Annotated in this window: 109 protein-coding genes, 1 tRNA gene, 1 pseudogene and 1 riboswitch (2 of these 112 only partly in view); of the genes and pseudogenes, 58 read left to right on the top strand and 53 right to left on the bottom strand. The window is 48.9% G+C overall.

Going from position 1 to position 115,343, the window contains the following annotated elements:
- Both BM091_RS01400 and BM091_RS01395 read left to right on the top strand, forming a co-directional pair.
- On the top strand, nt 1-335 hold the 3' portion of the coding sequence (locus BM091_RS01400) for a hypothetical protein (RefSeq protein ID WP_093392904.1). Its footprint begins 139 nt before the window's first position; only the last 335 of its 474 coding nucleotides appear in the window; its start codon lies beyond the left edge, outside the window; it ends in the stop codon at nt 333-335.
- Between the two features lie 78 nt (nt 336-413).
- Nucleotides 414-1,319, top strand: a complete 906-nt coding sequence (locus BM091_RS01395) for a DUF3034 family protein (protein ID WP_093392902.1) — start codon at nt 414-416, stop codon at nt 1,317-1,319.
- Between the two features lie 180 nt (nt 1,320-1,499).
- Here the strand turns inward: BM091_RS01395 and BM091_RS01390 are convergent, their stop codons facing one another.
- Genes BM091_RS01390 through BM091_RS01365 form a run of 6 tightly spaced genes read right to left on the bottom strand, consistent with a single transcriptional unit; the run spans nt 1,500 to nt 11,351 of the window.
- Entirely contained in the window at nt 1,500-5,504 is a 4,005-nt protein-coding gene (locus tag BM091_RS01390; protein WP_177193475.1) for a cobaltochelatase subunit CobN, read from the bottom strand.
- Nucleotides 5,501-7,579 (bottom strand): adenosylcobinamide amidohydrolase, encoded by a 2,079-nt coding sequence (locus BM091_RS01385; RefSeq protein WP_093392898.1) that lies wholly within the window; start codon nt 7,577-7,579, stop codon nt 5,501-5,503. The genes BM091_RS01390 and BM091_RS01385 overlap by 4 nt, the downstream gene beginning before the upstream one ends.
- A 3-nt stretch (nt 7,580-7,582) precedes the next feature.
- Nucleotides 7,583-7,930 (bottom strand): DUF2149 domain-containing protein, encoded by a 348-nt coding sequence (locus BM091_RS01380; RefSeq protein WP_093392896.1) that lies wholly within the window; start codon nt 7,928-7,930, stop codon nt 7,583-7,585.
- Nucleotides 7,872-8,543, bottom strand: coding sequence for a MotA/TolQ/ExbB proton channel family protein (locus tag BM091_RS01375; protein ID WP_093392894.1), 672 nt, complete (start codon nt 8,541-8,543; stop codon nt 7,872-7,874). The genes BM091_RS01380 and BM091_RS01375 overlap by 59 nt, the downstream gene beginning before the upstream one ends.
- The gene (locus BM091_RS01370) at nt 8,540-9,313 is read right to left on the bottom strand and encodes a DUF2162 family putative transporter (protein WP_093392892.1); all 774 of its coding nucleotides are present in this window, start codon (nt 9,311-9,313) and stop codon (nt 8,540-8,542) included. Before BM091_RS01370 ends, BM091_RS01375 begins: the two co-directional genes overlap by 4 nt.
- A 10-nt stretch (nt 9,314-9,323) precedes the next feature.
- Nucleotides 9,324-11,351 (bottom strand): TonB-dependent receptor plug domain-containing protein, encoded by a 2,028-nt coding sequence (locus BM091_RS01365; protein ID WP_093392890.1) that lies wholly within the window; start codon nt 11,349-11,351, stop codon nt 9,324-9,326.
- Nucleotides 11,352-11,465: 114 nt separating this feature from the next.
- A riboswitch (cobalamin riboswitch) is annotated at nt 11,466-11,655 on the bottom strand.
- A gap of 261 nt (nt 11,656-11,916) precedes the next feature.
- On the opposite strand from BM091_RS01365, the gene BM091_RS01360 reads away from it, so the two are divergent.
- The 17 genes from BM091_RS01360 to BM091_RS01280 all read left to right on the top strand — a co-directional run bounded on the left by BM091_RS01360 (nt 11,917) and on the right by BM091_RS01280 (nt 28,344).
- Nucleotides 11,917-12,702 carry a DUF3450 domain-containing protein gene (locus tag BM091_RS01360; protein WP_177193474.1) on the top strand — a complete coding sequence of 262 codons (786 nt, stop codon included), beginning with the start codon at nt 11,917-11,919 and terminating at the stop codon, nt 12,700-12,702.
- The gene (locus tag BM091_RS14025; protein WP_093392886.1) at nt 12,699-14,159 is read left to right on the top strand and encodes a MotA/TolQ/ExbB proton channel family protein; all 1,461 of its coding nucleotides are present in this window, start codon (nt 12,699-12,701) and stop codon (nt 14,157-14,159) included. The genes BM091_RS01360 and BM091_RS14025 overlap by 4 nt, the downstream gene beginning before the upstream one ends.
- Nucleotides 14,147-14,566, top strand: coding sequence for a MotA/TolQ/ExbB proton channel family protein (locus BM091_RS01350; protein ID WP_177193473.1), 420 nt, complete (start codon nt 14,147-14,149; stop codon nt 14,564-14,566). Before BM091_RS14025 ends, BM091_RS01350 begins: the two co-directional genes overlap by 13 nt.
- Before the next feature lie 3 nt (nt 14,567-14,569).
- Entirely contained in the window at nt 14,570-15,001 is a 432-nt protein-coding gene (locus BM091_RS01345; protein ID WP_093392882.1) for an ExbD/TolR family protein, read from the top strand.
- Entirely contained in the window at nt 14,988-15,710 is a 723-nt protein-coding gene (locus tag BM091_RS01340) for an energy transducer TonB (protein ID WP_093392880.1), read from the top strand. The genes BM091_RS01345 and BM091_RS01340 overlap by 14 nt, the downstream gene beginning before the upstream one ends.
- A gap of 8 nt (nt 15,711-15,718) precedes the next feature.
- On the top strand, nt 15,719-16,918 hold the full coding sequence (locus tag BM091_RS01335; RefSeq protein ID WP_093392878.1) for a tetratricopeptide repeat protein: 1,200 nt from the start codon (nt 15,719-15,721) through the stop codon (nt 16,916-16,918).
- Nucleotides 16,919-16,985: 67 nt separating this feature from the next.
- Nucleotides 16,986-17,528: a flavodoxin family protein gene (locus tag BM091_RS01330; RefSeq protein WP_093392876.1), complete on the top strand. Its 543-nt coding sequence runs from the start codon at nt 16,986-16,988 to the stop codon at nt 17,526-17,528.
- Between the two features lie 71 nt (nt 17,529-17,599).
- Nucleotides 17,600-19,549, top strand: coding sequence for a methyl-accepting chemotaxis protein (locus BM091_RS01325; protein ID WP_093392874.1), 1,950 nt, complete (start codon nt 17,600-17,602; stop codon nt 19,547-19,549).
- Nucleotides 19,550-19,641: 92 nt separating this feature from the next.
- Nucleotides 19,642-20,709 carry a hypothetical protein gene (locus BM091_RS01320; RefSeq protein ID WP_093392873.1) on the top strand — a complete coding sequence of 356 codons (1,068 nt, stop codon included), beginning with the start codon at nt 19,642-19,644 and terminating at the stop codon, nt 20,707-20,709.
- A gap of 5 nt (nt 20,710-20,714) precedes the next feature.
- Complete coding sequence (locus tag BM091_RS01315; protein ID WP_093392871.1) at nt 20,715-22,421, top strand: glutamine--tRNA ligase/YqeY domain fusion protein; 1,707 nt, start codon at nt 20,715-20,717, stop codon at nt 22,419-22,421.
- Between the two features lie 22 nt (nt 22,422-22,443).
- Complete coding sequence (cbiD, locus tag BM091_RS01310) at nt 22,444-23,625, top strand: cobalt-precorrin-5B (C(1))-methyltransferase CbiD (protein WP_093392869.1); 1,182 nt, start codon at nt 22,444-22,446, stop codon at nt 23,623-23,625.
- On the top strand, nt 23,625-24,890 hold the full coding sequence (cbiE, locus tag BM091_RS01305; RefSeq protein WP_093392867.1) for a precorrin-6y C5,15-methyltransferase (decarboxylating) subunit CbiE: 1,266 nt from the start codon (nt 23,625-23,627) through the stop codon (nt 24,888-24,890). Before cbiD ends, cbiE begins: the two co-directional genes overlap by 1 nt.
- A 92-nt stretch (nt 24,891-24,982) precedes the next feature.
- Nucleotides 24,983-25,378 (top strand): CBS domain-containing protein, encoded by a 396-nt coding sequence (locus BM091_RS01300; RefSeq protein ID WP_093392865.1) that lies wholly within the window; start codon nt 24,983-24,985, stop codon nt 25,376-25,378.
- 4 nt (nt 25,379-25,382) lie between these two features.
- Entirely contained in the window at nt 25,383-26,009 is a 627-nt protein-coding gene (locus BM091_RS01295) for a TIGR00153 family protein (protein ID WP_177193472.1), read from the top strand.
- Nucleotides 26,010-26,028: 19 nt separating this feature from the next.
- The gene (locus tag BM091_RS01290) at nt 26,029-27,057 is read left to right on the top strand and encodes an inorganic phosphate transporter (protein ID WP_093392861.1); all 1,029 of its coding nucleotides are present in this window, start codon (nt 26,029-26,031) and stop codon (nt 27,055-27,057) included.
- Between the two features lie 36 nt (nt 27,058-27,093).
- Nucleotides 27,094-28,017, top strand: coding sequence for a L,D-transpeptidase family protein (locus tag BM091_RS01285; protein ID WP_093392859.1), 924 nt, complete (start codon nt 27,094-27,096; stop codon nt 28,015-28,017).
- Between the two features lie 63 nt (nt 28,018-28,080).
- Entirely contained in the window at nt 28,081-28,344 is a 264-nt protein-coding gene (locus BM091_RS01280; RefSeq protein ID WP_093392857.1) for an alanine-zipper protein, read from the top strand.
- Between the two features lie 42 nt (nt 28,345-28,386).
- On the opposite strand, the gene folP is transcribed toward BM091_RS01280, so the two are convergent.
- A complete protein-coding gene (gene folP, locus BM091_RS01275; RefSeq protein ID WP_093392856.1) occupies nt 28,387-29,262 on the bottom strand; it encodes a dihydropteroate synthase in 876 nt (291 codons plus the stop codon).
- Nucleotides 29,252-31,147 (bottom strand): ATP-dependent zinc metalloprotease FtsH, encoded by a 1,896-nt coding sequence (gene ftsH, locus BM091_RS01270; RefSeq protein ID WP_093393508.1) that lies wholly within the window; start codon nt 31,145-31,147, stop codon nt 29,252-29,254. Before ftsH ends, folP begins: the two co-directional genes overlap by 11 nt.
- A 260-nt stretch (nt 31,148-31,407) precedes the next feature.
- On the opposite strand from ftsH, the gene BM091_RS01265 reads away from it, so the two are divergent.
- Nucleotides 31,408-32,355, top strand: a complete 948-nt coding sequence (locus tag BM091_RS01265; RefSeq protein WP_093392854.1) for a hypothetical protein — start codon at nt 31,408-31,410, stop codon at nt 32,353-32,355.
- A gap of 125 nt (nt 32,356-32,480) precedes the next feature.
- Nucleotides 32,481-33,206 carry a DUF6125 family protein gene (locus BM091_RS01260; RefSeq protein ID WP_093392852.1) on the top strand — a complete coding sequence of 242 codons (726 nt, stop codon included), beginning with the start codon at nt 32,481-32,483 and terminating at the stop codon, nt 33,204-33,206.
- A gap of 56 nt (nt 33,207-33,262) precedes the next feature.
- Here the strand turns inward: BM091_RS01260 and BM091_RS01255 are convergent, their stop codons facing one another.
- Both BM091_RS01255 and BM091_RS01250 read right to left on the bottom strand, forming a co-directional pair.
- Nucleotides 33,263-34,489 carry a SufB/SufD family protein gene (locus BM091_RS01255; RefSeq protein WP_093392850.1) on the bottom strand — a complete coding sequence of 409 codons (1,227 nt, stop codon included), beginning with the start codon at nt 34,487-34,489 and terminating at the stop codon, nt 33,263-33,265.
- Nucleotides 34,453-35,238 (bottom strand): ABC transporter ATP-binding protein, encoded by a 786-nt coding sequence (locus tag BM091_RS01250; protein ID WP_093392848.1) that lies wholly within the window; start codon nt 35,236-35,238, stop codon nt 34,453-34,455. The genes BM091_RS01255 and BM091_RS01250 overlap by 37 nt, the downstream gene beginning before the upstream one ends.
- 465 nt (nt 35,239-35,703) lie before the next feature.
- On the opposite strand from BM091_RS01250, the pseudogene BM091_RS13805 reads away from it, so the two are divergent.
- From BM091_RS13805 to BM091_RS01195, 11 genes and pseudogenes are all read left to right on the top strand, one after another.
- Nucleotides 35,704-36,048 (top strand): annotated as a pseudogene (locus BM091_RS13805) (FAD-dependent oxidoreductase); the annotation flags it as partial.
- A 150-nt stretch (nt 36,049-36,198) separates the two neighbouring features.
- Nucleotides 36,199-36,687, top strand: a complete 489-nt coding sequence (locus BM091_RS14190; protein WP_342745442.1) for a 4Fe-4S dicluster domain-containing protein — start codon at nt 36,199-36,201, stop codon at nt 36,685-36,687.
- The gene (gene fdhF / locus BM091_RS01235) at nt 36,677-38,722 is read left to right on the top strand and encodes a formate dehydrogenase subunit alpha (protein ID WP_093392843.1); all 2,046 of its coding nucleotides are present in this window, start codon (nt 36,677-36,679) and stop codon (nt 38,720-38,722) included. Before BM091_RS14190 ends, fdhF begins: the two co-directional genes overlap by 11 nt.
- A gap of 39 nt (nt 38,723-38,761) precedes the next feature.
- The gene (locus BM091_RS01230) at nt 38,762-41,923 is read left to right on the top strand and encodes an FAD-dependent oxidoreductase (RefSeq protein WP_093392841.1); all 3,162 of its coding nucleotides are present in this window, start codon (nt 38,762-38,764) and stop codon (nt 41,921-41,923) included.
- A gap of 15 nt (nt 41,924-41,938) precedes the next feature.
- Nucleotides 41,939-42,370, top strand: a complete 432-nt coding sequence (locus BM091_RS01225; RefSeq protein WP_093392840.1) for a hydrogenase iron-sulfur subunit — start codon at nt 41,939-41,941, stop codon at nt 42,368-42,370.
- Nucleotides 42,371-42,373: 3 nt separating this feature from the next.
- Nucleotides 42,374-43,345 (top strand): 4Fe-4S dicluster domain-containing protein, encoded by a 972-nt coding sequence (locus BM091_RS01220; RefSeq protein ID WP_093392838.1) that lies wholly within the window; start codon nt 42,374-42,376, stop codon nt 43,343-43,345.
- 24 nt (nt 43,346-43,369) lie between these two features.
- A complete protein-coding gene (locus BM091_RS01215) occupies nt 43,370-44,428 on the top strand; it encodes a 4Fe-4S dicluster domain-containing protein (protein ID WP_093392836.1) in 1,059 nt (352 codons plus the stop codon).
- 14 nt (nt 44,429-44,442) lie between these two features.
- Entirely contained in the window at nt 44,443-45,285 is an 843-nt protein-coding gene (locus tag BM091_RS01210; RefSeq protein ID WP_093392834.1) for an FAD/NAD(P)-binding protein, read from the top strand.
- A gap of 184 nt (nt 45,286-45,469) precedes the next feature.
- Nucleotides 45,470-46,687, top strand: a complete 1,218-nt coding sequence (locus BM091_RS14365; protein ID WP_093392833.1) for a (Fe-S)-binding protein — start codon at nt 45,470-45,472, stop codon at nt 46,685-46,687.
- Between the two features lie 89 nt (nt 46,688-46,776).
- Complete coding sequence (locus BM091_RS01200) at nt 46,777-48,186, top strand: hypothetical protein (RefSeq protein ID WP_093392831.1); 1,410 nt, start codon at nt 46,777-46,779, stop codon at nt 48,184-48,186.
- A gap of 12 nt (nt 48,187-48,198) precedes the next feature.
- Nucleotides 48,199-48,594: a secondary thiamine-phosphate synthase enzyme YjbQ gene (locus tag BM091_RS01195; protein WP_093392830.1), complete on the top strand. Its 396-nt coding sequence runs from the start codon at nt 48,199-48,201 to the stop codon at nt 48,592-48,594.
- 2 nt (nt 48,595-48,596) lie between these two features.
- Here the strand turns inward: BM091_RS01195 and BM091_RS01190 are convergent.
- A tRNA-Sec gene (locus tag BM091_RS01190) sits at nt 48,597-48,695 on the bottom strand.
- A 66-nt stretch (nt 48,696-48,761) separates the two neighbouring features.
- On the opposite strand from BM091_RS01190, the gene BM091_RS01185 reads away from it, so the two are divergent.
- A complete protein-coding gene (locus BM091_RS01185; RefSeq protein ID WP_093392828.1) occupies nt 48,762-49,034 on the top strand; it encodes a DUF3303 domain-containing protein in 273 nt (90 codons plus the stop codon).
- Nucleotides 49,035-49,039: 5 nt separating this feature from the next.
- Here the strand turns inward: BM091_RS01185 and BM091_RS01180 are convergent, their stop codons facing one another.
- The gene (locus BM091_RS01180; RefSeq protein WP_093392827.1) at nt 49,040-49,888 is read right to left on the bottom strand and encodes a DUF72 domain-containing protein; all 849 of its coding nucleotides are present in this window, start codon (nt 49,886-49,888) and stop codon (nt 49,040-49,042) included.
- Between the two features lie 246 nt (nt 49,889-50,134).
- Between BM091_RS01180 and BM091_RS01175 the strand changes: the two genes are divergently transcribed.
- The 7 genes from BM091_RS01175 to BM091_RS01145 all read left to right on the top strand — a co-directional run bounded on the left by BM091_RS01175 (nt 50,135) and on the right by BM091_RS01145 (nt 57,678).
- Nucleotides 50,135-50,419 (top strand): LysO family transporter, encoded by a 285-nt coding sequence (locus tag BM091_RS01175; RefSeq protein WP_093392825.1) that lies wholly within the window; start codon nt 50,135-50,137, stop codon nt 50,417-50,419.
- A complete protein-coding gene (locus BM091_RS01170) occupies nt 50,416-51,033 on the top strand; it encodes a LysO family transporter (protein ID WP_093392824.1) in 618 nt (205 codons plus the stop codon). The genes BM091_RS01175 and BM091_RS01170 overlap by 4 nt, the downstream gene beginning before the upstream one ends.
- A gap of 100 nt (nt 51,034-51,133) precedes the next feature.
- Nucleotides 51,134-52,102, top strand: coding sequence for a DUF4126 domain-containing protein (locus tag BM091_RS01165; protein ID WP_093392822.1), 969 nt, complete (start codon nt 51,134-51,136; stop codon nt 52,100-52,102).
- Nucleotides 52,102-53,811 (top strand): GTPase, encoded by a 1,710-nt coding sequence (locus BM091_RS01160; protein WP_093392820.1) that lies wholly within the window; start codon nt 52,102-52,104, stop codon nt 53,809-53,811. The genes BM091_RS01165 and BM091_RS01160 overlap by 1 nt, the downstream gene beginning before the upstream one ends.
- A 15-nt stretch (nt 53,812-53,826) precedes the next feature.
- Nucleotides 53,827-55,497 carry a GTPase family protein gene (locus BM091_RS01155; protein WP_177193471.1) on the top strand — a complete coding sequence of 557 codons (1,671 nt, stop codon included), beginning with the start codon at nt 53,827-53,829 and terminating at the stop codon, nt 55,495-55,497.
- Entirely contained in the window at nt 55,494-55,745 is a 252-nt protein-coding gene (locus BM091_RS01150; protein ID WP_093392817.1) for a PLDc N-terminal domain-containing protein, read from the top strand. Before BM091_RS01155 ends, BM091_RS01150 begins: the two co-directional genes overlap by 4 nt.
- Nucleotides 55,746-55,779: 34 nt before the next feature.
- Nucleotides 55,780-57,678, top strand: a complete 1,899-nt coding sequence (locus BM091_RS01145) for a SurA N-terminal domain-containing protein (protein ID WP_093392815.1) — start codon at nt 55,780-55,782, stop codon at nt 57,676-57,678.
- Nucleotides 57,679-57,680: 2 nt separating this feature from the next.
- Here BM091_RS01145 and coaE read toward each other — a convergent pair whose 3' ends face one another.
- Nucleotides 57,681-58,313, bottom strand: coding sequence for a dephospho-CoA kinase (coaE, locus tag BM091_RS01140; protein WP_093392814.1), 633 nt, complete (start codon nt 58,311-58,313; stop codon nt 57,681-57,683).
- A 32-nt stretch (nt 58,314-58,345) separates the two neighbouring features.
- On the opposite strand from coaE, the gene BM091_RS01135 reads away from it, so the two are divergent.
- The 6 genes from BM091_RS01135 (at nt 58,346) to BM091_RS01110 (ending at nt 63,215) form a co-directional block, all read left to right on the top strand.
- Nucleotides 58,346-59,194 carry a glycosyltransferase gene (locus tag BM091_RS01135; protein WP_093392812.1) on the top strand — a complete coding sequence of 283 codons (849 nt, stop codon included), beginning with the start codon at nt 58,346-58,348 and terminating at the stop codon, nt 59,192-59,194.
- Between the two features lie 37 nt (nt 59,195-59,231).
- Nucleotides 59,232-60,218, top strand: coding sequence for an ABC transporter substrate-binding protein (locus BM091_RS01130; protein ID WP_093392811.1), 987 nt, complete (start codon nt 59,232-59,234; stop codon nt 60,216-60,218).
- Nucleotides 60,219-60,303: 85 nt separating this feature from the next.
- Nucleotides 60,304-61,194: an ABC transporter permease gene (locus BM091_RS01125; protein ID WP_093392809.1), complete on the top strand. Its 891-nt coding sequence runs from the start codon at nt 60,304-60,306 to the stop codon at nt 61,192-61,194.
- A 1-nt stretch (nt 61,195) separates the two neighbouring features.
- Nucleotides 61,196-61,993, top strand: a complete 798-nt coding sequence (locus tag BM091_RS01120) for an ABC transporter ATP-binding protein (RefSeq protein ID WP_093392807.1) — start codon at nt 61,196-61,198, stop codon at nt 61,991-61,993.
- A 195-nt stretch (nt 61,994-62,188) separates the two neighbouring features.
- Nucleotides 62,189-62,725 carry an NUDIX hydrolase gene (locus BM091_RS01115; RefSeq protein WP_093392805.1) on the top strand — a complete coding sequence of 179 codons (537 nt, stop codon included), beginning with the start codon at nt 62,189-62,191 and terminating at the stop codon, nt 62,723-62,725.
- Complete coding sequence (locus tag BM091_RS01110) at nt 62,712-63,215, top strand: GreA/GreB family elongation factor (RefSeq protein ID WP_093392804.1); 504 nt, start codon at nt 62,712-62,714, stop codon at nt 63,213-63,215. The genes BM091_RS01115 and BM091_RS01110 overlap by 14 nt, the downstream gene beginning before the upstream one ends.
- On the opposite strand, the gene BM091_RS01105 is transcribed toward BM091_RS01110, so the two are convergent.
- From BM091_RS01105 to BM091_RS01055, 12 genes are all read right to left on the bottom strand, one after another.
- Nucleotides 63,212-64,090, bottom strand: coding sequence for a DUF350 domain-containing protein (locus tag BM091_RS01105; protein ID WP_093392802.1), 879 nt, complete (start codon nt 64,088-64,090; stop codon nt 63,212-63,214). The genes BM091_RS01110 and BM091_RS01105 overlap by 4 nt on opposite strands.
- Before the next feature lie 19 nt (nt 64,091-64,109).
- Complete coding sequence (locus BM091_RS01100; RefSeq protein WP_093392800.1) at nt 64,110-64,889, bottom strand: hypothetical protein; 780 nt, start codon at nt 64,887-64,889, stop codon at nt 64,110-64,112.
- A gap of 85 nt (nt 64,890-64,974) precedes the next feature.
- On the bottom strand, nt 64,975-65,373 hold the full coding sequence (locus BM091_RS01095; protein WP_093392799.1) for a hypothetical protein: 399 nt from the start codon (nt 65,371-65,373) through the stop codon (nt 64,975-64,977).
- A gap of 16 nt (nt 65,374-65,389) precedes the next feature.
- Nucleotides 65,390-66,400, bottom strand: a complete 1,011-nt coding sequence (locus BM091_RS01090; protein WP_093392797.1) for a TAXI family TRAP transporter solute-binding subunit — start codon at nt 66,398-66,400, stop codon at nt 65,390-65,392.
- Entirely contained in the window at nt 66,381-68,477 is a 2,097-nt protein-coding gene (locus BM091_RS01085; RefSeq protein WP_093392795.1) for a TRAP transporter permease, read from the bottom strand. Before BM091_RS01085 ends, BM091_RS01090 begins: the two co-directional genes overlap by 20 nt.
- Before the next feature lie 159 nt (nt 68,478-68,636).
- Nucleotides 68,637-70,193, bottom strand: coding sequence for an acyl-CoA carboxylase subunit beta (locus tag BM091_RS01080; RefSeq protein WP_093392794.1), 1,557 nt, complete (start codon nt 70,191-70,193; stop codon nt 68,637-68,639).
- A 17-nt stretch (nt 70,194-70,210) separates the two neighbouring features.
- Nucleotides 70,211-71,368 (bottom strand): glutaryl-CoA dehydrogenase Acd, encoded by a 1,158-nt coding sequence (gene acd, locus BM091_RS01075; protein WP_093392792.1) that lies wholly within the window; start codon nt 71,366-71,368, stop codon nt 70,211-70,213.
- Nucleotides 71,369-71,389: 21 nt separating this feature from the next.
- Nucleotides 71,390-71,605 carry an acyl-CoA carboxylase biotin carboxyl carrier protein subunit gene (locus BM091_RS01070; RefSeq protein WP_093392790.1) on the bottom strand — a complete coding sequence of 72 codons (216 nt, stop codon included), beginning with the start codon at nt 71,603-71,605 and terminating at the stop codon, nt 71,390-71,392.
- Between the two features lie 19 nt (nt 71,606-71,624).
- On the bottom strand, nt 71,625-72,746 hold the full coding sequence (locus BM091_RS01065) for a sodium ion-translocating decarboxylase subunit beta (RefSeq protein WP_093392789.1): 1,122 nt from the start codon (nt 72,744-72,746) through the stop codon (nt 71,625-71,627).
- The gene (locus tag BM091_RS13800; RefSeq protein WP_177193470.1) at nt 72,736-72,873 is read right to left on the bottom strand and encodes a hypothetical protein; all 138 of its coding nucleotides are present in this window, start codon (nt 72,871-72,873) and stop codon (nt 72,736-72,738) included. Before BM091_RS13800 ends, BM091_RS01065 begins: the two co-directional genes overlap by 11 nt.
- Nucleotides 72,870-74,069 carry a CaiB/BaiF CoA transferase family protein gene (locus tag BM091_RS01060; RefSeq protein ID WP_093392787.1) on the bottom strand — a complete coding sequence of 400 codons (1,200 nt, stop codon included), beginning with the start codon at nt 74,067-74,069 and terminating at the stop codon, nt 72,870-72,872. The genes BM091_RS13800 and BM091_RS01060 overlap by 4 nt, the downstream gene beginning before the upstream one ends.
- Nucleotides 74,066-74,860 carry an IclR family transcriptional regulator gene (locus BM091_RS01055; protein ID WP_093392786.1) on the bottom strand — a complete coding sequence of 265 codons (795 nt, stop codon included), beginning with the start codon at nt 74,858-74,860 and terminating at the stop codon, nt 74,066-74,068. Before BM091_RS01055 ends, BM091_RS01060 begins: the two co-directional genes overlap by 4 nt.
- Nucleotides 74,861-75,075: 215 nt before the next feature.
- Here BM091_RS01055 and BM091_RS01050 point away from each other — a divergent pair, with 215 nt between their 5' ends.
- Nucleotides 75,076-76,674 carry an FAD-binding protein gene (locus BM091_RS01050; protein ID WP_177193469.1) on the top strand — a complete coding sequence of 533 codons (1,599 nt, stop codon included), beginning with the start codon at nt 75,076-75,078 and terminating at the stop codon, nt 76,672-76,674.
- Here the strand turns inward: BM091_RS01050 and fliS are convergent.
- From fliS to BM091_RS01005, 9 genes are all read right to left on the bottom strand, one after another.
- Nucleotides 76,657-77,040 carry a flagellar export chaperone FliS gene (gene fliS, locus BM091_RS01045; RefSeq protein ID WP_093392783.1) on the bottom strand — a complete coding sequence of 128 codons (384 nt, stop codon included), beginning with the start codon at nt 77,038-77,040 and terminating at the stop codon, nt 76,657-76,659. The genes BM091_RS01050 and fliS overlap by 18 nt on opposite strands.
- A 16-nt stretch (nt 77,041-77,056) precedes the next feature.
- Nucleotides 77,057-77,434, bottom strand: a complete 378-nt coding sequence (locus BM091_RS01040; RefSeq protein WP_143083075.1) for a DUF342 domain-containing protein — start codon at nt 77,432-77,434, stop codon at nt 77,057-77,059.
- A 57-nt stretch (nt 77,435-77,491) separates the two neighbouring features.
- Nucleotides 77,492-78,796, bottom strand: a complete 1,305-nt coding sequence (gene fliD / locus BM091_RS01035; protein ID WP_093392780.1) for a flagellar filament capping protein FliD — start codon at nt 78,794-78,796, stop codon at nt 77,492-77,494.
- Between the two features lie 145 nt (nt 78,797-78,941).
- Nucleotides 78,942-79,811, bottom strand: coding sequence for a flagellin N-terminal helical domain-containing protein (locus BM091_RS01030; protein WP_093392778.1), 870 nt, complete (start codon nt 79,809-79,811; stop codon nt 78,942-78,944).
- Nucleotides 79,812-79,877: 66 nt separating this feature from the next.
- The gene (locus BM091_RS01025) at nt 79,878-81,524 is read right to left on the bottom strand and encodes a tetratricopeptide repeat-containing glycosyltransferase family 2 protein (RefSeq protein ID WP_093392777.1); all 1,647 of its coding nucleotides are present in this window, start codon (nt 81,522-81,524) and stop codon (nt 79,878-79,880) included.
- Nucleotides 81,494-83,116: a glycosyltransferase family 9 protein gene (locus BM091_RS01020; protein ID WP_177193468.1), complete on the bottom strand. Its 1,623-nt coding sequence runs from the start codon at nt 83,114-83,116 to the stop codon at nt 81,494-81,496. Before BM091_RS01020 ends, BM091_RS01025 begins: the two co-directional genes overlap by 31 nt.
- 29 nt (nt 83,117-83,145) lie before the next feature.
- Nucleotides 83,146-84,177 carry a CgeB family protein gene (locus tag BM091_RS01015; RefSeq protein ID WP_093392773.1) on the bottom strand — a complete coding sequence of 344 codons (1,032 nt, stop codon included), beginning with the start codon at nt 84,175-84,177 and terminating at the stop codon, nt 83,146-83,148.
- Between the two features lie 2 nt (nt 84,178-84,179).
- Nucleotides 84,180-85,925, bottom strand: a complete 1,746-nt coding sequence (locus BM091_RS01010; RefSeq protein WP_093392772.1) for a CgeB family protein — start codon at nt 85,923-85,925, stop codon at nt 84,180-84,182.
- Nucleotides 85,926-86,007: 82 nt separating this feature from the next.
- Nucleotides 86,008-86,874 carry a flagellin N-terminal helical domain-containing protein gene (locus BM091_RS01005; RefSeq protein ID WP_093392770.1) on the bottom strand — a complete coding sequence of 289 codons (867 nt, stop codon included), beginning with the start codon at nt 86,872-86,874 and terminating at the stop codon, nt 86,008-86,010.
- Nucleotides 86,875-87,025: 151 nt separating this feature from the next.
- On the opposite strand from BM091_RS01005, the gene BM091_RS01000 reads away from it, so the two are divergent.
- The 7 genes from BM091_RS01000 to BM091_RS00970 all read left to right on the top strand — a co-directional run bounded on the left by BM091_RS01000 (nt 87,026) and on the right by BM091_RS00970 (nt 91,830).
- Nucleotides 87,026-87,652, top strand: coding sequence for a hypothetical protein (locus tag BM091_RS01000; RefSeq protein WP_093392768.1), 627 nt, complete (start codon nt 87,026-87,028; stop codon nt 87,650-87,652).
- 114 nt (nt 87,653-87,766) lie between these two features.
- Nucleotides 87,767-88,168, top strand: coding sequence for a flagellar protein FlaG (locus BM091_RS00995; RefSeq protein WP_093392766.1), 402 nt, complete (start codon nt 87,767-87,769; stop codon nt 88,166-88,168).
- A 114-nt stretch (nt 88,169-88,282) separates the two neighbouring features.
- Nucleotides 88,283-89,833 (top strand): HD domain-containing phosphohydrolase, encoded by a 1,551-nt coding sequence (locus BM091_RS00990; protein ID WP_177193467.1) that lies wholly within the window; start codon nt 88,283-88,285, stop codon nt 89,831-89,833.
- On the top strand, nt 89,823-90,377 hold the full coding sequence (locus BM091_RS00985; RefSeq protein ID WP_093392763.1) for a PilZ domain-containing protein: 555 nt from the start codon (nt 89,823-89,825) through the stop codon (nt 90,375-90,377). The genes BM091_RS00990 and BM091_RS00985 overlap by 11 nt, the downstream gene beginning before the upstream one ends.
- Nucleotides 90,377-91,114, top strand: a complete 738-nt coding sequence (locus BM091_RS00980; protein ID WP_093392762.1) for an ATP-binding protein — start codon at nt 90,377-90,379, stop codon at nt 91,112-91,114. The genes BM091_RS00985 and BM091_RS00980 overlap by 1 nt, the downstream gene beginning before the upstream one ends.
- Before the next feature lie 42 nt (nt 91,115-91,156).
- Nucleotides 91,157-91,594, top strand: a complete 438-nt coding sequence (locus tag BM091_RS00975) for a hypothetical protein (protein ID WP_093392760.1) — start codon at nt 91,157-91,159, stop codon at nt 91,592-91,594.
- Nucleotides 91,570-91,830 carry a hypothetical protein gene (locus BM091_RS00970; protein WP_093392759.1) on the top strand — a complete coding sequence of 87 codons (261 nt, stop codon included), beginning with the start codon at nt 91,570-91,572 and terminating at the stop codon, nt 91,828-91,830. Before BM091_RS00975 ends, BM091_RS00970 begins: the two co-directional genes overlap by 25 nt.
- 72 nt (nt 91,831-91,902) lie before the next feature.
- On the opposite strand, the gene BM091_RS00965 is transcribed toward BM091_RS00970, so the two are convergent.
- From BM091_RS00965 to queD, 6 genes are all read right to left on the bottom strand, one after another.
- The gene (locus BM091_RS00965) at nt 91,903-93,792 is read right to left on the bottom strand and encodes a BACON domain-containing protein (RefSeq protein WP_093392757.1); all 1,890 of its coding nucleotides are present in this window, start codon (nt 93,790-93,792) and stop codon (nt 91,903-91,905) included.
- A gap of 22 nt (nt 93,793-93,814) precedes the next feature.
- Nucleotides 93,815-94,111 carry a Dabb family protein gene (locus BM091_RS00960; protein ID WP_093392756.1) on the bottom strand — a complete coding sequence of 99 codons (297 nt, stop codon included), beginning with the start codon at nt 94,109-94,111 and terminating at the stop codon, nt 93,815-93,817.
- Nucleotides 94,112-94,237: 126 nt separating this feature from the next.
- On the bottom strand, nt 94,238-96,235 hold the full coding sequence (gene selB / locus BM091_RS00955) for a selenocysteine-specific translation elongation factor (RefSeq protein WP_245735209.1): 1,998 nt from the start codon (nt 96,233-96,235) through the stop codon (nt 94,238-94,240).
- Complete coding sequence (locus BM091_RS00950) at nt 96,220-97,002, bottom strand: enoyl-CoA hydratase/isomerase family protein (protein ID WP_093392753.1); 783 nt, start codon at nt 97,000-97,002, stop codon at nt 96,220-96,222. The genes selB and BM091_RS00950 overlap by 16 nt, the downstream gene beginning before the upstream one ends.
- Nucleotides 97,003-97,029: 27 nt before the next feature.
- Nucleotides 97,030-98,262: a DUF2333 family protein gene (locus BM091_RS00945; RefSeq protein ID WP_093392751.1), complete on the bottom strand. Its 1,233-nt coding sequence runs from the start codon at nt 98,260-98,262 to the stop codon at nt 97,030-97,032.
- A complete protein-coding gene (gene queD, locus BM091_RS00940; protein ID WP_218148765.1) occupies nt 98,255-98,653 on the bottom strand; it encodes a 6-carboxytetrahydropterin synthase QueD in 399 nt (132 codons plus the stop codon). Before queD ends, BM091_RS00945 begins: the two co-directional genes overlap by 8 nt.
- Before the next feature lie 166 nt (nt 98,654-98,819).
- On the opposite strand from queD, the gene BM091_RS00935 reads away from it, so the two are divergent.
- A complete protein-coding gene (locus BM091_RS00935) occupies nt 98,820-99,341 on the top strand; it encodes a metal-dependent transcriptional regulator (protein ID WP_093392750.1) in 522 nt (173 codons plus the stop codon).
- 4 nt (nt 99,342-99,345) lie between these two features.
- Here BM091_RS00935 and BM091_RS00930 read toward each other — a convergent pair whose 3' ends face one another.
- Genes BM091_RS00930 through BM091_RS00920 form a run of 3 tightly spaced genes read right to left on the bottom strand, consistent with a single transcriptional unit; the run spans nt 99,346 to nt 102,107 of the window.
- Nucleotides 99,346-100,620: a TRAP transporter large permease gene (locus BM091_RS00930; RefSeq protein WP_093392748.1), complete on the bottom strand. Its 1,275-nt coding sequence runs from the start codon at nt 100,618-100,620 to the stop codon at nt 99,346-99,348.
- An 8-nt stretch (nt 100,621-100,628) separates the two neighbouring features.
- On the bottom strand, nt 100,629-101,120 hold the full coding sequence (locus BM091_RS00925) for a TRAP transporter small permease (protein ID WP_093392747.1): 492 nt from the start codon (nt 101,118-101,120) through the stop codon (nt 100,629-100,631).
- Nucleotides 101,121-102,107 (bottom strand): TRAP transporter substrate-binding protein, encoded by a 987-nt coding sequence (locus BM091_RS00920; RefSeq protein WP_093392745.1) that lies wholly within the window; start codon nt 102,105-102,107, stop codon nt 101,121-101,123. It abuts the gene before it with no gap.
- Nucleotides 102,108-102,530: 423 nt separating this feature from the next.
- Here BM091_RS00920 and BM091_RS00915 point away from each other — a divergent pair, with 423 nt between their 5' ends.
- Complete coding sequence (locus BM091_RS00915) at nt 102,531-103,520, top strand: universal stress protein (RefSeq protein ID WP_093392744.1); 990 nt, start codon at nt 102,531-102,533, stop codon at nt 103,518-103,520.
- Here BM091_RS00915 and BM091_RS00910 read toward each other — a convergent pair.
- From BM091_RS00910 to BM091_RS00865, 10 genes are read right to left on the bottom strand one after another with little or no spacing between them, the layout of a single operon-like run.
- Nucleotides 103,478-104,431 carry a dihydroorotate dehydrogenase gene (locus BM091_RS00910; RefSeq protein ID WP_093392742.1) on the bottom strand — a complete coding sequence of 318 codons (954 nt, stop codon included), beginning with the start codon at nt 104,429-104,431 and terminating at the stop codon, nt 103,478-103,480. The two genes, BM091_RS00915 and BM091_RS00910, sit on opposite strands and share 43 nt — an antisense overlap.
- Nucleotides 104,428-105,246 (bottom strand): dihydroorotate dehydrogenase electron transfer subunit, encoded by an 819-nt coding sequence (locus BM091_RS00905; protein WP_093392740.1) that lies wholly within the window; start codon nt 105,244-105,246, stop codon nt 104,428-104,430. Before BM091_RS00905 ends, BM091_RS00910 begins: the two co-directional genes overlap by 4 nt.
- A gap of 14 nt (nt 105,247-105,260) precedes the next feature.
- Entirely contained in the window at nt 105,261-106,145 is an 885-nt protein-coding gene (pgeF, locus tag BM091_RS00900; protein WP_093392739.1) for a peptidoglycan editing factor PgeF, read from the bottom strand.
- A complete protein-coding gene (locus BM091_RS00895) occupies nt 106,145-106,618 on the bottom strand; it encodes a SoxR reducing system RseC family protein (RefSeq protein ID WP_093392737.1) in 474 nt (157 codons plus the stop codon). Before BM091_RS00895 ends, pgeF begins: the two co-directional genes overlap by 1 nt.
- Entirely contained in the window at nt 106,615-108,108 is a 1,494-nt protein-coding gene (locus BM091_RS00890; RefSeq protein ID WP_093392735.1) for a diadenylate cyclase, read from the bottom strand. The genes BM091_RS00895 and BM091_RS00890 overlap by 4 nt, the downstream gene beginning before the upstream one ends.
- Nucleotides 108,109-108,112: 4 nt before the next feature.
- The gene (locus tag BM091_RS00885; protein WP_093392734.1) at nt 108,113-108,547 is read right to left on the bottom strand and encodes a DUF2914 domain-containing protein; all 435 of its coding nucleotides are present in this window, start codon (nt 108,545-108,547) and stop codon (nt 108,113-108,115) included.
- Nucleotides 108,548-108,576: 29 nt separating this feature from the next.
- Nucleotides 108,577-110,502: an excinuclease ABC subunit UvrC gene (gene uvrC, locus BM091_RS00880; protein ID WP_093392732.1), complete on the bottom strand. Its 1,926-nt coding sequence runs from the start codon at nt 110,500-110,502 to the stop codon at nt 108,577-108,579.
- Nucleotides 110,503-110,508: 6 nt separating this feature from the next.
- Entirely contained in the window at nt 110,509-111,435 is a 927-nt protein-coding gene (locus BM091_RS00875) for a DMT family transporter (RefSeq protein WP_093392731.1), read from the bottom strand.
- Complete coding sequence (locus BM091_RS00870; RefSeq protein WP_093392729.1) at nt 111,432-112,904, bottom strand: efflux transporter outer membrane subunit; 1,473 nt, start codon at nt 112,902-112,904, stop codon at nt 111,432-111,434. The genes BM091_RS00875 and BM091_RS00870 overlap by 4 nt, the downstream gene beginning before the upstream one ends.
- A 58-nt stretch (nt 112,905-112,962) precedes the next feature.
- Entirely contained in the window at nt 112,963-114,414 is a 1,452-nt protein-coding gene (locus tag BM091_RS00865; RefSeq protein WP_093392728.1) for a DEAD/DEAH box helicase family protein, read from the bottom strand.
- Nucleotides 114,415-114,575: 161 nt separating this feature from the next.
- On the opposite strand from BM091_RS00865, the gene BM091_RS00860 reads away from it, so the two are divergent.
- Both BM091_RS00860 and BM091_RS00855 read left to right on the top strand, forming a co-directional pair.
- The gene (locus BM091_RS00860) at nt 114,576-114,935 is read left to right on the top strand and encodes a hypothetical protein (protein ID WP_093392726.1); all 360 of its coding nucleotides are present in this window, start codon (nt 114,576-114,578) and stop codon (nt 114,933-114,935) included.
- Nucleotides 114,922-115,343 carry the 5' end (the start) of an RtcB family protein gene (locus tag BM091_RS00855; protein ID WP_093392724.1) on the top strand. The gene runs 1,033 nt beyond the window's last position, so 422 of the gene's 1,455 nt are visible here — the first part of the coding sequence; the start codon lies at nt 114,922-114,924; the stop codon falls past the right edge of the window. Before BM091_RS00860 ends, BM091_RS00855 begins: the two co-directional genes overlap by 14 nt.

The raw sequence follows: 115,343 nt of genomic DNA, 5'->3' as shown, positions 1-115,343 counted from the left end.
GACAAACAGGTACTTATATGATGTCCACCTATGATTCTCAGGCGAATCTCCTTTATATGCCCTTTATGCAAGTGGGTAGCGAAGTTCGGGAAGTCACCATGTACCATGTTCCGGGAACAATGGACTTTATGTATCTGGGCTCGCAGACTCGAGGAAGTTTAAGTGATACGCCGTCGGAAAACATGGTAGCCTATTACGATCCGGCCACCATGACAATAACGGTAAAACATGTGCCAATGGGCTCCGCTCTCTACACGATTCAGATGAAATACCTTCCTGAAATCGGCGGGTTCCGCACGCAAATGATGGTGCTTGAAAACGTTGAAACAGAATAACAGGGGCAACCGATCCCCCACATTACCTGATGTGGGGGATCGTAGTTTGCTTTCCGGAAGACATAATGGAGGTGCAGCATGAAGAAACTTATCTCAACGATGATAATGTTTTGTGCTTTTTCTTGTTTGGTTGTCCAGGCCGATGCCGCCCCGCCTCTTCCTTTGCACAATGTTGAAGGCTTTGGGGGCGTAGCCATAACGGGAACTGCCTATCTGGTTAATCCTCCCGAAGATGACCGACCTATAGGCATGCCGGCAGTAGGCGGAGGGTTCGTCTATACGCCTAAAGGAAGAACCTTCGGCTTTTCTACCTTTACCGTGAATCTTTTCAACCGCCTGGAACTGGGCTATGCATTTAATGTGTTGAATCTGCACGATCTTCCTCTAGATGTTGCGGAAGCTACGGGTATTGAAATTGCCAACGATAGGGTATTTTTGCATAACCTGAATGCACGTTTTAATTTAATCCCGGAAAACGGCTTTAACCTTTCATGGATGCCCGCCTTGACTGCGGGAATACACTATAAAAAGGTGGAAAAACTTTCGGATATTGATGAAACCCTTGGAGGAGCTTTAACTGACGCGGGTATCGAGGATACCGATGGGATTGATTTTACTCTTTATGCTTCCAAGATGCTCACATTTTTGCCCCGTCCGGTGCTTCTTAATCTTGGATTGAGAAATAGCGAAGCGGCACATATCGGTTTATTGGGGTTTACGGGTGATAGAGAGTTCTTACTGGAAGGGAGTGTTATAGTATTTGTAACAGACCGTTTTCTTGTAGGTGCTGAGTACAGGCAAAAGCCTAATAATTATCGTCCTATCCCCGGACTTGTTGAACCCGAAGATGACTGGTGGTCTGTGGTAGCGGCTTTCATTGTTAACGATCGACTTACGATATCGGGAGGGATATTCAATTTCGGAGAGGTTCTGAATCATTACGATAACGGTGCTGTGGGTTTAAAGCTTAAATTTGAGTTTTAAAAGCAAAACTGCCCCCGGGAGTTGCCTGGGGGCAAACGATCGAGCCATCCCGAAAGCTTTTCTCGGCCGTAAAGCCTGATGTGCTTTAAAAGCCGGCTCCGGTTGAGCGCAGAGCCGCCCGGCGGTAACGTCCCGGTGGGCCCCGTGGTTTTTCTAATAAATGAGTAAAGGGGCGATTCTCTATTGTTTCATGCCCCGTCGTATGCTTATGAGAAGGACCATAGCAAATATGAGAAGTGCAAACAGTATTAACGCCCGAAGTCCTGACGTCGGCATGGTTTCGCTTGGCTTTGTATCTTTTTTGACCTCCTCCATCCTGTAGCCTTCTACTTTTTTTTCCCTTGAACTTGAACTTGCTGAAGACTCAGGGCCTCCGGGTTTCTGCTGGAGTTTTTCTCGAAGTTTCTTCAGGCTTTCCTGCTGTTCCCTGATATTTTCCCCGATGGCTTTACTTAAGGTCATTTCAAACTTCTCGCTGATTCTAGGCTCAAGGAGCCCCGGTATTGAGATGATGCTTGCGACCATTTGATTAAGGAGCGGATTATTGCAGGTGTGGTCGCAACAGGCAACACCGTGTTCCACAACACTTCGGGCATATTCAACGGCAAGCCGTCGCTTAGTCTGCTCGTCAGCCTTCCAGTACCCCTTTCGGATGGCTTCAAGCATTCTCGCCGTGATGGATTGGTAAGCCCAGGGATTTGCACGGCGGAAGAATTCCTGCAGGTCCATCCCGTACTTGTCCTCCACGTAAACTTCATAGATCTGCCGCCACTCTTCCTCATGAACTGCTTCGGGTGTCGTGACCTGAAAACCCCAGAAGTATTCAACGAATTTGGCCATTTCTCGTGCTCCGCCGTAACCCTCCTTCTTCATGCCTTCAATCCATTTGGGGTTCAGGTACCTCATCCGCATTTCAGATCCGAGAATCTTCGCAAGAGGCTCCGAACCCACCTGCCCGGGAATTCTCTGAAGAGTAATCATCGTCCGAACAGGCTTGCCTCCGAACTTCCGGGCCGCCAGAGCGAGCCCTCCAACGTATTGAAATACGTCGTCGTTGTCCATTGCCCCGAAGATGTTGGAAGAAAAGGAATGCACAACGGTGTCCACGGAGGCAAGATGAGCCTTGAAGAGTTCTTTAGCATCAACTCCCCATAAATCTTCCCCAAAGGCATATCCGACGCGGTTCAAATAGACATCCACGATTTCGTCGTCCTTTTCCCATATGCCCGATATGCTGACCATCTCCGATACACCCGTTCCATAAGTTCCGGATGGTTCAGAGAATATTCGTATTGCGCTGAGTTTTTTTGCCTGATCCGGGGAATACCCCTCGGAAAGGAGCCTGTGTTCCAGAATCTCAGAGTGTTTCCTGATCAGGTTCTCCACGTCTTCCTGAATAGCTGCCAGTTTCACGGCACGGTCGAGAAGTTTGAGCTTTTCCGGGAAGAGATCTCTGTAAAGGCCCGAAGGGTTGATCAGAACGTCAATACGAGGTCTTCCCAGTTTCTTCCCGGGAATGGGCTTTAACCCTGTGACCCGCCCCAGATTGTCCCACACAGGTTCTATTCCCATGAGGTACAATATCGTTGATTCGTTCACGCCCCCGTTTCTCATGGTTTCCACAGCCCAGAGAACTATAGCAACCTGCTCGGGATACGAACCCTTCTGATTGAGGGCATCACGAATGATTTGTTCTGCCGCCTCCTTCCCCAGTTTGTAGGCTTCCTTCGTTGGGATCTTTTGAGGATTAAAGCCGTAAAAGTTTTTCCCGGTGGGTATGGCCTTGAGATTTCTGAGCGGGTCGTTTCCCTCTCCAGAAGGGACAAACTTCCCGTTCAGGGCAGCCATAAGGGCATCTATTTCGGCAGGCCCCGAGGCAACAATGGCAGAGGAGACCTCTTCCGGATTCACATCATTTCCAGCCTTTCTCTGGACCTCTAATATGGAATCAACCATTTCTTCAAGGGCCTCACCGACGGGAGAACTCCCAAAGGTGTGCAGCCCGTAAGGGATCAGACCCTCTCTGATTTCGTCGAGGTAATGCTCCAGGGTTTCCAGAATCTGTTCTATCTCCCCCTCTTCGGCCTTATCAGGAGATGGAAAACCCATACCCAGGTCTTTCAGAAGTCCCAGCTTTTCGATCCTTTCGATGAGCCTCCGTAATTGCTCCTCCGTTGTAGGGCTTCCCATAGTTCGGGCCTGATGATAGCCCTGAATCATCTCGTATATCTCTGCGTATTCGGCATAAAGCCCTCCTTTTTTAACCGGTGGCACGAGGTGATCGATTATAACGCCCCGTCCGCGTCTTTTGGCCTGTATTCCTTCCCCCACGTCATCGACTATGTAGGGATAAATGTTGGGTATGTCCGTGATGAGCACTTCCGGTGGACACGACATACTCAGTCCGGCCTGCTTTCCCGGGAGCCACTCGTGAGTTGCGTGAGTTCCCAGGTGAACCATCGCATCGGCCTTAAACCCGTACTTTAACCAGAGATATGCCGCGATGTATTGATGATGGGGATAAAGGGTGGGGGAATGATATAGTTTCACGGGATCATCGCTCCAGCCCCTGGCAGGTTCCGGCATAAGCACAATGTTTCCCAGCGTATCGGCCGGTATTACTATGTTGCCGTTATAGACCATTACGGTCGATGCCTCGGGTGGTCCCCACTGATCCGTGACCTTTCTGCGGAAATCCTCGGGAAGCCTTTCAAACCAGCGTAAATAGGTTTCCATGGGCACGGTCACGCTGCGGCCTGACTGGACGAGCTTTTCCAGTTCGCCGGGTGCCCAGCTTCCGATGTTTCTGCCGTAGGCAAGTATCATCTCCTTCAAAGCATTCTCGTCGGGAAAACCGGCCGCCCCTTCAACGGAGTAACCTTCTTTTTTCATACGCCCGAGTATGAGCTCAAGACTCCGGAAAACATTCAGATAGCTTGCCCCGATGTTTTGCTTTCCCTGGCTGTGGTTGTAGTAGAGTATGGCAACCCGTTTTTCCGGGTTGGGCTTTCTTTGCAGATCCAGCCATTTTTTTATTCTCGAAACGAGAAAGTCGATGTGGGACTCAAGAGCGACCTGTGAATACAGGGTTTTTCCCGTTTCGGGATCCTGGGTTCCCTTCTTCCCCCCGAGAACGGACGGCTCTATTAACCCGGATACCTCGGGATTGGCCAGAGCCCAGGCTACCTCCATGATGTCGATCCCAACAGGAGATGCTCGCCACTGATCAACCGTGTTCATGAAGAGCTTGACCGCATTTATGATGGGAATGTTAAGAGACTCTACGGCCTTTTTTACTTCCTCACTGAGTGATGACGAAAACTTCAGACTAAATGAGACGATAAGAGATACCCGAGACCTGACCTTTTCCTTTTCTCTGATCAGATAAAAGCGCCTTATAACCTCGTCGTCGGGATAGCCAAAAGCCGGTACGACGTTAAAACCCGCTGACTCGAGCTTGCGAACAACTCTATCGATAACTTCCGTTTGCTTGCGCGAAACCTCCGATCCGAAAAACATAAGCCCGACCCAGGGGAAATCGCCCCTGAAGCTCGAACGCTTTCCGTACCATTCGGCGTACTCATCGAAGCTCTCAAAAATCCTATCGGCCTCGGGATGATAAATGCCGAAATCGGGAAACTCCCGGGGCGGTTTGAAAGTTACGGAGGAATCAAAGTGCTTGCAAAGTGTGTAAAGTATCATGTTCTTGATGTTTTCCGGAGATAAGTTTCTGTAATAACGTCTTATTTCTTTATCAAAGCGAAAACCTTTTTGGGCCAGTTCTTCTTCACGGCTTGAGGCGCCCACTGCGTAAATGATCGGAGCTTCCTGCCCGGATTCTTCCCCCCTTCCGACCTGTTCCAGGACAAATCGTGCCAGCCGATCGTCCATAACCTGGACGAAGATTACGTGAGAAGATCGGATCCACTTGACCGTTTCCGGATCCGGGTTTCCGGATTCCGGACACAATTCTGATGTGGTGAAAAAACGGACGACCACATCAGGTTTTGTCTGTGATATTTCCTTTGCCGCTTCGTTTATGGTCGTGCTTTCTGTGTCGAAGACCAGGAAAGAAATTCTTATTTCCCCGGCGGAGGCTTTGACGGCAGGAGAAGCCGGGAAGAGAAACAACACGGCGATAATGGGGATGATTGAACGGTTAGCCGACGCAAAGTACCTGTTCATCTTGCGACCTCCTTCAGGGTGAAGGCGTAATTCTGCCAGCAAGAAGAGGACAGGGCACATTTAAGCAGGGCTTCTAGGGCCATTCTTAGAGGTTCAGAAGCCGCAGGAAAAGCATCTTCAGGAAGCGAGCATTCCCTGCAGATCATCGAAGGAGCCATTGCTTCGCAGATCTTTTTGAAAAACGAGAGATCCTTTATTAAGCCCTTTTCATAGAGGTCGCTTACGGCAAAAGCGGTATTCATAAAAGACGTGTAAGGTTTACTCAGAAGAAGCTCGTAGAGTCGTGTCATAACAACTGCATTGGTCCTGGTCTCTGAGCAGATTCCGCAGGGCAGACTTAAGAGCCTGTAGAGTTCTATCCCTCGTTCCTCGAGCCTTTCGGCAATCGTCCGCTCCGGAGTGATCCCGTTCTGCCTTCTTATCGCATCCAGCACGGCACGATACACGGCATCGGCAATTAGCTGACCGAGCCTTGTGTGACCGCCCGCAAGATTCGCTCCGGGTCCTTTTCCCGAAACCACGATGATTTCGTCCGTTCCCGTCCCTGTAGCCTGCCATCTCAGAGGGTTACAGGTACTCCGGACATCCAGATCCTGAAGGGCCGCCGTTTTCGCTTCCGTTGCCGTTATGACGGCCCGACTCATCGCACCGGGAGAAAGCCGCCTGTTGGTCATTATGATGACGTTGATGGTTCCCGGCTCTTCGTAACTTCCCTCGTCCCTGGATGTCCTCAGAGCATTTCCACGAACTCCCGCCGTGGCAAGAGCATAAACGAGGAGAGAGCCGGACGAAGCTTTCTGGACCGAAAGATTGTCCATGTCAGCGCCGGTATAAAGCAAAGAGGCCTTCCCGGGATCCAGTTCCAGCACTTCGAAGATGTGTTTTTTCACGGCATCAAATCCCAGATCGTGGTTGATGTTCCAGCAGGGAGGTGGCGAGAAGTTATTCCCGACGATCTGGATGCCTCTTCTGGGGCCTTCAAGGGTGGAAATGATGTCAAGGGGTTCTTTGAATCTGATGAGCAGTGTTTTGTGATGAAAGTCATAAATGCGGCTGTCCACAATTTCGGCCGATACCACATAATCGAGCTCGAGAGCAGGAGCTATAGACCGGCGCCTCAGTATTTTCTCCTCCTTTACGAGGTTCTTTAGATCCGAAAATTCTTCCTCATAGATTGTCGATGCAAGCCACTGAACGAAAAGCCCCGAATGAATGGAGAACCTGCAGGTGAGATCGCAGGGAAAGTAATAAATCTTCCCTTCTTTTACGGCTTCCACATCCTTCCATCCGGGTAAACCAAAAAATTTTTCGGCAACTTCCCTGTCTCCTCCGCAGCCGTAGATAACCTGAGGATTGAACCTCCGCCACTCGTCAACCGTTACGGCCACCATGGGGCCCTTTTTTCCAAAAGAAGGCGGTATTCCCCCGGCAAGCCTTATGAAGAGATTTTGAAAAGAATCGTCGCCGGGCACGTACACGGAATCGGAATCTTTTCGGCCCATGAAACGGAGAACCCGCTTTCTCCTGTCGGGAGGTATGCGGGCCGCTTTCCTGGATATGATTTCGATCTGGCCTTTTATATCGGCTACCAGCCCTTCGGCTTTTTCTTCCCTTTTGAGGACGAACCCAAGAGTGCGAATGGCCTCGTAGAGATCTTCGGGTCCGTTAATGCTCAGCTTAAGAACCCTGCCGTAGCGGGAAAGCTCCTTTCCTATTGATTGGTGGTAGTCGTGGACGAAAATAACCCCCCGGCCTTTTTCAAAAATCCCGGCAATTTTTTTGATGTCCGGCGCGAAGAAACTGCCAACGACTGCAAGGCCTTCTGGAGGTCGGGCCATAAAACGCCTCACGACATCCAGGTCGTGGATGGTAACGCCCCTGAGAAGTTGACCTGCCCCCAGGGCCAGAATGATTTCCGTTACCGATGAGTCCAGCGAGACGACGCCTGCCCCGAGCTCTTCTGGGGAAATCAGATCCTTCCGGAACCGCTGGTCATCGTGTTGCAGTGCCGAAAGAGGTAGCGGCACAAAAAGCAGAAATAATAAGCACGTCACGGCCAGTTTTCCCGGTTTCATGGTTTATTCCTCCGGTACATAAACCATAGTGCCGTCCTGAAGCCGATAAGCCGTTCCCAGTCGTTCGCCCAGCCCTTCCGCCTTTTTGCCGGTAACCCTCATTGCCCGTATGTCCCGTCCCTTCTTGGTGATGATCTCGAGCTGTCCCCGTGCATCCTTTTTCAGAATGGTAAACTCCGACTTTTCACTGAAGAGATCCGTCAAACCGTAAGCCGTGAAAAGGGTGAGGAGCAACCCGACGATAAAGACCAGCCCGAGGTCAAAAAGATTGGCGACGCCGACCAGGGGGTCTTCAGGATCGGGATCGGACCGGCGCAGTAACTTCGTGCTTTTCAAATAGCTCGGCTTCATCGACGGTGTCCCTTTCTTCGTCGTGTTTTCCCGTGATAAGTTCGGCCAGGTACTCCATCTGCAGGCAGTCTGCCTCTATCCATCGGCGCCTGATCGTATGTATCCAGTAGGCCAGACCGCCCTGAGCGAGCCCCACTACCGTTGTGGTGAAGGCAATGACGAGATCGGAAGAAAGTCGCCCGATGTCGCCCCGGGAGAGTGCAGCGAGGCCTGTTCCCATGGGAATGAGAGTGCCCATGAGTCCGAGCATAGGGCCTGTACGGACGACCAAACGCAGCCAGTCCAGGGAACTGCGGGCTTCTTCTTCGGCACTGACAAGCAGATAAGCAGTGTGAGGATCCCCGGCGGAGTCCCGCCGGACCTGAATCTGCCTCAGGCTTTCGTAAAATGCGGCTACTCTTGATGACCTCAAGAAAAGAGTAATACGGCGGTTTCCGTCATCGATCTCAATGGTTTTCTGAAACCGCCTTCTGGCGATCCATTCCCCGAGAAATGCCCCGCACTGGGCACAGCTCCACAGCGTGAGGATGCTCAGAAGAAGCAAAACAGGATAGAGCAGTGTGCTTGAAACAAGGTAAATAAAAGATGTGAGAAAGGCCCCTAAAAAATTCATAGCCCTACTCCTTTTCGGCTTTTTTGAACCGGCAGGCCCTGACGGACAGCAGAGAAAGCCCGAATAAACCCGCCGAAAAATGCCAGACCTGCCGCGATCAGGACGGGCAGGGTTTTGCCCAGGGTAAAGGCTGAGAGTTCCCGACCGGTGCTTACTATGCGAAAGACTCTCCGGGCATCTTCAAGGGAAGGGCCCAGAAAAAGAGATCCCAGCGTGTAGGCCGCAACGCCCATCATTGAAAATCCCAGAATCAGATCAGGATGTGCTTTCAGGGCGGAAAAAAGCCCGGCCGTTATCAACCCGGTGCCGATGAAAAGGGCCCATGCAAGAAGTATAACCTTCCAGCCGGATGTCTGAAGATAGACGAGAAGGACCGCAAGAGAGCACGAGATGGCAAGGAGGCATACAGGACAGGGGATCACAAGGGCAAGCCAGGCCTTTCCGGCAGAAGCGACTTCACGAGAAGGTCTTCCCAGAAGAATCAATCCCCAGACGAACAGACCCAGGGCAAGACAGACATGAGCCGTTATGCCGTGATGGGCCAGATTGTTCAGCACGGCTCTGACCTGGTCTGACAGGCAGGGTCCTGTAAGTATCGATGTCATGGCCGAAATCAGCGCAAGGTATCCCAGTGAATAGCCGATGAGAAGACCTGCCACAGCCCTTCTGCTTTTGCGGGTTTTAAGCCCGTAAGCCAGTCCCGCCCCTGTTTTGGCGGCGAAAACGGCAAGGGCCAGAAAGAGGCCAACAATGAGAGCCCTAACGGACATGCCTGCCTCCCTAGAACCTGAGTTTAAAGCCTCCGATAACGGTCAGCCCCGGCATAGGGTATCCATCTGCGTAGGCGTAATCCTTGTCGGTCAGGTTATCGATCGTCAGATAGGGATGAAGATGATCGAAGATGTGAAAATCCAGCCGGAGTGAATAAATGGTGAAACCGCCTTTGTCGTAAACGGTTCCGTATAAGGGTGATGTGTAGTCCCAGTTCTGAACTTTTTGAGGACCATGGTAGTTCGCCCATATGTTCAGGTCTGCATAGCGGTCAAAGTGAAACCGAAGCCCGGCGATCAGATTGGCCTTTGATACATAGGTAACGGTATCGGTACCGAGGTCCTGTGCCGAGCTTTCGTCTTCAAGCTCACGGGAGAAATAGTAGATCCAGTTTACATAAGGGGTGACGGTGGCATTAAAAGAACCAAGAGAGAATGCGAAGTCGCAGGAGGCATATCCGTCCATGCCGGTAAAGGTCGCCCCGTCAACGTTTCTGTAGGTGGTCCAGGTGCAATCGCCGTCAATGCACGTTGTAAATCCGCCGACAATGCGATCCGTGTAGTCCGTGTAAAAGACGGAAAAACCCAGCGACGCCTTGCCGTAAACCGCATCGACCCCCAGCTCATAGGTCGTGCTCTTTTCGGGCTCCAGATCGGGATTTCCAGCGATCTTTGTCCAGCTCCCCTGAGCAAACCTACCGGCCAGCTCATCGGCCGTAGGTGCCCGAAAGCCCGTTCCGATGTGACCCCTGGCCGTCAGCCAGTCTGTGAGGTCGAAGCTTGCGCCGACCCTCCAGCTTACGTCGTCGAAGCTTTTATCTTCGGCCGTAACCTCAAGCCCCGGAGTTTCTTCCAGGCTTTCGTCGAAAAGGTCGTATCTCAGGCCGGCATAGATATTGAGACGGTCAAAAAGGGAAATTTTTTGTTCCCCATAAAGAGCATAATTGTCGTAGCTTGTGTCGGGAGACCATGGTGCGACACCCGGGGGGACGTTCCAGGAATCCACTTCGATGTGATCGAAATCGCCTCCGACGATTATCCTTCCCAAACCGAAAGCAGGTACGGCAACATGGCCTCGAAGACCCTGTGTTTCGGTTTCTACAATGTGGTTGAGATATCCCCAGGCCTGAGCAGGATCGTTCCAGGAGCTTCTGTCGTAAACGCTGTAGCCACTGATGTGCCACGAAAGACCTAGTTCGTCCGCGCCGCCGTCATAACTCAGAGCACCGTAGCGCCGCAGTATGCTTTTATAATCGTCGTAGTCAGGACTGTAGGTAGCGCCGGGCGTCCCCACATCCCAGGCCCTGAAGTATTGGCCGACGAACATAATACGGTGACCTTCTGCTGGCCTTGCCGTAAGGCTCAGGGAATAGGCTTCGTCAGAATAGTGCGTGTTTTCAACCCTATCGCCGTCTCCATCGTTATAGTCATCGTCCTGATGAATTTGCCTTGCGCCGAAGGATATACCAATTTGATCTCCGGAAAGTCCTCCTGATGCGGAGAGACTGCCTTTTTTTCGATTCCAGCTTCCGTATTCAAAGCCCGCTTCAACGGTGGGTTTTCCCCTGCCTTCTCTCGTAATGATGTTGATCACGCCGCCGAGGGCCGCAGAACCGTACATGACCGATGCGGGCCCTCGAAGAATCTCGATTTTTTCAACATTTTCCAGAGGAACGGCCGATATGTTTCCCGTCCCGGCCCTGTGACCGTCAATGAGCACGAGGACACGACCTTTGATGTCCGTTCCGTGCGTGTCTGTACGGAATCCGCGAATATCAACAGAGGTAAGTGATCCGGGGTATCGATGAAAATGGGTAGGGAGCTTCTGAATGAGCAGCTCTGAAAGGTCTGATGCGTGTGATCGTTCTATTTCTTCCCGGGTGATGACGTCGACCCTTACAGGGACTTCGTGACTCGGTGTTGGAACCCTGGTTGCGGTGATGACCAGAGGTTCCATCTCAAAAGCACGAGAGGCATGGCAACAAAAAAGGTTGAATCCCAGGGACAGAAAGGCCACGAAGACCGGCAGGACTCGCATAATGATTCCTCCTTGGGTTTTTAATTTATAAAAAAAATCCTTAGAGCCTGCGCCCTAAGGATTGCACCCTGCTTTCTTCATCCCTGGGAGCCGCTCGGGTCCTTCCTCGAACCCTCAATCGGCCGGTATCAGGCAGGTCTTCTGACTCACGGATCTTCCTACTCCCCGCGCCTTCCCATCCCGATCATCGGGACAGTGGCATTTTGCGGGTTTCGTCCCCGTTCACAGCGGCGGGACCGTCCCCGATTCCCACGGGGTTCCCTTTTAAGCCCTTAGCAGGGGCACCTGATACCGCTAAACTTCAAAATTTCCGTAACTCCTATACCTGATGGAAACATGAAATGTCAACACTGTTTTCTGGTATCCTGTAGCGACCCGACACAGTTTCGTAATGTGTTTTGATGGCAGGTGCGTTTATCCTCTTGACATCCACCAATGCGCTAAAATAACATCAGGCGAACCGAAGAACGGTTCCGAAAAACCGGGGACAGGAAAAAGGCCACGAAGGCCCTTTCCGGAAAAGGGAAGGGAGCGTGGCCTTTTGATTTTATGGAGGTCGGCTGCTATGTGGTTGAAATGTAATGCTTTCTTTGTGATCACGATACTGACGGCAGGTAATGTTGGTGCTTCTACCGGGACTCCTTCGGGACTGTATGCCGCTCTGACCAAGGCAATATCCGATGAAAAAGATGCCGCCCGAGCCTGGGAAGAATGGGAAAAGGAGCGAGCTGCCCTGGAGCAAAAGATTGTAAAGCTCAAAATGGAAATCGCCTACCTGCAGCATGAAAAGGAGAAATACGAGAATTACCGGGACACGGCCAGGACCAGGTCTGAGAAACTGGAGCAACAGAGAGAAAGTGCGCAGGAGTTGATTTCGAACCTTGAGAGGTTTCTCTACGATGCGACAGATAGGCTTGATGAAGCCATAAGGAATGACCTACCCTTTCACAGAGAACAAAGGCTCAAGAGGCTGACCGATCTCAAAGCAACCCTTGCGGATTATTCGATTTCTCTATCGGAAAAGACCCGAAAGGTTCTTGAAACTCTACTTGCGGAAGCTCTTTACGGAAGGTCGGTGGAAGTCTACGACGGCATGCTCAAAGAGGGGGATAAAGAGCAGTACGTGCAGTTTTTGCGGGTGGGCAGACTTGCACTTTTTTGTGGGCCTCCTGATAGGTCTTTTCTTAATTTTTATGATCCCGTGAGTCATACATGGAAGCCTGTTTCCGGTGATTTAAGAGACCGGGTTCTGGAGGTTTTTGATCGAGTACAGAGGGGAGACTCCCTGGAGCCTTCCCGGGAAGATACCTGGTTAGTTATTCCGGTTGCCGGTGAAAGGGCTGAACGATGATCTCACAACCCCTGAAATTCTCCGTGCTGTGTCTTCTTATTTTGTCAGTAATGCAGGGAACTCCGAGAGCTGAAGGCCTTTCCTGGAGGACTCTTTCAAAGGAGGTTGAAAAAGAAATAACACTGTCCGAAGAAAGGACCTCAAGGGTTTTCGGGCAGATCGAAAAGGAGCGAAGTGCTCTGCTTGAAGAAATCGCGACGCTTGAAAAAAGGGCCGGAGCTCTGAGAAGTGAAGTAGAGGGTCTCAAGAGTGAGTTTGAAGCATTGCGGAAAAATGAAGAAGAATTCCGTAAAGACCTTTCGGAGCAGCAGGGTGAAGTGGCCGAAATACACAGGCAGATTCTTTCATGGCAGGACGATTTTGCAGGTCTTTTCGACAGAAATCCTCTGGTCATGTATCACGGCGGTTTAAAGGACCTGCGGGATAGATTAAATGAACCGGACTACGTTGTAACCATGGAAGATATCAGGTCCCTGGCGGAAGCGCTCTTTACGGAAATCACGCTTGGGGGACTTGTAGAGAAGGTCGAACTTCCCATTTACGGCGATGACGGTCAGGAACGAAATGTGACGGCTTTGAGGGTCGGAACTTTCTGTATTTTTGCCTTATCCAGTGACGATGTCAGGCTCGTCAGACTGGGTCCCGGCAATTCTTTTCTGCTTTCAGGTTATCCCCTTCCGGCGGAAATCTCACGGACCGTAAAAAACTTTCTTGATAAAAACGGCGGTCCTGTGCCGGTCGACATAACGGGGAAAAAGGCTTACGAGAACGTTTACGAAGCCACAGGCAATCGCCTCGTCGAATGGTTTAAGTCGGGCGGGGTCGTTATGTGGCCGCTTCTGCTTATAGCGCTCATATGTGCGTCCATTTTTATCGAGAGAGTCTGGTTTTACCGGAAGCAAAAGCCGCTCGGCGAAGAAGCATGGACGCGTATTATGGATGCGGTTCGTTCGGGCAAATGGGATCGATGTTACGAGATCTGTAAGGGATTAGGGTTTTCTCCTGCGGCAAGGATTGTCGGCAACATAGTTTCGGCGTATTCAGCTTACTTTCTCTCAAATCCGACCAGGGCTGAAGTGCCGAGAGTTGAAGATATCGTTGATGAAGCCCTTTTTAAAGAGACGGGACGCCTCAACCGGTTTCTTTCGACACTTACAACCATGGCTTCTGTTGCTCCTCTTTTGGGTCTTCTCGGGACGGTATGCGGAATAATCGAAACCTTTCAGGTTATAACGGTCGTTGGAACCGGTAACCCCAGGTATCTTTCTGCCGGTATTTCCGAAGCTCTTGTAACGACGCAATTTGGCCTGATGATCGCCGTTCCCGTCATAGTAGCCCATCATTTCCTGGAGAGATGGGCAGACAGATTGACGACGGAGGCAGAGGAAAAAAGTTCTCAGGTTTGCGGGATTCTTACGGAATGGGAACAAAGGGAGAAAGGGTCATGGGCGAAATAGTCAATTCTCTGGTTTCCTACTTTCAACAGGGCGGCCCCTGGATGATAGCTCTGTTCGTTTGTTCTGTATGGACCTGGGCGGTTTTTGTGGCTTCTGTATTTCCTAAAGCTCGGAAAAGGTCGGATGCAGTGTCTGTCGGTACTTTTGAACAATTGGAAAGAGCAAGTAATACCCTTGTAGTCCTTGCCGTGGTGGCTCCGCTCATCGGGCTTCTGGGAACGGTCTCCGGGATGATTTCGGCGTTCAGGGTTCTTTCTTCCTGGATGGGTATGAATCCCAGAAATCTTGCTTCTGCAATATCTGAAGCTCTTATCACCACCCAGACGGGGCTTACTATTGCGGTTCCGGCGATGCTGGGAGCCCACATTTTTGAACAGAGTCGTGAAAGAATCAGAAGGAAATGGTGAATCATGAGTCACGTTCTCAGGAGAAAGCGTTTTCAGCGCCGTGGCGGAGTGGAAATCAATCTGGCTCCTCTTATGGACATGGTTTTTATTCTTCTAATTTTTTTCCTGGTCACGACTTCTTTTACCAGAGAGAGCGGTGTCGTTGTGGAAAGGCCGCGGGCTAAGACGGCGGAGCCGCTTGAAAAACTGAGTTTCATCATCGGCGTTACCGAAAAGGGAGAAATCTTTGTTGAAGGCCGTCGGATCGAGATTCCCATGATCAGAACTTACGTGTCAAAGGTGCTTCGCGAAAATCCCGACGCCGGTGTTGTCGTCGTTTGTGACAGAAATGCAAAGACCGATGTGCTTATTCGCGTGCTGGACGAATGCAGGGCTGCCGGGGCGAAAAACCTGAGCGTTGCGGCGAGGAAGGCGGGAAGTGATGGAGGTGGGTAAACGCCACTACATTGCCGGCTTTTTATGCACTCTCTGTCTTTTTCTTTTGCTTTCCCGGATGGGAAAAAACGATACGTTTCTTTTCACGACCCCGAATCCGATAGGTATTGAATATTCTCCCTATGGAATGGACTTTCAAACCATAAGGTCCGTCGTGGAACCGGAAGAAATAATCGAGAGCGAACCGCCCCCCCAGACAAAGATTCCTGAAGAGATTTTTTTTATGGAACCTCCGCCTCCGATGGAAAATGTGGCGGCCTCTGTTGTGACCCCTCCGGATATTAGCCTGCGAAAGCCCCGTACCCGTGTCGTACACGCCAGGGTCGTGCATACAAACCCCGTTAAGACTTCCCGCACAGTTCCCTCGGCTCCTTCGGGAAACAGGGCCAGACCGGGAATACCCGGAGGGTTGAAGACTTATGGAGTGGCAGAGGTGGATGAACCTCCTAGGGTTTTGCACAGTGTTAAGCCCGTTTATCCGCTTAGGGCCAGGCGGTTGATGATAGAAGGTGAGGTTGTGGTAAGGTTCGTGGTTGGAAGAGACGGTTCTATTGAAGATATCAGGATAATTTCGGCAAACCCGGAGGGTTATTTTGAAAAAAGTGTGATTGAAGCCCTGAAAAAATGGAGATTTTTGCCGGGTAGGTACAAAGGAGAAACCGTTAAAACCCTGGTGGTTCTTCCCGTAAAGTTCAGACTGAAGGAGTAAGCCGCTTAATGCTGCATTCCGTTAAAACGCTGGTCTGCCTGGTTTCGACCGTACTTTTCATGGTCGTGGATCCTGGAGGTTTTTCGGAAGCTGCCGATGATGCGAGCGTTATCGTTAAGGCTCAGGGGTTGATGAAAACTGGAAAATGTCAAAGAGCTATATCCGTTTTGGAAGAGCACATGAGAGCGTCCGGTAGTGAAAGTGCCGAGGTTTTACTTGAACTCGGCAATGCCCACTTTCTGTGTGGCAACTTTTCAAAAGCCTATGAAATCTATAAAAGGGGTTTTAGTAGCAATGCCCGGAATTTTGCCTTGTGTCAGGGGAAGGCTCAGTCGGCACGGAAGCTGGGCAGAATGAGAGAAGCCGCAGGCCTCTTTGAAAAGTGCGCATTTCTTACGAAAGATCCATCTCTCAGATCCGATATGCTCTTTGCCGCCGCGACGAGTTACGCCGATGCGGGGATGCCTGAAAGGGTCCTGGAGCTGTTTTCTAGAATCACGAAAAACCCATCCCGGGCATCCTCCGACTGGCTGAGGCTTTACCTTAATGCTACCCTTGACCTCGGTATGTGGCGAGAGGCTGAGAAGGCGACTTTACTGCTAATCGATCGCAATCCTCTTGATCCCGATTTGTGGTCTGTCCTTGCCTATGTGTCTCAGAACCAGGGTAACCCGGCCGGTGTCGCTTCGGCGCTTGAAATTCTTAGAAAAATAGCCGGGAAAAACGCAGGGTCTTACGAAGCAGGGCTCCGGGAGATTTACAGATCTCTCGGCCTGTGGTGGCGGCTTGATTCCGGAGAAGGTTATTCCGGAAGATCCGATGAAGATTACAAAAGAGAGATTGTGAGCCTCCTGTCTGTGGGTGAGGTTGAAAAGGCCCTTTATCTGTGCGACCTTGCATACGCCGGGACAAAGAAAGTAGATTTTCTGATCGAGAAGGCTCGAATTTTGATGCGGCTCAGGCGTTTCAAGGCGGCTTCGGAGGTTTTGAGCGGTCTTGTTCAGAACGATTCGGGAGGCCTGGAAGCCGTAATGCTTCTGGCGGTCTGCTATATTCACGACGGGAAGCTTGCTGAGGCAGAAAAAATTATTTCTACCGGTGCCGGTAAATGCTCTATCGAAAATCCGCCGCAATACGGTGGTTCAGGAAGTTTTTGTGCCGGCCTGATGGAACTTCAATCCGCTCTTTCCATCTTTGTTAAAAAGTGATTAATAGGTTTAAACCGTAAAAAACAGGCGTGACGAAAAGATGTGTAATGCTGGAAGGGGGGGTAGTATGCGAATTCTAAATCTGTATTTTTCTTCGACGGGAAATACGGCAAAGGTGGCGGAAACGATTACCGATACGGTATCACATCTGGGGTACGGTATAGATACGATGAAAATCTCCGCCGATCTTGAAATAGACATACTCGATTACGATCTGGTATTTGCCGGTTCGGGAATTTACGAATGGCTTCCGGGAAAACCTGTCGTTGATCTATTTATAAAGCTTCGGAGAAAGTATGTGGATGCCGGTGAAATAAAGGCGTCGTCTCCCAGAAGGCCGGGTAAATGGGCTGTAATATACTGTACTTACGGAGGGGCTCACACGGGCATTAACGAAGCAATTCCCGGACTCAAATATATGGGTCAGTTGTTTGATCATCTGGGTTATGTGATTATTGCGGAATGGGCTGTTGTGGGATCCTATAAGCCTCGCAGGCTGTCCGATTTCTCCGTTTCCGGCAGGCTAGGTGACATCAGAGAGCGTCCCGATGAGCATGATCTGAAGGAGGTCGCGGAAAGAGTAAAGGGTATAATTTCCTGTGTAGGTTGAGGGGTTACCCCTGTGGGCGTCCCGGTATTCCCCTCCGTTAACCTTTTAACCCTGAAAGGAGGTAGAGCTTTATGAGGTTCGGGACGAAGTTAATTGCCGGTTTTGTCGGTGTTTCCTTAATAACGGTTTTGGTAGGGGCTTCGGGATGGCTTATGGGAAACAGGTTCGTCGGCAATATTAACCAAATGGAGCAGGTAATAATTCCGTCTCTGAGGTTGATCGGTGAAATAAGGGAAGATGTGGAAACCCTCCGGGTTGCAACGAGAACTCTTATGAATCCTCTTTTGAGCTTGGAAGAAAGAAAAACTCAGTACGGGCACCTGGAAAGAGAAAAGAAAGAAGCCCTTAATGCGCTGAACGAATACAAAAAACTGGTGGAAGAGCATTTGACCGGACAGGAAGAACTGCTCGAAAAATTTAGCTCTGCCTTTTCTGATTACATTAAAACAACGGAGCGTTTCGTTTCGATTTCAAAAGAAATGGAATTAACGGGAATTGTGAATCCTCAGGCGCTTTACCGCAATATAGAGTATTTTCGAGGGCTCCATTACAGAACCATGCTTAACGTGGCAAATCTTCTTGCATGGAAAGAGGAATTTGAGGGTGGAGATGATGCATCAAAGTGTGAGTTTGGAAGGTGGCTCGAAGGGTTTTCGACTTCAAATCCGGATCTGGCGGCAATTATCGAAAAAATCACGCAATCTCATGAAGCTTTTCATAATGCGGTAAGGAGAATAAAGGAGACCGTTGCGGAGAGAGATCTTCCTCGGGCCAATATGATATACCGTCTGGATTTGAAGCCTGCCGCAGATGAAACATTCGGCTATTTCGAGCAGATAATAAACATTATATCAAAAAGTAACGGGCTGTACTCTGACATGGTAAAACTGGGCATGAATGATCTGAGGGATAAGCAGAAAATTGTTCAGAGTCTTCTGGCAGAGATGACCGATAAGGTGAACGCAATTGTAGAGGCACAGAGGAGCGAGATAGAGAAAAGTACTTCTTCCTCAAGGGTGATTATCGGACTTGCGGTTGTGGTCGGAGTAGCCCTTGCCCTGCTGTTGGGTTCCTACATAGCCGTTTCGACGACAAGACTCGTCAGAAGAATAAGCAAAGGGATTCAGGACGGTTCGGAGCTCGTTGCTTCGGCTTCGGCTCAGGTGTCTTCTTCCAGCCAGCGAATCGCAGAGATGACTTCGGAACAGGCATCGGCTCTGGAAGAGACTTCCTCTGCTCTTGAACAGATGGCCTCAATGGCTGAGCGAAATGCTCAAGATGTTGCAACAGCCGACGGGCACATGAAAGAAGCCTCGTCAATTGCCAGGGAAGCAGAGGACTCGATAAAGAGCCTGATTGAGGCCCTCTCGGAGATGAATGTGGCGAGTGAGGAAATGTCCAAGATTATAAAAACAATAGACGAAATAGCCTTTCAAACCAATCTCCTAGCCCTGAACGCTGCAGTGGAGGCGGCAAGAGCGGGAGAGGCCGGTGCCGGGTTTGCCGTTGTAGCTGAAGAGGTAAGGTCGCTTGCAATGAGATCGGGTGAGGCTGCGAAGAATACCTCTGATCTTATCGAGGCCGCCGTAAATCGTGTCCGTCAGGGTATGGCTATTGGCAGTAAAACCAGGGAAGTCTTTGAAAAATTTGTGGAAAAGATAGCGGAAGTTTCAAAGCTTCTTGAAAACATAGCTCTGGCATCGCAGGAACAAAAGGAAGGAATTGAACAGGTCAACAGGGCTGTTGCGGAAATGGACAGAGCGGTTCAGAACAATGCCGCCACGGCAGAAGAATCCGCCTCGGTTGCAGAAGAACTAAATGCTCAGGCTGAACAACTGAGAGCCTACGTGAAAGAGCTTCTTGAATTTGTGGGAACTGGGAATGGCGGAGCACCGAGGAGAATGGAAAAGGGAGATGAGAAGCTCGCCGAAATCGTAAGCGAAGTTGAGGAACGGAGAGAGCTTCGGGGGCGTAAGAACGGCGGGCTGATGCTACCGGGTAACGGCGGGCAGGATGCATGATTTCGCTTGTGCGGTGGTGTGCGCGTTGTGGTAGAAAGGAGTTTTGGATATAGTCAGAAGGATAAAATGAGTTGTAGCTGAGAGGTACTGGTATGACGGACGGTGCAATAAGAAGAGGCCTTATTTATTCTATGGGGATTTTCCTGTTGACGGTGTTTTCGGCCTGCGGTTCGGGCAAACTTCCCGATATCACCAGTGAAAAACCCCCGGAAGGATATACCTTCTCCAGCGCTCAGGTAAGACGAATCATGATTGACCAGCCTTTCCTTCTTTCGGGAGATTATTTTTTGAAAAGGGACCCTGAGAAGGAATCAACCAACCTCATCAGGATATTTGCCGATGCGGGCGATAAAGCCCGTGCCGTTCGAGATCAGGAGGAGCGGCTGGCGAGGCTTGAGGAGGCCGTTTTTAAAAGGCGGTTGAGGGCGGAGCAGGACATTTTCGCTACCAAGGTCGGTTTTCTTGTCGATAGAGATCGGGTGAAGGCTCCTGCGGCGGAGAGCTTTTTAAGGGTCGCCGATGAAGAAACGGAAAATCGTGGGGCTATTTTCATCGGCGATCGGGATATAAGAGAAGTATTGTCAAAGACGGATTGCCTTGAGCGCCGTGATCTTGCCTGTATTTCCCGGATTGTCGGGATTTATCCCGGCGTTAGAATGCTGAACATTGTAGAGGTTCTTGACCTGCCTGAAACCTTCCCTGCAAACTCCGTTGCCAGGGTAAGCATTGTTGATACGGGGCTTTCGTACCGCTATCCCATCCTTGAAATGACGATGCCCGTTAAAAGTCAGGCAGAAGTGAATGAGTTCCTGAGACTTCTTGCGGCAAAGATCGTCGATATTGCCATGGAAAAGAAGAACATAATGCCCTGGTACTGCCGTGCTTTTTCCGAAGAGGGAGATGGAAGATGGTTCATAAGCGCCGGTGCTCTTTCGGGGCTTCACGAGGGTGATATTCTGAATGTAATTCGAAGCGGAAGGCTGGTTAAAGCTCCGACCGGAACTCCGGCCGGCTGGATTCCAGGAGATCCAAAGGGGATGGTGCAGGTTGAAAGACTTGTGGGAGAGGATCTTGCCATCGTAAGTCTTGTGTCGGGACTGCCCCCTGACCTTGAAGATTTTCTCATTCCTCAGAAAAAGAGTGAAGACACTCGGGAGTGATGGAGATGACGAAAAATCGCAGGTTTACTCCTCCGCCTAACTTTATAAAGGATATAATCGATGAAGATCTCAAAACTGGAAAATTCGGCAACAGGGTTCATACCAGGTTTCCTCCTGAGCCAAACGGTTATCTCCACATAGGGCATGCCAAGTCGATATGTCTTAATTTCGGGCTTGCCGAAGAATACGGTGGGAAATGCAACCTGAGATTCGACGACACAAATCCCGAAACGGAAAGCGAAGAATACGTTAAGGCCATCCAGGAAGACGTTCGCTGGCTTGGCTTCGACTGGGAAGATCGAATGTATTTCGCCTCTGACTATTTTGAAAGACTCTATGAGTACGCCGTTGAACTTATAAAAAAAGGCAAGGCTTATGTGGATAGCCTTAGCCCGGAAGAAATAAGAGAATACAGGGGGACTTTGACCGAACCCGGTAAGGAAAGCCCCTACCGAAACAGAAGTGTTGAAGAAAATCTTGAGCTTTTTGAAAGAATGAAGCGAGGCGAGTTTCCCGAAGGAAGTCATGTTCTGAGGGCCAAGATAGATATGGCTCATCCCAATCTCAACATGCGAGATCCTGTGATGTATCGCATTAAGTACACTCCTCATTATCGCAGAGGTACGGACTGGTGCATCTATCCCACTTACGATTTTACTCACTGTCTTTCCGACTCCATCGAAGGGATAACTCACTCCATCTGCACGCTCGAGTTTGAAGATCATCGACCTCTTTACGATTGGTTCCTGGATGAACTGGGGGTTTATCATCCGAGGCAGATAGAATTCGCCAGGCTGAATCTGACCTACACGGTTCTCAGCAAAAGATACCTCTCAATTCTCGTAAAAGAGGGCTATGTTTCTGGCTGGGATGATCCGAGAATGCCCACGATAAGAGGGCTGCGGCGCCGGGGTTATACTCCTGAGGCTATAAGAGATTTTTGTGAGCGCATTGGTGTGGCCAAGCGTAACAGCCTTGTAGATATAGCCTTGCTCGAGCATTGTGTAAGAGAAGACCTGAATAAACGCGCTCCCAGGGCAATGGTTGTTATAAATCCTCTTAAGCTAACGATAATCAATTATCCAGAGGATAAGGAAGAATATCTCGAAGCCGTAAACAATCCGGAAGACCCGGCCATGGGAACCAGGATGGTTCCCTTTTCCAGGGAGCTCTACATAGAAAAAGACGATTTTATGGAAAATCCTCCCAAAAAGTATTATCGGCTCGCCCCCGGGGCTGAGGTAAGGTTGCGTTACGGCTACTATGTCCGGTGTGTGGATGTGAAGAAGGATCCTGCTACAGGCGAAGTCGTTGAAGTGCTTTGTACTTACGATCCGGAAACACGGGGAGGGTGGAGCCCCGATGGGAGGAAGGTAAAGGGTACCATTCATTGGGTAAGCGTTCGTCACGCAGTTCCCGTTGAGGTGCGTTTGTATGAGCATCTTTTTACAAAAGCCGACATGGTTAATTTGGAGGAGGATGACGATTTTCGAAAGTACATCAATCCTGATTCGTTGAAAGTACTTTATCCCTGCTATGCAGAACCGGGACTGAGGGGGGCTCCTCCGGAAAGCCGTTACCAGTTCGAACGGGTGGGGTATTTCTGTGTGGATCCCGACTCAAGGGAAGAAAGGATGGTCTTTAATCGCATAGTGACGCTCAAGGATACCTGGTCTAAGATAAAGGAGAAGTTAGAAAACGAGGGGAGTTAAAGAAGGTCTTAGAGACACTAAGTTGTTGAGAAAGGGGTTCAGTTCTGGAACGGCCGTGACGGCCGCCGCCGTTGGTGCATTGAGGGTGCTGGTACAGGGCGGCGGGGTAGGAAGCTTTCCGGTTGCGGTTTTTCTGCCCTGTGGCATCTATTTTCCCGTCAGCGTTACCCCTGCTCACCTGGACCTATCCCTGGGTCTGGCCGTTGCAGAGGTTAAAAAGGATGGAGGCGATGATCCTGATGTAACTCATGGAGCTATCTTCAGTGTTGAGCTGAAGTTGTTTCCGCGCAGGACAAATAGTGCGGGTGTGTATCTTAAAGCCGGTTCAGGGGTGGGGGTTGTAACCCGTGATGGGCTTCCGGTCAGAATTGGTGAGCCGGCTGTTAATCCCGTACCGCGTCAGATGTTGAGGGACAATATAGAAAGTTTCTTTCTGGGGCTGGATGCTGCACGGCTCGGGATGCTGGCAGACCTTTCGGGCAAAAACGGTGAAGTTTTCGAAAATGGTGTTTTTATTCCTTTTTCGCGTCTGAGCTTTCTCCCCTTTAGCCTGTCCGTAACGGTATCCGTTCCCGGTGGCGAAGTTCTTGCGAGAAGGACTCTAAATCCGAGACTGGGTATTGAGGGCGGATTATCAATATTGGGCACAACCGGTCTGGTTATCCCTTACTCTCACGAAGCCTATCGGGAAACGATAGAGGCATCTCTCAAGTTTGCCCGAACGAACGGCCTGGACGTAACAGTGCTCAGTACGGGTGGTAAAAGCGAAAAATTCGCCCGGAAACATTTGCCCGAACTACCGGATGCGGCCTTTGTTCAAATAGCCGATTTTTATCAGTTTTCCCTGAAAAAAGCTGAAGAATTGGGGTTTTCCGGGGTGATACATTCTGTTTTCTTCGGAAAGCTTATGAAAATGGCCATGGGATTTGGCTATACCCATGCGCATTTTTCCAGCCTTGATTTTGATGAATTTCTGAGAAAATTTGGACGTCGGCTCGCCGAGCCCCTTGCCTGTCAGATAGCTTCTGCGAACACAGCCCGACAGGTACTTGATATTTTAAAGGAAAATGGAAGAAAAGACATTATAGAATGGATAGCCCATCGGGCTCTGGAGCATTCACGAGCCTTTGCTCCAAAAATAAAGTCCCTGGGGCTGATTCTTTTTGATTACGACGGAAGTGTTTTGTTGCGAAGGGTCGAATAATGGGTTCCTCGGACATAAGGCCGGAATCATGGAATCCTCCTTTGATAGTGGTAGCGGGTGTTGGAATTGGGTTTGAAAGTTTTGGAATTCTTTATTCGGATTGGTTGGCCAGAGCTGAAGTGGTTGTGACCGCAGAAAGCCTTGCGGGTTCTCCCCATCTGACACATAAAGAAGTAATTTTTATTAAATCTCCCGTCGAAGCAATCGTCCGCAGGGTTATTGAACTTTCCTCCAGAAAACGGGTTATCGTTCTCGCATCGGGAGATCCGCTTTTTTTCGGAATAGGAGCAACGTTTGCAAAGCATGTTGGTAGCGAAAATCTGCTGATTCTTCCCAATATTTCCGTGGTTCAATATTTTTTTTCGAAGATTTGCAAGCCCTGGGATGACGTTCGTTTTTTCAGCCTTCATGGAAGAGATAATCGGGAATTTTTTTTCTGGCTCCGGAATGGCAAATCGGTTGTGCTTTTTACCGATGAAAAGCGCAACCCTGCTTTTATTGCCCGTCTGGTTGTAGAGTACGGTTTTTCGAGGGTTACTTTTGTGGTGGGGGAGCTTCTGGGGACGGAAAAGGAGCGAATTATGTGGGGGAGTGCGGATCAGGTTGCGGAGGAACATTGGGAGGATCCGAACATCGTTGCCCTGTTTCCCGATGATGCATTTCAGAAGTGTCCCGGCTTTCGGGATGACGAACTGTACCTTCATCAGAGAGGTTTAATTACAAAACGTGAGGTCAGAACATTCGTTCTCGGGGCCCTCTGTCTTAAGCCCGGGCAGATTTTGTGGGATCTCGGAGCAGGAAGCGGTTCGGTATGCATTGAAGCCTGCTCGATGACGCCTCTCCGCATGGCCTTTGCCGTTGAAAAGGATCCGACGCGCTATCAGGATCTTGTGAAGAACACGAAAAAGTGGGGTTGTGGCGAGATTTTCTGTGTTCAGGGTAATGCTGTTGAACTGGTTCGGGATCTTCCCAGGCCCGATCGGGTGTTCATAGGTGGAACGGGCGGTTGGGTGGAGGCTTTGCTTCAGGCAATAGAGGCAAGGTGTTCCGGGCTGGTTCCCGTTGTTTTGACGTGTGTGACCTTCGGTACGCTACACTCCCTTGAAAGGTACGCGAGAGAACGAGGTCACAGCTTTGAAGCCTTTCAAGTAAATGTATCCCGCGCAGTTCCTGTTGCTGAATCTTACCGTTTCGAAAGTCTTAATCCCGTCTGGATAGTCCGATTAGGCTTTCCTCACCCTGGTTTTAATCCCTTCAAAATGTGAAAATATCTCCAGATTTGTGTTTTACACATATTCACAAAGCTTGCTATTTTAGCCATCCGTAGTTTTGAAGTTTCCGGTATGGGGAGGGAGGAATGAAGGTCTCCGACTTTATGACCAGAAAAATTGAATGGATTGACGCAAACGCCAGCATTTACGACGCCATGGAAAAACTGGTGGAACGTCGAATAAGATCTCTTATCGTACTTTGGCAGGGGGAAGACAAACCCAAAGGGGTTATCACGGCACGGGATATTGTTTTTAAAGTCCTGAGTGAGGGACGGGACCCCAGAAAGGTTACCGTGGCCGAGGTCGCCTGTTTCCCGGTGATATGTGTGTCCAAGGACGAAGACATTCACAAAGTCGTAAACATCATGAAAGAACTTAACATCGCTCGGGTTTTCGTCTGTGACGGTGAAAGGATAATCGGGGTTGTTGCGCTCATGGATGTTATGCATGCTGCCCTTGTCGAAAGGGCTCTCGGCGGGTGATGTCATGTTTAAAAGAATTTTTACCAGGGAACAGCGTGAAGAGGTCGTGCTCGAAAATATCCAGGAGCATCTCGGACTTCTGATAAAGACCTGCAAGATGGTTGATGAGCTTATCCGTGTTGGTAACAGAACGCTTGTAGAGGCGGTAGAAGATCTGGAGCGCCAGGCCGACGAGATAAGAAGAACCGTATTTGCTAAGCTTTTTGAAGGAGCCTTCATTCCCTATTTAAGGCCCCATATTTATCGATTCACTGAGATAGTGGATGAAGCAGTTGATAAACTTGAAGATGTCGCCCGATATATGGAACTCATAAAAATCCCCCCGGAGCTTTTCGATAACATTGTGAGTATTTCCGAGATGAATACCCGTATGGCCGAGCTTCTGGATCTGACCTTTCAGGCCTTCAGAAAAGGGGAAGACCTTAGAGAAAAGGTCCTGGCAATTCGCGTTTACGAAAAAAGGATAGACGATCTCGATCATCTCATTAAATCGGAATCAAAGTATGTGAAGGTGGATAACTTCTGGGATGGTCGGTGGCTTTCGGAATTTCTCGAATCTCTATCAACCGTGAGCGATTATCTTGAAGATGCGGCGGATGTCCTTTCCCTGATCCGCCTGAGCCTTGCATAGGTCGTTGTGGATGGGGTTGATGCTGGAGTACCTGTACTTGAGCGGCGGCCTGTTGATGGGTTGGAGCCTTGGTGCTAACGACTCGGCCAATATATTTGGGACAGGAGTTGCCAGCGGCCTCATAAAGTATCGCACTGCCATCGTGATAACCGCCTTTTTCGTACTGTTGGGTGCTCTTATAGAAGGCGGCAAATGTTTGGAAACCTTATCGGGACTGAGTACCCTTTCGCCTGTACAGTCCTTTTTTTGTATCTTGGCGGCAGCTCTAACCATGACACTTCTGACTTTATATGCCATTCCCGCGTCGAGTTCGCAGGCCATTGTTGGTGCCATAATGGGCTTTGCATTATACAGGGGAGAGTCGGATTTTTCCGCTTTACTCAAGATAATAATTTGCTGGGTGGCAACCCCTTTTGGAGCCTGTTTTTTCTCTGTCATTCTCCATGCTTTGTTAAGGCGTGCCCTTGTAGAAAAGATGCGATCTGTGCCGGCTCTCAATGCTCTGTATTTCTGGGGTGTTATGCTCACGGGATGTTACGGAGCCTATGCGCTTGGTGCCAATAACGTTGCAAACGTCACAGGGCCTTATGTTATCGCCCATTTGCTTTCGCCTGTGCAGGCAACAGTAGTGGGAGGAGTAAGTATTGCCCTTGGTGTCCTCACTTTCAGCAAGAGAACCATGATGACCGTCGGCAAAGGTATAATCCCTCTGGATCCTTTTGCAGCCCTTATTTCGGTCTTGTCCGAGGCTTTGACCCTTCACATATTTACTCAAATAGGAGTGCCCGTATCGTCTTCGCAGGCGATTGTCGGCGCCGTCATCGGGATCGGGATTGTAAGAGATCATCGTACGTTAAACGTGAGAATACTGAGAAAAATAGGCTACGGCTGGATAAGCACGCCGGTAGTTTCCGGGTTTCTCGCCTGGCTTTTTGCCCTAGGGCTCGGCGTAGCTTGGTATGAAGTTATAGGGAATGTTCTGGAATTGTTGCTGGATGTTCTGGAAAATATGGCTGATCTTGTTGAAGGGATCCCGATGCTATGGTAACGGCCTGATTTGGATGGTGTAAGGGGAGTTTGCTCTATGAGGTCTTTTGTTGTCCTCTCTGTTTTCTTTTTTTTATTTCTTATCTCCTGTAGTGGGGTGGCCGGGGAGCTGAAAAAGTACCGATACGATGACAGGACTTTTACCGTGGTGGGGAACATCGTCTATCATGTAACTAAAAAAGGTGAAACGTTGCTGGATATTGCCAGGGCCTATGGGCTTGGTTTCAACGAGCTTCAACTGATTTATCCTTCTATGGATCCATGGATTCCGCCGATCGGGAAGAAGCTGATGGTTCCCACTATGTGGATATTACCGCCCCTGAGAAACGACGGAATAGTCTTAAACATTCCCGAACTCCGCTTGTATTTTTTTTCTTCAAGGGATGGGACCGTTCAGACTTATCCCGTGGGGATTGGAGATGAAGGCTGGGAAACGCCTGTGGGCACTTACCGGATTGGGGAAAAAAGGGTTAAGCCGACCTGGTATATACCGCCATCGCTCAGGGAAAAGTACGGCAGGTCCATGATCCCTCCCGGTCCGGATAACCCCCTTGGCGACTACATGATGAAACTGGCCGGTACGTCTTATGGTATTCACGGAACCAACATGCCCTGGGGGGTTGGGCGGCTGGTAAGCCACGGTTGTATTCGAACCTATCCCGAACATATTGAAGTGCTATTTCCGCAGGTTAAGACAGGGACCAGAGTGGATATAATATACGAACCTATAAAGTGGGGAACTCGAAATGGGAGAATCTTCGTCGAAGTGCACCCCGATGTTTATAAGCGAATACCGGATTTTCTGTCTTACGCTTATGAAAAGCTGAAACAATGCCCCTTCGGTCGGGATAATGTAAATGAAGCCCGCTACTATCTGGCAGTAAAACTGAAAAACGGATTACCCTTTGATGTAACCGGATCCCCGCTGAAATCCCTTGACGCCTTAAAAGGGGCATATTAGCATTTAGCTCAGCGTTTGTAGTTTGTTTGATTAACCAACAGGGTGGTAAGGGAGGAAAGAGGTATGTTAAGAAGATGGTTGGTGTTGTGCATGGTGGTTGCGTTTGGTCTGTCCTTTATCGGCGGTTGTGCAAGCACAAAAGAGGTTAAAGAGTTGCAGGCTCAGACCCAGCAGGCTTTGCAGGAAGCTCAGAATGCACAGCAACAATGTGTGAGCAGCGCTCAAGCTGCCGAAGCTGCTGCTCAGAGAGCCGAACAGGCTGCTGATCGGGCAGAGGCAATGGCAAACAAGTGTGAGAGCATTTTTATGAAGCATATGAAGAAGTAAAAAAATCCAAAACAGTAAAAGCGGGGCTTCGCCCCGCTTTTTTTATTTGTCGCTGTCTGCGTAACCCATCATAATACTTTCTGTCATCCGAACGACCTGAAGGTGAAACCTCACGTCGTGAACCCTCAGGATGTGTACTCCGGAGGTGATTGCGTAAGTGTTAACCGCTGCGAGACCCGTTTCCCGATCCTCAGGTGGTGTGCCGAGAATTGCCCCAATAAATCGTTTTCTTGAAGCCCCGAGAAGAATAGGTCTTTCAAGGCTGTGGAAAGCATCGAGGTTGCGGATTATCTGAAGGTTGTGATTTACTGTTTTTCCGAAGCCTATGCCCGGATCGACTATAATATTTTCGAACTTTATTCCTTTAGATATGGCGTACTCAATTCGGGAATCGAGGAAGGCTATGATTTCCGAAACCACAGACCTGTAGGTAGGATTTTCCTGCATGGTTTTCGGCGTGCCCAGCATGTGCATAAGTATCACGGGAACATTACGCTCGGCTGCAACCTCCGCCATTTCCGGATCGAATCTTAGAGCGCTCACGTCGTTTATTATATCGGCCCCTGCATCCAGAGCCTGACGGGCAACTTCAGCCTTGGTCGTGTCTATGGAAATGGGAATGTCTGTAAATTCTCTGATTGCTCTGATTACCGGAATCGTGCGGCGCAGTTCTTCTTCCAGAGGCACCGGGTCGGAAAAGGGCCTGGTGGATTCTCCGCCGATGTCAAGAATATCTGCGCCGGCTTCAATCATCTCTCTTGCGTGCCTGACGGCCTTGTCGGGATCGAGAAAGAGACCTCCATCGGAAAAGGAATCGGGTGTTACATTGAGGATTCCCATTACAAGCGTGCGGGGACCCAGTTCCATACGGCGATTTTTCGGCAGGTTCAGAGTATAACGGGGCCTTTCACGTAACATCGGTTTCCTCTTTTATCTCTTCTTCTACTTTGACTTCTGCCTGTTCGTCGGCCGTTTTTCCGTCTTCTTCTCCACGATCCTGCCTGACCAGATCAGGACGGAAAGATTCAACGATGCGGTCTATGTCACGCCTTGTGAGGGTTTCTTTTTCTAAAAGCTCCCGGGCAATTGCATGAAGGATCTCAATATGTTCACTGAGTAAAGCCTTAGCCCTCTCGTAACAGCCTTCGACGATTCCTCGAACTTCACGATCAATCTCAACGGCGGTACTTTCGCTGTAATCCTGATGTCTCGTGATCTCACGGCCGAGGAAGATTTGCTCCTCACGCTTGCCGAAAGCCAGCGGTCCCAGCCTGTCGCTCATGCCCCATTCGCATACCATACGCCTTGCGATTTCGGTAGCCCGTTCGATGTCGTTGGCTGCCCCGGTAGTTTTCTTGTTGAGAACCATTTCCTCGGCCACACGTCCTCCCATGAGGGTACAGAGGGTGTCCATCAGATACTCTTTGGTATAGGTGTGGCGATCTCCTTCAGGTAACTGTTGCGTTAAGCCCAATGCCCGGCCACGGGGGATAATGGTAACCTTGTGGACGGGGTCCGTGTTGGGGAGAAGATAGGCCACCAGAGCATGACCGGCTTCGTGGTATGCGGTAATTTTCTTTTCTTCCTCCGAAAGAACAACGCTCTTTCTTTCAAGCCCCATAAGAACCTTGTCTTTTGCCTCTTCAAAATCTTCCATGTCTATCCTGTCTTTGTTTTTCCGGGCTGCCAGAAGAGCCGCTTCATTTACCAGGTTTTCGAGATCAGCTCCTGAAAAACCCGGCGTTCCTTTGGCAAGAACCTTTACATCCACGTCCGGGGCCAGGGGCTTATTCCGCAGGTGAACTTTCAGAATACTTTCCCGTCCCCGTATATCGGGCACCGGTACGACAACCTGTCTGTCAAAGCGACCGGGCCGAAGGAGAGCAGGATCCAGTACGTCAGGACGGTTCGTTGCCGCTATCAGTATAACCCCTTCGTTTGACTCGAAGCCGTCCATTTCGACGAGAAGCTGGTTGAGAGTCTGTTCTCTTTCGTCATGACCGCCGCCAAGGCCTGCGCCCCTATGCCGTCCTACGGCGTCAATCTCATCTATGAAGATTATACAGGGAGCATGCTTCTTTCCCTGCTGAAAGAGGTCTCGCACCCTTGCTGCCCCCACTCCTACGAACATCTCCACAAAATCGGAACCGCTTATGCTGAAAAAGGGAACTCCCGCTTCTCCTGCGATCGCCCTGGCGAGGAGGGTTTTTCCGGTTCCGGGGGCGCCTACGAGGAGCACTCCCTTTGGAATGCGACCGCCGAGCCTTGTGAACTTTCTCGGATCTTTCAGAAATTCAACAATCTCGCGAAGCTCCTCCTTAGCCTCATCGACTCCCGCAACATCTTCGAAGGTAACACGCTTCATGCTTTCGTTAAGAAGACGGGCCCGACTGCGGCCGAAACTCATGGCCTTACCCCCGCCTACCTGCATCTGTCTCATGAAGAAAATCCATATTCCGATAAGAACAATCATCGGTAGCCAGCTTACTAGAACGGTCATGTACCAGGGCGACTCGTCCTTCGGTTTTGCCGATATTTCCACGGAATAACGACGAAGCAGGCTTATAAGGTTAGGATCCTCGGGAGCGTAGGTACGGAAAGGCTTACCGTCAATGAAAATCCCTCTTATCGTATTATCCTGGATCGTTACCTGTACGACTCTGCCTTTCTCGACCGAATCCAGAAAACTACTGTATGCAATCTCAAAGGATTGTTCCTGCGGCTTGTTTACCACGTTAAAAAGAAATATAACCATCAGGGTTATGGCAAGCCACAGGGCCAGATTCTTGTAAAAAGGATTCAACTTCTCCATGCCTCCCTACCATGAAAAAATTTCTTTACCTTTCTCATCTCTATTTTTAACCCTATTAGGAGCGATTTGTCGATTAATTTTGGTATCAAGACGGAAGATGGTCCGGGTTTGAAGGGATGGATTGTTTTTTGGGGATGGGATTATGGGTTCTGGCTTTTCGGATAAACAAAAATTCCGGGTGAGAACTTAGCTTATTGACCTTTCCTAAAATTGCCCGATAATTAAAGCAAGCTTTACCGGGAGGAGCATAAATGCCGGTCAGTGCGGCCTTTATACGGAAACTTGATAGAGTACCCCCCGAACTCCGGGATGTTCTCATAGGCGTAATTGAAGAAATTGAGCGCCAGAGGGAGGAGTCCGTAACAAAGAGCGAATTCAATGAACTGAAAGAGATCGTAAAGCAACTTGCCGAAGCTCAAAGGAAGACGGAAGAAAGAATCAACGAGCTTGCTGAGGCTCAGCGTGTTACTGAGGAGCGTGTTGGGAGGCTTGAGGCCGCGGTAGAGAAGCTTGTTGAGGCGCAGAGGGATACTGAAGAAAGGGTCAAAGAGCTTGCTGAAGCTCAGCGGAGGACCGAAGAAAGGGTTAGAGAGCTTGCTGAGGCTCAGCGTGTTACCGAGGAGCGTGTTGGGAGGCTTGAGGCTACGGTAGAGAAGCTTGTTGAGGCGCAGAGGGATATTGAGAAAAAGGTTAAAGAGCTTGCTGAGGCCCAAAAGAAAACGGAGCAGAGACTTAACGAACTTGCCGAAGCCCAGAAAAAGACCGAAGAGACTCTCAGAAAACTTATTCGCGACCATAGTACAACCCGTGAGCAACTGGGAGGGCTGGCCCACACGGTAGGATATATTCTGGAAGACCGGGCTTACGCTTCTCTACCGGGTCTTTTGGTTCAGGAAGGTGTGCACGTGGATGAAATAAAAAGAGATTTTGTGGAGGTTTCTCCGGGACGCTACGAGGAAATTAATATCCTCGGTAGAGGTACAAAAGACGGGAAACCGATATGGATTCTGGGAGAGTGCAAAACCCAGCTGAAGAAAAAAGACGTTGATTCATTCCTTAAGAAAATACCGAGACTTGAACATCTTTTCCCCGGAGAGAAAATTCTCGTTGCAGCAACCTATCAAACATCTCCTCAGGTGAGAGAGTACCTGAAACATAAAGGTATAAAACTCTATTTCTCTTATCAGTTTAGGCTTTAAATCAATTTAATCCGCTGCATTACATACTTTGATTGACAACGGATGCAGTGTCGTAATATTTTTTGATACCGGTTTAGAGTGGTTTGCGTATACGAAACGGGTCAAATTCCCTGGAGGTCTTTGTGATGAGTCAACTTGACAAAGAGATCTTGATAAAAATGGTGATGGACGGGTTAAGGAGAACCATTATTCATTACGGCTTGTGGTTTCGGGAAGTTGAACATCAGCTCGGTATGGAAAAGGCCTTCGAAGTGGAAGATGAGGCAGGAGACACTTCTTGGGCTATAATGATGAACAGGCTATCCCGGGTTCTGGGCTTTGAAGTGGAAGAAGGTATTCCTGTGCCTTTAAAAGAAAAGAGCGAAGACGAGTTATTGAAGCTTCTTGATGCTGTCTGCGTAAACTGGCTGGCCAATGACGGGGTATGGTTTCAGGCCGTGGAAAAGCGATATGGTATGGATTATGCCAAAAGATGTAATGATACCTGCTGGACCAGATTTTCTCCCTATGAAGCCTATCGTATAAAGAAGCTCCTTAGAATGCCCGAAAAGCCGGGTCTGGAAGGGCTGAGAAAAGCACTGGGTTTAAGGCTCTATGCTAGAATAAACAGGCAATCCATCGAGGATGTGGACGATAAGACCTTCATCTTCCGCATGAATGAATGCAGGGTCCAGACAGCCCGGAAACGAAAAGGACTACCTGATTATCCCTGCAAATCTGCCGGGCTTGTCGAATACCCAGCCTTTGCACGAACCATTGACCCGAGGATAAAGACGGAATGTATAGCCTGTCCCCCCGATGAACATCCGGACGAATGGTGGTGTGCCTGGAAATTTACAATTACCGAATGATTGCAGGATCACGAAAAGGGGAGTGTTTTCGGAACTGCTCCCCTTCCCGGTATCCTTTACATCACGTCTTTATCACTCTGTTCCACAGCTTTGTCGATTTCGGCTTTAAGCTGAGGTGGCAGGCCGGGGATGTCCACATTGAGAAAACCCCGGACTATTGTGGCCGTGGCTTCGTCTTCCGTCAGACCCCTCGCCATAAGGTAAAAAATTTCTTCCTGAGCAATCTTGCCAACGGCCGCTTCATGAGACATCTCTACACCATCGACATGACCTTCCAGTTCGGGAATGGCGTGTATAATACCGCCGTTAAGTATCAACCCACGGCATTCGAGATGTGCCTTTATGTCCGGTGATCTACCGATTAGATGCCCACGAGCGATGATGTGACCGCCGTTGCTTATGGCTCTCGATACTATTTCGGCCCTGTTACCGGGTTCGTTTAAGTACACTCGCCCGCCTACGTCATAAACTGAGCCGGGGGTTCCAACAAGAATGCTGTAAAAACGGGCAATTGCATTTGGTCCTACAAGGTGGGTGGTGGGATACATCTGGAGTGACTGAACGGGCTTCATGCAGATATAATTGTTCAAAAATAACCCGTTTTCCTCTACCCGGGCTGCCGAACGTGGTCGAACATGCATCTGTTCTGCCCAATTATGAATCATGGTAAAGGACAGTTTGGCGTTCTTCTTAACAAAAAACTCCGATATGCCGATGTGTAAGCCTCTTTTTGTTTTGTGAGAGGTGGCACATCCTGTGATGATATGTAACTCAGAACCCTCTTCGGCAATTATTATGTTGTGGACGTTTTGCTGAAGGTTGTCTTTTTCTATAAACATACATGCCTGAAGGGGGTATATTGTCTTGGTTCCGGGAAGTGCCCTTATGACATAACCGTCGTGAAGTTCGAGCTCCGCCGCAGCAGTGTACTTGTCGGCATCTACGGGGACGAGTTGCCAGTAGTAATCCCATATCCAATCGCACTCTTCAAGGGCTTTCCTGAGCGGTATTACCTCAACACCTTCCTGTTTAACATCGCAGTGGACTACGCCTATGTCCTTCTGAAAAAAGGTTCCGCCCCTTTCCTTTTCGGTGACATCTATACCCGCCATGGCAAGGAGCTGGCGTTCTATCTCGGGCAGTGAACAGAGTTCTTCATCGGTCAGAAGCCTGGGAGGCGGAGCTTCCTTATCAAACTGGCTAAGGTCTATGTCTTCCCCTATTGCGGCTTTCTTGTTTACCGCTTTTAATGCGCGTTCCCTGAATTGTTCCCTATCATGCATCGCACACATTCCTCATATCCTACCTGGGCTATACATTTTAATATTTCCCGTGGGTTCTCAACACAACTCAAAACTCCGTCATATAGTACCTGACCCTTTGAAGCCGTAACATACTCGAGAATATGCCCCGTGTGAGTTATGATAAGCCCCATTTTACGGCGTTCTCTTTTCTGCTGACGAATGGATTTGTCTGTTCCCGGCTCGATTTCCTGGCCGAGAAGCTGTGCAATCGTTTTTCCCACCAGCTCCATGTTTTCCAGGTCAACTCCCGACTCCGGCTCATCGAAAAGCAAAAGATCGGGGTTCTGGGCCATTAGCTGCAATAGCTCGCATCGTTTGATTTCTCCGCCGGAGAGACCATCGTTGACATCTCTGTCGAGGAAATCCTGAAAATTAACCTTTCTGGCAAGAGCTTCCACATCCAGGTCTTCGCCGTTTCCCGAGCACAACTTAATCATCTGGCGTATTTTAAGGCCTCTTATCGTGGGTGGGCGCTGAAAGGACATACCGATCCCCATTCTGGCTCTTTCGTGGATGGGCAGGTTGGTTATGTCAATCCCTTTGAAGTAAATCTTTCCGGCTACCACTTTATACTGGGGGAAGCCCATAATGGTCATCAGTAACGATGTCTTGCCGGAGCCGTTAGGCCCGAAAAGGACATGGGTTTCTCCGGGTTTTATTTCCATATCTATGTGTTTCAAAATCAGCTTCCCGGCGAGCTCTACCTGAAGGTCTTCGATGACAAACATTTCAAAACACTCCCCGAGCTTAATGCTCTTGATGGATATATAATTGAATTTTTGTTCCGGTCAGCTATTGATAAGCATTTTCGGATCTAAAGGCAAGCGTTAAAGTTTGTGAAACTATTTCTTCGGTCTTCGGTTTCTGTCTTGACCATTTCGAAAAAAGGCTTAAGCACGTTTCCCGCCTTTCTCCCGGCTCCTCTATCCGAATTTATACCGGATCATGCCTCTAGCCACGATCTTAACCGGGCAGCCCTCAGCTAATCGTTGGTTTCAAAGGGGGTACAGAGGGTACAGAGATGAGAAAATAGCTTCGTGTCCCTCCTGACTCTATGAGGAATCAGTTTCGCTTCTGTCTTGACGATCCGATGTCGATTTGTTTATTTTCACAAAAACGGATATGGTGAAATTGAAAAGGGCTGAGGTAATCTGTGATTGTGAACACAAGTGCAAATATATCGGGGGTTGATGATGGCTGGCAACGTTCGAGGCGCTGTTCTTGTTGTTGGCGGTGGAATTGCAGGAATGCAGAATGCTCTCGACCTGGCGAATGCCGGGTATTTTGTCTATCTTGTTGAAAAGGAACCCTGCATCGGCGGAGTGATGGCTCAGCTTGACAAAACTTTTCCGACCAATGACTGTGCAATGTGAATTATCTCGCCAAAACTGGTCGAGGTCGGCCGGCATCCCAACATAGAACTCATACCTTATGCGGAAGTGGAATCCGTTGAAGGAGAAGCGGGGAATTTTCGTGTGAAAATAAAGCGGAAGCCCCGCTATGTTGATATGGAAAGGTGTACGGGTTGTGGTGATTGCACGAGGACTTATGTTGGAGAAGATCATCCTCCTCGGGAAAGAGACGGTGAGCTGTGGGTTGATCGGGTGCACATAGATGAGGTTGCCTGCGTTCAGTGTGGTGAGTGTGCCGTGGCATGTGCCCAATCCAATCCGGGTCAGAAACCTGCAATGACGAACGTGGCCGTTGATCGAATTGTGGACGCCCTTGAGGCCCGTAAGGTGGTTGAAAGACCGACTATCCTGCAGAAGGTGCTTCTCATGAGCCCTGAAGAGCGAAGCGCTTTCTGGAATGAACAGTTTTCCAAATGCATACGCTGCTACGGTTGTGTTGAGGTGTGCCCCGTTTATCTTGATCCTCCAGAAGAACTGAGTTTTGATAAGTGGATAGCTAGAGCTCACGTACCGCCCGAATATCCCGATTTTCATCTATTAAGAGCCTATCACGTTTACGAAACCTGTGTGCTCTGCGGTGAGTGTGAAATTACCTGCCCGGTAGGTATTCCTTTGAAGACCCTTCAGGACCTGACCCAGTATTTCACGCCCGGTGAAGTATTTGACCTGATTCCCGGTGCCGGAGAAGATGTTCGCAGGGTCATTCTGGAATTTGTTCAAAAGGTGGGAGAGGAGCGCGTGAGGAGGATTAGGCATGCGATTTGACTCTGTCCTTACGACGTGCCCATTTTGTGGGACGGGATGTAATCTTTTTCTCGAAGTGATGGATAATGAAGTGTTAGGTGTCTCGCCGGTAAAGTGGCATCCCATAAGTCGAGGCAAACTCTGTATTCTTGGAAGAAATGCTCATAAATTCATTCAACATCCCGATCGGCTTACGGCTCCTCTCAAAAGGGTTGGAAACCGTTTTGAAAGAATTTCCTGGGAACAGGCTCTGGATGAAATTGCCGAAAAGATTACCAGGCTTCGTAGTGAGTCGGGTCCTGATGCTTTAGGTTTTTTTTCCAGCGCCAAGTGTACCAACGAAGAGAATTATCTGATGATGAAGCTGGCAAGAGGGGTCATCGGAACGAACAATGTTGATCACTGTGCAAGGCTGTGCCACTCCTCTACGGTCACGGGGCTTGCGGCGTCTTTTGGTGCCGGAGCCATGACGAATTCAATCCCGGAGATTCCGGAAACCTCCTGCATGCTTGTTACGGGAAGCAATCCGACGAGCCAGCATCCCATTATTGCGGGTTGGATGCTGGAGGCCAAAGAGCGGGGGGCTTGTCTTATTGTTATAGACCCGAGAAAAATCCCGCTGTCTCAGCATGCCGATCTCTTCCTGCAGTTGCGCCCCGGGACAAACATTGCATTGTTCAACGGCATGGCCCGTGTCATTCTGGACAAAGGACTTGTTAACGACGATTTCGTTGAAGCTCGAACGGAAGGAATTGACGAACTGAAGGCCAAACTAAAAGACTATGACCTCGACGCCGTGAGCCGCATTACCGGCGTGGAGCGTGAACTCATAGAAAAAGCCGCTGTCATGTATGCATCTTCCCCTTCAGCCATGATTTTTTATGCCATGGGAATAACTCAGCACGTCACCGGCACGGATAATGTTAAAGCCGTAGCCAATCTGGCCTTGCTTACGGGGAATGTGGGCAGGCCTTCTACGGGAGTAAATCCTCTTCGGGGTCAGAACAACGTTCAGGGTGCCTGCGACATGGGGGCTTTACCCAACGTTTTGACGGGTTATCGCCCTGTAACTGATTCGCAGGCCAGGCTTGAATATGCTCGCCTCTGGGGCTGTGGCGATCTTCCGGACAGGCCCGGGCTGACCATAGTTGAAATGAGCAGTGCTGCTTTAAGAGGCGAGCTTCGTGGGTTGGTTATTATGGGTGAGAATCCCGCCGTTACCGATCCGGACTTAAACCACGTGAAAGAGGCTCTCTCACGGCTCGATCTACTGGTTGTGATCGATATTTTCATGACCGAAACGGCTCAGCTTGCCGATTATGTGCTTCCCGCCGCAACCTTTGCAGAGAAAGAAGGTACCTTTACGAATACCGACAGGCGGGTTCAGCGGGTAAGAAAGGCCGTTGATCCCCCTGGAGAAGCAAAGGCCGATTGGGAAATATTGTGCAGCCTGGCCAAGGCACTGGGAAGCAAATCCTTTGAATATAACTCGCCCGAAGAGATCATGAACGAGATAAGGCAGTTAACTCCCAGCTATCGTGGCATCACTTACGAAAGACTTGATGGTGGAGAGAGCTTGCAATGGCCCTGTCCTGATGAAAACCATCCCGGGACGCCTTATTTACATGCAGAAAGCTTTCCCCGGGGTAAGGGCAGGTTTTACGGTGTTGACTATGTAGCTTCCCCTGAGGAACCCGACGATGATTATCCCATGATTCTTACCACAGGTAGAGTTCCTTATCACTGGCATGGCGGCAGCATAACCCGTCGCATTGATACCCTTAATGCCGAGATACCGACCGGTTTCGTGGACATCAATCCCGACGATGCGGCAAAGCTCGGTTTGAAAGATGGTGATGTGGTGAAAGTATCGTCGCGACGGGGATCGATTTCGATAAAAGTAAAGGTGTCGTCGGAGGTTAAGCCCGGTGTGATTTTTATACCCATGCATTTTTCCGAATGTGCGGCCAATGTTCTGACGGATCACAAGGTGCTGGATCCTTATTCCAAGATTCCCGGTTTTAAGGTGTGTGCTGTGAGGATCGAAAAGGGGTAGTGCGGCGTCGGAGTGAAAACAGACGACGGGAGCGAGGTTATGGACGAGAGGATAAAAGCGGAAGCCCTTGAAGCCCTTAGAGAAGGGTTCGACGGGGTTCTTGGACTCAAAGAGATCAACGGGGTAGTCAGACCTTATCTTTTTCGTAATGCAGAAGAACTCGACGAGCTCGTTACAGAGTGGAAGCGCGATAAGGGGGTTCCGCCGCTTTTTTCTCTAATTCAGGGACAGCCGCCCAAGTATAATCTTTCAAAAACCTTGCGCCTCATGCTTAAAAAGCGGCCCGATCTGCGGCTGGCGGCAATTCTCAGGGGGTGTGATGTCAGGGCTTTAAGGGCTCTTGAGAAAAAAGGCGAGATCAACCTTGACCGACTGCGTGTGATAAACATTGTCTGCTCGATGGAACAGGCGGAAGCCTGTAACTGTGCGAAGCCTGTTTATAATACGTTTCAGTGCACGGGATGCTGGAGCTGTGTTGAGGCCTGTCCTGAAAATGCCATAAGCCGTATTAACATATGTCCGCTTTTGATACCCAGCGAATACGACGAAGGTTTGTCATATCGCAAAGCCATTTACATAAAGTATCCTCAGGCTGTACCGCTCAAGGCCGTGAGAGACGACAGCAGGTGTTTGAAGCTTACGGGTCGCCAGGAGTGTAAGGGGTGTGAATATATTTGTCAGGCTCAGGCTGTTGTGCACGATGATAGGGAGCAAAAGGAAACGCTTGAGGTGGGTGCCATCGTTCTTGCACCCGGATTCAGGACCTTTCAGCCACAGGGTCTTGAAGAATACGTTTACTCCGGGCATCCAAACGTCGTCACATCCATTGAATTTGAGCGGCTCCTTTCTGCTTCCGGCCCTACTCGAGGACATCTTATAAGACCTTCCGACCACAGGGAACCGAAAAAGATCGCCTGGTTTCAATGTGTCGGTTCCCGGGACATAAATCACTGCGATAACGGATACTGTTCGGCCGTTTGTTGTATGTACGCAATTAAACAGGCCGTAATAGCCAAGGAGCATGCCGGACGTGATCTGGACACGGCCATATTCTTCATGGACATGAGGACTCACGGCAAGGACTTTGAGCGTTACTACAACCGTGCCCGGCAGGAACATGGAGTGCGGTTTATACGGTCCAGGGTTCACAGCGTTAATGTCCTTCCCGGCACAGGCGATCTTGAGCTTGCTTATGTGACGGACGACGGCTCGGTTGTACAGGAAACCTTCGACATGGTGGTCCTTTCCGTAGGGCTTGAAATTACAGAGGAGATGCGGGAGTTTGCAGAAAAACTCGGCGTAGAACTCAACGAAAACGGGTTTTGTAGAACCAGTGTCTTTGAGCCCGTTGCTACCAGCAGACCCGGGATTTATGTTTGCGGTGTGTTTCAGGGGCCCAAGGATATACCCCAGTCTGTGATGGAGGCCAGTGCTGCGGCTGCGGATGTGGGGAGGCTCTTGAGCCCTGCACGGGGGAGTCTTATCCGGGAAGTTGAAGTTCCGCCTCAGAGGGATGTTCGTAACGAGCCGCCCAGGATCGGAGTTTTCGTGTGTCACTGCGGTATAAACATAGCCGGTACCGTTGATGTACAGGCGGTTCGAGACTACGCAAAGACGTTGCCCTATGTTGAGTACGTGGCCGATAATCTCTACACATGTTCGCAGGATACACAGGCTCTGATGCGTGAAGCCATAAAGGAGCACAATCTCAACAGGGTTGTCGTTGCTGCCTGTACCCCCCGAACTCACGAGCCTTTGTTTCAGGAGACTCTGGAGAGTGCCGGGTTGAATAAGTATCTCTTTGAGATGGCAAATATCAGAAATCAGGACTCGTGGATTCACGATGACAGGGAAGCAGCCACAGAGAAAGCGAAGGATCTCGTGAGAATGGCGGTGGCCAAGGCAGCTCTGCTGGAGCCTCTGGATGAGCCGGTTCTTGAAGTAAATCAGGAAGCGCTCGTTGTGGGCGGTGGTGTAAGTGGGATGGTTGCCGCTAGAAGCCTTGCCGATCAGGGATACCGGGTCCATCTGGTAGACAAGTCTGATAGGCTGGGTGGAACGGCCCGTGGTCTGTACCGTACCTGGACTGGTGAGGATGTTTCTGGTTATCTGCAAGAACTTATTTCGTCCGTTGAAAACAATCCACTGATAAAGCTCTATCTTCGTTCGGAGATCGTCGATGTTGACGGTTTTGTTGGTAATTTCAGGACGAAAATACGGTCACGGAAGGGTAATGGTTCTGGAAGTGAAGAAGTGATCGAAATTTCTCACGGTGTTGCAATCATTGCCGTAGGCGCTCATGAACTTAAACCGGAAGAGTACCGATACGGTGATGATCCACGGATCGTGACACATCTTGAACTCGATGAGCTTTTCCGGGTGGAGGATCCGAAACTTGCGGAGGTCGGAACCGCCGTGTTTATCCAGTGCGTTGGTTCCCGCGAACCAAATCGTCCTTACTGTAGCAGGGTCTGCTGTACCCATACTCTGGAAAGTGCTCTGGAACTTAAACGCCGAAATCCCGATTGCAATGTCTTTGTGCTTTACAGGGATATGAGGAGCTACGGGGAGCGAGAATCTCTTTATTTAAAAGCCCGTGAAGCGGGGGTTATATTTGTAAGGTTTGATCTGGACAACAAGCCGGTGGTTATGTTGGATAACGGCAGGATAATTGTAGAAGTGGTGGATCATGTGTTGAGGAAACCGATTCGCCTTGAAGCGGATCTTGTAGCTCTGGCCGCTGCCATTGTCCCGGGAGATTATAATAAGATAGCCCAGTATTTTAAGGTCCCCCTCAATGAAGACGGCTTTTTCGTGGAAGCTCACGCCAAGCTCAGGCCTGTTGATTTCGCAACGGACGGTGTGTTCGTCTGCGGCCTGGCTCATTATCCCAAGTCCATAGATGAAAGTATTGCCCAGGCGAAAGCCGCAGCCGCTCGCGCTGTGACCGTTCTTGCCAAAGGGACTCTAAGATTTCCGGGGACTGTTGCGCGAACCGATCAGATGCTTTGCAGTTCCTGTGGGACCTGTGTGAGCATATGTCCTTATTCTGCCCCGCGGTTCAATGACAAAGGCAAGGCAGAAATAAACCCTGCCCTTTGCAAAGGATGCGGCCTTTGTGTAGCATCCTGCCGATCTGGTGCAATACATCTCATGGGATTTGACGATGCCCACATTTTCTCCATGATCGAATGTGCCTGATGGAGGAGTCTTAATATGTCCGACTGGCAGCCGAAGATAATAGCTTTTCTTTGTAACTGGTGTTCTTATGGAGCCGCCGACCTTGCGGGTGTGAGTAGATTTAAGCAACCGCCTTTTATTCGGATCATAAGAGTTCCCTGCTCGGGGCGGATGAATCCCAAGTTTATAATTCAGGCCTTGAGGAAGGGTGCTGATGGTGTGTGGGTTTCAGGCTGTCATCCCGGGGATTGTCACTACATAGCAGGAAACTATTACGCACGGCGCAAATTTGCCTTGCTTAAGAACCTGCTGGAGTACGTTGGAATTGAGCCTGAAAGGATCCACTTCTCCTGGATATCCTCCGCGGAAGCCACAAAGTTTGCGAAGGTTGCGGAGGAAGTGGTGGAAGCCGTAAAAAGTGTTGGACCTGCTCGACGCCTTGTGAAGAGAGAAGCCGAGGTGGAATGAAAAATGCGCGAATATACCGAGGAAATCAGGCGAATTGCAGAGAAACTCCTTAGGGACGGTCAGGTGGACGGAATAATAGGGTTCAGAAAAGGCACCATTCCCATGGTGAACGAACCCGTATTTATAAAAAACCCCGACAGGGTTGGAGAACTCTATTGGGATGGGTGGTGCGGTGTTAACCTGGCAAAATATATCCCAAAGCGGACCGACAGAGTAGCCGTCGTTGCGAAGGGTTGTGACAGCCGCAGTATTGTTGTCCTTATGCAGGAACATCAAATTTCTAGAGAACAGCTCTTCATTATTGGTGTTCCCTGCAGGGGAATGCTCGATCGGAGAAGGGTAAGGGAAGCCTTTGACGGTAGGGATATTACCTACGTCGAAGAGCGAGGGGAAGAACTGTATGTGGAGGGAGTGGTTATTGAAAACGGCCGGGGAGAGAGGTTTTCCCGGGAGCTTCCGCGGAACGAATATCTGCAACAAAATTGCGCCATCTGCGTTCATCGCAACCCTGTAATTTACGATGAGCTTGTCGGTGATCCTGTCCCGGAAGCTCGGATTGACAGGTATGCCGATGTCAAACAAATTGAGGGCAGAAGCGCCGATGAGCGATGGGAATACTTTAAGGATCTTTTTAAGTCCTGCATCAGGTGTTACGCCTGCCGTAATGCCTGCCCTTTCTGTTACTGCCCTCAATGCTTTGTTGATGAATCCAAACCTCAGTGGTTGGGAAAAACCATAGACCCCATCGATACCTTTACCTTTCATGTCCTCAGAGCCTTTCATCTGGCGGGTAGGTGCACCGATTGTGGAGCCTGCGAAAGAGCCTGCCCTGTTGGAATCCCTGTGCGTATGCTGACCAAAAAACTGGAAAAAGATGTGAAGGAATTTTTCGGATATGAAGCAGGCGTGAATCCGGATGAACGACCGCCTCTAGACACGTATCGGCCTGACGATCCTGATAACTTTATAAAATAGCGGACCGATCGGAAGGATTGAGTTATGAAGCCCCTTAAGGTGAAAAATCTGGAAGATCTCAACAGTTGGGTAAAAAGACTTATCGGTTCCTACAGGGTATTTGCACCCGTTAGAGTCGGACACTATGATGAGTTTCGGCCAGTTGACCGGACCGGGGCAATAAACTGGTCCTTCGTTAATACCCGGCTTTCTCCCAAGAATCTTTTTCATCCTCATTCTGAGCGGATGTTTGAGTTTTCTCTGGATCCGGAGGATCCCAACAGGAACATTCTGGTGGAAGCCGCAAAAGATATAAGCCCCAGGGTGATTGTGGGGATAAGGCCCTGTGATGCCTATGCAATGAAGATAATGGATGTGAATTTCGATACGCCGGAATACAAGGACCCATGGTGGGTTGAGAGACGCAGTTTAACCTGTCTGATTGGCCTGGCCTGTAGCGTGCCTTGTAGCACCTGTTTTTGTAAAGCTACCGGATCGGGACCTTTCGATCCACGGGGCCTTGATGTACTGATCTCTCCTTGTGGTGACGGATATATCATTGAGGCCGTCAGTGAAAAGGGGCGAGACCTTTTGGAAAGATTTCCTGCCGGTGGGGAAGTTGCTTCGGAGAAGGATCTTTCGGAGCGTGATCGTATTCGTGAAGAGGCAGAGAAACACATTAACACGATTGGAGATCTTAAAGCTCTTGCAGAAAGACCTGTGCTTGATTTTTTCAATGCTCCCATGTGGGAAGATGTGCAGTTTGCGTGTATAAACTGCGGTGTATGTACCTTTTTATGCCCTACCTGCTGGTGTTTCGACATACAGGACGAGGTTTATGGGAAAAAAGGCTGCCGCTTCAGAATCTGGGATTCCTGTATGTTTCCACTTTTTACCCTTCACGGATCCGGTCATAACCCCAGGTCGCAGAAGCTTCAGAGGGTACGCCAGCGGTTTATGCACAAACTGAAATATTACGTGGACAAATACGGCCTGGGCATTGCCTGCGTTGGATGTGGGAGGTGTGTGCAGTTTTGTCCCGTGAATATCGATATACGTGAAGTGATAAGGCTCATGGTTTCTCAATGTGAGTGCCCTGTCTAGTTTGGAGGGATGACGTGAAGAATCCTTACAAACCATACCCTGTTAGAATAGAAGACATTATCGTTGAGACTACCGACCGGAATTTGAGGACTTATCATTTAAAGTTTCTGAATCCGGAAGATGAGCAGGCTTTTCGCTATCTTCCGGGTCAGTTTGCCGAAATATCGGTTCCCGGTCAGGGAGAAATTCCCATCGGAATTGCCAGTTCTCCTACGGAAAAAGGTTACCTTAAGTTCACGATAAATAAAGTTGGCAAGGTCACAACTTACCTTCACAACATAAAGCCCGGGGAGATCATTGGAGTCCGGGGGCCTCTGGGTAAGCCCTATCCCTGGAGCCTGCTGGAAGGTTCAAATGTGGTGATAATCGGGGGCGGCTTTGCCTTCACGACCCTCAGATCTTCTGTGGTGTACATGCTTCATCCTGAAAATCGTCCGAAGTTCGGGGACATCACCGTCATCTATGGAGCGAGGCATCCCGGATTGTTGCTGTACAAAGATGAGTTGTTCGAATGGGAAAAAAGGGATGATTTGATTTTACATCTTACCGTAGATGCTACGGATGATCCGAACTGGCGGTATAATGTCGGATTCGTTCCCACAATAACCCAGCAGAAGGCCCCGAGCTCGGAGAATGCCTATGCCATAGTGTGCGGCCCGCCCATAATGATCAAGTTTACCCTGCCGGTTCTCGCCGAGTTGGGTTTTGCTCCCGATCGCATTATAACAAGCCTTGAGATGCGCATGAAATGCGGCATAGGCATGTGTGGAAGATGCAATATCGGTACGGAGTATGTATGTAAAGACGGACCGGTTTTTACCTTTGAACAGCTATCCAGGCTACCGAACGAATATTAGGATTTTTCAACGGCAAAGTCCGAGGAGCGGATAACCCGTCCGCTCCATTGATTTTCAGAATGATTCCGGGCATTGTTACTTGATATTTCTATGCCAAACCGCTAGAATGTGAAAAACTTTCCACGGTCCTGCTTGGAATGCTTTTGCGAAAAGGGGGACAACACTGGTTAAGGGGAGAGTATGTATGGAGCCGTTGTTACTTACCAGGAGAGAACGTCGTAAGTTGGCAAGTCAGTACGCCGAAAGGTGTCTGACCTGCGGTACCTGTGCCGGCGGTTGTCCGGTTTCGGGCGTTGAGGGGTTGGATGTCCGAAAGGTGGTACGGCTTGCCGTTTTGGGGATGGATGATGAGATTGTAAATTCAAAATTTCCCTGGGTATGCACGCTGTGCGGCCGCTGTGAGTATGCGTGTCCCATGGGGATTGACTTGCTCACTCTGCTCAGATCTGCACGCTCACTCAGGCCCCGTGATCAGGTTCCCGGGACTCTGCACAAGGGCGTGGAAATGTGCTTGAAAACCGGGAACAATCTGGGAATTCCCAAGGATGATTTCCTCTTCCTGCTTGAAGATGTCGGAGCGGAGCTGGCGGAAGAGCTTCCGGGTTTTGAAGTTCCTGTGGATAAGAAAGGCGCTCGAATACTTGTTACGGTGAATTCCAAAGAGCCCTTTGCAGAGCCGGAGGATATGACCTTCTGGTGGAAGATTTTTTATGCTGCCGGTGAGTCCTGGACCATTCCTTCCGAAAACTGGGAAGGTGTCAACTGGGGGCTTTTCACCGGTGATGACGAGGCGATGAAGGAAATTGTTGGAAGAATTGTAAAAAATTACAAAGAGCTTGAGTGTGAGTACCTGTTATTACCTGAATGAGGGCATGCATACTACGCGACCAGGTTGGGTCTCGAAAAATGGTATAAGCATGAAAACGTAAAATATTTGAGTGTGCACGACCTTTTGAAGGAATATCTTGAACAGGGAAGAATCAAGGTTGATAAGTCTGTCCATCAGGAACTCGTAACCTATCACGATCCCTGTAACTACGCCCGCAAGAGTGAAAAAGCCTTCGGCCACGGCTATTACGAAGAACCCCGGTGGATTGTCCAGCAGTGTTGCGAAAACTTTGTCGACATGAACCCCAACAGAGCAAATAACTTCTGCTGTGGCGCCGGCGGAGGGGCCTGGGCAAGTCCTTATGCCGAAGAAAGAATTTTTTACGGCAGGGTCAAGGCAAAACAGATAAAAGAAACGGGGGCCAAGATAGTAGTCGCGCCTTGTCATAACTGCCGTGACCAGATTATGAAGAGCCTGAGAAAGGAATACGATCTGGATATCGAGGTAAAATATCTGTGGGAGTTTGTTGCCGACGCCTTGATTATTGAGCCCAAAGAAAGCGAGACCGAGTAAAACTGGCAGATCAGATAGGTCTGTGTTACAGTCCCTCTGTGGAAGGTTTTCCACAGGGGGATTTTTGCGTAAGGAGGCAATGATCGGGGATGAAAAGGCAGAAAAAGGAGAAAAAAAAGGATATAAGGTTGCGTCAGGAGGAAGAAAGGGAGCTTGATGCAATAATTGAGCGGCTTGAAGTTCAAAACCCCGAAGGCGAAACCTTCGAAACCTTTATCTCCACTTTAAGAGATCGCTTTCAGAATCGTGAAATGCTTCTCGCCTTACTGCTCGACAGGATTAGCAAAAGCCCGTCTTCTGCAGGATTGGCAGTTTTTAAGAAATTATACGGCAATCTGGAAAATTCCGGGGCTAGGAAAATCGTTCGCAGGGCACGGTACAGGCTTGAACAGAAAGGTATCAGCCTGGACGAAGAGCAGGAAGAAAGGGTGGTGAGGGTTGGTCATGGAGCTTCGGATGTTTCCGAAAGCCCTGAGGCTTATATCTGGAGAGAAAAGGTTTTTAGCTATCGTTCTCTGGAAATAGAGTTCCCGCCGAGAGGAAAAGAAGAAAGGGTTTTTATTATTTGTGAGGAAGACAGGGATTTGAGCAAACTCGTTGTGGGCTACATGGCCGGTTCGAGAAGGTTGGTTAGGGAGACAAGAGATATTTTAAACAGGCGATCGAGATTTCGGGTTCCTGTATCCGTTGAGTGTGCGGTATCTCTTTTTAATGAATACGTGGAGGTTTATAAGGATAGGGCTACTTCTCAATTTAAAATGGATCTGGCGAATGCCAGGAAGTTTATTGCCGGGTTTACTGTGCCTAAGGTAAGCGAATTCCTGAGTCGCACCTTACCAGAAACCGATATCGGTGAAGCTCTGCGCAATGTGGCCAGGATTTGTGCCGCTGCAGGGCCTTATGATTTTCTGGGCATGGACTGTAATCGGTGTGTCGATATATTTAAAGATGTTATTTTATCGCGCCTTGACTATCCCAAAAGAGTTATGACGGAGGTACTTGAAGAACGAATAGCTGAATACTTGAGCACTCTGGATCGATGGGTTCTGGGCCGCTACCGTATGTTTCTTGAAGATGGGGTGCTGGAGTGGATCCACAGAGGAGACGAGGTTACGGCGTCCTGTCTTTATCAAATTGCGGAGCACATCAATTACGAGGGTCTTTCTCGTGTTGTTGCGTTTCTTCTGAAACACCTGCTTTCTTCTCTTTATTACTGGACGACCTGGTATGAGATGGCAATGGCAGTGGATGTAAAAAATGTGCCGGATGTTCTGGGTTTATCTGAGAGTGCTGTTGAAACGGTAAAAACTTTCAGGAGTATTGTGGAAAAAGGTAAGGTCTTGTTCGATGATGTCCTGAGAGAGGTTTCCAAACTCTCAAACTTTCCGGGGACTGGCTGGGCTGCTTTGACTGTAGTCGAGGCCGGGGAAGGAGCCGAAAGAGAGGCGTCGGAAGGGAGATATCGTAGTCTTGATTCCGGGTTAATTGTTCTTGGTTAGGGAGGTTTTGCAATGACTTTCCAGGTTAAGACCAGGGCCCGAAGTGATGCCGTGGACGTTACCGGCAGTGTGAGGGATGCCGTAAGGGCTTCGGGCGTGCAGAGTGGTATATGCGTAGTTTACGTTCCCCATACTACGGCAGGTATTACAATCAACGAAGGTGCAGACCCGAATGTAATGAAAGATATCCTGGATACTCTGGAAAGATTGGTTCCCTGGCAGGGGGGCTATAGGCACATGGAAGGGAATGCGGCGGCCCACGTAAAAACGAGTATCATCGGTAGCAGTGTGCAGGTTGTTGTTGAAAGAGGTGAACTGGTACTGGGCACGTGGCAACGAATATTTCTGTGTGAATTTGACGGACCCAGAACACGGAGGGTTCTGGTAAAGGTCCTTGGAGAGAAATAAAATGGCGGAAGTGCATGGGAATCGAACCCACCGGGGACAGCCTTCACTGCCCCCCACCGGATTTGAAGTCCGGGAGCCCCACCAGCGGGCTGGGCACTTCCGCAAAGATTTTTATAGCGAAGAGACGGGCTTTTGACAAGTTGCATAGGAAAAAAGGAGGAAGAAGGATGCTTTTTATGGCCGTATTTCAATACGATCCTTCCGACCGCGAAGAGGTGATCGATCGCCGCCTTGCTTTTGATAAGGAAAAGGCTGGCGTAAATGTGATCGGAGAATGGTTCGACCTTTCAGGGCACAGGGTTTTCTGCTTGATCGAGGCAGAGGATGAAGTTCATCTGGCAAGCGCCGTTTTCCCCTGGTCCGGAATCGGCTATGTTGAAATTGTACCCGTCATGGAAATGGATAAAGCAATCAAACTGTACAAAAAACTTTCAAAGTAGGGTTCTCATTCATCTCGGTTTACGCACCACCATGAGGGCCAGGGTCGGCTAATTCCCATCAGCTCTGATAGGTAAGCAGCATCGAATATCTCGTTTCCCTGAAAGTGGTTGTTGAATATGACAAAAAGGCGTTCTGTCCTAATTGACATCTGCCTGGCAACTTCGGCAATTTGAAGAAGCTCTTTTTTACTGTAGCGATAGTTGTATCGCCTGTCTCTATCGCTGTCAGGCCCAAACCAGTTTTCCCGGTTCCTCCCGTGACATCTCAAGTAACCTATCGACGACGTTGTAACCGGCATCAGTGGAAGTGAAGCAGAAACCTCGGGCTGGTCCACCGCACAGAATCCCATGTTGAGTTCTGAAAGGAAATTAAGAACTGCAGGGTTCAGCCATGACCTGTGGCGAAACTCCGCAACCAAGGGCCATGAAGAAAGATGGTCCTTAATCTTTATGAGGTGTTTCCTGTTTTCAAAATTCTGATGGAAGCGGTAAGGGAACTGAACCAGTACGGCACCGAGTACTTCTTCTCTGTTGAGATGGTCAAGAAGTGCGTTAAAGGCTTTTATATCATCTCGTGATAGAATTTCCGGCTCGTGAGAGAACCCCCTGTAGGCTTTAACCGTAAACATAAATCCGCTCCTGTCCCGAACCTTGTCGCACCATTGGAGGACCGTCCCTGTCGGGGGAATCCGGTAGAATGTGACATTAATTTCTATGGTGTTGAAGTATTGGCTGATAAAAACAAGAGGGTCGAAGTTTCGGGAAGTGCGGGCGGGATAAACAATTCCTTTCCAGTCGGGATAAGACCATCCCGCCGGACCGACGAGGATGTTAGCCGATTTCCTTTCCGGCATGTTCTAACTCCCTGGCAAAAACCTTGGCCCTTCCGGTCTGTTGTTTGTAAGTCAATTTATATCACGTTCCTGATCGGACTTGCCATAAGGCTCCATGGGTTTATTCGCACCGTCCGGTATAAAGAATCATTTCGAGCTTATCGGCTTTCTAATGCATCAATATCGGCTGGCGTAAAAGGGGTAAATCGTGGTAATTTTCCACTTTACGTTATGGTTAAAGTTGAAAGCGTGTGAGGTCGGAAATTCATGCTCTATCTTTTTATAGCAGTGCTCGTGGGTATTTTTCTGGGTTTGCTTCCATCCATGCCGGAAGGATTTTACAGGGCAGGGCAAAAGATACTTAACTTCGGGCTTTTTATTCTTCTTTTTTTTATGGGAGTTCGCTTGGGATCATATCCCGATGTAGTTGGCCAGTTGGGCCTTATAGGGATTAGAGCAGCCCTGTTTGCTCTGGTAACTCTTGTCGGCAGTGTGCTCGTCGTGTGGATGATTGAAAGATTCATTTTGAAAAGGAGAGAACCGGATAAATGAACGCGGTTGTGTTGATGCTGGGAACGGTAGCAGTGGGATTCTTTCTCGCATGGCAGGGGTTGTTACCGGAATTGTGGGTTAGTAATTCAGAGCGCCTGATCGAATACGGACTGTACATACTTCTCGTGGGCATAGGTATAGACATAGGAAGGAATCGAGAAACCCTGAAAGACCTGTGGCATTCCAGGTGGTCGATTTTATACGTTCCTTTCGGGGTTATAATCGGTACCTTTTTGGGATCTTTGATCGTCCCTTTTGTGTTTCCCTTGAAGTGGAACGAAGCCCTGGCAGTTGCATCCGGATTCGGCTGGTATTCCCTTTCGGGTATTTTGCTGACAAAACTTCACGGACCGGAGCTGGGTGCTGTGGCATTCCTGAGTAACGTGCTCAGAGAAGTTTTCTCCATCATTACAATACCCTTTGTTGCCCGGTACTGTGGAACCATGACGGTGGTTGCGCCTGGAGGAGCAACGACCATGGACACTACTTTGCCGGTAATCGCGAAGTATACCGGAAAACAGGATGTGGTAATAGTGGCCTTCGTAAACGGGGTTATACTTTCCTCATTGGTTCCCCTTCTGGTTCCCTTTTTTATAAGCCTGGGAAGCGGGTAATGGAGCCCTTCTCTGATGTTGTGTTTTTCCGAGGAGAAGAGATGTTTGGGCCTTATTGAATTCGCCGATAGGAGGTAATTAAAGCAGGGGATGAAGGGCCATGGAGGCTATTGCTCTTCTGGGGAGATTGCTCGGACTCTCCTTTGTATCGGGAATTAATCTATATGCAACCATAGCCGTTGTGGGCCTCGCGGTGAAGTTCAAGGCGGTGTCCAATGTACCCCCTGAACTGTATGTGCTGGCCAACGATGGTGTTATAGGACTTGCTCTGGTGCTTTATTTTCTCGAATTTGTCGCGGACAAAATTCCCGGACTGGATACCATGTGGGATCTCCTGCACACCTTCATACGGCCTTTCGGTGGAGCATTGCTGGCCTTTCTTTCCGTCGCAAATGGTTCCCCCGTTGCTGAAGTTGTTGCCTTCATGCTCGGAATGTTCATCGCTGGTCTTGCTCATGCGACCAAAGCGGGGACGAGGATGGTTTTGCAGATAAGTCCGGAACCCGTATCGAACGTGGTGGCCAGCGTGGGCGAGGATGTAATAGCGGTGTCCATGGCCTACATTGCCATGAAGCATCCCTTCTTAAGCTTTTTTATAGTGCTTGCCATCGGTGTCGTTCTCTGGTTTGTTTTACCTGTCCTTTTCAACGCAGTTTCTATGATGTTGAGAGGCTTATGGTGGCGTATTTCCGGACGCTATTCCTCTCTTGAAGACTTTTCTGACCTTCCGGAAAAGTGGAAAACGGTCTGGTCCAAAGTTCGAGAATCGGAAGAAAGGGTTAAGTGGTGCGGCCCGGCCTTCGTCAGGTCCGTACCTTCGACGAGACGCTTTAGCTCTGGCTGGCTGGTTATAACGGAAGCAGGGGTGTATTTCTGTTTACGGCGCATGGGACGAAAAAGGGTTATATTTCGTCGAGGTACCGGATTCGTCTGGATCTGTAGGCCCGGACGACTATTCTATCTGTGCCGCATTTACTTTGATACCGGCGAAGAATGGGAATTTTTCATTAACGCGGCTTCCGAAAAATTTTTCAGAGCCAAACTATTTGAGCTGGAGAAGAAAGCCTGATGGAGGAGATCACGGAGTCTCTGAAAAAACTTAAGGATCTTGAAATTCCGGGATTCACTGTTAAACCGGAAAAATTCAAAGCCGATCTTGAACGATTTGTCCATACGCTTTCTCTCTGGGATGTGAAAAAGAACTGTCGGCCGGCTTTCTGGTGCGTCATCGTCGGCGGAACCGGTACCGGGAAATCGACCATATTTAACTGCCTCTGTGGCTTCCCGGCCAGCATTACGGGAGTGGAGAGACCCAAAACCCGTGGGGTTATTCTGGCCGCTCCTTCTAAAAGACTTGATGCTCTTTTCCATAAATTGAAAGAATGGGGCGTCTCAAACACTTTTGATAACGAACTCCCCGCCTCCGGGACGCCGGATCGTATAAGCATCGTAGGACATGAAAACCCTTTTTTATCGGGCTGGATATTCGTAGACACGCCAGACCTGGATAGCCTTGAAGATCGTAATAGGAAACTTGCCGAATGGATGGTGGCTCTGGCCGATATGGTCATCTTCGTCGTTAGTCAGGAAAAATACGCCGATTTGCAGCTCGTCGAATATTTGGACAGGTTTCTTTCAGAAAGTGCCGATCTTGGGCTGGTGGTGAATAAAGTGCATTATCCGGAAACGATCAGAGAAGATGTGGCATCACTGATAAAAGATCGTAGCAGGATAAAAAGCCTGGGAGCCGGCGATATCCTCGTCCTGCCATACGATCCATCGGTCCTTTCCGGGAATTGCTCCGATATGGTTTGCGAACCTTTAAGATTATGGCTGACGGAAAGGTGTTTCGGAGAGAGAAAGTCGTCAATTATGAAAGAATCCGATGAATTTCTCCGCAAACGCCTCGTAAGCCTTTGCGATGAGATAAGCTCGGTTTTGAAGAGGGAAAACAGGGAAATCGACGGGCTTATAGAGCAGGTCGAATTGTACGCCCGGGAATCCTATGAGTCTCTTATTCACAGCCACGGTCAAGAGGTCATAGATTCCGTTAAAGCCGCATTGCAGGCTGAGATTGGTCGGTTCTACTCTCGATATGACTTCCTTGCGGGGCCTCGCAGGATTGTTAGAAAGATTTTGGGAGTACCTTTAAGACTTCTGGGGTTTCCGGGAGGATCTGAAAGGGCTGATAAAAAGCAAATGGTGGCAACCCTCCGGGAAAACCTGGATTACTCAAGTGTTCTCGCCGCTCTGGACGGATATGTTAGAAAGTGGTACGAGCTATCATCACGATACGAAAACATGCCCGTTGCCGGAGTTTTAAGAGACCCTGAGTTAATCTTGTCAGACGGCGAGGTGAAAAATTTTTTAATTCGTCGGTCTGAAGAGCTCTTTTTCTGGCTGGAAGGACAGTTTGCTGAGCTCAGCAAGGGAATCCCGAAAACCAAAGAATGGGGCATTTATTCAACGGTTGTCATTTGGGCCCTTTTTATGCTCTCCGTTGAAGCGGCTCTGGGAGGTGGTATAAGCCTCTTTGAAGCAGCCCTGGATTCCGTGCTTGCACCCTTTATAAGCAAAGGAGCCGTAGAGTGGTTTGCGCGGAAGGATGTTCAGAGGATAGGAAAAGAGCTGATAGAAAAATACAGGCAGGCTCTGGAGGAGGTCATAAACATGCAGAAAGAAAGGTTCCTGTCCGCTCTGATGCACATTCGCGTTCCCGACGAACGGGTTGATGAAGCCGTCTGTCTTTGTGAAAGGTTCCTGAAGAAAATATCCTAGATGCGGGATGTGATTATGGGAGCTCGTCTGGATTTGGAAAAGGACATAGAGAAAGCCGAAAGATTGCTGGAGGGGCTTCCTTCCTGGGCACTTGATGAAAGGGAGCGTTCGGAACTCGAAAGAGGGCTACAAAGAGTCAAAGGAGACCTTGAGAAACTTTCAGAACAGGGCCTGGTTATCGGTATACTGGGTGGCACGGGGGTCGGAAAATCCACGGTAATGAATGCTCTGGCAGGCGAAGAAATTTCCAGGGTCAGCCACAGGCGACCCTATACGGACCGTGTGATCATCTACCATCATCTGAATACGCCTTTCCCGAAGGGGTTTCCCCCCGGTGACGTCCCGTCGGTGGTGTTTTCCCACGAAGCGCAGGGTGCCGAGAGATTGATTCTCTGCGACTTGCCGGATTTCGATAGCATAAGAGAAGAGCATCGAGATCGTGTTCTTTCTTTCTTAAGGAACCTGGATATCCTGGTATGGATTACCTCGCCGGAAAAGTACGCCGATCAGGCTTTTTACGACTTCCTGAAAGAAGCGGTTCGGTATAAGAGCCCGGAGAACTATTTTTTCATTCTGAATAAGGTGGATCTCATTGCTTCCGAAGATTATCGATCAATAGATGCGGCCGTAAAGACCTTCGAAAAGTATCTATCAGAAAGAGGGATTCCTCGCCCCGTCATTTTTGCCGTATCCGCTCTTGAAGCTTTTGAATCAAGGGAGTTTAGTCCCTGGAATCAATGGGAGCTTTTCAGAAGAGAAGTGCTTCGAGAAAGAGAGCTCAAAGAGGTCAGGGAGATCAAAAAGGCTAATATTCATCAGGAAATGTCGTATTTGATTGAGAAACTTGAGCTCGGGAAAAAGCAGATAGAGCGTGTTGCTCTCGTAATTGACGAGATGAACGGTCTCGTTGAAGAACTCCATGATGAAAGCCGGGAAAAATTCACAAAAGTGATCCTTCAATGGCTGGCACTTTGTGTGGCTCCTCAGGTAAGGGAAATAATGGAAGCACAGCCCAACCTGATAGGTCCGGCAAGGCTGGTGCACGGTGTGATCTCGTTGATGGGAGGAAAAAGGAAGACAGGGGATCTGAAAAATTGTGATGAGGAAATAATTTCAACCCTTTCTCCCGTCTTCAGGCGAATTGAAAATCGTATGATGGCTTTTGCCGTTTCAAGGGGTATTCCGCCTTCCGTGATGGCCGCTTTGGAAGACCTCTGGAGCGAGAAAAATCTGGCGGAGATGTTCGGTCAGTCGATGAATTTCTGGAAGGAATCTTCCATAAGAACGGATTCTCTAAAGATGGGCTCCTTATTTTTCAGACTTTACCAGAGATTCGTTTATCTGGGGCTTCTCCTTTTGTTCGTTGCTTCTGTTGGAGAAATCTGGGCGGTTCAGGATACGGGGATAACCGGGCGGATCATGACGCTTCTTGTTAACTTCTTTTCAAAGATGTTTAGCCTGGACGGCCTGGGAGCCGTGCTTGTTTTCATAATCTTTGAATTGATGGCGGGTGCCTATTTTTGTTCCCGCTACAGGAAGTCCTTGCAGGCAAGGGTTGAAAAGTTTATAGAAGCTCTGAGTGAAGATGCCGCTGCGCTTTGTGATGAATTTTTTCTGGCCATAAGAAAAATGATAGAGAACAAACGACGGGAGATCTTTCCCACGAGTGAAAGAGATCCGAGATGATATTCAAGGTTATTCTGGTGCTCATCCTCTTCGGTTTACCCCTTGTTCCGACTTTTTGGGCCATTCAGGACATTCCAAAAAGACAGTTCAGATCATTTCGGAGAAAGTTTTTGTGGTTTTTTGCCGTATCGACCTTTCCCTTTTTTGGCGCTCTGGCGTACATTTTGTTTGAAAGGAAAAAAACGGAGCCCATGGATCCTTTTGCTTCTATATCGGAGGCTCTGAACACAGGAGAAAAAACCCGGTAGAGGGTTTTAATTCTCACGAGGAGGCCGGTTTCGAATGCTTGATTTTGTAAGAAAACATGCGACGTCTTGGATTATCAAGGTGGCACTTTTTTTCATAGTTGTGGTGTTCATTTTCTGGGGCGGTTATGCCTATCAGGCCCGTCAGAAGAGCCACATCGTTCGAGTAGGGGATGTTTATATAACCTGGAAGGATTACACGGAAACATACGACCGGTTGCTCGAAGATTATAAAAGGCAGATGGGTGACAGATTTACCGAAGAAGCTTTGAAAAAGCTGGACCTTAAGCAAAAAGCCCTGGATTTGCTCATTGAGCGTATTGTCTTGTTGCAGAAAGCGCGAGAGCTGGGAATTTCGGTATCGGTGGCAGAAGTTCGGGATGCCATTGCATCTATGCCCGCCTTTCAATCAAATGGTGCCTTCAATCCTCAGCTTTATAGAATGGTTCTTCAGCAAAATAGGCTTACTCCTGAAACCTTTGAATACGAAATGATGCAGGTGCTTACACTTAAAAAGCTGGAGAATTTCGTAAAAAGACAGGCTGTAGTCGACGGGGCCGAGATCGAGAAATACGCAAGGTACCTGAAAAGAGAAAAGCGGTTTCTTTTCGTCACGATCGTCCCCGACGATTTTGCCGATAGGGTGGTAGTTAATGAAGATGCTCTGAAAAAATATTTTGAAGATCATGCAGACCGGTATGTAGATCCCGAGAAAAGGCTTATTGCCTACGCTTTCTTCCCGGTGAAAAACTTTTCCGGTGAAGTCGATGTCACGGAAGATGAACTGAAGGCGTATTACGATGACCATTATGAAGAGTATCATCAGGAAAAGATGGTAAGGGCACGTCATATACTGTTTCGGCTTCCGGTGGATGCCACAGAGGAAGAAGCAAAACAGGTTCGGGCAAGAGCAGAAGCTGTATTGCAGAAGGCTAGAAGCGGAGAGGACTTTGCCGAGCTTGCACGCCGCTATTCGGAAGGCCCAACCGCATCGAGAGGAGGTGATCTGGGATATTTTCGCAGGGACGAGATGGTTTCCGAGTTCTCCGAAGTAGCCTTTTCACTTGAGCCGGGTCAGATAAGCGATATCGTGCGCACTCGCTATGGATTCCACATAATTAAAGTGGAAGAGATAAGACCGGAAAGACAGAAGGGCTTTGAAGAGGTAAAAGAAGAAATCAGGCAAAAAATCACAAACGAGAAGGCCAGGGATGTGGCTTACGGTGTTTCCCGCCGATTTGCCGATTTGGCCTTTGCAAAGCGGGATGTGCTTGCTGCGGCAGGAGAACCTTCTTTTGCTTCTGCAGTAACCCGAGAGGTATGGATTGAACAAGGAGGTCACATCCAGGACATTAAGGATACGGAAGGGAGCATCCTGAGGAAGGCTTTTGAGCTTCCTTTAAAAGGAATTTCGGATGTTCTGGAAACCGAGGACGGCTTCGTTGTGATTCAGATTAAGGACATCAAAAAACAGCGTTCTCTTACTTTTGAAGAAGCCAGGGAGCAGGTTGAGAGAGACTTTAAGAAGGATGAGGCAGATAGACTGGCCAGAGACATGGCCGAGAGGATACTGGAAGAAGCAAAAGATAAGGGATCTCTTCGGGCCGTGGCAGATGGACTGGGATTGGAGCTTAAAGAGTCGGGTGGTGTTGGTCTTCTCAAACCTGACCTGTCTCTTGGTGTGTTCGGAAAAGATCTGGAGGCTCTTATGTCTCTTTCGGAAGAAAAGCCCTTCCCTGAAGCTCCTTTCAGAACGATTTCCGGGTATGTGGTTTGTCAGTGGAGAGAAACCCGTGAACCAACTGATGATGAAGTGACCAAAGAGGTGTCAAGGTTGCAGAGATTTATAAAATCTTCTTTATCGGAAGTGTACTGGCAGGGCTGGAAAGAATCCCAAAAGAAGAAGGCCGATGTGGAGGTGTTACAGAATATCTGAATTCATGAAAGGCCTTCTTTGATGGGTGACCATATTGTTTTAAGATGTTCCCAGAGTTGGTGGACCTGTTTCTTCGTTTGTTCGAAAGAACCACTGTTATCGATGATCCAGTCAGCACGGCGGGCCTTTTCGTTTATGGGTATTTGCATGTCAATCATTTTAGCAGCTTCGTCGTAAGAGATTCTGTCCCTTTTAATAAGGCGGGCGATTTGTACCTCCGGGGGCACATAAACGACGATTATGAAGTTGAATGAATCACTCCTTCGGGATTCGAAAAGTAATGGAATGTCGAAGATGACAATCCTTTCGGGATGGCTCGTAATGTGTTTTCTCCATGTTTCTTCCATGCTTTCTATAATGTAGGGGTGAGTGATGGCATTGATTCGCTTTCTGAGCTCGGGGTCCTTTGCGATTTTCATTCGTAGTTCCATGCGCTTTAAGCTGCCGTTCTCGGAAAATGCCGCTGGTCCGAGCAATTCACGAAGCCTTTTCCAGCAATTGGTTCCGGGCTGGATTATTTCTCGGGCGATTTGGTCTGCGTCAATGATTTCACAGCCCAATTCCTTTAACATCGAGGACACGGTGGACTTTCCGGAAGCAATGCCCCCCGTTAGAGCAATCCTGGGATACGCCATTTCAATTCTCCCTGAAAGGAACGGCTCGTAAGATGGGTTCACGGAATAACGGTATTGCAATCTCAATTGTGCTCTATAAGCCGGATTTTCGCAAGCTCATACGGGCGTTGGAGTGTTTGAGAAGAGCTCTGGAGGTGTCAGATAGCAGGGAGTGTTTTCGTAGCTCTCACCTTTTCATAGTCGATAATAGTGTTCCTGCTCTGGATCACGGTCTTTTGACGGGGATACTCAAAAAGCACTATTTTGGAAATAACGATGGTGGTCATTCCTGGAGCATCCATGTGGTAGGAAGAAATGTCGGCTACGGAGCAGGACACAATCTGGTGATATGGCATCATACCTATCCCTATCACGTTATTCTTAATCCCGATGTATATGTAAAGGATAGGGCTTTCTCAGTATGCTGGGAATATTCGGAACGAAACCCTGAAACGGTTCTCATAACACCCAGGGTAACCTTTGCCGATGGAACCCCTCAGTATCTTCTCCGTAAGGAGCCCACCCTTTTTGACGTCTTTTTGCGGTTCGCAGGAATATTTATACCTTCTCTGAGAAATCTTTCTCGGTATCGCAATTACGAATGTCAGCATCTCGATATGTGTCGGATCCATAAAAACGTCTTCCCGGTTACCGGGTGCTGCATGTGGTGTCGGAGCGATATCCTCAGGGATGTTGGTGGATTTGATGAGAGGTTCTTTCTTTATTACGAAGATTATGATCTGTCCAGACGGCTTGCGATGAGAGGTGATGTTACCTTTTTGCCCGACTTTGAGGTTGTCCACGACTGGAATCGGGCTATGACGCGGAATGTGCGTCTGATGTTTTATAATATGATCTCCGCTTTAAAATACTTTCACAAGTGGGGATGGAAAATATTGTAAAGGCAGATTGGATAAATACCTTACAGGAGGTGACAAAATGAAGCTCAGAAAAGCTATTACAACTTTGGGCCTGCTGGTATTTCTGACCGGAGTTTTTCTTTCGAGCTGTTGTTATGCCGGTAAAGTGATTACCATAGGAATTACGCAAATCGTGGAACATCCGGCTCTTGATGCCACCCGTCAGGGTTTTATTGATGCACTCCGTGATCACGGATACGTTGAAGGGGAAAATGTAAAATATGATATTCAAATCGCTCAGGGTAATATGGCAACGGCAAATGCTATAGCAAAGAACCTTGTGGGTAAGAAGGTCGATATGATTCTTGCCATAGCCACTCCTACTGCTCAGGCCGTTGTAAATGCGACCAAAGATATTCCTGTCTTAATTGCGGCTATTACCGATCCCGTTGGGGCAGGCCTGGTGAAAAGCCTTGAGCGTCCCGGAGGAAATGTTACGGGGACCACGGATAAGAGCCCTGTGGATAGACAGCTTGAGCTGGAGCGTGAGATTTTGCCGGGCCTCCGGCGGCTGGGGGTAATATATAATTCCGGTGAGGATAATTCCCGGGCCTCGGTAAGGGAAATCAAAGAAGTTGCCTCCGGAATGGGGATAGAGGTGGTGGAAGCTACGGTTACAAATTCCAGTGGTGTAATGCTTGCGGCAAGTAGCCTGGTTGGAAAGGTCGATGCAATACATATTCCCACCGACAATACGGTGGTTTCTGCCCTGGAAGCCGTTGTAAAGGTCTGTGAAGATAACAAAATTCCTCTGTTTGCCGCCGATATCGATTCCGTGCCCAGAGGAGCAATAGCAGCCCTGGGGATAGATTATTACAGGCTCGGACGGCAGACTGGTGAGATGGCGTACCGAATTCTGAAAGGGGCAAATCCCGGAGATATGCCCGTCGAGACTCTGAAAGAGCTTAAGTTGGTAATAAATAAGGAAGCAGCAGAGAAAATGGGCGTTAAGCTTCCTGAAAGTGTTGTTTCACGAGCCGATGTAGTATATCCTGCGGTTAAATAATACTACGGGTTGAGCCGGTTTGAGATCAAGGCGCGTGGAGCATGGCTCCACGCGTTAATTTTGTGTAAGGGGGTTGTAGTATTAGATGACGGGTTATGCCTTTCTGGGCGCGATTGAACAGGGCTGTGTTTACGGTCTTATGGTGTTAGGGGTTTACATAACCTTCAGGGTCCTCGACTTTCCCGATCTTACGGTGGATGGATCCCTCCCGCTTGGAGCCGCCGTTTCTGCGGCAATGGTTACGGCTGGTTTCCATCCCCTTTGGTCTCTACTGGCTGCCCTGGCGGCAGGAGCACTTGCAGGTGCAACCACTGCAATACTGGCAACAAGGCTCAAGATTATGAGCCTTCTGGCCAGCATAATTACCATGACAGGCCTTTATTCGATAAATATCCGCGTAATGGGCCGGCCAAATATTACATTACTTAATGCCCCAACAATATTCGATTTTTTCGAATTTACAGGCTTGCCCCGGCAGATCGTTACCGTCATTTTATTTGCAATTGCAGCAATGGCATTCAAGTACTTGCTGGATCTGTTTCTTCATACGGAACTGGGCCTGTCGATCCGCGCTACAGGTGATAATGCTCAGATGGCCCGAAGCCAGGGCATAAATACAGATCGGATGATAATCATCGGTGTCAGCCTTTCCAACTCGCTGGTAGCCCTGTCCGGAGCGCTGGTTGCTCAGAGTCAGGGATTCGCCGATGTTGGTATGGGCATAGGAACCATAGTGGCCGGCCTGGCCTCTATTATACTGGGGGAAAGCATAATCGGCACTCATACCGTGAAGCAACAAACCTGGAGTGCTCTGGTCGGATCTGTGCTTTACAGGATAATCATTGCCGTGGCTCTTTCTTACAACGTGGGGTTCTTGAGGCTTACTCCGAGCGATTTGAACCTTGTAACGGCCCTTCTTGTGGTGCTTTGTCTGCTGGTGCCCTTCATGAGACAGAAGATCCTGAGAGGTCGTTAAAATGCTGGAACTGGTAAGTCTCTCGAAAACCTTCAACCGAGGCACGGTCAACGAAATCAGGGCCATTGATGAGATAACCCTCTATGTGGGAAAGGGTGAATTCATAACCGTCATCGGAAGTAACGGTGCCGGTAAGTCCACTCTGTTGAATCTGATTGCAGGTACTTACACGCCCGACAGTGGTAAAATAGTTCTGTCCGGTGAGGATATTACCGGCTGGCCGGAGTACATGAGGGCTCGGTTTATTGCCCGGGTATTCCAGAATCCCTTTATGGGCACCTGTGGATCCATGACCATCGAAGAGAACCTTGCTATCGCTTACAGACGCGGACTTGGCAGAAGAATTCGCAGAGGCATTTCTGAAAAAGATAGGAAGTTTTTTACGAAGAGATTGAGCATTCTGGGGCTTGGTCTGGAACATCGCCTGAAGGACAAAGTGGATGTACTTTCAGGCGGCCAGAGGCAGTGTCTAACTCTGCTTATGGCAACTCTTAGAAAACCTCAACTTTTACTTCTTGACGAGCACACGGCTGCTCTGGACCCCAAGACCGCCGAACAGGTTCTCATCCTCACCGACAGGATAATAAGGGATATGAATCTCTGCGCCATCATGGTGACTCATAACATGAACCATGCGATAGAAATGGGAAATCGCCTCATTATGATGGACAGAGGGAAAGTAGTCTTCGACATTTCCGGAGAAGAAAAAAGCCGGCTCACGGTAAAAGACCTTCTGGACCGGTTCAGTTCCATCCGGCGTGAAAGATTTTCCGAGGATCGTATGCTCCTTGTGGAGTAGCCGCTTTACTTTCAGTAAAGGGCGATGAGTTGGGTTATGTTTACAGATCAAAAATGGTGAAAGAAAACATAGTAAGAGAGGGTGAATACGGAGAAACCTGTGGCCTTCGGGTTCCGTAATCGGAAATGGAAAACTGTTGTAGCAGAGGTTAAGTTCTGGAAATCACGATCAGCTTAATAACTTCGGAGAGATAGAATGGAAAAGTTCGTTGATACTTTAGGGGTTCTGACTGTGCCCAATTTTACGGTGCACCTTGATGAGGTCATCCTTAAGACCGGTAGGATTTCCAGAAGAATTAGAATAGATCATCCCAGAGCTGTTGCTGTGATTCCCCTTATTGATGAAGAACGAATCCTCATGGTAAGGCAATACAGGTATGCTCTGGGTAAAGATACCCTTGAGATTCCGGCAGGGAAAGTCGATCGCAACGAATCTCTGTATGATGCGGTACTGAGAGAATTAAAAGAGGAAACGGGTTATACGGCCGAAGATTTGACCCCGCTTATATCCTTTTATCCTGCAGTTGCCTATTCAAATGAGGTGATAGACATCTTCCTGGCAAGGAACCTGAAGAAATTGTGCGAACCTCTTGATGAGGACGAGATTTCCTCTGTGGAAATTGTTCATTTAAGAGAAGCTCTGGATATGATAAAATCAGGTGCCGTGAAAGACGGTAAAACCATTATTGCCATTTTCAGCCTCTTTGTTGGAGTGGGAAATGCCGGTGGATAAGGTAATCATCACCCGTGAGGGCTTCTTGAGACTGATTGATAAGCTTAATCATCTCTATCATGTAGTAAGACCTCAGGTTATTGAGGAGCTTCAGGAGGCTCGTGCCTTTGGAGTAAATGTCCATAATCTTCAGTATATTAACGCCAGGGAACGCCAGTTGATGTTGCAGCGCAAGATACATGAACTGGAGAGTAAAATCGAAAAAAGCGAGGTGCTGGTTGGATCCACCTTTTACTGTAAGCGGGTCTTTATTGGAACCGTCGTTGAGATAGAAAATGTTGAGACGGGTGAAAGAACGACCTATTGCCTGGTTGGACCCTACGAGTCTGATGTTTCTAATGGCAAACTTGCCTCAGACTCCCCCGTGGGACGGGCTCTTTTAGGGAAATTCGAAGGCGAAGAAGTCTTTGTGGAAACACCGGCGGGCATCAGACATTATAAAATCTGTTCCATAAATGTCCCGGATACTTCCTGCCCCAACGAATGCTAGTGAAGGCTCCATCCGATTAGAAATGAAAGGGCGACATAAACAATGGCTTCTATTGCTCCGGCTCCTATGTTGGGTTTTTCCTGATTTACAAGCTCGTCTGTCAGGTTCCTGCCTATGAGAATAAACTTATCGACAACGAAGCGTGCCAGAGGCAGAGCAATTGCTCCAAATACCATAACCCCGCCGAAAAATATGAGATCCTGTTCCCAGGAAACAAAATCACCTTGAATTGCGTATCTCACGATATTACCTGTTGCAACCAGCACTCCAGAGAAAGCCACCCCAACGGCCACATTGTCTCTTTCTATCTCCTTATGTAAATCAAATGGTAATATGGCATTGTAAAACAAAGTAACGAGAACAAGCGCTAACTGGCCGAGCAACCAGAAGACGAGGGCAGTCACAAGCGAGCCTTCTCCGGAGAGGGCTCCAAAAACCACAAGCCCCATCGCAACATGATTGCCGGCTACGACAATTCCGGTACCGCTGTTTTGATCTTCTATTATCTCTTTCTTATTGTCGAAATGTCGGAGTATGACCCTGTCGTTAATTATGTGAGACAGTATCATCATGAAAAGAGCAAGAGGTCCGTATATCAAAAGATCGTAAAAAGTTTGTTTTACGGTTAAGGAAGGGCCTATTAAGGAACCGCCAAGAGCAATGGCAAGTCCCAGAATATAACCTGCTAGGGTCAATGCCAGAGCAAGATTGTCCTTTTCTACGAGTTCTTTTCTGATGTTACAACCCGGATAGATGAGAACGAATATTCCTCGACCGATTATTAGAAGTGCGATGGTTCCCAGAAGCAAACCCGCCGCAACTGCACTCCAACCTCCTAAGATTTTTAGCCATCCGGCGAAGCCCGCTCCATCCATAATGCTACTCCTTTTAACCTTACTTTCCTCTGAAAGAGCTCCTGGAAAATGCCGATGAGCGAGTGCGACCGTATCTGCTTGTTACCTTCTGTTCAAAGGATGATTTCCTGGCAGCCATTCTGGCCTGCTGTCTTTTAAAAAAAGAGTCTCCGTATTTGGTTTGTGTGTAACTGCCTCGAGTTCCGTAAGTTGGTCGGCCTTGAGGATCCCTTGGACCGTAGTAAGGCCTGCCTCGCTTGCTATAAACAGTATAGGTGCTCCAGTCCTCGTATCGGATACGATGGCGAGATTTTATCGCTTCTTCGACTATTTCACCGGTAGTTTCCGCCAGCGTTGATAGGATCAGATATCCGGCAAACCACTCCCAGATCCTGTGACCGGAGGGATCGGTAACCCATCTACCAAATCTGGTATCCCCCACAAATTGATATCCCGGTGGTTCCGGGACATCACTTATGGTTCCATCCTTTTTTTTGGAAAGGATGGTCATGCCGAGACATGGTCGATACTTGTAGTACAATACTTCGTCAACTCTGTACCAGGGAGAGACTTTCTGGAATACCTTTGGACGCTCCGGATTATCGGGATTATTCTCGAGATAAACGATATGGTAAAGATGATAATATTCTTTGAAAAAGAGCCCCTCGTCTTTCATGTCCGCAAGAATTACGGAAAATTCAGGATATCTATCCAGCTCTTTTTTCAGCTTTTCCAGCGTGGATGTGGGCCCTTCGCCACAGGCCGCAAGAAGGAAAACCAATACAATCGACAAAACAGCGAATTTAACGAAGCGATTCACCGAATGTCTCCCTCGAACAAACCCGCAGGATAACGCGAAGTCAATCCTACCGGCGGATTTTTTCTAAGTCAAACAATTAACGAAGCTAAAAGGGCGGCCATACTATCCTGGCCCTAAGGCAACCGTTTATGACTTCCTGTTCAAAGGACCCGAGCTTGAAGCGAATGCCCTGAATGGAACAATATCTTAACTCGGATTCCGACTCTGTGCCCAGAAGACCGTTCCATTCGTATGTGCCCGATGTATAATAATTTTCAGTACTGTCATCGGTGTAGGCACGGAAATGTGAGAATTTCCAGACCGGTTTAAATGATATGAGAACCCTTCCGCCCGTTACGGAGTTAACGAATTCAACAAAACCTGAACTCCAGGGCCAAACCAGGATGAGCCCGGTTCTGTCATCCTGATCAATTTCAACGATTCTGGGCAGACACGCCAGCGACACAATTAGAAGCGCAACAAGCCGGCGTGCCTGCTTTTTCATTCTGACCCCGCTTTCTTTACTTCAGTACTCCGATTTCCTTGAAGTACTTCAGACTTCCGGGATGATAGGGTATCGTTCCGCCTACGAATTTGACAGCATTTTCGGGCGTGGTTGCTTTGGACGGTTTAACAGCGCTGTGGAGTTCTTCCAGTTTCTCGAAAACGGTTTTGGTGATCTTGTAAGCCACCTCTTCGGGGAGAGAAGCGGGTCCCATGAAAAGGTTCCAGAATGCAAGAGTCGGCGTATCTTCGGAAGTTCCGTAGACGGATGCTGCGATAGTGGCAGGTTCACAAACTCCGGGAAACTTGCTGGCTATGTTTTTAACAATGTCGCCGTCGGCAGGCAGGCCTATCAGCTTTATCTTCGAGCCCTTGCGTTTAAGCGTGGTGGCAAGCTCGGTTATTGACGATGTGGGAAGACCTCCGGACCAGAAGTACGCGTCGATGGTACCGGCCGAAAGAGCCTCGGCAGATTCGGAAGCCCCAAGTCGCTCGTGTTTTGCGAAGTCAGATGTACTTATACCGGCAGCTTCAAGAACCATGAAAGCCTCTACTTCCGTTCCAGAACCCGGAGCACCGGTGGAAACCCTCTTACCCTTGAGGTCGGCGACGGTCTCAATTCCCGAGCCCTCCTTGGTAACGATGTGCAGGTAGTTGGGATACATGGTCCAGAGAATTCTCACGTCTTTTGCCGGTTGATCCTTGAATTTTTCGTGCTGACCCGTGTAGGCAAGATATGCCGAATCGGGTAGCACACAGGCAAGATAATATACATTACCTTCGGGATCCGTCCGTTTCTGGATTAACTGAAGGTTATCAACCGATGCCGCGGTCTGCATGGCCGTTGCTTCAAATTCTCCGGCCTTTGAGATTATTTCGGCCACGGTGGTGCCGTAGTAGTAATAGACACCTCCAAGGCCTCCCGTTCCGATAACAAGCCTGACCTTGGATGCTTCGGCCTGAGAAAATCCGGCCACCAGAGTTAGAGCGAAAATCAGAATGGTAAGCTTACGAAACGCCTGCTTCATGATACTCCTCCTTTTCCGAAGGGTTCGACCTTTTAATGAAAAACCATGCCCCTACTATTACTCCTATTGCACCGGTTATCAGATCCGGGTAGAACACCAGCAGAGAAGCCAAAAAGAGTACGACCGATTCGATTCGACTGAGAGTTCTTCTCGTGTAACCAACCGTGGCAGCACTCATAAGAACCACTGCAACTGCTACGAGAGCGTATCTGCTCAGGATGGATAGCCAGCTGTGTGAAAGGCCTTCGTGCACGACCATAGGCATGGCAAGGAGAGCCGTACCGTAATAGGAGAGTATGAAAGAGAACCCGAAGATGTACTTTGGAAGAGCAACCTTGGCCGCATAAACTCCCGTTTTCAGCGGGTGTGTTCCGAAGACCGATGCAGCAGCATACCCGGACAAAGCAACCGGCGGTGTTACATCCGCAAGAATTGCATAATACATAAGGAACATGTGGGTTGCAAGCAGAGCGGCATCTGAAGGGACACCGTTTGCCACGGCTATCTGCTGAATTGCCGGAGCGGTAAGAGAGGACGAGATAACGTAAGTCGCCGTCGGAGGCACCCCCATTCCCATAATAAGAGTGAAAATTGCGGCGAAAACGGTGGCTATGATGAGGTTTTGTGCCGATAGCTGTAGCAGGAACTGAGAGAACTTCGAAGGCAGACCGGTGATAACCATAAGGGTCATTATGATATTGGCTGCAACAACGGCAATTCCGATAGGGATGAGATGTTCAAAGCCTGAGGCCAAACCGTTTAGGATGACCTTGAAGCTTTTCGGGCGAACGGTTTTATCTATATAGCCGAAGATTATGAACAGGAAGATTGCCGAAGTTACAGCGGCAGACACGGGATAGCCCAGATATATGCAGGCAATAATTACAAAAATGGGAACAAAGATGTAGGAATATCTAAAAAGATAAGAGCGGTTCAGGTCTTCACGCACTTCAACGGATTTAATTCCTTCTTTGCGAACGTAAAAAGCATTGTATGCAAGAATTGCCACGAGGTACATGACCATAGGGCCGAGAGCCATAATGCATACCCAGAGATAGGGTATTGAAAGGATTTCAACCATGATAAAGGCCATCGAGCCCAGGATGGGTGGAGTTACCATTGCAATGGTTCCCGCCGTAGCGGCAACACCTGCAGCAACCAGACGGTCGTAGCCGGCTCTCTCGTACATGGGCCTGACTATCGTGCTTACGAACTGGGTGTCGGCAGCACCCGACCCGCTGAACATACCCATAAAAATAGATGCCACGCTCGTAACCCTGGCAGGCCCATCAGGCCCTTTCCCAACGGCTATGGCCGATATGTTTGCCAGAATTTTCCCGATCTGGAGTGCCGCCACGATACCTCCGAGAATCGTGAAGTACACCAGGTACTTCATGGACACTCCCGTTATTATTCCGAAAAGCCCGGCTTCGGTCTCGCAATAGAGCTTTCCTATAAGAAGATCCACCGGAAAAGGAGCGTGAGCAAAGACTCCCGGGAATTTCCTCCCGTGGAGATTGTAGGCAAAGAAAAACAGAACAAGTATTGGCAGCACGGATCCTGTAAAACGATAAACAAGGCCCAGTACCAGGTACACAAGACCTATGCCCATAACCAGATCGGCATGCTCGGGAAACATTGCCCTCTCGATGAGTTCTTCAAAATTCAAAACCTGGTACAGGTAAGGAACTACACAAAGCAGGGCAGCGGCAATGTCACAAAATCTTCTTATACCCGGCACAACCGTGGGCAATATCGCTACCGCCCAGTAAATCAGCGCCAGTGCTTTATAAAAAACGGGCATTCTCAGTTGAAGAAAGGCATAGAGAGGTACAAGGGATAAGCAGAAAAGCAGAGCACTTCCCGGCGTTATGCGAGTTCTTCCTTTCTCCCAGGATAAAAGGTATCCGACCAGTACGAGAAAAAACACATGAGTGGCCCGACTGACCTGGGTTATATCAAGCACGAGTACATGAAAGCGGGCCATAGGCGTATGGGGATGGATAACCCAGTACAAACTGTAAAGGGCTGCTATAAGCGCCAGAATCGATGAAAAACGTCGTATGATCTTTTCCATAGGAGAACTCCGTACCTAATTGTAAATCGGCTGTGGGTTCCCGTTTCGTACCCAAACCCAGAAGGAGGAGGCAACCTGTGGATGCCTCCTACCTTCTACAACAGTTCGGTCGAATTGAACAAGATCAAATGTGATTGGACTTCAATGGAGGAAGAATTCTCAGACGGGAGTAATGCCGTGTTTTCGATCGGGAGATTTTTCAACCTTGTTAAGGGTCATCTCCAGTGCCCGGATGAGGCGAGCACGAACTTCAGCAGGGGTTATGATGTCGTCAATGTGCTGTAGCCCTGCAGCATAAGTGGGATTAACGTACTTTTCCATGAATTCCGCTTCTCTCTTTGCCCTCACTTCCTCGGGATTCTCCGCCGCTGCGATCTCTTTTCGGAACAGTATATTCACGGCGCCCTGAGGCCCCATGAGGCATATTTCGGCCGTGGGGAGTGCATACACGACATCGGCCCCCAGATCTTTACTGCACATTGCCAGGTAGCCGCCCGCATAGGCCTTTCTTAGAACGCAGGTGATCTTGGGTACCGTTGCCTCGCCGTAGGCGTAGAGCATCTTGGCACCGTGTCTTATTATGGCATTATGTTCTGACTTCGTTCCGATCAGAAAGCCCGGCACGTCCTGAAGGTTAATCAGAGGAATGTTGAAGGCGTTGCAAAATCTTATGAATCTGGATCCTTTGTCTGCAGCGTTGTAGTCTAAAGCTCCATTATACTTCACGGGATTATTTGCGACAACCCCTACGACATGGCCGTTCAGTCTCGCAAAGCCGATTATTATGTTTTTGGCGAATTCTTTCTTCAGTTCGAAGAAGGAACCTCGATCGAAAATCACCTCGATTACCCGATGCATGTCATAGAGCTTCTTCTGATCCGTGGGAATGATATTTTCCAGCTCCTCTGTCGTTCGATCAGGAGAGTCGTCGGGTTCTACATAGGGCGGGCGTTCTTTGTTGTTGAGAGGAAGGTATGAAAGAAGCCGCCTTGTCATTTCGAGGCATTCCCGGTCGTCTTTCCAGGTTCCGTCGGAAACGCCGGTAATTCGGGCATGTACATCAGGGCCGCCCAGTGACTGCTCGTCCGTTTTCTCGTAAACCACAGCTTCTACCAGAGGAGGGCCGGCGATGAACATGGAACTGGTTTTGTCGACCATAAAGATGAAATCCATGAGAGCAGGTGAGTAAGCCTGGCCTCCGGCAACAGGCCCCATAATCAGAGCAATCTGAGGCACCACGCCTGATGCCTGTACATGGCGGTAGAAGAGCTGGCCGTATTGAGAGAGTGCTCCCATCTGCTCCGTAACCCGTGCCCCGCCGGAATCGTTTATTCCCACCACCGGATAACCGTAAGTCCTGGCCATGTCGATTATTTTGCAGATCTTCTTCCCGTGGCGTTCTCCAAAGGTTCCGGCAACCACGGTAAAATCTTCCACGTAGAGCATACAACCGCGGCCGTTTACCTTTCCGAAACCGATTATTACGCCGTCCGCAGGCAGCTCCTTTTTGTCCAGGCCGTAATCTCTGCCTATGTGTTTCGCAAAGAGATCGTATTCTTCAAAAGTACCGGGATCGCACAGAAGATTTATTCTCTCCCTTGCGGTGAGCTTACCCTTGGCATGTTCCTTTTCCTGAAGCTCCTTACCGCCCCCTTGACGGAGCCTTTCCTTTTCGGCTTCAAGCTCCGCTATTAACTCCTTCCATTCTTTTGCCATGGTTCCTCCCCTCTGTTCTATCGATTGGGCTGATGACCCAGGGCTATGCCGGCGATGATTAGCTTTTGAATGTTAGAGGTTCCCTCAACAATCTGATAAGACTTTACGTCCCGGAAAAAGCGGGCGATGGGATATTCAAGAGAAAAACCGTAGGAGCCGAAAATCTTCATTGCTTCGTTTGCCGCTTTGACGGCTACTTCCGAGGCATAATACTTGGCGATAGAAGTCTGTAGCTGGTTGGGCTTGCCCTGGTCTTTAAGATATGCAGCCTGATACACGAGGAGCTTTGCCGCCTCGTGTTCGGCAACCATTTCGGCAATCTGAGACTGAATCATCTGGAAGCGTGATATCGGCTGACCGAACTGAGTCCGCTCGTTTGCATATTTGATAGCATGTTCCAGACATGCTCCTGCAACTCCAAGGGCTCCCGCAGCACAGCTCAACCTGGTGTTGTTAAGCATCCACATGCAGATCTTAAATCCTTCCCCCACCTGACCCAGCACGGCATCCTTTGGAATCCTTGCTTCGTCGAAAATTATTTCTCCTGTAGGCGAGCAGGGAAGCCCCAGCTTGGTTTCTATTTCTCGTGTTTCGATCCCGGGGGTATTTCTTATGTCAACGATGAAGCAGGTCATCCCCTTATATTTTTTTTCTTTGTCCGTATAGGCGTAAACCAGGCCCACGTCGCCAATGGGAGCGTTGGTAATCCACATCTTCTGCCCGGTCAGAACCCAGGAATCTCCGTCTTCCCTCGCAGTGGTTCTCATTCCCGCAACATCCGATCCCGCATTCGGCTCGGTGATTGCGAAAAACCCTATCTTTTCCCCGGAAACCCATCCCGGAATGTACTTTCTCTTTTGCTCTTCCGTACCGAATTGATAGACCGTAAGAGCAGGGCCTATGTTCTGCATATTGAAAGGCAGCCTCCATGAAGGAGATACACAGGCGATCTGTTCCGTCATCAGAACCGATTCCATGAAGCCCATGCCGTTACCGCCATACTCTTCGGGAATGCAGCAGCCGAAAAAACCCAGCTCACCCATTTTCTTCACGCGTTCCCGGACGAACTCGTGGTTCGCCTCTTCCTTCTCAAGATTCGGAAGAATCTCCTGCTCGGCAAAACGCCGGGCCTGCTCCTGAACCATCCTCTGTTCTTCTGTAAGTTCAAAATTCATATCCCCGACCTCCCGGTGTTACTATTCTATGACCGCAAGGAGATCGTCTTCTTCAATCCGATCCCCTTCCGATACTTTGATTTCTTTGACCACACCGCTGCAGGGTGCAAAGATGCTGCTCTCAAGCTTCATCGACTCCATGACCATAATTTCCTGATCTTCCTCAACCCGATCACCGGGCTTTACCAGTATCTTTACTATCTTCCCCACCATTGGAGCTCTTACCTCTTCAGCCATTGCTTGCCTCCTTCGTTTGTTATTTCAGGTACGTAAGGAATATACCCGCTGCCACTATCGTGCCTATTACTCCGGCAATATTGGGTCCCATTGCATGCATCAAAAGATAGTTCTTTCTGTTTGCAGCCTGTCCCATTTGATGAACAACACGGGCTGACATGGGTACTGCCGATACCCCCGCGGCACCGATCATCGGGTTTATTTTCTCGGAGAGGACCAGATTCATAAGCTTCGCGATTAACACCCCGGAAGCCGTACTTACCGCAAAGGCAAAAAGCCCCAGAAAGAATATGAATAGCACATCCGGTTTCAGAAAGGTCTCGGCATTCATCGTGGCCCCGACCGATATGCCGAGGAAAATGGTTACAATGTTCATGAGTTCGTTCTGAGCGGCCGACGAAAGCCTTTCCACGACCCCCGATTCACGAAAAAGATTGCCCAGCATAAACATCGCCATTAGAGGGGCCGAAGCCGGGACCAGCAGGACCACCACGAAGGTGGCCGTCAGAGGAAATAGGATTTTTTCAAGTCGTCCGACCTTTCTGGATTTTTTCATCACAATCTGCCGTTCGGAAGCCGTTGTAAGTAGCCTGATTACGGGAGGCTGGATTATGGGCACCAGCGCCATGTAGGAATAGGCTGCAACGGCACAGCTCCCGAGCATGTGCGGCGAAAGCTTGCTCGCAAGATATATGGTCGTGGGTCCGTCGGCTCCTCCGATTATACCGATCGTCGCCGACTCGGCCGGAGAAAACCCCACGAGATTTGCGGAGAAAAAGGTTATGTAAACCCCAACCTGAGCACCTGCTCCCAGAAAAATGAGCGAAGGCCTTGAAAGCAAAGGACCGAAGTCCGTCATGGCTCCAAGACCCAGGAAAATGAGTGGTGGTATGACCTCCCACTGGATTCCATAATGGTAAAACTTCCACAACAGGCCTTCGTGAGGCGTCATCAGACCCGTAAGCGGCATATTCGCCACGAGAATTCCAAAGCCGATGGGAAGGAGCAATAGGGGTTCAAATTTTTTCGCTATGGCCAGGTAGATCAGCGATCCCGCAACGGCATACATAACAACAGTGCCGAAGGTCAGATGAAATAGACCCATGTTTTCAAGAAATGACCGAATCAGGCTAATCTCCATTGCCGGCTTCTCCCGCAGAAATCAGTTTTAACAGGATTTCCATCAGCCTAATCGCACCATAGAGCACACACATTACCGCGAAAACACCCACAACCCCGTTGCAGAAAATCACCACGGCTTCTTTCATATAACCCCCTTCTTCCTTAATCGGGCGATTTCTTCAGCCGAATATCCCAGTTCGGATAAAACCTCTTCTGTGTGTTCACCTAGAAGTGGAGGATAACGATCCACCGTACAGGGTGTGTCGGAAAACTTCATAGGACTTGCTACCAGTTTGATTGATCCGGCCGTAGGGTGGGGCACTTCCACAACCATCTGCCTTGCCTGAACCTGCGGGTCGGAAAATACCCTGTCGAGCGTATTTATGGGTCCGCAGGGTATTTTGTTTTTCTCCAGTTCCCGGAGCCATTCTTCCGATGTCTTTTCAAGCATCTTCCCGGCAATAATCGGTATGAGCTCCTTTCTGTTCACGACCCGCTGAGGGTTGGTTGCGAACCTTGGATCCTTTGCAAGTTCTTCCAAGCCGATTATTTTGCAGAATACCTGCCACTGCCTATCATTCCCGACGCCGACGGCTATATATGTTCCGTCTTTTGTCTTAAAAGGCTCGTAGGGTACGATATTGGGATGAGCATTTCCGTAACGCTTGGGCAGTTCTCCCGATATGAGATAATTGCTTCCCACGTTGGCAAGCCAGGCAACGACGGAGTCAAGAAGAGCGATGTCGATATACTGCCCTCTGCCCGTACGTTCCCGGTGATAAAGTGCGGCAAGAATAGAGGAACATGCAAAAAGTCCCGCGGTTATGTCCACGATTGCAACCCCCACCTTCATCGGGGGGCCGTCGGGCTCGCCTGTTATACTCATTATGCCGCCCATACCCTGAATGATGAAGTCGTACCCCGGGCGGTCCTTATAAGGTCCATACTGACCAAATCCCGTAATGGAGCAGTAGATAAGCCGTGGATTGATCTTCTTAAGATCTTCGTAACCGAGACCTAGGCGCTGAAGGGTACCGACCTTATAATTTTCCAGCACCACATCTGATCGTTCGGCAAGTTTACGAATGATTTCCTGCCCTTCCGGGGTTTTCATGTCAACGGTTATGCTTCTTTTATTGCGGTTCACGCAAAGGTAATAGGCCGATTCACCACCGGCGTTCGGGGGACCCCAGGCTCGGGTTTCATCCCCTTCACCCGGCTTTTCAACTTTGATTACATCGGCGCCCAGATCTCCGAGCATCATGCTGCAATAGGGGCCGGCCAGTACACGGCTCAAATCCAGGACTTTAATACCTTTGAGCGGCTTGTCTGAACCCTTCATGATTGACCCTCTTCGGAGAATTCTTTTGGATACCTGCCTCCATATCCCATGTTCCGGGAGAGAGTCTCTCCCGCATTTAGAAGCTCCCTCAGGCAATGATTTCGATGGGCTATGTCACGAAACCTTACTTCAGGAATGGCCAGGCTAAGAGCTCCGAGAATATTCCCGTTTGGACCGAATACCGGTACGCTTAAAGAACCCAGCCCGGGGGTTCTTTCTCCCAGGCTCACGGAATACCCCCGCAATCTGATAGACTTTATTTCCTCTTTTAACCGTGCTCTGTCGGTTATCGTGTTTTCCGTAAGAGGTTTCAGGGGAATGGAGTTCAGAATGTCCTCTATAAAGGTATCTTCGGAGAATGCGAGAAGGCACTTGGAAGAAGCCCCGGCATAAAGGGGCGATCTATTGCCTACGGGCATTCCGCCTTTTAAGTGCTGAGGAGATTCTATACTGCTTATGCAGAGGCGTTCTTTTCCGTCGATGACGTTCAGGTGGGTTGTTTCCCCCGTTTTCGCACATAGAGCCTTCATAACGGGTGTGGCCGTCTTTTCCAGAGGGAACTGGCTCTGAATGGTTTCCACAAAACGGAAATAGACGAAACCGGGCCGGTATCGCCTGCTTTCCCGGTCCTGCTCAAGAAACCCGTACTTACACAAGGACCTGACCATACGCTGAACCGTAGGAGGGCTGAATCCCAGGGCCTGAGCCAGTTCTCTTACGCCCCAGACGGGCCGTTCAGGCGTAAAACACAGAAGTAAACGAAGTGCTTTCTCGAGGGATGAGTCGGCCATATCATTCCACCATGTGAAACACCATTTCTTATAACGATGTATAAAATAGCCTCATCACCCCAGCCCTGTCAACAGGAACTCATAAAACCCCAAAATTTTTCCCCGCATCCCTGAGGGAAAAAATCCGTTGCCGGCAATCACTTATCTCATTATCCTGATTCCGTAGGTATCCTGACGGGCTTATAGAGGTAACCAAATTGAGGGAGTACTCTGCCGTGTCAATACGAACCCTATCCACCGACGTCGTCGTTGCAGGAGCTGGGCTTGCGGGTATAACGGCCGCCCTTGAAGCGGCAAGAAGTGGTGTCGATGTGGTTGTACTATCCCTCGCTCCGGTAGGATTTGGAAGTAATTCTGCCTTGTCAAACGGCGTTTTTGCAGGACCGACGTCCACTTACACCATCGAGGCCTACATTGCCGATACCCTAAAAGCCGGAGGATTTCTGAATGATGAAGGTTATTTGCGCCGCGTGGCTTCAAAAGCCCTTACCGCCGTAGAGTGGCTACGCAGCCTGGGAGTGAACATCGTAGAAGAATCCGATCACTACAGGGTATCGCCGGATCGGAAAACTCAACCGCCGGGAAGTTATCTGATGTCGGTTTTGAGAAAACGGTTGACTGCCTATCCGAGAATACGGGTTTTCGAAAGAACTTTAGTAAAAAAGGTCCTTCTTGACGGCGAAACATCCGGTTCTGTCTGCGGTGTGGTGGCCTTTAACCGATCCGGTGATGTTTTGAACATAAGCGCATCTTCCGTCATACTTGCCACCGGTGGAGGTGCTGCCCTTTACAAGCGAAGTGATAATCACAAGGCAATAGTGGGGTATGGCTATGCTCTGGCCGCCGCATTGGGGCTCGTCCTGTATGATATGGAACTGGTGCAGTTTTATCCGATTGCACTGGCGGAGCCCGGCCTGCCTGCCCTCATGCTTGCACCTCCACATCCACCGGGGACTATGCTCAGAAATTCAAAAGGCGTAGACCTCATAGAGAAATACGGCCTGGAGCAGTTGAATAAGGCCGTTCGCTTTCAGCGGGACAGATTAAGCCTTATAATCGTTGAAGAGACCTCAAAAAATGGAGGCGTTTACATAGATTACACCGGAGTCCCGTCTTCTTTTTGGGAAATTCCTCCTCTGTGCCGCCTGGCTCGTATCAGGCACGACTTCAGGCGCACGCCTGCCCGAATACTTCCGGTGGCACATTTTTTCATGGGGGGAGTGAAGGTTGATGAGCAGGGTATGACCGCAATCCCCGGGCTTTTTGCCTGTGGAGAGCTCGTGTGGGGGCTTCACGGGGCGAACCGTCGGGGCGGAAACGCCCTGACAGAATGTGTGTTATCGGGCATGTGGGCAGGCCGTGGAGCGGCAAGGTGGGCGGTCTCATCAGGGACGAGCAAAATTTCTTCTGAAAAGATGTGCCGTGCCTCCATTTGCCGGAACGGTGGAATTCCCGCAACAGAGGACAAACTGACTCGAATAAAAAGAGAAATAAGGAATATTGCCTGGGATTATGCCGGCATCTGCCGAAGTGAGGATCTGCTCCTCCGGGGAAAGAATAAACTGCTGGAACTTTTCGATTATATCAGCAGGGTAGAAGTAAACGATTCTGAGAATTTTTTCCTGTTAGAGGACCTCAAGGCCTCGGTAATAACACTTTCGGCCGTGATCGAAGGCAGCCTTATCAGAAGGGAAAACATCGGATCCTTCAGGCGGGCGGATATTGAAAACCCGCCCCTTTCAAGATCCGAGTTCCACAGCCGCCTTGTATATGAACCCTCTAACGAATCCCTTTTCTCACGAAGTGGACGATAGGCCACTTCTGGGAATCTGCCTCCAGGCATCCCTGAGCTCTTCCATGATTTTTATCAGCGGATCGTAATAGTCCGGGCTCGTTCTGGAATTTACTCCAATGAGCTGGCGTAGCATAAAATTGTAAAGCCTTCCCAGATTAACGGCAATATCTCCACCTCTTTCATAATCCAGCCCGACAAGCAGTTCTGTGATTACATCCTGTGCGTGCCTTACTTTGTCGTAGGTTGCTTCGAGATTTTTTTCCTGGTGGTACTTTTGGGCTTCCTTGAGGTCGTCGATTATTGCATCGTAACACATAATTACCAGGCTCACCGGATCGGCCGTTTCAACCTGAGTTTTTCTGTATGCATCCAGTGGATTGGGCATAAGGCTCCCCCTTTCTTTATTCAAATTGATGATACTTATATGACTTAAGGGCTTTCTGGGTCATTCTCACCCTTTTTATTTCTTCATCGGTCGATTTCATTCGCTCCTGTAGTGTCCTTATTACCGATACAGTAACATCGTGGAGGGCAAGGATTCTTTCTCTCAGTTCGATGTAGGCTTTCTCCTTATCCTGTAATGATAAGTCTTTGAGCCTGTATTTGTTGAGCATCTTCTCAAGATTGTCGATATTTTGGGTTATACGGTGCCTGAGATCTTTACAGGTATCGCGCAGTTTTCCAAGTTTGGCTTCCGAAAGCTCGTGCGCTTGAGCCATAAGCCGCGTGTGGTTGGCCAATTGAGAGACAAGCTCCTGCGTTTGCTCGATAAGTTCCATGAAATAACTCTCCGATGTTTCGGCTTTCATCATTCCTTTAAGTTATTTCTCCACACACTATGATCCCGAAGATGATGTTCCCGAGGATGAAAAGAGTTGGGAAAGCCATGTGCTCTGAGACTGCATGTCAAAAAGAGCCTCTTCCATACGGATGAACTGCTCCGTTAACATCTCTATGTACCTGTCAATGCGTTCTTGCTCGCGAGAAATCCGTTCCTCAATCCCCTCTATTCTGTCTTCCAGGCTATTCTCTTTCAGGGTAATTGTTCCGTCAACGGGATCGGTCAATCGATTTAGCTGTTGATACATGGATGTTGCAAAGGAGTTTAACTTATCTGCCACCGATTCAAAATCGCTGTTTATTGCATTTTGAAATTCCGAGCTATCGAACTCCAATCGGTTATTGTCATTTATGGTGATTCCGATTTCATAAAGTTCGGCGCTCAGATAAACATTTTGCAGATTGGCCTTAACGGTCTGAATGGTGAAGTCACTTGCAAGCGGTCCTGCTTCGTCATCGGCATTTGTGCTTCCTGTCAGGTGTTTTGCAATTTCATCAAGAACATCGTTATAGGCGTTAACAAAGGTCTCCACTTTTAACTGTATCGATTCGATGTCATGATCAATTCTTAACGTGAGCGTCGTAGATGGTGCCTCCGAAAGAATGTCGAAGGTCACACCCGTAAGTGCATCGCTTATAGCATTACTCGACCTCGTTATTGTGATTCCGTCTATTGAGATCTGAGCGTCCGTTCCGGCCTGCTCCGTGAAAGTCATATCTGAAGCAGAAGCGTCAAAAGTAAAGCCGGCCGAGCCCGTATTATCTGAAGTTATTAAGAGGCGGTACTCGTTGTCCGAAACCTTGAGTATGCTTGCCGTTACACCCAGATCAAGCTGGTTTATTTCGTCCCGGATTTGTTCAAGAGACTTCCCATCCAGAGTTATGTTGGTGCCGTTGATTGTGATTGTTCCGGTCTTACCTGTATCCTGATCGGCCGATGTAAAAGCTTCGCTGTACTCTTTCTGAGGTGTGGCGATTTGGAGAACCTGTACCTGATAAACCCCGGGGGTGGCGTCCGTTGAAGTCGTGACCGAAAGGATCGAATCGGGATTAATGCTGGAGTCGGAGGTCGTGAGTGTTGCAGAATAGAGGGCCAGATCCCATGAGTCTCTGAGGTCATCGACGGCCGTCTTAAGAGATGTCAATTTACTGGCGAGATCACGCCATGCCGTCAGACGGTCTTCTAAGGCAGTTTTCTGGTTATTTAACAGTTCCAGCCGTGTCTGTTCGGCTTCTCTGAGTTGTTCGAGAATGGACTGCCAATCGATTCCGCTTGCAAGGCCTGAAAGGCTGATACCCATGACTGCCACCTCCGATCTTTACAACTCATAACGTATATTCGGCAAAAAATCGTCGTTGCTTTAGGAAAGCAAGGTATGTGCCAAAAAAATAGGGCGGGTGAAACCCCGCCCTGATCTTTTCGGTTCTCCAGAAGAGTCGAGAGTATTATCCGAGGAGCTGGAGGATCTGCTGGGGTGCCATGTTTGCCTGAGCAAGCATTGCCATACCGGACTGCTGGAGAATCTGCTGTTTGGTGAAGTTCATCACTTCCCAGGCCATATCCACATCGCGGATTGTCGATTCGGAAGCGGAGAAGTTTTCGATACTTACCTCGAGATTTTCTATTGAGTACTGCAACCTGTTCTGATATGCGCCGACTTTGGCCATGTACTGGTTGATGCTTTCAATAGCCGAGTCGATTTTGTCCATCGCATTCTGGGCTGCAGCTACGTCTGAGATTGCGATGGCGCCACTACCGGCGCTCGATACTCCGAGGCTTGTTGCATCTGCTTTGTCGAGCGTCAGGTTCAATCTGAATTGACCGTCGTTGAGCTGGCCTATCTGGAATGTAAGACCGTCGGTTGCACTGGCATTGGCTTTTGTCGTTCCAGGTCCGCTGTTTGACGTAGAAATCAAAAGGGTCTTATTATACAGAGTAGATCCCGCAATCCTGTCAATTTCGGACTGAAGGTACTGAAACTCCGAGACGAGCTGATTCTGAACAGTCTGACTTGATGCCGCCTGAGTTGCCAGTTCCTTCATGCGCACCAGTATGTCGTATATCTTGGTATAGGCTCCATCCGCCACCTGCAACATTGACTGGGCTTCCATGGCATTTTGTTTTGCAACTCGAAGTGACTGTATGTCGGCTCTGAATTTGTTGGCCACCGCAAGACCCGAAGCATCATCTTTGGCGGAGTTAATCCTGTAGCCTGAAGATAACCTCTTCAGTGATTCTGCCAGTCGTCTATTGGTCATTGTAAGGTTTCTGTGTACGTTAATTGCTTCAACATTGGTATTGATTCTGAGACTCATAATCATCCTCCCTGTCTATTTTTCCCGGAACCTCCCTGTTCCGCCTCTACTGTGCCTTCCGTCTCGCTATCTTAATTCGGTCTTTTTCCGGCCGGGCTTTAAAATAAATCGCCTCAATGCCGTCACGTAAGGCACCAGATCACTTCGGTCAGCAAGCTGTAGAGTTTTTATAAGCGCCTCTAATAGCCCGATAGGCTCCTTGCTTATTTCAAAATCTCTCAGTTCATATGGAACCTCGGCAACCGCTTTACCTGTCAGCAACTCAATGAAGTTTTCGATATCGGCTCCGTAAATTATGCCGCTTACAATTCCGCCTGCGACAACATCCCAATCGTCTATGCCGTTCCGGAGCAAAGCACTCCACACTTTAAAGGACTTTTCGTATTCACCCTTTGCAAGATATACCCAGCCCAAATTTATTCGTGAAACGATGTGTTGAGGGTTCATTGCAAGGCTTTTCCGAAGGTATTCCTCTGCTTTTGCCATGTTTCCGTACTTCCGGTATAAAATCCCGAGGTTGCACAGAATTGAAGGTGTTGCACAACCTTCGGCCAGGGCATCTTCCATTACCAGTTGTGCAATCTGAAAGTTTTTCAGATAAAAAGCATGGGTGCTTAACCATTCGTAAGCATCCTCCCGGGAGATGCCCCCCACATTGGTTGCCGATGCCACGAATTTTCTATAGGTTTCTTTGTCACCCAGACATATGTAATTGTAGGCCAGTCTCAGTGAAAGTTCCCATTCCTCAGGTGGCGGAAGTGTGGGTATTGTACTAACCTTATGGGGCATATTCAAAGAAGTGAGAAGATAACCTATCGCTTTCCTGTGATCGCCTAATTTTTCCCACATCTTTGCCAGCCTGAAAATACAGGCCTTCTCAGGACGCACACAGGCTTCGGCTCTGATGAGCCACCTTATTGCTTCGGCTTCCACATCGGATGTGTAAGCGTATTCAGCCGCCGTAACATATATGTCAAATGAAGAATTAAAATAGTTTTCGGATATCTGAGAATAGTTCGTTTCTATGTAGTTCTTGATCGTCAAATATGCCTTAGAGTAGTTTTTCAATGCATAATATGTAACTGCAAGTGAAATAATAAAAGCCGGATCAGACTTGTAGTGTTCGTAATCCATGGTCATGAGTCTGAGATTTCGCAACATTTTCTTTTTCAGAAGGATAGGATCGTTGTAGCCGTAGTGCTCTATTTCAATGTCTGTCGTGACGGGTCTAAAAGGAGGTGACGGTAGGTTTTCCAGTAAACGCTCGTGAACTTTTCCCTGAAACTTGACGCCGGGTAAAAGGGGTGCACAGCGAATTTGATACGTGTAGGATCTCACTTTCGGTCCGTGATCGGTTAAAGCAATGTCTTTGAGAATCATGTAGAAAAAGTTGCTGCTATTAAAGTATTTTTTCAACTCCTTGATGGATAAGATTGCTTTATCAGATATTCTATCATCGGCATCTAACCACAGAAAGTAGTTGCCCGATGCTTTGCTTAGACTGAAATTTCGTGCTGCCGAGAAGTCGTCGCACCATGGGAAATAATATACATTGGGAGTGAATGTCTTTGCTATCTCAACGGTGTTGTCATCGGACCCTGTATCGACAACGACTATCTCGTCGGCAAAGTTTTTCACCGATGGTAGTAGCTCTTTGAGGTTGCGGGCTTCATTTTTTACGATCATGCATACCGAGAGCTTTGGGTCAGCCATCGAAGGGCCCTCCCACAACCGGCAATAGCATTATCAAGGTCTTGCTTTAATTCATGCCATATTCTGGAAATTTCTATACTTAAGTGGTGATTGTGAAGCTGCAGTTGATAAAGCGTCAGGTAAGTTTTCAGTGAAGTAATCGTTTTTTTGTCGAGCAGGGAAGCTAAGTAAATCAAATTCCCCTGCAATTCCAGGGGTATTGCATTACTCGTTGTGAGAGTATCCATGCTTTCCGCCGTCTCTTCGGGAACTGTTTTCATATTTTGCAAAATACCGATGCGTGTCATAAGCTCGTTCAAGCAAACGTCGGGATTGGAGAAATTGAGTAAATTCCAATCGGGCTCAAGGCCCAGTACCCCCTCCCACATGTATCTTTCCGCGACCTGGCGGGCGAAAAGGCTATCCCTCCGGGGCGTGAGCGGTGTGTAGCATAAAGTGCCGTTAGAAAGAAATCTGGAAATCATTACCCGTATTTTGTTCTCACCAAGGTTTTTAGACCTGAGTAGTTCGTCTCTTTTTCCTTCCAGGACCGTTGAGCATATTTCTAAGACCTTCTCCGGGGTTATGTGATACTTGCAACGAAAATCGCAGGAGGGGATTTTTGACGGTTCCCTGCAGGGGTAACACTTTTCGACCGGTGTTATTACTATGTGTCCGTCTCCGTAGGGAGCCGTTTCTCCGGGAAATGCCGTTGCCATGTACAGACCCACAGTAGGAGTTCCTGCGCCTGCCGCCATGTGTAAAGGTCCCGTGTCGCAGGCTATGAATAGTTGCATTTTTTCCAGAAGAGCGGCCAGCTCTAAAACGGTTGTTTTCCCCGCGAGGTTTGTTACTTCATTTTGCCCGTTGGGGTTTCGTTGTCGGTAGAGTTCCATGAATTTGCGGGCATTATCAATCTCTCCCGTTCCGGCTCCGGTAATTACTACATGGGTCTTGACCTCCTTGACCAGCAACTCTGCAAGTTTTACAAAGTGTTCCAGAGGCCATACTCGCTGGGATCTACTTGCTCCCAGGTGAATTCCCACCAGAGGAGTTGAGACCTTGAAATGCCTGAGCAACTTTTCTACCCGGGATTTTGCCTTTACATCGGTGTCCAGAAAGCGCTTTACCGGTTCGTGAGGTATTTTACCCATACCGATGTGGATATCGACGAGATTAAAAGAATTTGCTTTACGATTTCTAACGACTGAAAATAAATACTTACCCCATTTATCGGGAATATAACCGAGGGGGTCTGAATCTTTTTCTCTTATTAAACCGGTCTTTTCCCCGGAACGGATTTTTCCTGATAGAAGAGCAGACATGAAATCGTGTGTTAAGTTGATCACCAGATCATAGGATTCTTCGAAGTATGGGTGTGACAGCAGCCTGTACAATCTGTCATAATTTTGTCGGTGACATATCTCATGAGCATCGGATGCCGAAATCTTGAAAAATCTATTTACCAGCCTCGTGGGTCTCAGAACATCAGAAAATTCTCCAATACACAGGAGCGTCACATGGGCATTCCTGTGTTCACGCAACCTCATTATAAGCGGAAGTGTTTGAATGATATCACCCATTCTGGCAAGCTGAATAATCAACACTTTCATCTGAACGCACTCAACCATTCACGCCTGGATTATTTATTATACCACAATGTATCGCTAATTTTCTTCACACGATGCAGGTAGGTATGCCTTTCAAGCACCGCTTTATAAGCCCGCCTGGCGAATTCTTCCCTTTCATCGTCGTGGATAAGAAATCTATCTATCAACCTTTTTAACTCTTGAAGGGATTCGAAGGTTACGATCTCGTCATCCTTGAAAATTTCTTTTAGGAGAGATCTCCTATCCACCAGTTGGAAAGCTCTGCAGGCGGCAATCTCAAAGGTCCTGGGATTAATGAAATCTCCGCCAATTGACCTAGGCTCGAGCGACGAATGAAGATTTATGTTTATCTTTGTAGCATTAAAGACCTTAACGTATTCTTCAACCGGTATGCGCCGATCCTTGTTCTGAATGACCTGAAGGAGAGGATCGTCAGGCTCCAGATACCAATCATTTCCCCAGATCTTAAAGTTATAATCCAGCAGTGCCCTGAAAATGTGGACCCTGTTGCGATACCCTGCTCCCACAAAGGATATGTCGGAGCCGAAAAAGGCTTTTTCCTGTGGACTGAGCTTTATGGGCCTGTGTATCTCCTGGTCGGCCGCCACGGGAAGATAATGGGTTTGGGGGCACAATCGCCTTATTGTGGACAGTACAGGTTCTTTCTGAATGATAAAGAAGAAATCGCAGTGCGGAGCCAATCTTTTCCAGGAGGTGAATCTGTTACAGTCTTCGGGGAACCACAGGATGGTGATGATTTTACGGGACCGGGAGGTGAGCAGATTCTCAGGAAAAAGGGGGGATTGGGACACTCCAAAGACGATATCCGGTTCTGCCTCGTCAATACATTGCTGGACGGCTCTTTTCATGAATTCGATGAACAAAAGGAAGAGAGGGTGGTTAAAGTTGCGATGAGTTAGGTTTTTAATGTAATCATGTGCAGTGGCGAAAGAGGTACCCCGGAAAAAGAGAACCTGATATCCCATCTGAGAAAACCCACGAGCGCAGTAGTGAGCAACGGGAACCGAGCCACCTTCGATTGGTTCTGCTATGAATATTTTCATTGTTAAAGCCACCCCAATACCTGAAGGTCCGAAAGTATTTTCTGAAGTCTCTGCGAAAGAGTGTGCCTTTTCAGTATCACTTCGCGGCACTCACGGGCAATGGCAAGTCTCTCTTCTTCGTTTTTAAGATAATACTCGACTTTTTCTCTCAGCTCTTTTAGCGAGTTGTACATAACAACCTTTCCGTCAAAAAGCTTCGCGGCTTCATCGCTGTGATCCACAAGGATAAAGCTGCCCGTTGCAAGGACGTCGAAAACTCTCAAGGGGACGATTTCTTTTTGGTAAATTCGGTTGATATCGATATTAATCTTCGTGGCGTTATAAATTATGGGAAGCTCGTGATAATGTCCTGCGGGGCCGCTGTATTCAACTCCGGGCGGTATTACACTGCGCCAGCCGTCATCACCCCAAATGCGAACCCTGTATTTTGGGTGGAACGTGGAGAGGCTTCGAATGACGGTAATTCGCCTTCTCGATGCACATTCCTCTGCGATGCACATGGTGGCGTCAATTGAGGTTCCATTTGTATCCTCGATAACCCATGGCATACTTAAGCCCTTAATGAGAGTCGGTAAGAGATCGGGGAGAATGAATTTGCTGAAACATTTGTTTTGCCTTTCAACGGCCCTGATGATTTTTTCTTTTTCGTGAGGGCTGGAAAGTCGGTCCAGGCATAAGGATAAAAGCCTTTTGCCTTCGTTGACCATGGAAGACCCCACATAGGAGATATCGGCACCGTACCTGATGCGCTGTTCATCCGTTAAGGGCGAAGGGCGGAACCGGAAGTGATTGCTTGCCAGGGGCAAGTAATCAACCCGGAAGAAGCCTGCTTCCTTAAGCAATGGAATACGGGCTTTGCGATAGCTGTAGATGATTGTATTCGAATGCGCTTCCGGAAGGGGAGGAATAAGCTCAATGGTGGGGTCGATTTCCCAGAAAACTACCGGTATGCCTGCAGCTCTGCTCAAATATGGAACCTCTTTGACGTAATTTACGGAAAAAACGGCGTCGGCTTTGCTGGAAAATAGGAACTTTTGGAATGTCGAGGGTCGCACCTTGGTTATTTCTACTGGAAGAGTCTCAAAGCCCATGAGTTCCAGCAGAAAAACTATATCGCGACTCAATAATCCCGTGATGAGAATAACGATTTTCTTGCCTGAGCCCCTGGAATGATTTTCCAGCCCGTATTTTTCTTCTTCATATATATTGCCCAGCACGGGGTGGGTAAGGATTTTTACCTTTGAAGAAGAAATCCGATTTCTCAATTCTCCAAAGGTAGGCCAGCTATAGAATTCTAAATGGCGCTGGAGAATATCTCTGGAATAGTCCCGGAGTGAGAGGGCTACCTTTATCAGTTCTGGATATCTCTCATAAACGATAATATTCTTTATGTTCGAGAGTTTATTGAGTATCTGGCCGAGTTCGTAGCCCAGACCAAGTCCTATGAGCAATACGGTTTCGACCTTTTCCGTTTCTGCTTTCTCTGCCAGCCATTGTTTCGCACCTTGAACGGGGTTGTCTTTGTCATGGATGTAGATGTTTTGCCATGTTTTCAGAACAGCCGTTGGTAGCCCGGATGTACTGCTTCTGAGCTCAATGGGAGTTGAATTTTTTTCTTCTTCGAAAAAGGCGACTGAATTAAAGTCACTTACTGCCAATAGAGCATGCATATTCTTGAGAAAGAGAGACTCTGAGGGATAGGTCGAGAATTCACCAGGGGGGGGTGTTGATCGGTTCGGATGATTCATCCGGGTTACCCGATTCGATTAAATGGGGAAAGGGGGGACTTATCCAGATTGGCCCCCGATTATCACTGCTATCCTCTCCCCGTTAACCCTGAAGCAGCTGGAGCACTTGCTGAGGTGCCATATTGGCCTGGGCAAGCATTGCAATACCGGACTGCTGGAGAATCTGCTGTTTGGTAAAGTTCATCACTTCCCAGGCCATGTCCACATCGCGAATTGTTGATTCGGAAGCAGAGAAGTTTTCAACGGTAACTTCCAGGTTCTCTATTGTGTACTGAAGCCTGTTCTGATATGCACCTACTTTGGCCATGTACTGGTTGATGCTTTCAATGGCTTGATCGATGGCGTCCATTGCACTTTGAGCTGCTGTTACGTCTGAGATTGCGATGGCGTTACTACCGGCACTCGATACCCCGAGGCTCGTTGCATCTGCTCCGTCGAGCTGTAGCGCGATGCGGAATTGAGTATCGTTGTGTTGGCCTACCTGGAATGTAAGCCCGTCCACGGCGCTACTTGTTGCCTTTTGAGTTCCAGGTCCGCCGGTTGATGTGGAGATCAACAATGATTTATTGTACAAAGTTGAGCCTGCAATTCTGTCGATCTCAGACTGAAGATACTGAAACTCCGATACCAGCTGGGATTGAACCGTTTGGCTCGAAGCAGCCTGAGTTGCCAGCTCCTTCATGCGCACCAGTATGTCGTAGATTTTTGAGTAGGCACCGTCGGCAACCTGTAGCATGGATTGAGCTTCCATAGCGTTTTGCTTTGCGACCCTTATAGACCGGATGTCAGCCCTGAATTTGTTTGCGACGGCTAGACCTGAAGCATCGTCTTTGGCAGAGTTAATCCGGTACCCCGACGATAGCTTCTTTAAGGATTCGGCAAGGCGTCTACTGGTCATCGTCAGGTTTCTGTGTACGTTAAGAGCCGGTACGTTTGTGTTTATTCTCATGGCGTTACTCCTTAGAATTACAAATTTTTCCTCAAAGACTTACGCATCTTTTCTTTAGCAACATACGTGCCACGATTTTTGCACTCGCCAGGGTTCTGGTGTGTGATTTATAATAAAGAGTTACATGTGTCGCTAGAGGGGGGTCTATTTTATGCGGTATGGTGTAGTTTGCCTGTGTGTCCTTGCCTGTTTTTTAATGAGCTCTTGTGCGTCTTCCTGGCGATGGGAGGAAAAGAGAGGGGTTCATATCGAGAGTCCGAGGATAATCAAGCCCCTTGAAAGCCCGCTTTTTGGAGAATATGCAGGGATTTTAGTATTACCCTTACTGTCAAAAAATTGTCCTGCATCGTGGCAGGAGAAATTCGCTCGTTTTTATGCGAATTCTTTAATAGAGAGAAGAGTGTTTGCCGAGACCCGGTTTTTTCCCGTGCACAATTTGCAAATAGAAGATGCTTTAGCTGTGGCTCGCCGTGAAGGAAAAGATTTCCTACTGTATGGGCGTGTCGATCGTTTGCTGGCAACGGGTGGAGGGCAGCCTCAGGGAGTGCGTATAGAGATATGGATTCTGGGTGTTAAAAACGGGAATACGAGATTTCATGTTCTTCAGGAAGGTTATTCTACTCCCGGGAAGGATATTGATCTGTATTGGAAAACTTACACCGGTCGTCCTGGTGCAGGTGTCGAGTTCATTGTGCGAGAGCTGGCGGATCAATTTGCCGATGTTGTTGCTGACTCTGAAAGGGAGGCTCGAAAAAAGATGAAGGGTTCAAGTGATTAAAGCTCTTGACCGAATAATATATATGGATTAGGCCGATCGACCGAGGCTTTTAATTTGATGAGGACAGCAATGTCTGGAATAACGGATTAAATCTCCACATTGGGAGATGGTGTTATGGAACCCAAGGTGCCGGAAGTTCAGCCCGTGAGTATTGAGCAGTGGGCTCACGTAAAGCCAGAGGTTGAACGCAGAAAACAGGAAATTATCAAACCTGTAGAAGAAAGCTCCGGCAGTAAGTCGAAAAAGGTCGGAGAAGGTAAGGAGCAGGTCCAGACGAAATTGCTGGACATGAGTTTGGAGGATGTAAAGGAGCTGGCGGAACAGATTGAGAATTATCTCAAGGAAATAAATGTCAAATTGTCTTTCAAAATCGATAAAAAGACTCATGACGTGGTCGTTCGGGTTATTAACCGGGAAACGGGCGAGTTAATCCGCCAGATTCCTCCTGATGAACTGTTAAAACTGCGTCAAAAGCTTGAAGAGCTTGTTGGAGTCCTCTTTCATGGAACGATTTAGCTGATTCGTCGGGGTTGTGAGACTTTAAAGTATTTCCCTCCTCCTGCTTTTTTTGTATTTTCAAATATGAAAGAATCGGTTTTGTCAAATTTGCCGGAGTTTCTGGGGGACTTCGTGAAAGTTCTTATCGTTGAAGATGATATTGCTCTGGGAAAAATGCTCAAGGATTTCCTCGAGAAAATGGAACGCCATAGCGTTCATCACATTGCAAGTGGTCGTGAGGCAATGGAGGTTATAAATCGTGAATCCTTTGACTGTGCCTTTATAGATCTCCAGCTTAACGATATCAGTGGAATTGACATACTCCGCTATCTCAAGTCTGTGGATCCTGCCGTACCGGTTATCATGATGAGCGGCTACCCTACTCTGGAAGGCTCAATAGAGGCAATGAGATTGGGGGCCTGCGATTTTTTAACCAAGCCTTTTTCCCTTCAGGACGTTATGGTTTCTTTTGAACGGGCTTTTCGTGAACGGCAAATTCTCCTGGAAAATCTTGCTCTTAAGCTTGAACATGAAACCAGGCTGGAGCTTGAAAGGGTAAATAGGGAGCTTGAGAGGCGAATAGAAGAGCAAAGAATCCTGTTTTCTGTGTCAAGACATCTCGACGAGGTTACTTCCAGTGAGGCTCTTTACGATGCCATATTGAGCTGGGCTCTGGAGCTGACGGGAGCTGATTCCGTGGGACTTTATATTTCTCTTCCGGCAGGACAGCCCTCGGGGGGAGACCTTGTGCTGGTTGCCGAAAAAAACCGGGGAAAGGGAGAGAATTTTTTGCCGGCATTGATAAGGAGTGTTGATGGAATTGGTGGGGTAGGGTTAAATGCTTCCGGGGCAGTTCAAAGAGCCTGTCAGGGCATGAGCGGGCATGTTTCTGGTTGGTTTCATGAGGAGGTTATCCTAAGGGCTTTGCCCGTGGATTCCTGCAAAATATGGCAGTTAAAAATTCGGGGTGAACTTTTTGCCTATCTGACAGCTTATTTTCACGGTGGAGTGCGACCTGTTCAGAAGATGTCGGCCCGGATACTGGACTTTTTGCTTAAAAAGGCGGGTCTTACCCTGGAGAATCTTGCGCTTTATGAAAGCCTGATGGCCAATTTTTACGCCATATTGAGATCTCTCGTCAACGCTCTTGAAGCCAGGGACGTATATACGGGTAAGCACTCGGAACGTGTTACCCGGTGGGCTGTAAAAATTGCCCAATATATGGGCTGTAAGAGAACCGATGTAGAAGCTCTCAGGACGGTTGGATACCTCCACGATATCGGTAAAATAGGAATACCTGATGCTATACTCAACAAACCGGGTAAACTCAGTGTAGAAGAATACGATTTGATCAAGCAACATCCGGTCATAGGTGAAACGATAGTAAAGGAACTGGGTCTCAGTGACGAGGAAAGGTCCATCATCCGGCATCATCACGAAAGATGGGATGGAAAAGGATATCCTGACGGTATTGGTGGAACCGATATCCCGCTTGTTGCCAGAATTATTTGTGTTGCCGATGCCTACGATGCAATGTCTACAGACCGTCCTTACAGGAAAGCTCTCTCCCGGGAGCGGATAATAAGCGAATTTAGAGGCAATAAAGGCACACAATTTGATCCCGATGTAGTTGATGCAATTCTGGACCTGTTAGGCTCTCGGGAGGAGGATAATGAAAGGTGAAAAGGAACGTGAATTCTTTCGCATACACATACCGGGTCTTATCGTTAAATACAACATTCTGCCAAAAACGGAGGGAAGATATTTCCTGCCTCGCAGACACCATCACAGCAAGCCGCTTTTACCGGAAGATTCGGAGTTGCAATCAGAATTAGAGATCCTTTTTGAAAGGCTGGATCGGCTGGAAACCAAGATAGACTACCTCCTTCACTGGCTTGGTAGGGGCACCGGGGAAAAGATATTTCAGTTCGAATCCGAGGTTACCAATATCGGTGGTGGCGGGATTTCTTTTATCAGTCCTGTTCCTCTGGAAGTGAACACCTTTTTAGAGTTGTGTATTCTTTCTATTGTAGGTGATATGCCCCCCATTCTGGCCATAGGAAAAGTATGCTGGCAAAAGATGTCGTCAGATCGATCGAAAGAAGCCTCTTATAGCATTGGTGTTTGCTTTGAAGACATATATGCCGAAGATCAACAGACACTTATGCGAATGATTTTTCAGGCCGAGATACAGCAACGTAAAAGAAGGGAAGGGGAAAAATCGTAATGATCGATCCCCATGCTCTTATGAAAAGGTATTTTCAGGCTTTTTTGGGTCATCTGGTACCGGGATTTATCCACAATATTAATTCTCCCCTGCAGGTACTGGGCTTTGCTCTGGAGTTTGTCGAGCAGGATCTGAAAGAGCAATCTGAGACCGAAAAGGTCATGGAGCGTATAGATACTGCAAAGAATCAGGCCAGAGCTCTTTCCGAAATGGTCAAGGATATGAGAACCCTTGAGCGAATGGGTACTGCTGAAGAACCGGTTATTGTTGGCGATGCATTAAGAATTCTGGAACGAGTCCTCATGTGCGATCTTTTTTGCAAGCACAATGTTAGACTGGAAGTCCAGATTGATCCTGCTGTCGGGACTGTTCAAATTAACGGAGCTTTTACCGTTCCTGCAATTTGCGAGTTACTTCGAAACAGCTTAACCGCTCTTCAGGTCGTTGAAAGTAGAAATTTGATAATAAAGGCCTATGCCGAGAATGAAATAACATGCCTGGAAGTGACCGATACAGGTTGTGGTCTTCCTGAAGACATTGCTCCTGAGGACCTATTCGAGCCGGGTGTCAGCGCCTGGCCTGAAGGGATAAGGCAGACGGTAGGTTACGGCTTTCCCGGAATGGGATTGTACTGTGTTAAAGAAATTTTGAAGGCCGACGGTTGCAATATTAAGCTTTTCGGCAAAGACGGATTTACGACTGCTCGTATCGAGCTACCTTCCGGAATGGCAAGATGATTGCATTTAAGTCTATTGCACACTTTTGGATGGAGGGAAAATATGAAAGTTGATGAAATAAAAAGCCGGGTTATGGAGAGCCCGGAAGTTGAAGGAGCGGCTAATAAAAGGGTTTCGGACGATGCTTTTGCCGGGTATCTCCGTGAAGCTGAAGGAGAATCCCGGGTTGTAGAAGGCGATAAAAGTGTGGAAGTTACTCCCTTGTCATCCTTATCAGAGGCTATTTCTGCCATGTATGTCAATGGGCTTGAAGCCAATTTGAGCTTTGCCGATAGGTCTGAGTTTGTTCTGGAAAAGTTTGCATCGGCAGTGGAGCGAGGAGATTTAAGGTCAATCGGCGATTTAATTCAGGAGCTTTCTGACATTCTAGCGAATGTAGATGCTGAAAATATTTCAGGGGAAGGGAAAAAGCTGCTGGAAGAGATGAGGATAGTTGCTTACACAGAAGGTATAAAATGGGTAAGGGGAGACTATATCTGATAACGTTTTTTATTTCGGCTTTTCTACTGGTACCTCGAAGTAGTACTCCGGCCCATGATGGTCTGGAAGAGACCTTTGCGGGAAATGAAGCTCATAGAGTATATCGAGCGGGTCCTTCCGATGAGGAGTTACGGAATGAATCGGATCTGGAAAGGCTTAAAGAAGAAAAAGCCTGGGATATGCTACGGAATTTAATACTCGATGTTAACCGGGATTTTACGATTGAGCGGCGCTGAAGGAGTTTATTTAAGAAACAAAAAGGCCGGGTTTTACTAACTATCCCGGCCTTTTTGCTTTGTGCTTGTCAATTATTGTAGTGCGTACAAGTTATTCGAATATCGGCTTGCGGAGAAGCTTTCCCACTGGGACGAAGATCCATCATATGAAAATCTCCAGCGACCTTCCATCTGCGATGACGATAGGGAGGTTACCTCATACTCATATTGGATGCCATTTTCAACAAAGTAAAACTTATAAAGGAAGGTTGCTCCCTCCGTGTCGCCCATAACAACGCTTACGGGTGTGCCCGCCCAGGATCCCGAATAAGTTTGGGTCGAATTATCGAATGTGAAAGTCAATAACCTGCTCGGCTCATAGGTATAGACTTCACCTCTATATTCTTCAGTCACCCGCCAGGTTCCTTCAAGGGTGCTTATCTGTACGAGGATTTGCTGGATTTCCACAGCACTCTGGACACTTTTACCAACTCGTACACTGATTCTCAATTGTTGACCAAGGCCGCTAAGCCTTATTGGTCCAAAATAGGCTTCGGGAATCGGTCCCATGCTGTAATATGGATCAAACTCTGCCACATAATCGCCATTCTCGTAAACCTTGACAAAGGGATCCGTGCCATTGGGCACGTAGGCAAAAATCGTCGTCGGATGCAGGTTAGGCACGGAGATCAATACATACACTTTCTCGTTTTCACTGCAATACGGTAAGGCTACCGAACTATCCAGATTGACGGTAGCGCCCGAAAACGGATCTATCCAGGTACCGAGGGCATTTTCGCATTCCTGTGCGGTGGCGTAGTAATCCACATCGTAAACGTGTAAGTAAGCGTGAAACCAGTGAGCATCGGTCGCCTTGACGAGCACATAACCGGGTATGATTTGTTCGAACATGGGCTGATCCACAGGCAGAGATACAGGATCTCCGGGATTTCGAATTTCCACTATGATCGGAACTTCTCTATAAAAGGCCGTTCCGCGATCAACTATCTTAATTACGCCTTCATAGCGGCCCACGCCGTAAGTCTGTAAGATTGAGGCAACGGGTGTCACCTGGAAAACGCCTTCAGCCTGTTCCGTAGCCAATCCCTGCTCAGATGAAACCTCAATCCATGGTACGTCGTAACTTATTGAGAACCCCGTTGCACCGGCATACACGTGAAGCGTCTGAGAGGTAAAGTCTGCCAGAGCTCCGTCTTCTCCTACTTCAACACTCCAGAATAGATAAGAAGGAAACACGGTTAACTCGTTAGGAGCTTCCACGATTACCGTCACTGTAAGTGTAGCTTCTGCATCTTCCACATTTGAAACGGGAAGATTGCTTCTGAAGGTAATAGTTCCTTCATACTCACCGGCTTCGAGCGATATGGGATCGACGGTTACCACAACACTTGATGCACCTTCACCGGTGCTAGGTGACACACTGAGCCAGGATGATACGGTTTCGGCGCTCCATTTAAAATCATTACGTTCATAATTTGCGTTTGTTATTTCTGCAATGAAGGTTTGAGGCGAAAGATTGGCTCTTGTAATGCGAAGCGTAATATCAGAAGGATTAACCGTCAGTTTGTCCTGAATTATGTGTATGACCGTCAATGTGACCGTTACAGTATCAGTTGACCCAGTGTTACTTGCAACCGTCACCGTACCCGTAACCGTGCCGTCATCGGGAAGCAGGTTTGGGGAGACCGTAATGGTAAGGGTAAAACTTCCCGGAATGTCACCCGAAGGCTCATCAATAGACATCCAGCCCTGGTCGGCGGAGGCACTGTATTGTGTCTCATCGGTCGTTCCACTAACACTTATGGTGTACGAAAATTCTTCCGGCTCACTGCCCGGTGGAACCTCCACGGTTAATGTAATCTCCTCTGGAGAAACACTGACAGCACCGCTTACAGCAGGAATGCTCAAGAAGGCCAAAGAAACTAACATAAAGATCGACAGAAATCTCTTATTCCCGAACATAGCCTTCCACTCCTTTTCCTGGTTAACCCTCGTAATAAAAATCCACGGCCAATATGCTTTCACAAATAGATTTTACGTGTTCAAGAACCTTCAGGTGTTCCGGATGTTGCTGATAGCGCTTCAGCGCATCGAGATCTTCAAAATCAGAATCCAGGGCAAAATCATAAGATCGTTCCGATTTAACAACATCTCGCCCGAAAAGGTATCCCTTTATTTCGGGAATAACAGAAGGCAGACGATCAAGCATACTTTCAAGCTTTTCTATATCAGATTCGGAAATATTATCACGAAACTTCAGAAAAACCAGATGTTTTAGCATCTCTTTAGCCCCTGTCTTTTAACCTGAGTTATCACCCGTCAGATCAGCACTTTGCTTTTAGATATCATGTATAGCGGTATCAGATCAACTTTAAAAACTGCCGCAGTCAAGGGCAGCATATTTTTCCTAAGTGCTGTTTTTTCTAAGCTGGCGTTCGTCCCCAATTCTCAGGGTTACCTTTGTACGGTCGAAGTACTCTAGAAGCGGTATGGCGTATTTTCTGCTTGTTCCCGCAAGTTCTTTAAATTCACCCGTTGAGATTTTACCTCGATCCTTCAAAAATGATATAAGCTGGTTTTTCAGGTTCTCCACTGCCAATCTGTGGAAAATGAGCTCATCTTTTACACGTATCAGCACCCCTTCGTTTATCATCCATTCACAAACGGCATTTTTTTCTTCCGGAGTCCCGGGAATTTTGTCTGCTATGTCCCGAAAGTAAGGCGGTTGAAGCCCTGCTTCAAGGTAAGTGGTTTCAATCGCCGCTCTGATTTTCTCCTGCTCAGGAGTGAGCACAGCAGAATGCCCTCTCAATCTGACCAAGTCGTTTTCCAATATTACATCCCCTGAGTTCACCAGCTCATCGACTATGAAGGCAAAAACACCGGTGGAAAGGTGTAATGCCCTACTTACCTCGGCATAAAGGAGTTCTCTGGGAATGCCGGACTTGAGCGGATGACGGGCGTGATATTCCCTGATCTTTTCAAGGCATATATTCTTTGCCGAAGATATATTTTCGGAAGCGATAAAAAGGCCCTTTTCTCTATCGATTATCTTGATTGCACCCTCTTTTTCCAACCGGTCTATAAGAGAGTGTAGCCTTTCGCCGAAACAGGCAGTTCGGACTCCAAGTTCCCGGTATGTAAGGCCTTTATAATCCGATGATCTTATGTGCCACAGAATCCGCCCGGAAGGCGTGCTCGATGCAAGAGATTGCAATTCAGCCGCCGCTCTTAACCTGGCTTTCCGTTTGTGCTTTTTGGGTAACGGGTTCAGTATGGAACCGCCTCCGATGGTTATAACCGGAGAGTAAGAACGAACGATAAATCTGTCTCCGGCCAGCACGGCCGTTGGTTCCTCCAGAATTAGCTGGGCATAAGCGGAGTCTCCCGGTTTAACCTGATCAGTTCCCAGTAGAGCCACCGTTGCAATTATTTCTACCGTACCCGTGTGAAAGCGAACTCTGTCGCCATGCTTGAGTTTCCTGGGTGCCGAAGGAAGAAGTAAAAGCTCCACGTCAACGAGGTTAGTCGGGATCAGAGCGTCCGGCGGTGCAACGACGTCGCCTCGCCGTACTTCCGATTTCTCGAGACCCTGCAGGTTGATGGCCGTCCGCATTCCCGGTCCCACTTCCTCTACAGGCTCACCGTGGGACTGAAGGCTTCGAGCCCTGGTGAGCCTCCTGGACGGATAAACCATCAAAGGGTCGCCGACGTGCAGCCTTCCCGTATTGCTTGTTCCCGTTACCACGGTTCCAAATCCCTTCATTGTGAAGACTCTATCAACGGGAAGCCTGAAAGGCCCCGATGACGGTCGTTCGGGAACGCTAACGGCAATGTCGGAAATAACCTTGACCAGTTTCTGTAATCCTTCCCCCGTTTTTGCAGAAACGGGGACTATTGGTGAACCTTCAAGAAAGGTTCCTTTCACCGCTTCACGGATGTCTTCCTTTACCAGTTCCAGCCAGTCTGGATCATCGACAAGATCGATCTTGGTAAGCACTACGAGTCCACGGCTTATATTCAGCAGGCGGCAGATATCCAGATGTTCTCTGGTTTGCGGCATAACCCCTTCATCAGCCGCAACCAAAAGGGCGACCATGTCCATGCCGGTCGCCCCGGATACCATGTGGTGGACGAACTTCTCGTGCCCGGGAACATCAACTATGCCAACCTTAATACCGTTTGGGAGGTTAAAGTGGGCAAAGCCCAATTCGATGGTTATGCCTCTTTCCTTTTCTTCCTTAAGACGATCGGTGTCAATGCCGGTAAGGGCTCTAATGAGAGATGTTTTACCGTGATCGATGTGACCTGCAGTACCCAGAATCACATACTTCATTGAGTAGCCCGCCTTCAGTAGATGTGAGACGACAGAGCTGGGAGTTCTCTGCGCTATCGTTCCTTCCACTCGGGTTTTCTCTTTTCCAGAAAGGCCCTCACACCTTCCTGAGCGTCTTCTGTGGAGCAAAGCCTGGCGAATATCTCGTTCATGTAGTCGAAGGCCCTGTAGTAGTCCATGTCCTCCGCCGTGTAGAATCCGGTCTTGGCAACATAAACTGCAAGTGGGCTTTTTTCTGCGAGTCGTGCTGCCCATTGTTGAGTTTCTTCGTCCAGAGATTCTCTGGGGACAACTCTGTTTATCAGACCCATATCGAGGGCATCTTTTGAGGATATGAGTTCTCCAAAAAGAAGCATTTCCAGCGCCCGTTTTCTTCCGAGAGATCGCCTTACGGCAACCACCGGCCCTACACAATTCAGACCTACATTTATTGCCGTGAGTCCCATACGTGCGTCGTCGCTGGCTATTGCAAGATCACAGGCGGCGACAAGGCCGCATCCGTTAGCTGCAGCCACCCCGTGCACCTGGGCAATCACCGGTTTGGCTATGCGACTTATGGTCACAAGGGGCTTTTCCATCCAGTCTATCCATTCTCTGTATTCCGTGGTCGATTTGCCGAAGAAATCGCTCACATCAATTCCCGCACAGAAAGCCTTGCCTGCTCCTTTAATCACAATAACCCTCGTTTCGGCATCATCGTTAAGGGTCCAGAGAATCTCGTTAAGCTCTTTCGCCAGAGTGAGATTAAAGGTGTTCAGCTTTTCAGGCCGGTTCAGTGTAACGGTGGTGACCTTGTTGGGTTGCTTTTCAACAATTATTGTTTCGTAGTGATGCATTGGTAACCTCCCGGGACGAACCTGTTTTTAAAACCTGCTCATAATCGTCATCAGGTGCGCCGCCTCGCTGAGCGGTGCGTTAAGATTTGCCCTGTGGTTGGCAAAAAGGCCGTCAAGATCTGCGTCCAGGATAATCCATGGATCCATCTGTTCCGCCCTGTGTAATTCGTGGAGAATTTCGTCCATGATTTCCACGGCGTCGATTGTTACGAGCTGTTCGTAAAATCCCACCCTTACTACTTTCAGTATTTCGTACATAACATGGGCCACGCCCTTTGCGTAATAGAAGTAGTCATCGGTTTCGAACCAGCTTACCGGTCTTCCGTCGGCATGGCGATCCATTATGAGAGTACGGTTTACATTGCCCAGAAGGTCGCTGTAAGAGACAACGAGGGCAAGCAGGTTGTCGGTCCGATAGTAAAAACGACGCTCACCGGTATGAAGCTTCCTGAGAAACTTCTTGAGATGTTCTACCGCTTCTTTGTACTGACTTTCGGCAGATGGAAACCAAAATTGGGTTGCTTTGTTCATAAAGAGGTTTAACGCATCTTCAAGATCCCGATCGTAGGCGTCCGCTTCGCCCATTCTTGTCAGGCTGTCTTTGAGCCTTAAGGTTGTAAACCTCATGGCTTCAAGCACGCCGAGCTGGAAATTGTTGATGTTGTCGGTAAATCGGCCTATTATGAGATCATTCGGTCTCCAGCCCAGGAATCTCCCGTCCAGTTCGTGTTCCATAAGTCGAATCATGGTTTCCACAAAGGTTACCCCGGGAATAGGTGAGATTTCAGGAAGAACCACATGTTCTTCTTCCTCTTCGTGTGCCGGAATTTCCACCTCGGCAGGAGTTTCCCTTTTTTCGGTAATAGCCCCTTCAGGCTTTCTAACTTCCTCGGTTACATGAGTTTCGGGTACACGGGGTGGAGCAGGAACCGTGGGGGTGAAGGTTTTAAGCCTGTGTCCTTCCGTTACCTCACGTCCTCGCCCCTCAATAGGCGGCACCGTGGCTTCCGGAAGCCCGGGTCGCCGGAGAGCCTGTCCCCGTGGCTTAACCGTCTCCTGGCCCGTCTCCTGGTGCATGGTTGCGGAGTCTCCTGCGTGTCCTTTTTGTGCCTCATCCGCACCGTGCATCGTTTCAATTCTTTCCAGCATGCGCCCTTGTTCCTCGGGCGGAAGGAGTGTATGACGCTGAAGGGCGTAAACAATTCCTCCCGTAATGGTTAAAAAAGAAAGCAGAATTGCAAAGAAAACTTTTTTATTCATCACCAGCGCTCCTTATTCCGTAGTATGTTGCACATGCGTTGTCCGATTCCCAGGTGCTTACACAATGTACCCATCGATACTTACCGTTAAACTTCTGGCTTAAACGCTGGAAGATAAAACGGGCTATGTGCTCCGAAGAAGGATTAACGTCCCGGAAGCAGGGATGGTCGTTTAGCAACTTATGATCGAGTTCTTCCAGAAGTTCATTCGTTGCTTTTTTGAGTTCACCGAAATCTACGAGGATACCGCACTCATCCAGCCTGGTCCCCCGGACTACCACCTCCACCTTCCAGTTATGCCCGTGAAGATTTTCGCACTTACCGCGGAAATTTCTTAACTGATGAGCCGCAGCAAAACCTGCCTGAATCTTAACTTCGTACAAACCTTCCATATCCAGACCCCTGTTGTACCATTCCGGTTGAACCTTTCATGGTTTCCATTTAATAGAAACGCCAGGCGGTGTCAAACAAAGGTGGTAATTGTGGATTGACCTTTTTTGCAAGGCCTAATAAGGATAGCTTGAATGATGGAATTTGTTAATCGGGAGAAAACCTATCATGCCCAGGGTTAAGAAGCCACTTTCTGCCAGCCTGGAGGACTACCTGGAAGTAATTTACCATCTTCAAAAGAGAGACAAGGCTGCCCGTGCAAAGGACATTGCCGACAGAATGAAGGTTCAGCCTGCCTCTGTAACCGGGGCGTTGCGTGAGCTTTCTGCCCGGGGACTGATCAATTATCAGCCTTACAGTCTTGTTACTCTCACCGAAGAGGGGCTGGAGGTAGCAAAAGATATCATAAGGCGCCATGAGGTACTAAGAAAGTTTTTCCGTACTGTTTTAAAACTTTCGCCCAGGCAATCGGAAACCAATGCCTGCCGCATAGAACACGCAATAAATCCGGATGCAATGGCACGGCTCGTCAAATTCATTGAATTTCTTGAGCGTTGCCCTCGTGCGGGTTATGAGTGGTTCGATTCTTTTGAAAAATTCTGCAATAACGGCATAAATCCGGATGAATGCAGGGTGTGCATAGAAGAGTGCCTCAGGAGGGTAGGGGATTCTGAAGAAGAAAAGGAGTAGGCATTCAGTCCATCATTGATGGTAGCCATAATGTCAGGGGTTCCCAGTAGGTTATCAGGATCAAATTCAAGATCAGTACCATCAGAAAAAGACCTATCCGGCGGATGATTTCGTCCAGGCGTATGTTTGCGATACTGCAGGACACAAGAAGACAAATTCCCAGGGGTGGTGTGAGCATGCCTATGGCAAGGTTGACCACTACCACTACTCCAAGCTGAATGATGTCCATATTGAGGCTGGGTAGCAGGGGAGTGATGACCGGGACGAGCAAAATAAGTGCGGCAGTCGTTTCAACGAAGGTCCCGGCGGCTAAGAGGAGAGCGTTTATCATGAGTAGCAAAAGAGTCCGGTCCCGGGTTATGGAGAGTATACCGGAGGCAATACGGGCCGGGATGTCTTCTATGGCCATAAGCCAGCTAAAGACCGAAGCCGTTGCGATTATGAAAAGAATTGTGCTGGCCGTAAGGCATCCTCTTATTACGAGTGATGGTAAGTCTTTCCATCTTAATTCCTTGTGTATGAAGAGACCCACTATTAGTGCATAAAAGGTTGCGACGGCGGCGGCTTCTGTTGCCGTAAATACTCCGCCGAGTATACCGCCCAGTATCACTACAGGAGCCCCCAGAGCCCATTTAGCTTCCCAGAATGTTACGACCAGGCGCCTCCATGAAAAGGGTATGGTTTCCCTTATACCTTCCTTCCAGGAGATCAGCACGGAAAGGGTCATAAGGCTAATGCCGATCATCAGCCCGGGGATTATGCCGGCAACGAAGAGCTTTCCCACCGAGGCCCCCGTAAGGAATCCGAATATGATCATGGGAATGCTCGGAGGTATCACCACACCAAGAGAACCACCTGAAGCCATGACGGCTCCTGCCAGCCGGGGGTCATAGCCCCGACTTACCATGGCCGGTATCATGATACTGCCAACGGCGGCGGCATCGGCGGCGGCAGAACCGGATATACCGGCAAAGAACATGGCAGCCACTATTGTAACGGCAGTTAGCCCTCCCGGTAGCCACCCCACCAGCGCTTCGGCGAATTCTATAACCCTTCTGGAGATACCACCCGATTCCATCAGAAATCCTGCGAGCATAAAAAGCGGTACGGCCAGAAGGGGAAAGGAATCAACCCCTGCGTAGAGCCTCTGGATTATCATAACCGGGGGAAGATCACCGTGAAATACGAAGGCGACGAGGGAAGAAAGGGCGATTGAGAAGGCAATTGGTACACCGGAAAGGAAGAAAAAGAAAAGGCTGATGAAGAGAATTGCCGTCATAATTGCAGTCAGTCTTCCGAAACTCCCCTGAAGAGACTAGCCAGGGAGTGAATCAACAGAATTAATCCGCTTGTCGGGATTATCGCGTAAGGTATCGCCATTGTTATACCAAGGGCTGCCGTTTTCTGAGCCGACACAAAAGAAGTAAAGCGCAGACCGAAATAGATCAGCACCGATGAAAACACTACACAACCCGTCCAGACAAGCCAGTCCACAACTCTTTTAATCCCCTTGGGGAGATTTCTAACGAAGAATTCTATTCCTACGTGCATGCGACGCTTGAATGCCGAGGTTGCTCCGAGAAAGGTCAACCACACCAGGGTTATTCTTCCGAACTCCTCGGACCAGAAGATAGAATGATTGAGCACATACCGGCAGAACACCTGTGCTCCCATCACAATAGCCATGGACATACCCAAAAGGCAAAGACACAATTCCACCACAAAATTCACCCGGTCGCTCAACCGGCAGATAAACTTTACCGGCGACTTATACTCCATTTACTCCCGACCGACTGCCCTCAGAAATAGGGGCAAAAGTTCCTGTACCTCTTTTGCCCTGAAGATATCCAGTTCCCTTATACCCTTGACCCTGGCTCTGAAGGACTCAAGATCGGGATGCTCATCCACAATCATTCCTGCTTCTTTGAGGTTTTTCAAAAAGGTAGCTTCATTTTGTCGATTCCATCTCCTCTGATAGTGGGCGGCTTCGATCATGCATTCTTCTATGAGTTTCTGGTCTTCCGGCGGAAGGCCGTTGAACCACTTGAGATTGGCTATATCAATGTGGGCCGAATAGACATGATGGGTGAGGGTCAGGTACTTCTGCACTTCATAGAGCTTGTAAGTCCATATCACCCATAGAGGGTTTTCCTGAGCGTCTATGGTTCCCTGCTGGAGTTCGGTATAAATCGGCCAACCCATAGGGGTTGGATTGGCTCCCAGAAGCCGCCACAGTTCCTTATGAAGTACGGACTCCATAACTCGAATCTTTAGTCCTTTAACGTCGTCCACGCTATGGACGGGTCTTTTGTTATTCGTGAGATGACGGAAGCCGTTTTCCGAGAAGGATAGACCCTTAAAGCCGACCCTCTCAAGGCGCTTTAGGAGCAACCGTCCCGGTTCACCGTCAAGTACCCTATCGACCTCTTCGTAGCTGGAAAACAAAAAGGGATAATCTATAACACGTGCCTCCGGGAGAAATACGTCAAAGGGTCCCGAAGTAATGATCCCCATTTGCACCGTTCCAAGCTGAATCTGTTGAAGAATTTCCGTTTCCGTACCCAAAGATGCACTGTGATAAATCTTGACTTCGTATTTGTCGGATCTGCTTTCCAGAAGTTCTTTGAACTTCTCGGCACAGATATTCTGTGCCGAGCCCGGCTTTGTAACAACACCCAATTTAATTGTTTCTCGTGCGTCGGCCACCGAAAAAAAGCCAACAAGAAAACATAACATAAGAAACGCGGACAAAGCTTTCCTGCTCATTGGTTTCCTCCGTCAGTTAAGTGGTTGGTTACGGGAATGTGGTTTTCAAAGGTGCCTCGAAAATTCGGCATCGTCAAGTCTCCTCCATGTAGAGTCTGGTCGGATTATCGGTAAGGGGAGAAGTTTCCCTGAATTTAGCAATGGTTTTCCCGGAGCCGGGCAAGCTTTTCCGCCCGCATTTTGCGTTTCATTTCAATTCACGGAAATTCTCTAATTTTTCTTAAAGGGTTAACAATTTCCACCGGAAAGAAAGCCTCTTTTTTCTCATCTTAACCGGACATGATTAACCTAGGCCCTCGGTTAGCGAAACGCTACCGCCTGAATCGATTCTTTATTTGCACCTGTTCATTTCATTAGTCTTGGATAGGCATTTTTGTTATATGTTAAACAAATTATGGTAACCTTGATAAAAAAGGAGGTCCCATGAGTAAGTGTGCAAACCTCCTTGTAGCCCTTGATGGGTCGGAGGCTTCTTTTGAGGCCGTTCGTTATGTAGCCATGCTTTTGCATCCCGATAGCTGGAATATACATCTAACCCACATATGGGATCCCGTGCCTGAAGGCTTCTGGGACTTTGAGATAAATCCCCTGGGGCGTGCAAGAACCGCGGCTTTTTCTGCGTGGCAGGCTAGAGTTAGAAAAAACATTGATGAGTTTATGGAAAGATCCAGAAGCTATCTTGTGGAAAAGGGCTTTCCACCAGAACGCGTCTGCATCAGGATACAGGTCAAGGAGCATACGGGTGGAGTGGAGCGTGATCTGGCGGCGCTGGCTCGTGACGGGTCACACTGCGCCGTGGTTGTTGGCCGTCGGGGTTTAAGCAACATTTCCGACCAGGTCATCGGTACCGTTACGCAGAGGCTCTTAGGACTACTTTCAAATGTACCTCTCTGGGTCGTAGGTCGTAGTGACAATGCGGACAGATTACTTGTAGGCGTTGATCTTTCAGAGGGGGCCATGAGAGCCGTAGAACATGTTGCTCAGGCTTTTTCTTATGGGTTCTCTCCCGGGTCTATTTGTCTCTTCCATGCAATTCGCGGCATTGCTCCTGAAAGAACCAGGGTTGCCCGGGCTTTCGCACCCGTTGAAACCCATGTTCCCACCGACAAGATGATTGATGAAATCAGAGAGCTTAAGGACAAAATCGGGGCTGTTTTCGACAGGGCTCGGGCCGTTCTTGAATCTGCCGGTATTCCTTCAAACATAGTTACCACGAAGGTCGTTTGCGGAGTATCGAGCCGATCTCTTGCCATAGTGGACTACGCACGCCACCAGAACTTCGGAACGGTGGTGGTCGGTCGGCGTGGTCTTTCCCGGTTTAAAGAGTTTTTCATGGGTCGTGTAAGCACCAAGGTTATCAGTATGGTTCACTATCGAACCGTCTGGATCGTCGGATCTCCTTCTGACAGTTGAAGCGTTCCTATGTATTCTTCTATGGTTGCGAAGTTATTTTCCGAAAGGAATCGGGCGATGCCCTCTATTATCTCCAGTGATGCCCGGGGATTGGTAAAATTTACGGAACCCACCTGTACGGCTCGGGCTCCAACCAGCAAGAACTCCAGAGCATCTTCCGGAGTTGCTATGCCCCCGACCCCGACGACCGGTATCTTAACGGCTCTGACCACTTCGAAAACGCACCTGAGGGCAATGGGTTTTATGGCAGGTCCCGAGAGCCCTCCCACTACGTTTCCCAGCCGGGGCTTCCTTGTGTAAATGTCTACGGCCATTGCCGGGATCGTGTTTATGCACGAAATGATGTCTGCTCCTGCTTCTTCAACGGCCCTGGCTATCAGGGCAATTGAAGTTACCTGAGGTGAGAGCTTGACCATGACGGGAAGAGAGGTGTTCTCCTTTACGGTCTCGATCACCTTCGCTGCGGATTCGGGATCGGCTCCGAAGTGAAGACCTCCTGCCGAGACGTTGGGACAGCTTATGTTTACTTCCAGGGCAATTATGCCCTCCTGATTGTCCAATATCTCTGCCAGTTCACGATACTCTTCCACCCTTTCTCCGAAGATGTTGACGATAACCGGAACAGAGCGTTTTTGAAGATAAGGCAGTTTTTCCTTTAGAAAAACTTCCACACCGACGTTTTCCAGGCCTATGCTGTTGATAAGTCCTGCGGTAGTTTCGACGATTCGTGGTGGTGGGTTACCGGGTCTGGGCGTCAGGGAAATTCCTTTAACTATGACGGCGCCGAGTTTTTCCAGGGGCACGAAGTCGGCGAATTCACGACCGTAACCGAAAGTGCCCGATGCAACCATGACGGGATTTTGAAGCCTGATTGGGCCGACTGTCACGGAGAGATCTACGCTTTTTTTCATAGCTCTTCCCACCTTATCTGTTCAGGATAAAATACGGGGCCTTCAAAACAGACGTGGACGAATCGGGTCTTGCCGTGTCCGTAATCTACCTGTCCCGGCAGAGCACAACCCAGACATGCTCCCATACCGCAGCCCATAACCGATTCAAGACAGAACTGGGCAGGAATCTTGTTTTCAATGACCCAATTTGCCGTGTGTTTGAGCATCGAAGGAGGGCCACAGGCGTAAAGATAAGAGGGCAAGGAGTTAGCACCTGTGACCGATTTCATACAATCCAGCACGGTTCCGCAGAACCCTGCCGATCCGTCATCGGTGGAATAATGCACTTCGTGGCACAGGGAAGAGAAGTATATCTTCGGGATGAACTCAGAGTGCGTTTTTGCTCCGTAAAAAAGTACCCGACGGCTTCTGGGCCTCCTTAATCTGATGTCTTCCATGCAGGCCACGAGGGCGGCCATGCCAATCCCGCCGGCTACGAACCAAACACTGGCGGCATCTTCAGGAGGTGGACGAAATCCGTTACCCATCGGTCCAACAATATTCACGGTTTCGCCTTTTTGTTTGGTGCTCATTATTTTCGTACCCTTGCCAACAATACGGTAAACGAGCTCTATTATGCCTTCATTGCGATCTATCCTGAAGAATGAAAAAGGCCGCCTGAGGAAGGGATCGAAGGAAGAGTCAACCCTGACCATAACAAATTGTCCCGGGCGGGCTTCCCGCGCAACGGCCGGAGCCTGAAGAATCATTCTACAGGTTGTGGGGTTAAGCCTCACGTTCTCAAGAATTATTGCGTCTTCCATGTGTTTCTTCATGCCGTTGAGCCTCCTTATTCCTTAAGGCCTATGACAGAGGCCATCCTGCCACTTCGCTTCCTGCGTCGATAAGAAAAGAACAGTTCCGGATGGCATTTTGTACACCAGCCCGTAATTTCAATGTGTTCAGGGACCAGACCGGCATCCATCAACTGTTTACGGCTTATGGCCCAGAAATCAAAGTAATTTGGGGCGACACGAAAGGACCAGAAATACTCCGGTAGTTCGCTTTTGTAGTTAACAAACTCGGCACAGCAGGGACCAAGAGAGGGACCGATTGATGCGACCAGATCTGAGGGTTCGCAATGATAGGCTTCCTGCATGATCTTTACAACGCGCCCCAAAATGTTTGCGACGCTACCTCGCCATCCGCAGTGAACGGCAGCGATGACCTTCCTGGTGGGATCGCCGATGAGGACGGCCTGGCAGTCCGCGGTCTTGATCATGAGACCAATGTCCTGAAGGTCCGTTACTATGGCGTCGGCTTCTACCGGCCTGAAGTCGTATCCGGACTTTAAACAAACAACGCTCGCTCCGTGGGTCTGGTTGCACCAGAAGATCTTCCTGACACCCAGAAAACCGGCAATCCTTGAGATGTTTTTTTCGACGTTTTCGCGGCTGTCTCCTACCGATTGAACCACATTGAGGGAGTCAAAAGGAGGAGGACTTACCCCACCATGCCGTGTAAAGAAAGCATGAACCAGTCCGGGTATGCGACTCAGAATGGCCGACTTGATTAAAACAACGGAACCGTTGCGGATGAGAGGAGTCTTTTTATAAGGATTTAAGGAGGAGAGGTAAGCGGAAGGGTTCTCGAGTTCTTTATCTTCCGGAGACCCCTTTGAGGAGGAGCTTGAAAGAGTAAATCCAAAAGGATTTCTTTCCACAGGGTATTTCATTATTTCTGATCCCGGGACGGATTTCTCTCCTTACACCGCTCTACCACCTCCACGATACGGGGCACGAATTCCGTGCTTTTCGAAGCTCTTCTATCAAACCATCGCGCAAACAGAAAAGCCAAAGCCATCATTCCGAGCGATCCTGCAAATCCCCAGAGAGATGGATTCTTTAGCTCAAAGGCCGATGCCAGCTTTATTCCTGAGAAAAGACCTATTATCAGGGAGGCTATGGGAATGATATAGACGACCATTGTGCTTTTCATAAGAGTCCCTGAAGGAACTGAAACCATTACAACGTCGCCGGGGGAAGCTCCCGCTTCGTTTATAGCTTCAACCTCCATGTCCTCGGTTTGTGTTCCCAGGGCATGACACATCCCACGGGCTACACAGCCTGCGCAGGCTTCAGTCCTTTTTACTCTTATTACGGCTCGTTCGCCGAATATTTTTTCGACGACCGCTCTTTCTCGTATCATCTTGCTTCAACTCCCTGCAGGGCGTCGTTATTACCCGAGTTCTGAGTTGCCTCGGTTTCTTTTACCGAAGGCCTGGGTATCACGGTATATTCAATTTTAACACGCTCTGGTGAGCCCGGTGCAAGCTTTAGTGATGCCGGTGCAAGAACCAGAGGAACCGTAATGGTTCCGGACTCTTTGATGTCATCCAGGCGAACGGGAGCAGTATAAACGGTGTCTATAGAGTTCAGGATGCTTTTCCCCCCAACTATTGTGACCGTTTTCGGCATCACCCTTGCCGAAAGCATGGTCAGGGAACTATCCAGATGACCTACCCAGTCTATCTGAACATCCACCTTTTTGGTTATAATCCTGTCCAGTACGACCTCTACAAAATGCGGCTCAATGCGGCTCAGGGTTATTCCCGGCGGAAGGTAAACATTCTCCTGCGTTATGGGAAGTGCATTAACGCCTTCCGTCGCTTTAGCAAGGCTGACCTGGACGGATATCTGTTGTGGCTTAAGTGATCTCATAAGTGCACTGGCACCGCTGACATGCAGGCGGACCTGAGATGGTCTGGCATCCAGGATTTCCAGATCGGCAGGGCGACCGGTAAACTCAATAGGCACATCAACGGCCATTATAACGTCGCGACTTCGGGTAAAGCCAAACCATATCGATGTAATGACGGCCAGGGAGACCACTGCGGCGATGATCGATTTCAAACGCTCTCTGGTCCTTTCTTTCCGGGTTTCGACGGGCTTTCCGGGCTTTGCCTGTTGATCCAGTTCCTGTTTCAACGTTTCTACGTCTGGCACGGCCTGTATGTTTCCTTTTTTGGCTACCGACACGCGGCCTCTTTCTTCCGATACCACTACTACCAAGGCGTCACTTCTTTCTGAGAGTCCCAGTGCAGCTCTGTGTCTCGTTCCGTAGAATGTGGGAAGATCGGAGCGCTGGGAAAGAGGCAGGAGCACCCCTACTTCTTTCACTGTGTCACCCTCAATTATGGCAGCGCCATCGTGTACGGGGTTATCCGGCCAGAATATGCTCAGAAGCATTTCCTGAGATACCTTACCGTTCCAGGGAATTCCACCGTGCACCAGTTCGGTAATGTCTTCCCTTCCGGGGAAAACCATGAGAGCACCGATCCTTTTCTTGCCCATCTGAATAGCCGCTCTGGCGATTATCTCCGAAGGTGTTTCCTGAACCCTCAGAGGGCTTCCCCACAGAAAGGTTCTCAGGTTATGCACCTGAAGAACCGTTCGTAACTCGTTACGGAATACGACGATTATTATAATTGCAGCAACCGCTATTATCGCCTGAAGGACCCAACTGGTTATGATTAAGCCAAGCCCTACGGCGACCTTCTGGGCAATCCATAAAATGGCAATGCCTATGATTACCCGGAAAGCATTTGTTTCGTGAAAGAGTATGTATATCCTGAAAAGGATGTAGCTATTTATCAGTATGTCCAGTATGTCCTGCCATCTGATAATGCCTGAAAGCATGAATTCAATCCGTGATGCTAAAACGCAATACTTCGTAAACGAAACCGTCTTCTCCCACTACCTCAACCTGCCAGGGTCCCTTGTCGGCTTCCCTGAGCTGTATGGAGCTGTAGGCAACCGGGTTAGTCTTTCTGACCCTGAGCCTGATCTGCGTACTCAATTCGTCTCTATGTCGCCATCGATGATATACGGTAAGAGCCCCTGAAACATTTTCAAATCGAGTATAACAAAAAACTTCTCGCTTCTCGACGGAAAAAACTATCGATGGCCCCACACAGGCATAGTCTTTGACTCCTTCACACATCAAAGCTTCCACGAGTTGAGGCCGCGTGTTGGGCATGGTACCATCCTGGGCAGATAGCCTAACGGCGTTTATGAGGGTAATAACTAAGGCCATGATCGCAACGGTCAACAGGTTCAGCGTTTTTCCCCAAACCATAGCCTTTCTCCTAAAATATTTGGCTGAGTTTATCGGCTCAAGGAATGAAAGAAATCATAAATCCTCCTGGCCAATGAAGTCGGTAGGCCCGGAACGGTCAGAAGGTCATCAAGCTCCGCATCACGGATTAAATTGACATCTCCGAAATGACGGAGAAGCAGGGCTTTACGTTTCGGGCCGATTCCGGGTATGGAGTCGAGGACGGAGTGGGTAAGAAAGGATCGATGCTTTTTTCGATAATTGGTCAAGGCAAATTTATGAGCTTCGTCGCGAAGAAGCTGAAGCAGTCTGAGCACTTCGGGTTCTTTTTCAAGTGATATAGGTTCGCTCAGGCCCGGTACGTAAACCTTTTCCAGCAGGAGCCTTTCGTTTCTGGAATCCCCGGTTTTTTCCTTCGCAAGGGCAATAACCGGTGGTGAAGCTTCCGGGAAGGTTTTTATCAGGTCCAGAACAGCACTCAATTGTCCTTTGCCTCCGTCCAGGACCAGCAAATCGAGAGAGCCGAATATCAGGGGTTCTTCTTCACGAAAACGTTTTAAAGTGTACGCCATCATGGCGGGATCTCCCTGCAGGCTCGTGTTGTCCAGATCATAGGCCCTGTAGAGTGACGGGTCGGGAAGACCGTCCCGAAATACCACGATCCCGCCCACCGTATGTCGTCCGAACAGTGTTGATATATCAACGCAGGCAATAAGACGCGGTAACTTCGAAAGCCCAAAAAGTTCCGTAAGCTTACTGAGAGCGCTCTGCCGGTGCTCGAGGGTTTTTAACTTTGCCAGGGCATGCTCTCTGGCGTTTTTTTGTGCAAGCTCAAGAAGCTCTTTCCGGTAGCCCTTAACAGCCCGACCGATGTTAACCTTTTTACCCCGCAGGTTGCCTAAAAAGGACTCAAGGGAATCTCTGTCGTCAAGATTCACGGGCACGATGATTTCGTCAGGAATGAAGGAAGTTCCCGTGTAGTACTGACGGATAAAAGATCCGATAATTTCTTCCGTCGTTCCCTGAGCATTACTGATGTCCAGATTTTTCTGGCCGGTAATGATTCCCTGTCTGACGAAAACCACAGTCACATGAAAACTTGCATCTTCGTTCCAGATGCCCAATACATCTAAATCGACTGTACTTCTTCCCACAACGTATTGCTTCTGCGTGATTGCTTCAACAGCCTTAAGGCGGTCTCTGTAAAGAGCCGCCCTTTCAAAGTCCAGTTGCTCCGCCGCCTCCTTCATTCTCAGCTCAAGCTCCAGCCTTACCCGGTCGGCTTTGCCGGTGAGAAACTGTATCAATTCATTTACTATGCTCCTGTAAGCCTCTCTGGCGATCAGTCCGCAGCAGGGTCCACTGCAAAGGCCCATGTCGTGGTTCAGACAGGGTCTGCTTCTGATCGGGGGCTTCCCGCTGCGGCAGATTCGAAGCGGAAAGGCTTTTCTGAGCGTCCTGATGGCTTCTTTGAGGGTGGACGCAGATGTATAGGGGCCGAAATACAAGGCTCCGTCTCTTTTTACCCTTCGCACCACCTCCAGTCTAGGGAAGTCTTCTGACGGATCAATCCGGAGTGAAGGATAATTTTTATCGTCCCGGAGTACTACATTGTAGGGCGGCCGGAACTTCTTGATAAATTGAGATTCCATAATTAACGCATCGTACTCATCGGCAGTTGCAATGAATTCTAGGAATTTAGCCTTGGCCATCATGGCCGCCGTTTTTGGGGAAACAGGCCGGTTCCAGTATGACGATACTCTTTTTCTCAGGTTCCGTGCCTTGCCCACGTAAAGCACCCTGCCTGTAGCGTCACGGAAGATATAAATTCCGGCACTTTCGGGTATTTCCGGCGGATGGTTTGAACTGCTTAAGGGAAACCAGGAAGTATCACTTAATCGAGGATTGATAACTGACTTTCCTGCCTCCTTCGTAGAGGTATTCTCGGTCTTTTGAATATTCCTTCTTTTGGACATGGTTTTCTAATCGGAGGTTTCGTCTATTACCGAAATGCCGACGGCTCTTTCGGGCCTTTCTTCACGACAACCCTGGCTCATCATAATTCCGGCAATAACCAGCAGGGCACCGAAAATCTGAGTCGAATTAAGGGTTTCTCCCAGCAAAGCCCATCCCATAACGACCGAGACGACAGGTATAAGGTTTATGAAAGCGGCGGCTCTTGCCGCAGAAGTTTTTGCAACTCCATAATTATAACAACCGTAGGCAATAACACTAACCATTATTCCCAGAAAGACAACGGCCCCTGTAGCGTAAGGGTCCCACCGTAGTTCGTGGGTATGTGCCTGCCACAGGGCAAGTGGTAGAAAAAACAGAGAACCCGCAAAGGATTGCACTGCCGCCATGAAAAAAGGGTGATAGTCACGACTCAGAAGGCGCACGATGAGTGTGTAGCCCGTTCCCATTATCATGGCCAGAAACTCCAGCGTGTTTCCCAGAATGGGATTGGGACTGTGAAGGTCAGGGTTGCCTGCTAATGTAAGAACGACCACACCGGAGATTGCCGTAATAAAACCGGCAATTGTTAAAAGGGAGATATGTTCACCCAGAAAGAAGGCGGCGGCTATTCCGACCATCAGGGGCATGGTAGAAACAATGAGAGATGCGAGGCTGGCCGATGTGTACTTCAGGGCATAGCTTTCGCAAATGAAATACAGACAGGGCTCGAAGGCGCTCATGAGCAGCATAAGCTTAAGGTGTTCCCGGGGCAGACGCCTGGGTTTTATTCTTGATAGGATCAGATAGAAAAAGGCCGAAGCCACAAGAAGCCTGCCGAAAACGACAACAAAAGGCGGGTAAGCGAGAACGGCGATTTTCATGGCGACAAAGGAGCTTCCCCAGAGTATCATGGCAAGAAGGAGTGCCAGGAAGGCAGAGCCGTTTCCGTTCACGACTTATGCCCCCCCGCCTTCTCAGAAACCGAATTGTTTTCCTTATTTTCCCCTATTAAAGACTCCACATGCTTCGGGCTCCAACCACCTCCAAGAGCTTTGTAGAGCTTTACAAGATAGGCTGACACGTTGCCCGTACTCTGTACCAGTTCATCCTCCAGAGACCTGAGCGTTCTCTGAGCGTCCAGGACGGTGACAAAATCCACAAGTCCGGCGTTATACCTGTCCTGAGCAAGCCTTTCGGCGCGTCTGGCCGCCTCGACGGCCTTTATCAACGCCTCCCTACGACGCTGTTCTTTGGCAAAATCCACGAGGGCGTTCTCAACCTCTTCAAGCGCCGCAAGAACCGTTGCTTCGTATTGAATGATTGCCTGCTCCTGTGCGGCCGTCTGGGCTTTTATGCTCTGACGGATTTCCCCGGCATCGAAGATTCTCCAGGTTACACCCGGGCCGATTTGCCAGAAACGGCTTGCCCACTGAAATAAATCCCCGGCTTTAAGAGACTCCAGGCCGATTGTTCCGATCAGCCTGAGCTTCGGATATAATTCCGCCTTCGCAACCCCTATTTTGGCCGTTTCTGCTGCAACGCGCCGTTCTGCTTGCCTTATGTCCGGACGACGCCGCAAAACTTCCGCCGGAATGCCTACGGCAACCTCAACAGGCGGGGCCGGTATTTGACCCTCTGATGAGAGGATCCTGTCGATCTCTCCGGGCTCTTTGCCCAGTAACACCGCAAGCCCGTTTCGGGTCTTTTCGATGCTGGACTGGAGCAGGGGGATGGTTGATCTGGTCTGCTCGAGATTGTAAAGCGCCTGCTGTACGGTTAACTCATCAACAAGACCCGCTTCGTAACGTGATTTGTTTAACTCATAGGTTTCTTCCTGAATCTTCATGTTGTCCCTGGCAACGCGAAGCCGATTTTCGTATGTTCTCAACTCAATATATCTAAGAGCGATTTCGGCCGTAAGGCTCACAAGGGCATCCTCAAGACCGGCCTCTTCGGCTTCCAGTTCGGCAACGGCCGCCTCTACAGCCCGCCTGGTGCCGCCAAAAATGTCGATCTCCCATGCAGAATCGATGGCGATATTAAATGAGTCGGTTTCTCCCAGAGCCGAACTCGTCCTTTGTCTTGAGTAACTGCCTGAGGCATCTGCCTTGGGATAAAAACCGGCCCGCTCAACACCCAGGAGTGCTCTGGCCTGTTTTATCCTTGCCACCGCCTCTTTGATCGTCAGGTTTCCTCTGATCGCCTCCGATTCCAGACGTGACAGAACGGGGTCATCAAATATTTGCCACCATTCTTCCAGTAACGCCTCATCCATCTCCTGAACCTGTTTTACCTTGCCCTCCGTGTCGGCCCGCCACTGTTCGGGGCTTCTTGGTCTTATGCCCGGATAGTCGGGTCCTACCGCCGAACAACCCAGGAACACCAGAACGACCCCGATTCCTACGGCAAGGCGCAAAGGCATATCCACTCTCCCCCTTTGAATTTAACATTTTTAGATGCTCCCTCTATCAATCTCTCTGCTACCTTTGCACAGAGCCTGCCACTTTAGCAAGTAGCGTCTCCGGAGGAACGCCGTAATTATAGGACCTCATTCTGAAGTAATTGAACAAAAGGGCTATGGCAGAATCTACGTAGTCGTAAATTCTTAAGCGCCCGTAACCGGATTTCTCACACTCTTGAGCCAGATGGGATATGGCTTTAGCCAGTTCGACATGAAAATATAGAGGCACCGCAAGGAAAAGAGATCTCACATTGAGGGCGGCATAGCATCTTATCAGAGTCTGCGACGTCAAAAGATAAACGTCGGCGTCGGGATCGATCTTGAGCTCCGTACTGGATGCGGGTGAAACCCCGTCATAAGAAGCTTCTCTGGTAATATCGTCGTAGGGCATGATTATCTTGGAAACTCTAATCGGCTTTTCCAGGAGCATGTTGTAGAGTGCTTCTTCCTGAAGCGGACCGCCTGTGATTAATGCGACGGGGCGAATGCCCTGAAGTACTTCGGCCAGAACATCCGATGCGATCTGACGATTTCTCGCTTCGTCTTCCATGAGTTTTTGAAGCATCGGAAGATAATCCATTCTGGATGTGTAGGGATAGGTAAATTCGGTGGTCTTTGCGACCACATGAGCTCGAATAATACCTCTTCCTTCCCGGGCATTTTCCGGATCAATCCTGTAGACGACCTCGCCCAGGTACAGTGTTATAATCTGAGTAAGCCTGTCGTTGGGATCGAGTTCATGACAGAGCCCCAGAGTGTATTTGGAGTCAAATCGCCACATGATCTGGGAAAGTACCCTGTGAGGGCATCTGTTGGCATCGTCAAAAATTACGTAACCGAAGTGTCCCTGAAGTTCCCTCCAGTGTCTCAATACCTCACTGGAGTGTGCTATCGTAATTCGACTTCCCAGTTTTTTCTGGCCCTGAATAAAACGACCGATTTCATGTTCGGGGATCTGAAGAAACATGCCGATCTTGCGTATCCAGCCATCCAGCAGTTCCAGCTTCGGGATTATCACAAGCGTGGGCTGCTTTCTTTCTGCAACCGTATAAAGGGCAATGACGGTTTTACCGCTTTTGTACCCTCCGACAATTGTTGCGAAATCCTTCTCCAGAATTGCCTCTGCCGCATCCTGCTGGTACTCCTTAAGATAACCGTGGAAATCGACAAAAATTGGACTAAAAACCTTTCGTGAATCGACAATCTTGTAGGCCTGTCTGAAGGAGTTGCAAAGAGAGATGAGCTCCGGCAGGAACCCACGTGGCAGAGCATATGTTCTTTTTAAGCGCCGTATGCAGGAGATTGTCGGAGGAATGTTTCCTATCCACATTCCGCTTTGATGCCGCTGTTCATACTCGGGATTGGGCATAACAAGCCTTTCAAAGAGCCTTCGTTCCAGGTTCGGATTTAGCCCCGAGATTGGAATCTTCAAGTTTTCCCCCACTTGAATGGTGAGAACCCTGCTTCGCATTTGATCGATCCTCCGTAACGGCACAATGCCGGAATAATTGACAGGCGAAGTTAAGGTATTTTTTAGAAGTTGTAAAGAATGTAGTATCTTGCGGGGGCTAAGAGGTCAAAGGATTTTCGGGCGATATACCGACAAAAACTGACAGAAAGGAGATAAAACCTATGCAGTGGAACGACAGAGATGTGGAGTTTATAAGAAGTCTTGCAGAATCCTATCATAAGAAGCTCTCCGTGGTTGATGAAAAGACCAGGAATCTGAGGCCCTTTGACCTGTGGAATTTTATGCGCATAAGCGGGGAAAGGATTGTGGACTCCTACAGGGAAGCCCAGAGCAAAGTGTTACGACAACTGTCGTTGGGGGACTCCGGTAGTGACCTGTTCGAAAACTTTCGGCTTCTGGCGGAGCATTTTGATGAGATGCATGTGCTTTTTTTTAAGCTACTCGAGCGTTATTATAAAGATACCGTAAAGGACGATACGGAAAGGTCACAGGGCCTGGAGGATGTCCATGGAAGTGGGTAAGGTTAAGGTTGAAAGGGTCGATCGCTGGCGCTGGAAGATTCCCCGTCAGGGTCCCATGAGGACCGACGGAATGGTTTATGCCTCCGATGAGATGATGGAGGCTATCAGGCAGGATCAGAGCTTGCAACAGGTTGCCAATGTTGCAACTCTTCCAGGTATCGTCGGCTATTCCATGGCTATGCCGGACATACACTGGGGTTACGGTTTCCCGATCGGCGGAGTGGCCGCCTTTGATCTGGAGGAAGGTGTGGTTTCACCGGGAGGTGTGGGATACGATATAAATTGCGGTGTAAGGCTGATGACAACCGGGATCAGCCGAGAGGATCTTACCGATGAAGACATCAAGGCTCTCGTTGAAAGCCTTTTCAGGAACGTTCCTTCGGGCGTCGGCTCTTCGAGGAAGGATTT

Origin of the sequence: Thermodesulforhabdus norvegica (assembly GCF_900114975.1) — a bacterium.
GTDB classification, from domain to species: Bacteria; Desulfobacterota; Syntrophobacteria; order Syntrophobacterales; family Thermodesulforhabdaceae; genus Thermodesulforhabdus; species Thermodesulforhabdus norvegica.
This window is presented reverse-complemented; position numbering and strand designations above follow the sequence as displayed.

Coding starts and splice junctions, on each gene's coding strand:
- BM091_RS14025 (WP_093392886.1), top strand. CDS start 12,699: ATGATCTCACAACCCCTGAAATTCTCCGTGCTGTGTCTTCTTATTTTG.
- BM091_RS00930 (WP_093392748.1), bottom strand. CDS start 100,620: ATGACGGCAATTCTCTTCATCAGCCTTTTCTTTTTCTTCCTTTCCGGT.
- fliS (WP_093392783.1), bottom strand. CDS start 77,040: ATGCCCAATCCACTGGATGCATACAGAAAAACTCAGGTTGAAACGGCC.
- BM091_RS01145 (WP_093392815.1), top strand. CDS start 55,780: ATGCTTGATTTTGTAAGAAAACATGCGACGTCTTGGATTATCAAGGTG.
- BM091_RS01170 (WP_093392824.1), top strand. CDS start 50,416: ATGAACGCGGTTGTGTTGATGCTGGGAACGGTAGCAGTGGGATTCTTT.
- BM091_RS01215 (WP_093392836.1), top strand. CDS start 43,370: ATGAAGCCCCTTAAGGTGAAAAATCTGGAAGATCTCAACAGTTGGGTA.
- BM091_RS01390 (WP_177193475.1), bottom strand. CDS start 5,504: ATGAACAGGTACTTTGCGTCGGCTAACCGTTCAATCATCCCCATTATC.
- BM091_RS00935 (WP_093392750.1), top strand. CDS start 98,820: ATGCCCAGGGTTAAGAAGCCACTTTCTGCCAGCCTGGAGGACTACCTG.
- BM091_RS01040 (WP_143083075.1), bottom strand. CDS start 77,434: ATGGAACTTATCGAGCAAACGCAGGAGCTTGTCTCTCAATTGGCCAAC.
- fdhF (WP_093392843.1), top strand. CDS start 36,677: ATGCGATTTGACTCTGTCCTTACGACGTGCCCATTTTGTGGGACGGGA.
- BM091_RS01010 (WP_093392772.1), bottom strand. CDS start 85,925: ATGAATCATCCGAACCGATCAACACCCCCCCCTGGTGAATTCTCGACC.
- BM091_RS01150 (WP_093392817.1), top strand. CDS start 55,494: ATGATATTCAAGGTTATTCTGGTGCTCATCCTCTTCGGTTTACCCCTT.
- BM091_RS01065 (WP_093392789.1), bottom strand. CDS start 72,746: ATGGAGATTAGCCTGATTCGGTCATTTCTTGAAAACATGGGTCTATTT.
- BM091_RS01380 (WP_093392896.1), bottom strand. CDS start 7,930: ATGAAGCCGAGCTATTTGAAAAGCACGAAGTTACTGCGCCGGTCCGAT.
- BM091_RS01255 (WP_093392850.1), bottom strand. CDS start 34,489: ATGCATGATAGGGAACAATTCAGGGAACGCGCATTAAAAGCGGTAAAC.
- BM091_RS00915 (WP_093392744.1), top strand. CDS start 102,531: ATGAGTAAGTGTGCAAACCTCCTTGTAGCCCTTGATGGGTCGGAGGCT.
- pgeF (WP_093392739.1), bottom strand. CDS start 106,145: ATGAAATACCCTGTGGAAAGAAATCCTTTTGGATTTACTCTTTCAAGC.
- BM091_RS01105 (WP_093392802.1), bottom strand. CDS start 64,090: ATGGATGGAGCGGGCTTCGCCGGATGGCTAAAAATCTTAGGAGGTTGG.
- BM091_RS01110 (WP_093392804.1), top strand. CDS start 62,712: ATGCCGGTGGATAAGGTAATCATCACCCGTGAGGGCTTCTTGAGACTG.
- BM091_RS01285 (WP_093392859.1), top strand. CDS start 27,094: ATGAGGTCTTTTGTTGTCCTCTCTGTTTTCTTTTTTTTATTTCTTATC.
- BM091_RS01195 (WP_093392830.1), top strand. CDS start 48,199: ATGACTTTCCAGGTTAAGACCAGGGCCCGAAGTGATGCCGTGGACGTT.
- BM091_RS01290 (WP_093392861.1), top strand. CDS start 26,029: ATGCTGGAGTACCTGTACTTGAGCGGCGGCCTGTTGATGGGTTGGAGC.
- BM091_RS01060 (WP_093392787.1), bottom strand. CDS start 74,069: ATGAAGGGTTCAGACAAGCCGCTCAAAGGTATTAAAGTCCTGGATTTG.
- BM091_RS01070 (WP_093392790.1), bottom strand. CDS start 71,605: ATGGCTGAAGAGGTAAGAGCTCCAATGGTGGGGAAGATAGTAAAGATA.
- coaE (WP_093392814.1), bottom strand. CDS start 58,313: ATGGCGTATCCCAGGATTGCTCTAACGGGGGGCATTGCTTCCGGAAAG.
- BM091_RS00910 (WP_093392742.1), bottom strand. CDS start 104,431: ATGAAAAAAAGCGTAGATCTCTCCGTGACAGTCGGCCCAATCAGGCTT.
- BM091_RS01320 (WP_093392873.1), top strand. CDS start 19,642: ATGACGGACGGTGCAATAAGAAGAGGCCTTATTTATTCTATGGGGATT.
- BM091_RS01085 (WP_093392795.1), bottom strand. CDS start 68,477: ATGGAAAAGATCATACGACGTTTTTCATCGATTCTGGCGCTTATAGCA.
- BM091_RS01165 (WP_093392822.1), top strand. CDS start 51,134: ATGGAGGCTATTGCTCTTCTGGGGAGATTGCTCGGACTCTCCTTTGTA.
- BM091_RS01345 (WP_093392882.1), top strand. CDS start 14,570: ATGAGTCACGTTCTCAGGAGAAAGCGTTTTCAGCGCCGTGGCGGAGTG.
- BM091_RS01005 (WP_093392770.1), bottom strand. CDS start 86,874: ATGAGAATAAACACAAACGTACCGGCTCTTAACGTACACAGAAACCTG.
- BM091_RS01260 (WP_093392852.1), top strand. CDS start 32,481: ATGAGTCAACTTGACAAAGAGATCTTGATAAAAATGGTGATGGACGGG.
- BM091_RS00890 (WP_093392735.1), bottom strand. CDS start 108,108: ATGCTTTCAGGCATTATCAGATGGCAGGACATACTGGACATACTGATA.
- BM091_RS14190 (WP_342745442.1), top strand. CDS start 36,199: ATGACGAACGTGGCCGTTGATCGAATTGTGGACGCCCTTGAGGCCCGT.
- BM091_RS01315 (WP_093392871.1), top strand. CDS start 20,715: ATGACGAAAAATCGCAGGTTTACTCCTCCGCCTAACTTTATAAAGGAT.
- BM091_RS01360 (WP_177193474.1), top strand. CDS start 11,917: ATGTGGTTGAAATGTAATGCTTTCTTTGTGATCACGATACTGACGGCA.
- BM091_RS01020 (WP_177193468.1), bottom strand. CDS start 83,116: ATGAAAGTGTTGATTATTCAGCTTGCCAGAATGGGTGATATCATTCAA.
- BM091_RS00925 (WP_093392747.1), bottom strand. CDS start 101,120: ATGGAGTATAAGTCGCCGGTAAAGTTTATCTGCCGGTTGAGCGACCGG.
- BM091_RS01370 (WP_093392892.1), bottom strand. CDS start 9,313: ATGTCCGTTAGGGCTCTCATTGTTGGCCTCTTTCTGGCCCTTGCCGTT.
- BM091_RS01175 (WP_093392825.1), top strand. CDS start 50,135: ATGCTCTATCTTTTTATAGCAGTGCTCGTGGGTATTTTTCTGGGTTTG.
- BM091_RS01130 (WP_093392811.1), top strand. CDS start 59,232: ATGAAGCTCAGAAAAGCTATTACAACTTTGGGCCTGCTGGTATTTCTG.
- BM091_RS01155 (WP_177193471.1), top strand. CDS start 53,827: ATGGGAGCTCGTCTGGATTTGGAAAAGGACATAGAGAAAGCCGAAAGA.
- BM091_RS00970 (WP_093392759.1), top strand. CDS start 91,570: ATGGGTAAGGGGAGACTATATCTGATAACGTTTTTTATTTCGGCTTTT.
- BM091_RS00995 (WP_093392766.1), top strand. CDS start 87,767: ATGGAACCCAAGGTGCCGGAAGTTCAGCCCGTGAGTATTGAGCAGTGG.
- BM091_RS01325 (WP_093392874.1), top strand. CDS start 17,600: ATGAGGTTCGGGACGAAGTTAATTGCCGGTTTTGTCGGTGTTTCCTTA.
- BM091_RS00860 (WP_093392726.1), top strand. CDS start 114,576: ATGCAGTGGAACGACAGAGATGTGGAGTTTATAAGAAGTCTTGCAGAA.
- BM091_RS00960 (WP_093392756.1), bottom strand. CDS start 94,111: ATGCTAAAACATCTGGTTTTTCTGAAGTTTCGTGATAATATTTCCGAA.
- BM091_RS01375 (WP_093392894.1), bottom strand. CDS start 8,543: ATGAATTTTTTAGGGGCCTTTCTCACATCTTTTATTTACCTTGTTTCA.
- BM091_RS01135 (WP_093392812.1), top strand. CDS start 58,346: ATGGGTTCACGGAATAACGGTATTGCAATCTCAATTGTGCTCTATAAG.
- BM091_RS01200 (WP_093392831.1), top strand. CDS start 46,777: ATGAAAAGGCAGAAAAAGGAGAAAAAAAAGGATATAAGGTTGCGTCAG.
- BM091_RS01365 (WP_093392890.1), bottom strand. CDS start 11,351: ATGCGAGTCCTGCCGGTCTTCGTGGCCTTTCTGTCCCTGGGATTCAAC.
- BM091_RS01280 (WP_093392857.1), top strand. CDS start 28,081: ATGTTAAGAAGATGGTTGGTGTTGTGCATGGTGGTTGCGTTTGGTCTG.
- cbiE (WP_093392867.1), top strand. CDS start 23,625: ATGGGTTCCTCGGACATAAGGCCGGAATCATGGAATCCTCCTTTGATA.
- folP (WP_093392856.1), bottom strand. CDS start 29,262: ATGTTACGTGAAAGGCCCCGTTATACTCTGAACCTGCCGAAAAATCGC.
- BM091_RS00965 (WP_093392757.1), bottom strand. CDS start 93,792: ATGTTCGGGAATAAGAGATTTCTGTCGATCTTTATGTTAGTTTCTTTG.
- BM091_RS01000 (WP_093392768.1), top strand. CDS start 87,026: ATGCGGTATGGTGTAGTTTGCCTGTGTGTCCTTGCCTGTTTTTTAATG.
- BM091_RS01080 (WP_093392794.1), bottom strand. CDS start 70,193: ATGGCAAAAGAATGGAAGGAGTTAATAGCGGAGCTTGAAGCCGAAAAG.
- BM091_RS01015 (WP_093392773.1), bottom strand. CDS start 84,177: ATGAAAATATTCATAGCAGAACCAATCGAAGGTGGCTCGGTTCCCGTT.
- BM091_RS00975 (WP_093392760.1), top strand. CDS start 91,157: ATGAAAGTTGATGAAATAAAAAGCCGGGTTATGGAGAGCCCGGAAGTT.
- BM091_RS01350 (WP_177193473.1), top strand. CDS start 14,147: ATGGGCGAAATAGTCAATTCTCTGGTTTCCTACTTTCAACAGGGCGGC.
- acd (WP_093392792.1), bottom strand. CDS start 71,368: ATGAATTTTGAACTTACAGAAGAACAGAGGATGGTTCAGGAGCAGGCC.
- queD (WP_218148765.1), bottom strand. CDS start 98,653: ATGGAAGGTTTGTACGAAGTTAAGATTCAGGCAGGTTTTGCTGCGGCT.
- BM091_RS01030 (WP_093392778.1), bottom strand. CDS start 79,811: ATGAGTCTCAGAATCAATACCAATGTTGAAGCAATTAACGTACACAGA.
- BM091_RS01120 (WP_093392807.1), top strand. CDS start 61,196: ATGCTGGAACTGGTAAGTCTCTCGAAAACCTTCAACCGAGGCACGGTC.
- BM091_RS00885 (WP_093392734.1), bottom strand. CDS start 108,547: ATGGTTTGGGGAAAAACGCTGAACCTGTTGACCGTTGCGATCATGGCC.
- BM091_RS01185 (WP_093392828.1), top strand. CDS start 48,762: ATGCTTTTTATGGCCGTATTTCAATACGATCCTTCCGACCGCGAAGAG.
- BM091_RS00945 (WP_093392751.1), bottom strand. CDS start 98,262: ATGAATAAAAAAGTTTTCTTTGCAATTCTGCTTTCTTTTTTAACCATT.
- BM091_RS00870 (WP_093392729.1), bottom strand. CDS start 112,904: ATGCCTTTGCGCCTTGCCGTAGGAATCGGGGTCGTTCTGGTGTTCCTG.
- BM091_RS01300 (WP_093392865.1), top strand. CDS start 24,983: ATGAAGGTCTCCGACTTTATGACCAGAAAAATTGAATGGATTGACGCA.
- BM091_RS01220 (WP_093392838.1), top strand. CDS start 42,374: ATGCGCGAATATACCGAGGAAATCAGGCGAATTGCAGAGAAACTCCTT.
- BM091_RS01095 (WP_093392799.1), bottom strand. CDS start 65,373: ATGAAAAAGCAGGCACGCCGGCTTGTTGCGCTTCTAATTGTGTCGCTG.
- BM091_RS00895 (WP_093392737.1), bottom strand. CDS start 106,618: ATGATACGAGAAAGAGCGGTCGTCGAAAAAATATTCGGCGAACGAGCC.
- BM091_RS01225 (WP_093392840.1), top strand. CDS start 41,939: ATGTCCGACTGGCAGCCGAAGATAATAGCTTTTCTTTGTAACTGGTGT.
- BM091_RS01230 (WP_093392841.1), top strand. CDS start 38,762: ATGGACGAGAGGATAAAAGCGGAAGCCCTTGAAGCCCTTAGAGAAGGG.
- uvrC (WP_093392732.1), bottom strand. CDS start 110,502: ATGTCCAAAAGAAGGAATATTCAAAAGACCGAGAATACCTCTACGAAG.
- BM091_RS00920 (WP_093392745.1), bottom strand. CDS start 102,107: ATGAGCAGGAAAGCTTTGTCCGCGTTTCTTATGTTATGTTTTCTTGTT.
- BM091_RS01340 (WP_093392880.1), top strand. CDS start 14,988: ATGGAGGTGGGTAAACGCCACTACATTGCCGGCTTTTTATGCACTCTC.
- BM091_RS01385 (WP_093392898.1), bottom strand. CDS start 7,579: ATGAAACCGGGAAAACTGGCCGTGACGTGCTTATTATTTCTGCTTTTT.
- BM091_RS00905 (WP_093392740.1), bottom strand. CDS start 105,246: ATGAAGAAACACATGGAAGACGCAATAATTCTTGAGAACGTGAGGCTT.
- BM091_RS01335 (WP_093392878.1), top strand. CDS start 15,719: ATGCTGCATTCCGTTAAAACGCTGGTCTGCCTGGTTTCGACCGTACTT.
- BM091_RS01115 (WP_093392805.1), top strand. CDS start 62,189: ATGGAAAAGTTCGTTGATACTTTAGGGGTTCTGACTGTGCCCAATTTT.
- BM091_RS01180 (WP_093392827.1), bottom strand. CDS start 49,888: ATGCCGGAAAGGAAATCGGCTAACATCCTCGTCGGTCCGGCGGGATGG.
- BM091_RS01295 (WP_177193472.1), top strand. CDS start 25,383: ATGTTTAAAAGAATTTTTACCAGGGAACAGCGTGAAGAGGTCGTGCTC.
- BM091_RS01250 (WP_093392848.1), bottom strand. CDS start 35,238: ATGTTTGTCATCGAAGACCTTCAGGTAGAGCTCGCCGGGAAGCTGATT.
- BM091_RS00985 (WP_093392763.1), top strand. CDS start 89,823: ATGAAAGGTGAAAAGGAACGTGAATTCTTTCGCATACACATACCGGGT.
- BM091_RS00980 (WP_093392762.1), top strand. CDS start 90,377: ATGATCGATCCCCATGCTCTTATGAAAAGGTATTTTCAGGCTTTTTTG.
- BM091_RS01265 (WP_093392854.1), top strand. CDS start 31,408: ATGCCGGTCAGTGCGGCCTTTATACGGAAACTTGATAGAGTACCCCCC.
- BM091_RS01330 (WP_093392876.1), top strand. CDS start 16,986: ATGCGAATTCTAAATCTGTATTTTTCTTCGACGGGAAATACGGCAAAG.
- BM091_RS01125 (WP_093392809.1), top strand. CDS start 60,304: ATGACGGGTTATGCCTTTCTGGGCGCGATTGAACAGGGCTGTGTTTAC.
- BM091_RS01055 (WP_093392786.1), bottom strand. CDS start 74,860: ATGGCCGACTCATCCCTCGAGAAAGCACTTCGTTTACTTCTGTGTTTT.
- BM091_RS01090 (WP_093392797.1), bottom strand. CDS start 66,400: ATGAAGCAGGCGTTTCGTAAGCTTACCATTCTGATTTTCGCTCTAACT.
- BM091_RS01395 (WP_093392902.1), top strand. CDS start 414: ATGAAGAAACTTATCTCAACGATGATAATGTTTTGTGCTTTTTCTTGT.
- fliD (WP_093392780.1), bottom strand. CDS start 78,796: ATGGGTATCAGCCTTTCAGGCCTTGCAAGCGGAATCGATTGGCAGTCC.
- BM091_RS13800 (WP_177193470.1), bottom strand. CDS start 72,873: ATGAAAGAAGCCGTGGTGATTTTCTGCAACGGGGTTGTGGGTGTTTTC.
- BM091_RS00865 (WP_093392728.1), bottom strand. CDS start 114,414: ATGCGAAGCAGGGTTCTCACCATTCAAGTGGGGGAAAACTTGAAGATT.
- BM091_RS01160 (WP_093392820.1), top strand. CDS start 52,102: ATGGAGGAGATCACGGAGTCTCTGAAAAAACTTAAGGATCTTGAAATT.
- BM091_RS00950 (WP_093392753.1), bottom strand. CDS start 97,002: ATGCATCACTACGAAACAATAATTGTTGAAAAGCAACCCAACAAGGTC.
- BM091_RS01025 (WP_093392777.1), bottom strand. CDS start 81,524: ATGGCTGACCCAAAGCTCTCGGTATGCATGATCGTAAAAAATGAAGCC.